Here is a 115343-nt window from a genome sequence, read left to right on the forward strand (position 1 = left end):
TTTAACTACACGGCTCACTGGCGATTACCGTGACCGGACTTACACCGGCAAGTGTAGTCCAGCTTTGCTGGACACACGCGAAAAAAAAGACAACCACTTTTCTAATGGCTGTCTTTTCATACTTTTTATAAAGTTCCTGGCTCTCTCATGCACCAGGTTCCGCATGCACAGAACTTTATAGTATTATTCTATTCGTTACGAAATCATATGTCAATTCCATAACGGTTGCATTATAGCTTCATTTGGATAGCAAAACACTACCGTGTATTTAACTTTTTGATTTTTAGTCCCAGCTGTTCAATCTCCTTGGAATAATTTTTCATCTTTACCAGATTATATAATTCAAAGAAAAACTCCAAATGTAAAAGAGAGTCTTTTACCTCAAATGAAAACTGATCTGCCATTGTCATTGCAGATACAAGAAAATCCATTAGAAGTGTGTCTCCCGATGTACTCATCAAAAAAGCTCCCCAGTATTCCAGCTTTCCTGTGTGCCTCTCTTCATCAATGTCTAATATCAGATTTCCGCCCTGCATCTTTGCAATCTCGGCAGCTTTTGGATAAAGATTTCCCAGCAAATAATCATAACATTTTTCACTTTTCACTAACTTGTACTGAGAAAACTCCAGATCTGCTTTTTTCATTAACAAATCACAGGAATCCTTTGATGGCTTATTTTCTGTTTCTGAAGCATGATCAGAAAATAGCTCTTCCATTTCTGCATCATATGCTTCCTTATAAAATGCTTCAAATTTCATTTTTCATTTTCATATACAGGTAAAATAGCTTATCTGTATTCCTTCCATATTTTTTATTACTATATCACTTTTCCCTTGTTTTGACCAGTATAACGGACAATATAATTTTTTCTTTTTTCATAAAATAGAAACATCAACATTGACACCTATACTGGTCAAAAAGGGGAATTGCATTATGGAACAAAAACTAAGATGTGATATCAGCATTGGACCAAACCTTCAGAAGCTCCGCAACAATTACGGAATCTCCCAGGAAAAGCTATGTGCCATGCTTCAACGAAATGGCTGTGACATTGGCCACACAACTTATGCCAAATATGAGAATGGAGAGCTCAATGTTAAGATTAGTGTTCTATTGGAATTAAAGAAAATATATAACTGTTCCTTCGACGCATTTTTCGAAGGCCTGGAAGAATCAAAATAAGCCCGGTATTATCCACCGGGCTGTTTTCATTCTAAGCAGCATTTTTCAAATCAAGACTCAATTGACCTGCCTGCTCCCATGTTTTTGTTGGTATTCCGCAATCATGCAAAGCATCTTCATACCGTACTCCATTATTTTTTAAGTTCATGCAAATATTATAGTGATTTGGATGTGTAACAAGCATCCTTTGAAAGCGGTTTGGTTCAGCCTCTAAATGTGCGCCGAAGCCACAGAACATACAACCAGTTCTTTGTTCACCAGTTGTATAGTACTGTCCAAACTCATCCTGCCAGATATCTCCGTATGCAGAACTGATTTCAATATCATGTTCCACAATATAACGTAACACATCTGGCCTTGTCCAGGGACCAAGTGGCTGACTTTTTATAGTAGATCCAGTATAAACATTGCATCCTGTTTTAGCGTACAAATGTCCTCTTACAAAGCTTTCATCTTGCGTAATTCCAATATAAGGCTTCCTGCCAGTTTCTCTTTCGTATCTGGCAAATGGTTCCTTTTTCAAAATAATACAGCATTTTTCACTTATCTCATATTCCGTAGCAAGAAAAAATCGCCATTTCTTAGCTAATACGCCAAATTTCCCACGCTCATCCCCATATAGCAAATAGTTACGATAACGGTCACTCAAATTACCATGACGAAGTTTACGTACTTTGAGCGCAGTCTCCTTTGATATAAGAGGAAAACCAAATTGATCCACAACTTCCGAAAAATAAGCCCGTTTCCCAGACTTCCATTTAGGATAAATTTCTACATAGTTACCACTTGCCTTACGTGCGTGCCGTACAATTTCTGGGAATTCCAGGCCTGTGTTCGAAAATACAGCTGGTATCTCATCCCCTAATACTTTTCGTATCATATATAAAAGCGCTGTGCTATCCACCCCACCAGAATAACTTAGATATACCTCTCCATACCAGTTTTCATACCATTCACGTATTCTCGCTTCTGCAAGCTTCACTTTTATTTCATAGGGCAGGTATTTCCGCTGACTAAATTGCCACTCATTTAATTTCAATTCATCCTGAAGAATGTACATTTATTCAGCTCCATTAACCTACGGATATTGAAAGAAAATATCCGTAGGTTCGTCCCTATGCAGCCAGTGCTACAACACCAGTGCCCTCCTCATAGAAATTAATACAGTAGCAAACTGTATCTGTCTCAAACTTTACACGTTCATCATTCTGCTCCAATACTCGCATGATTTTTCCAGTTGAACGCCACAATCCATTCTGACAGTAGTGAGCTTTCTGTCCTTCTTTCAATGGCTGCATCACAGATCCATATAATACTACCATGGGCTTAAATTTCATTCGCTTTCCTCCTTTCTGATAATTTTTCAACTAAGCCACCTCCTTTTTTGCGCACAAAAAAAGCACAGAACCGACATTCATTCTTCAAATAAATCAATGTCTTTCTATGCTTTTATTTGTACATATGATTGGTTAAAATTTTTCTCCAGACCATAAGCCTGAACAAAATATCTGTTTCTGAATCCAGAAACAAAAATGATTACATATTTATAATATCTATATATAGTTATTTTGTCAACCATATAATACAATATATTGCATTATTATATTTATTAATATGGGAACTTCACAACACATATAATCAAACGGTATACAAACTCCTCATATAAATCTTGATCAAATCGACTGTTTACGTTTGCATATTTATATAATAGCGGATTATATAATTCTAATATCTGAACCATCGCAGTATCATCCATCGTTTTTGCCCTGTTAAGAAGTTCCCTAAATCTCATATCTATTTTTCTCCTATGATTTTTCTTAGTTTTGTAAGTGTATTGAAATATATATCTTTAGCATGTAACTCACTGATTTCTACAAGTTCCCCAATTTCACGAAAAGTTTTACTTCCAATACACCGCAATACTAATATCTCAATCTGAAGTGTATTTAAAGCAGAAATGGCAGAATAGAGCGTGGGATCCTCAATACTATTTAATACGTCTCTCGCATGAAATTCTTCACCATCTTTGATTTTATAATCAATACAGACATTCTCTAACATGCGTTCTGCAGCCTTATCCTCAATAGAATCAACCTCATCCAAAGATGTCTCTGTTTTGATTATTTTATTCAGCTCTATCAGGTATTCTTTTTTAGCGTTCAATATTGCAACTTTTAAATACGCTCCAAACTTTCTCTTTAGTTCTTTATCTATTTTATCTGGCATTATTGCCCCCTAATTTGTAATCCTGTAAAACCTTCTTCAGCTGGCGGAGCCCTTTGCAATTTGTCATAATAACAACGACTTTTACAATTAAAACAGACTACTGAAATAGCTTTCCAGTAGTCCGCACAAACCAGGTAATGTTGAGTATCCTTCTGCGTTTTATGAATTTTTTGTTTCCTCCTGCCTGATTGATCCATGCCGCAATAGTGATAATCGCAAACATTAACATGAAACCAGGAATTATATTGTCTTTTACATTCTATATATAATACGATTCAAAAAATCTTTGGTATCATTATTTCATAGAATTTTCACAATTTTTGTATAATTAATTTATGCAATTTAACACTTTCTTTTACAGCCAAGCCAAACACCCAAAATACTATTTTCTTAGAAAATCATCCAGTTCTGAATCATAGGCCTTGATTTCTTCTATTGAAAGAGTGTCTACTTTTTCAAATACCCTATCAATCTGCTCGAAGCTCATATCGTCTTCTTTTTCCTTTTCAATAACATCTGTCAATTGTTCTTCTGACAGCCCTTTCTGAAAAAGATGTCCACATTCCGGGCAAATTCTATATGCCTTTCTAATTTTACTTTTACACTCCGGGCATGTTTTCTTTTGAAAATTTTCAGTTCCTAAATAAACAGTATAACCTGCCAGTAAGCAGGTGCCTCCAAGCAAAATTTCATTTGCTGCTGCAACCCCCATAACATTCCCTATTGCTCCAACAAGTTCGATACCGCAAATAACACTTAATATTTTAAGATTCAGCACTACACATACCTTCTTTCTTATTCTTCCGAATTATTAAACATCTGGTAGTTCTTCAGCATCAATGATACCTCTGCTTCATCCGCTTCATAGTCTCCGTCTATGCTTACAAAGTGATCTTCCTTATTATTTTCCTCTTCTACCGCCAAAGGAACTGACTGTTCCTTTGGCAAAGCAGAGATAACTTGTGGTTTTGATGTCAATTCAATTGACTTATTTTCTAATTTCCAGTAAGCCAATACCGCTTTAACAATATAACGCGCTTTCTTTCTGCTACCACAATAGTCATTCAAAAACTGGCAGACTTTCCGATGGTCTTCATCTGTTTCATCAAAGCGTAAATTGAAACGGTACTCATTTTTCTTACTCATTTACGCTCCTCCTTTTTCTCAACCTGATACTGTAGGCGGTATCCCTTTGCATTTGCCTTTGTATCATTAATAACGCTGTATTCCCCACCATATCGTTTCCATACAATTTGAATAAATTCTGCCATTAAGATAGAGCCACCACCAAGAAATATGGTCTGCGTGGTATTAAAGTCAATTCCAAGCTCACGAAACCTGCCAAGCAATTCTGTCACGTAACCAATTGCAATCTCACGTACACGTTCTTTTAGTTCTGTTTTATAGACACCGCCTCTTTCCAGAATGATATTATCAATGTCCTCTTCATCTAAAAGAATACTGTATTTTTGTCGTATCGCAGCTTTTATAGTGTTATACAACCGGATTATGCCGTTTTCTAAAGAATCGACATACTCCATTTCAAGCTGTCCGAACCTTAAAACCATGTAATCGACGGTAAACCCACCAATATCAATCAGTAAGACCTTCGGTACTACCGATAACTGTTTCTTCACCGCCAGAAGACAATAAGCTGCATATGCCTGTATGTAGACTTTTACCTCTTTAAAAACAATTCGGTATGGAATTCCTTTATAGGCAAATTCAATCACTTCACCATTCCGATAAAAATACTCCCTGAATTTTTTCCGCTGTTTCCCATAATGCGCAGGCGGCAGTCCTACCAGAAGCTCAATCTCCTGTAAATTTTGTGAAAGTAAGCCTTCGTTTTTTTCTCGATAAGATAACTCTTTTGCAATAGCAAATAACGTCAAAATGAAATATCGTTCGTCAGCAATTTTATCTTCCATATACGAAATTCGTCTGTTGGTTGTCACATAATATTTCCCCTCGTACTCAATCACCTCTTCCATATCTCCTGGCAGTGTATCCAAAATTTCCACCCCGGAATTGAACTCACAGTTCTCTGTTTTCATGTGTTTGTTACCGGTATCCACTGAAATAATCATATGTATTTCTCCTTTCAAAATCCGAATATAGTATTGCTATACGCCTTTTTTGCGTCCTTGCAATTTAACTATAGAGATTTTGGAAAATCTGTGTCAATAGGATTTTAGAAATAATTATTTTTCTTCGTAATCTTCGCAAACCAGTTTCAATACACGCTCACTTTCCCCTTCGTAACCCCACAATATACTTCCTACGGCTTCAAAAGCCTGTTCACGCCAACGGAAATACGTAGTCCTGTGGACTCTTGCATATTGCGGAAAATGTGGTTCCAGCTTATCCAGGATTTCATCAATGTTTTCTGGTTTCGTTGATGATAGATAGCTATAATAAAGTACCCAATAGTAACGCTCTCCCTGTGGGTGATATCTTCTCATAAGATCTACAGCCTCATCAATCAAACGCAAATATTGGTTTGATCGGTTGATGGCCTCTACGCGCTCTTTTTCAGATGCTAAATCTCTTTCCACGTCCATTCCAGCTTGATATATACTATCTAAAAATTCATCAACATCGGTTCCATACTCCATATGGAATCGTCGCTTAACCTGATTAATTTTTATTTGCATCTGCCAGTTTACCGCCCGGTAAATTTTAAAAAGTTTTATTACATCATGATAGGCAGTATTTTCTTCCCCCTTATATTCCTTCGAAATTACTCCTGATCTTCCCCTTGCCACAGCTCTGTCTCATCCTTTCTCTTTTCATTTAATTTTCTAAACGCCTTCTCCATTTCGTCGTCCATTTTTCCAGCTCTAACAAGGCAGCAATACATGAGTATAATTACCACTGCCAGCAGGATCCAGAAAAAAAGCCAAAAATGCCACATTTTTGATTCCTCCGTTTCTAATTTTATGGAGTGGTACTATACTCTCCTATTATAAATAATGGAATTACTTGTCGAAATGTGTAAAAAAATGGAAAAAAAATGCGATTTTTTTAAGATTTTTTTGATTTGAAATAAGAACCACATTGAAATACAATCGCACCAATAATGCATCTTCTCTTTTTCTAAAAACAAAGCCCAATAATATCTGGGCTAAAAATTGTCCCAAACACTAAAATAAGCCCATAAGTTATCAAATAACCCATGGACTTATTCATGTATTTTTATTCATCAAAATTTATAAAAAATATTCATTTACACACCTTTTACATTCTTATTTTGATACCCCATTTTCACACCTCTAGTACTCCATTTTTACTCCATTTTCGTAATAAATAGCGTGAAATTATAATAATTTACGTGAAATGCGCAACTCTCTTAACCCCTGGAAATACTGGAAAAATCAGGTGTTCCGTACAGGTCGTATGGGGTGCTCTGATAGACGTAATAATTCAGCCAGTTTGTATACAGATTGTTGGCATGGGCTCTCCACATCAGAAGCGGACCGTTTTCAGGGTTGTTGTCGCGGTAGTAGTTTTCAGGCATTTCAATAGGGAGATCTTTGCCAAGATCGCGTTTGTACTCGCCGTCCAGGGTGACACGGTCGTATTCCGGGTGACCCATTACAAAAATCTTGCGGCCGTCTTCTGCCATGGCAAGAAAAAGACCTGCTTCGTCGGATTCTGCAAGGACAGTAAGGTCTTTGCAGGCGTGTACAGCTTCAATAGGAACTTCTGTATGTCGGGAATGCGGTGCCAGAAATATATCATCGAACCCTCTGACCAGCGGAATTTTGCGGTTCATTACCTTGTGCCAGAAAAGGCCAAACATTTTTTTATCCAGCTTACGTTTCTTCAGTCCATAAAAATGGTAGAGCGCAGCCTGAGCAGCCCAGCACAGGAAAATAGTGGATGTCACATGGGTCTCGGACCAGTCCATGATCTGGGTAACTTCCTCCCAGTAATCAACCTCTTCAAACTCCATCTGCTCCACCGGTGCTCCTGTAATGATCATTCCATCAAACTTCTTATCTTTCAGTTCAGAAAAAGTCTGATAAAATTTGTTCAGATGACTCCTGGAAGTGTTTTTCGCCTGATGGGACTCCACTGCCATAAAGCTTACGTCAACCTGCAGAGGAGTATTGGAAAGGGAGCGAAGAAGCTGAAGCTCGGTTTCCTCTTTCAGTGGCATTAAATTTAAGATCAGAATATAAATCGGACGGATATCCTGGTGCATAGCACGGTTCTCATCCATAACAAACAGGTTTTCTTTTTCCAGAATCTCCTTTACCGGGAGATCACTTTGTATTTTAATTGGCATTGCAATTTCCTCCTACTATTATACATACTTTTTGTCATTCCTTTCGCTTCGCTCAAGGCACAAGCAAGTTATGAAAAAGTTACTGTTCACTGGTAACGTTCCGCGAGGTGTTTTTTATAAACAAAGTTCACAGAAAACCCGAAAACCTCGTCACGAGATCATGGGATTGCATGATTTTTATGCATCGCAAAGGGGATTGCTGTAAACGAAGTAAGCCAAAAACACAGATTACCAAAAGGCATTCTGCAAAATATACCGCAAAGTACAACGTACAGATTACCCAAATTTTCTTTTAAATCCCCGCCAGCTCCAGGAAATCCTCCTCCGACAAAATCGGGATTCCCAGTTCCTGAGCCTTCTTGTTCTTGGAAGAAGCAGATGTTTTATCGTTATTAATCAGATAGTCTGTTTTCTTTGTTACAGAGCCGGTCACCTTACCGCCGCGGGCTTCGATAAATTCCTTTGCTTCAGACCGGTTGGAAAAATGCTCCACACTGCCTGTAATAACAAAGGTTTTCCCTGCAAAAACCTGTTCTGCTGAAGTCTCCTCATGAACCAGATGAAGATGACTGAGCAGATGATCCAGCTTCTGATTATTCTCTGCGCTCTTAAAATAATCAGCCATACTTCCGGCGATTACCGGACCGATTCCTTCAATCGCGCTGATCTCTTCTTCATCCGCATGGCGGATTTTCTCTATATCATCGTCAAAATATTTACAGATCACCTTGGCATTTGCAAGACCGATACCTGTAATCCCAAGACTGTAGATCACCTTGGCAAGAGTAGTTTTTTTCGCTTTCTCCAGACTCACCATCAGATTATCAAAAGACTTCTGACCAAATCCTTCCATTTCTACGATCTGATCTTTATATTTTCCAATTTCAAAAATATCACCAAAATTATGAATAAATCCCATTGCAATAAACTTCTCCAGAGTTGCCTCTGAAAGTCCGTCAATATTCATGGCATCACGGCTGGTAAAAAGGCTGAAGGACTTAATCTTCTTGGCAACACAGTCCGGATTCATGCAGTATAATGTCTCCACATCGTTTTCCTTGCGGATACGCGCCTCCTGACCACACACCGGACATTTATCCGGAATTACCAGATTGCCGCTTCTTGTAAGATTCTCTGCAATCTGGGGAATGATCATATTGGCTTTGTACACTTTAATGGTATCTCCAATTCCAAGCTGCAGTTCCTTCACAATGCTGATATTGTGCACGCTGGCGCGGCTTACTGTAGTACCTTCCAGCTCCACTGGTTCAAAAATTGCAACCGGATTAATCAGTCCGGTTCTTGACGGACTCCATTCCATATCCACCAGCCTGGTTTCCCGCATTTCATCCGCCCATTTAAAAGCAAAGGAATTTCGCGGAAATTTCGCAGTACTCCCCAAAGACTCCCCATAGGCGATGTCATCATAGGTCACAACCAGTCCGTCTGATGGAAAATCGTTGTTTACAATTGTCTTGGAAAAATAATCCATGGCTTCATCCAGACTTTCAGAGGTAACCACCTTATATTCCACCACCTCAAAGCCCTGTTTCTTCAGCCAGATAAACTGCTGCTCCCTGGAATTAGAAAAATCCACATCCTGTGCACTTACCAGGGCAAAGGCATAAAAACGCACATTTCGTTTCGCCGTAATCTCGTTATTCAGCTGACGCACGGAACCACTGCAAAGATTCCGCGGGTTCTTATATTTGGCATCTGCATCACCTATAGTCTCGTTGATCCGCTCAAACTCAGAATAAGTGATAATCGCTTCACCCCGAAGCACCAGCTGACCTTTATAAGGGATGCGAAGAGGAATATTCTTAAACACTCTGGCATTGTTGGTAATAACCTCACCTACAATTCCATTCCCCCTTGTTACCGCTTTCACAAGCTCACCGTTCTCATAAGTAAGAACAATGGTCAGGCCGTCCAGTTTCCAGGATAAAAGGCATTTGTGATTTCCTATAAATCCACGAAGCACTTCCCTGTCTTTTGTCTTATCAAGGGATAGCATGGGGCTTGGATGTTCTTCCTTCGGAAGTTCATTAACTGCCTCGTATCCTACGCGGACAGTAGGACTATTTGTGAGTACAGTGCCGGTTTCTTTTTCCAGCTGCTCCAGCTGGTCGTACAGGCTGTCGTACTCCTGATTGCTCATGATTTCCCTGTCTTCCTGGTAATATGCCTTCGCGGCCTGATCCAGCTTTTCTACCAGTTCTTTCATTCGCTGTAGAGAATTTTCCATGATGTCCTCCTGTTTTACTGTTATAATTACTGCAAGCAGACTTCCTCTGTGAAACAGACTGCCTTTTTTCTGAAATAGTGCGGGAAGCAGCTGGCTTATTTTGCCTTTTTTCTTCTGGAATTGAAGAAAAGGGAATGCTGTCTCTTCCCTGTTTTTTGGAAAATACAGGCACACTGTCCTGCCTTCTGGCTGCGGGAAGCTGGGAGGAATCTGCAATTCCACGTTCCAGCTTCTTCCACTCCTCCTGGGTGGCTTCTCTGTACTCGCCCTCTTTCAAGCCATCTATTGTCAGTTCCATGATTCGTACGCGCTTCAGACTAAGCACCTGATATCCCAGATATTCACACATTCGGCGGATCTGCCGGTTCAATCCCTGGGTAAGAATAATCCGAAAAGAATTTCTCCCTGTTTTTTCCACAAAACACGGACGGGTAATGGTATCCAGAATAGGAATTCCAGATGACATTTTTTTCACAAAGTCACTGTCAACTTGCTTATTTACAGTTACCAGATATTCCTTCTCGTGGTAGTTCCCCGCACGCATGATCTTATTTACCAGATCTCCCTGGTTTGTTAAAAGCAAAAGCCCTTCGGATTCCTTGTCAAGGCGTCCTATAGGATAAATTCGAACTGGATAATTCAGATACTCCGTAACTGTGGTCTCCTGGCGCTGTTTTCTGGTGCTGCACACTACACCACGAGGCTTATGGAATAAAAGCAGAACTTTTTTTTCTACTTTTTTCACAGGCTTACCATCCACAAATACAACTGTATCTGTTGTAATCCTTTCTCCCGGTTCTGCCACATGACCTTCCACCGTCACCCGTCCGTTCCGGATCAGGCTGTCAGCCTCACGTCTTGAACAGAATCCCGCTTCGCTTAAGTATTTGTTGATTCTGATTTTTTCGTCCATTTTTCCATTATATAGTTTTTCCCGGGCATATGCAAGGCAAACCTTGCCCCAAGCTCTAGAACACATTTAAAAAAGCTTTCCCGCAAAGTGTAATGCACATCTTGCAAAAAACCTTCTCCACACACGCTCCAAAGCGAATATTAAGCAGCCAATAAAGAAGATAGAAGCATGCAAAAAAGCCAGGACAATTTCCCCGTCAATACTCTGCAGACACTGTAAATTCTTCCACACTGCCGCAGGCATTACACAGGAAAATCCATCCCGGCTTCCACATTTTTTCTTATTTTTCCAATAAGAAAACCTTCTTTATTCCGTTTTCAGATCTGAGAACTTCATTTTCACAACACACATAGCTCCCATCATCAGTGCTACACCGATGATCAGGCACAGCGGGCTCTGGATAAAGCCGGCGAAAATGTAAGTTACAAAGGATACCACTGCTGCCACAATGGCATAAGGCAGCTGGGTTGACACATGATTTACATGATCACACTGAGCTCCCGCGGAGGCCATAATAGTCGTATCCGAAATCGGAGAACAATGGTCACCGCAAACAGCACCAGCCATACAGGCAGAGATGGAAATGATCATCAAGTCTCCCGGTGTGTTTTCAAATACATGAACCACAATCGGGATCAGAATACCAAAGGTTCCCCATGAAGTACCAGTAGCAAATGCCAGGAAGCAGGCTACCAGGAATATAATAGCCGGAAGCATATTTACCAGTCCTTCTGCTGAAGACTTCACCATTTCCGCAACAAACTCAGCAGCGCCCAGACTGTCCGTCATACTCTTTAAGGTCCATGCAAAAGTGAGGATCAGGATCGCCGGTACCATGGACTTAAAGCCCTCCGGAATACATGCCATACAATCGCGGAAGGACAGCACTCTGCGCACCATATAAAGAAGAATGGTGATCACCAGACCGAAGAAGCTTCCAAGCACCAGTCCGACAGAAGCATCACTCTGTGAAAAAGCAGTTACAAAATCTGTACCGCTGAAAAACCCTCCAGTATAGATCATACCAATTACACAGCAGATAACCAGAGAGATGATAGGGATCAGAAGATCCATAACCTTTCCTCTTGGGTTCACCGGTCCATCACCTTCGCCTGAAGCATAAGGACGAGCTGCTGTGGTAAACAGATCCCCTTTTAACGCATTGGACTCATGCACACCCATAGCACCAAACTCTTCTTTCATCAAAACCATGGATACCATCATTACAATCGTAAGAAGTGCATAATAGTTATAGGGAATAGCTCTTACAAACACAGACATTCCATCCTCTCCCGGAACAAAACCGCTAACAGCAGCTGCCCAGGATGAGATTGGTGCAATGATACATACCGGCGCAGCTGTGGCATCGATCAGATATGCCAGCTTTGCGCGGGATACATTGTGCTGATCTGTAATCGGCCTCATAACACTGCCTACCGTCAGACAGTTGAAGTAATCATCAATAAAAATCAGCACTCCAAGCAAAATGGTTGCCAGTTCTGCCCCAACTCTTGTCTTGATGTGTTTGCCGGCCCAGCGGCCAAAAGCGGCTGATCCTCCAGCCCGGTTCATCAGGCAGACCATAGTTCCAAGAATTACCAGGAACACCAGAATACCTACGTTACTGCTGGATGATAACACACTGATCATTCCGCCTGAAAAAATATGGTTAACCGTTCCCTCAAAATTACCGCCAGAGTACAAAAGTGCTCCAACTAAAATTCCAAGGAACAGGGAACTGTAAACCTCTTTTGTGATCAATGCCAGAACGATTGCCACAACTGGCGGTATCAATGACCAGAAAGTAGCGTACACAGCAGGTGTGCCAGCCTCCTCTTCTGCCGCTGCCAGAACAGTCGCCGGACATGCCAGGACAAACATCATAACAGCTGCAAAAAGAACAGATAATTTTTTACAATTGTACTTCATTATTGATTTCCTCCCTCTTTTTTCCTGAATACCAGATGACCAGTCACAAACCGGTCAGAGCGTTTTCTTAAAAGCCTCCTCTTCTTTAACGCAAAAAGCCATGAATGTACTCCCATTATGGGGACACATTCATGGCATTTATTCTTCACAGGATCTATACCTTAGATAGCGCTCCACAACAGTGACAGTCTGCCGCATATTCTGCGTCAGCCCAGAACTTCTCTCCTGGCTGAGAAAAAATCCTTCGGCAGTCTCCCCTTTCATTCCAACCAGTCCGCCATACGACCCAGAGCGTGTATCTGCGTATGCCCATAATCTGCACACAACCTGTCTCTGCAGCTGAAATTACTGATGAAGCCTGCGCCTCTATCATAACTTCCCATATTCAGTTTATTCACAAACTCAATGTATCAGCTTTTCCCTGTAAATGCAACCCTTTTATTCATAATATTTGAAAATACCGTACTCATTTACCTGACCAATCAGGTAGAACCCTTTTGTTTCCATATACAGCTGCTTCTTTTTGCTTGGAACCGGAAAAACCAGGTAATTGCATTTCAGTCTTTTTGCATTTTTTACTACCTTTTTGATCACCGGTACTTCTGCCACAAGCTGTTTATGGAGCCATCTTGCAGCTTTTTTTCCAGAGGCTCCTTTACCGCCTCTTCCGTAAGGCATTTTGATAGACGGATCATAAACTCTCACATAGGAAGCTATTTTGTCATCCGTTGCCAGGTAAATCTCTTCATTTTCTTCCTTCTGCTCATTGATCAGATTGCAGATGCTTACTACCTCATCAGGGATCTTCTGTACATTCTGAACCTTTTTGTAAAAACCATCTTTATTCAGGCCAGTTCCGCAAAAAGCCAGCACTGCCGCAATAAAAATCAGAAGTATGTACTGCCGTGGTCTGGAAGCTCCCACCTTTTTTATCAGGCAGGTTCCTGCATAAGCTATAAGCGGCACTGCCGGAAGAATCCATAATACTCTCCAGTAAACCGACCGTCCTATACATTTCTGTATAATATAAGCAGTCACCGGACAGAAAAACACAGCAAGAAAAACTACAATATAGCCGGATAAAATTCTGGATCGTTCTTTTTTTCTTCCGAATACCAGGAAATACAAACATGCAGCCAGCAGTAAATAGACATAAAATCCGTTCCCCCAGTATTTCTGCCAGGCATCCAGTGAAGCCAAAAGTGCTCGTTTCATCTCTCCACCTCCTAAAATACCAGAATGTATACCACGCCAAGTATCAGGGATGGCAGACAGCAGACTACACTCTTTAAGAATCTTCTTCCGTCTCTGAATTTCACCAGACTAAGCAGAGCAAATACTCCCATCAGAAGAGGGGCAAGCATGATTCCCATTGAGGAAAACAGACAGCAGGCTCCATTTGCCAGAAAAGCCAGGCTCCATGGATATTCCGGTTTTTCCTGCATAAAAATCTCCATACAGAGCAGAAATAAAAATGGTAAAAATACCCCTGCCAGCACAGCTTTTCCCTGCCAGATCCTGCCCATTGTAAAAATTTCTGAATTGTATACCGAATATCCGCAAAACCACAGGATCACGGCACAAAGGATCATAAAAATCCCCTGTTCTCCTGCCTTTCCCCGGAAGAATATGCGGCTGTACTGAAAAAGCACCACATATGCCAGAAAAACAAATACCGCCGGAAAAACAGTATGTGCCACAATGGCTGGATGAAGTCCTCCGCATAACCGGCTGGTCACGGCAAGAAATGCAGGAAACGGGGAAAGAATGTAACGGCTTGGCAATACATTGTAAGCGGCCCCGGTGTATGGGTTATATGCATAAAGGGTATCGGTTTCCACCGCGGTAGTGGCTGTTCCTACATAAAAAGCATCATCTTCATCCATATGGGCATAAAGCACCACAACGACAAGCTGGATCAGAATCAGAATTCCTGCCACCACAAGCTCCGGGGAAATTCCATTCTTCTGCCTTTTCTTATAAAAACTCCGGGCACCCAGAAATGCTAGTACACCAGCTACCACGCCATATGTAACGGTCAGCACATGAAGTGGCTGCTTTGTAAAAATCATGGTAAGGGAAAGCAGCTCTGTAATGGCAAACAACAGTGTATAACCGGCCAGAAGATATTCACTGCAGGTTCTTTTTTCCCTGCGGAAATAGAATCCCCCTGCCAGGCAGGGAACCACCAGCAGCCAGATCACTGCCAGTATCCCCTTAAAAATAAATCCCATATATTATTTCTCCAGTTCTTTTTTCAGAATTCCCATGGCAACCTTCTCCGATGTGATCGGCAGCTCTCTTACCCGGACACCGGAAGCATTGTAAACCGCATCTGCAATTGCAGGACAAGGGGTATCGATTACCAGCTCACCGATGGACTTGGCGCCAAAAGGACCGCTCTTTTCATAGCTGCTCTCAAACTCAACCCGGATATTTCCAATATCCTCACGGCTTGGGATTTTGTACTGCATGAAAGAATTCTCACGAATCTTACCTTCTTTGGAATACTGTACATTCTCCATAAGTGCCATACCGATTCCCTGGGCAACACCGCCCTCTGTCTGCACACGGGCAAGATTGGGGTTAATAGGAGTTCCGCAATCTACAACTGCCACATAATCGATCAGGTCAATATTTCCTGTCTCTTTGTCTATTTCAACCTCTGCTGCCCCAACCATATAAGGCGGCGGAGAAATCTGGGAAGAATAGGAGGCAGTCACCTGCATTTCCAGGGTATTTCCGCAGGTTCCCTTATAAGCAACCTCCTGAAGACTGACCTCTTTTTCCCCTGCGTAGACTTTCTTTCCATCAAAGTCTGCTTCCTCAGGACTTACACCCAGCATTTCAGCACCCAGCCGGATAATCCTCTTTTTCAGCTCATTGCAGGCGTTAATAACTGCATTGCCTGTAGCGTAAGTAGTGGCAGATGCATAAGAACCGGAGTCATATGGAGAAACATCCGTATCCACACCAAATGCAACAATATTCTCAAATTCTGTTTCCAGACAGTCGGCTGCCATCTGGGAAAGAATGGTATCACAGCCTGTACCCATATCTGCACATCCAAGGGAAAGTGTATAGGATGCGTCCTCATTCAGCTTCAGGGTTGCGCCTCCCACGTCTACATTGGCAATAGAGGAGCCCTGCATCGCCATGGCAAGACCTACGCCGCGGACTTTTCCATTTCCCATATCACGGCATGGATATTTCTCATCCCAGCCGATCATCTCCTTGGCACGGGCAAGGCAGCGATCCATCGTACAGCTTGCTGTATGAGTCAGGTTTCCATCATAGTCATACATTGGCTCGCCTTCAATTGGCATATTCAACTCACGGATTCTTGCAGGATCCATATTCATCTTATGAGCCAGCTCATTGACAGCGGATTCCACTGCATAAATTCCCTGTGTAGCACCATATCCACGGTATGCGCCGGATGCCTGCACGTTGGTATAAACAACCTCATAGTCAAAAGCATAGGCTTCCAGATTCCGGTACAGGGCAATTGCCTTATGACCTGTAAGTCCGATGGTTGTAGGACTGTGATCTCCGTATGCACCAGCATTGGAAAGCGCCTCTACTTTAATTCCTTTTACGATTCCCTTCTCATCTGCGCCAACTTTTACATGTACTTCCATCTCATGACGGGGAGAAGCGCAGATTAAGGATTCGTAACGGCTGTAAACGATTTTGGATGGACGTCCTGTCATCCAGGTAACAATTGCCGGATAAATTTCGCAGACCTCTGTCTGCTTGGCTCCAAAGCCGCCGCCAATACGAGGCTTGATCACGCGGATCCTGGAGGATGGAATTCCAAGAGCATTTCCAAGGATTCGGCGAAGATGGAACGGTACCTGTGTGGAGGAAACCACATTCAGCCTGCCGAAATAATCCTTGGTACAATATGTGCGGAAGGTCTCCATCATACACTGCTGATTGGCCTTTGTGTGATAAACTTCATCTACTGTGTATTTGCATTCTGACAAAACCTTGTCAATATCTCCCATTTCCTCATGGCCTTTTGCTGCAAGGTTCCGCTTGTTATCTGCACCAACCGGGAACTTGGATTCCCAGTCTTCTTCCGGGTGAACCAGAACCGGATTATCCTTTGCTGTATGCATATCCAGAACCGGAGGTTCCACGCGGTATTTCACTTTAATGCGCTTCATGGCAAGGTCTACGGCAGCTTCTGTTTCTCCTGCCACAATTGCCACTGCATCCCCTATGAAACGAAGATGCTGATCCAGGATCATTCTGTCATATGGACTGAACTCCGGATAGGTCTGTCCGGCAGAGGCGAAACGTCTCTTGGGAACATCTTTCCAGGTAAGGATCAGTGCCATTCCTTCTACCTTCATGGCTGTGTCCGTCTTGATTTCTTCCACCCAGGCATTGGCATAGGGACTCCTTAAGATCTTGATGATCAGGCAGTCCTTTGGTGCCAGGTCGTCTGTGTAGACTGGCTTTCCAGTCACCAGAGCCATGGCATCCTTTTTCTGCAAAGATTTATTTACATAGCTCATGCCTGCACCTCCTTCTCCTGGCTGTTTTCGTTCTTCTTATATTTCAGATATTTCAGGATACTTCTGGTCTGTCCCACAAAACCGGAACAGCGGCAAAGATTGCCGGCCAGATATTCCTTAATCTCTTCTTCAGTCGGATCTTCCAGTTCTTTTGTCATCGCAAGTACATTCATGATAAATCCCGGATTACAGAATCCGCACTGCTCTGCACCTTCATTGGCAAGAAAAGTTCCAAATTCTTCTGCTTCTGCCTGAAGTCCCTCCATAGTGATGACCTTTTTGCCGTCAATACGTGCTGCAAGGACACTGCAGGACAGCATTGGTTTGTCATTTACCAAAACAGTGCAAAGACCGCAGTTGGCAGTTTCACAGCCTCTTTTTACACTGTAGCAGCCAAGGCTTCGAAGAAACTCCAGAAGCATGGTGTCAGGACTGATTTCCGCTTCCTTTTTGGCTCCGTTCAGCCAGAAATTAATTTTCATCTGTCATACCTCCCACTGCTTCTAATGCTCTTCTTGTGAGAACCTTCACAAGAAGGGTTCTGTACTCTGCGCTGCCTCGCATGTTTCCAAAGGTAGGAACCTTCCGGGCTGCATAGTCTGCAAATTTCTGAACCGCTGTCTTCTTCTCTTCCGAAGACATGGTTTCCATGCCTGCAAGGAGACCTTCTTCGTCTTCCAGAAGAAATGCCTTCGCCGGACGGGCGCCGTAAACTGCTCTCACACCATTCTCAGACAGCCTGATACAGCATGCCAGTACCGGGAAATCAGTCTTGCTATTACGCTGGCTTAAATAGACAACCTTCAACGGAGTTTTCTTTATAATAATGCGTACCAGAATATCTCTGTCTTTTGGCATTTTCACAAAATCAGAAAGACAGACTCTGCCGCCTTTAAAAAGTTCTACCTCCGTATCAAGTGCCAGAAGCATGGTGAGTACATCAGAAAAGCCAAAGCGTCCCCAGATACTTCCACCTACAGTAGCGCAGTTGCGGAACTGTACGCCTACAATATGGCGCAGGCTTTCTCTTATGGCACCTTTCGTATATGTATGAAGTCCCTGATGGAGTTCCAGGTCCCGCAATGGGGTCATACAGCCGATCACAAATTCACTTTCTGTTTCTGTGATGGTATCCAGACCAAGCCCGGAAAGATCAATGGCTGTGGTTACAACACGGTTACCCATTTTCAGCCACACCATGCCGCCAAGCACACAGGCAGTCCGCTTCTGGTTCAGCTCATAAGCCTGTTCCAGAGATTCTGCTTTCACATAATTTTTTATTTTGAGCATGTTCAATTCCTTTCTCATATTGTATCACTGCTCATCGTTTTCCAAATACGCTTTTCCAGAGCGTGTTTGAAAAAGGCTTTCTACAATCTGTACATTCAGTGAACAGCAATCGTATTGCTACTTTTAGTATAACAAGAAAGGGTTCAAATTTCCAGCGAAATGACATATTCAGAATATTTTTTTGTTTTGATTTTATGCAAATTATATAGATATTTTCATACAATTATGTTATAATGCGAAAAAGAACAGAAAATAGTTTTCATAAACTATTTTATAACAAAATTATTTACAAATCCACCACAAAAGGAGGCGCCGTTTATGAGTAACCGTGTTATAACAATCAATCGTATGTTTGGAAGTAATGGACGTATTATTGGAAAGGCTCTTGCGGAGGAACTGGGATTTAAGTTCTATGATAAGGAGCTGATCGAAATGGCCAGCAGGGAGAAGAATATTCCTTTTGATGAGTTTGCCAGAGTAGATGAGAGAAAAGCCAGCCAGTGGCTGTATCCGGTGGATTACGAGCTGCAGATGAATCCGGAATACCATTTTGTTCCCATGAATGATGTGCTTTACGATCTGCAGAAGAAGATCATTTTGGAGGCAGCCGAAAAAGAGAATTGCGTGATCGTTGGGCGATGTGGCAATTATATCTTACAGGATAATAAAGATAAGCATCTGAGTCTGTTTATCTATGCTCCGTTTGAGGACCGTGTGAAGACGGTGATTGCACGTACCGGCCGGGAGGAAAAGAGTGTAAGGAAGCTGGTGAAACGTACGGATAAGGAACGCCGGGCTTATTATGAGTATTTTACGGATACTAACTGGCTGGATATGCTGCAGTATGATCTGTGTATTAACAGCAGCAGGGTGACGAAGGAAGAGATTGTGGAGATGGTGAAGAAGTTGATCTAAAGTGTATAGAAAGACAGCCCCGTTTTTGGCGGGGCTGTGATTTTTTGCTATTTAGTTGATTAAAAGTTCTTCAATGCGGACGCATTTGGACAATGTGTATTACTCACTCGCCGGCGCAACGCTCCAGCAAACTAATCGCTAACTGCGACTAATACGTTCGGGAGAGCCCTCACGCATAAGTCTCCGTAAGCGCTGGATTTTGCTTACGCTAAGAGCGCGCCTGAAATGGATCGCTGGAGTAATACACATTGCCCAAATGCTGTGTGTCGGCTAGATCTGAGGTTATTTAGAAACTTTTAACGGGGGGGAGGGGAAGTGATTGGTTTCCCGATACTTTCTTGGCAATGTTAGATTAGGTAAAACCAATAAAGCTGTGAAGTATCAACCATCTAAATGGGGTTTCGAAAACACATAAAATAATATGTCAAGTTTTTGTTTGCAAAACAGCCCTAAAAATGTGCAAATACTTCATAGAAATTGTAAAAGCCACTAATTTCCGGCAAGTTTCCCATAAATTTTCGTTTCCGATACAGTATAGGGAAACCAGTCACTCACCCTCCCCACCTGTTGAAAGTTCCTATGCACAAATAAGTCCCAGCCAGTACACAGCATTCGGGCAATGGTGATTGCTCTAGCGAGCCATTTCAGGCGCGGTTTTAGCGTAGGCGAAATCCACTGCTTACGGAGACTTAATCGTGAAGGATCTCCTGAACGATTTAGTCGCAGTTAGCAGTTAGTTCGCTGGAGCGTTGCGCCGGCGAGTGAGCAATCACCATTGTCCGAATGCGTCCGCCTTGAATAACTTTCAACCAATTAAATAAATTTTCAGGAACTCATAAATCTCTTCTTCAGTTGGCGGACATCCTTCCAGGTGGTGGGTGAAGTGGCGGGTGCAGTGGCCGATTCCCAGGATGCCTTCCTGGTTTCGGTAGCCTTGACCGATGGAGATTCGGGTGGTCAGGTTTGAAAGGAGGCCTTCTTGCTTCAGGCGGTCAAGGGCAGGGATCAGGTTGCCGTAGCAGGCGCTGCAGGATTCTACTTCTTCTACAGCGTCGACAAGCTCTACCACTTTCCGTGACTTGGGAATGGGGGCACCGGGGTTGCCATCGAGGGCACGGATTTCTGCCTGGCGGATGTCGGCGCAGCCAACACCAAGGGTGGCAGCCTTTGTGATGTAGGGAACCTCTTCTACCTGGTAGTACATCATGTCGCAGACATAGGCATCCATAAGAACCGGATCCACAGCTGCCAGAACGCGGTTCATCTCTACGGGGTTGCCGCCATCCTCGAAATCCAGGTCTCCGCAAATATTGTCTACCACGATGAAATCCTGGTGGATAGCAAGGCCCAGGTGAGCGATGGGGTCATGGAGACCTAATGCGTGAAAACGGCGCTTCTCAGAATTAGGGAGAAGACCTTTCATGTTCTTCAATGCACAGGTGATTTTGGTCTGACAGTGACCTTTTAGTACCGGAACATTAATAAGGAAGTCCAGGTCAAGGGCACTTTTGCAGATGTTTAAGGTCATATCGCCACATTGTACAGGCACACCCTTTTCTTTTTGCATGTCAAGGAACGGAACGTTATATTTTTCACAGAGGGACTTGAAACCACAGACTTCGTAGGATTCGGAGGTCTTATCTCCTACCCAGGAACCTTCCATGATCACCAGATTGGAAAAACCTTTTTCCTGAAGATATTCTACGATTCCGGCGACTACCTCCGGGTGAGTGGTGCCGCCCCAGTAGGCTTCCATGGGGGCGACCAGGTTTGGCTTGATGCCGATCCGCATATTGTACAAACCAAATTCTGAATTCTGTTTTTCCACAGAATCCGAAGAATAAAAACAGTCCACTTCTGCTTCAGAGTTGTCAATAAGACTGCTCTTTGTTTCAAACTTTGCTTCTGTTATAATCTTCTCACTATTCTGCTGTAAACCTGCCCCGGAATTTTCTGAAAGCACCTTCAATCCGCATTTCTCAAACTTCTTCTCTATCTCCCCTGCCAGATCACACGCCTCCAGCAGTTCTTTCGTCATCTCCTTATATTCAGTTCCGCATTTTATAAAAATCTGATTCTTCTTCATTTCCGGATCAGTACTCCTTTTTCTCCATAATCTTTATGGATATTGTACAGGAAATCAGAAGCATTAGCAACATAAGAACAAACAGCATCGCCAGACAGACTGGGATTCCAAGGTTCCAAATGCGTAGGCCCAGATTTTTCAGACCGGAAAAATCCACATTCATTTTCTGGCATAGTTCTACGCCAATCCATCCTACAGCCATGATGCCAAATACAAGAACAAGCAGCACCAGCCTTCCTGTAGAGCTTCCATATTTCAACTGTACCGGAAACACAACCGCATTTGCGAAAACAGCAAGAAAAAGACCGGCAGCTGCAGAAGCGATCAGTTCTTCCCAGGACACCTTACGATATCCGGAAGCATTTACGCCAATTGCAATTGCAACAGCAACAGCCCACAATACCGTGACCATCCCTGCACCCAGCAGATACTTCTCCTTCACGTATTCTTTCCTGCTGATAGGAAAAGTAAAAATATAAGGCATACCATTATCCATATCATCAGTTGCTATGGTATTCAGTGCCATAACAGCAGCCAGAACAGACACATAACTGATTAGAAAAGAAGGACCTGCGGAAGTACTAAGGAAACAGAAAATGGCTATAATATATACGCCAATGAACGTTTTCATGTTTCCCCTCATAATTTCCATGTCTTTTACAAACATACCTTTCATAATACTTCCCCCTCGATCATCATGGTAATAACCTTGTCCACAGACCCACGTTCTATTGCAAGCTGCGGGTAGTTCTCCACATAAAATGCACGCTCATCTGTGAGACAGCTGTAGCCGTATTGCTCCTTCTTCACCTTGAGAATATGCTGCTTATCAAGCAATTCATATTGCTTCTCGTCAGCCTTGATAAGACCATATTCATCCAGCAGCACATCTGTATTCTCATGAAGCACGATCAGTCCCTTATCAATCATATAGATATCATCACACAGGCTCTCCAGATCTGAGGAAATGTGGGAGCTGATCAGAATACTTCTGCCTTCTGTCTCCATATATTCCCGAAGGAGTTCCAGAATGCTGTCCCTGGCAATCACGTCCAGACCGGCTGTAGGCTCATCCAGAACAAGAAGCCTGGCATCAAAGCTGGTGGCTGTCAGCACTTTTAACTTTGCTTTCATTCCTGTGGAAAACTCTTTCAGTTTCTTATCCATGGGGATGGAAAACTGGCTGCACCGCTTCTCAAACATCTCCCGGTCAAATTTCTCATAAGTCTCTGTCAGAATATGCACAATCTGTTTCACGGTCAGACAATTGGAAAAACCGCTGTCAGAAAGTGTCGCGCCTATATCCGCTTTCTCTTTTTGGGAAATCTGCTCCATATCCTTATTAAACAGACGAATCTCTCCTGCATCAGGATGAACCAGCCCCAGAATAACCTTAAAGGTAGTAGACTTCCCTGCTCCATTGGCTCCGATCAGACCGGTGATCTGTCCTTCTTCTATTTCCATACTTACATCCAGGGAAAATCCAGGATAATTCTTCTGCAAATTCTTCAAACTCAGCAGCATATCTACTCCTCCATAATAAGCTCAAACAGTTCCCGGATCTCTTCCTCAGACAATCCGCTGATCCGCGCTTTCCGGATCACTTCCTCCAGTTCTGTCTCAATTTCCCGCTTCCGCTCTTCCATAAGAAGTCCCTGGTTATTCTTAGCGATAAAGCTTCCTTTCCCATGCACCGTAACCACGAACCCCTCTTCCTCCAGAAAGTCATACGCCTTCTTCACCGTAAGAGCACTAATCTTCAGCTCCTTCGCCAAAGTTCTCACAGAGGGAAGCATTTCCTCTTCCTTTAACGTCCCGTCAATGATCATCGCCTTGATCTGATCTGTGATCTGCTCATAAATTGGCTGCATCGACGAGTGATTAATTATGATCTTCATGTGACTCCTCCTTATGCAAACAGTATATAACAGTATTATACTGTTGTCAAGTGTTATACGCTGTTTATTTCCACTTAATTCATAGTTACTTTGAACAATCAGCCTGGGAGGGGCAGTGTGTTGCGGACAGTTAGTCAAAAAACGGGATTTTATGAGTATAGCGCAGGTTCCATAAACACTGTCTGAGCCCAGCATGGGCGAGTTTGTTTATGGAACCTGCAATCGACGACGGAGTAAAATCCCGTTTTTTGACGTTGTCCGCAACACACTGCCCCTCCCAGGCGTCCGCCTTCGCCACACAAAAAAAGACGTGCATACCTGAGTCTAAACTCACATACACACGCCAATATTTTTATTCAGCTTTATTAAACACTTCTTTATCCACAGCCCCATTCTGGCAAGCCACAATGGTCGTACAAACAGCATCACCGGTAATATTAACCGCTGTTCTTGCCATATCCAGAATACGGTCAATACCCATGATAATACCGATTGCCTCAACTGGAAGACCAACAGAATTAAATACCATAGTCAAAGTAACAAGTCCAACACTTGGAATACCTGCGGTACCAATGGAAGCCAGTGTGGCTGTTCCGATTACTGTAATATAATCCATAGGAGTCAGCTGGATTCCAAAAGCCTGGGCAGCGAACATAACCGCAACTCCCTGCATAATGGAAGTACCATCCATGTTGATAGTCGCACCAAGAGGTATGGTAAAAGAAGAAATCTTCTTGGAAACACCCATCTTCTTGTGCAGCGTATCAATAGAAAGCGGAATAGTCGCATTGGAGGTTGCAGTGGAAAAGGCAAAGGCCATAACCGGGAAAAACTTTCGGATAAACTTCACCGGATTCAGGCCCGTGAACAGCTTCAGCAAAATCTGGTATATACCAAAACACTGGATTGCCAGAGCGATCAGAACTGCGATCATATATTTTGCCAGAGGCACAAATGCGCTGAAACCAATGGTTGCAAAGGTTCTTGCGATCAGACTGAATACACCAATAGGAGCCAGACTCATAACCATCATGGTCATTTCCATCATAATATCATTAAACTGGCTGATAAAGTTGGAAACGGTCTCCGCACGCTCCCCAAGCTTTGCCAGGATCACACCAATGATCAAAGCAAACACTATGATCTGAAGCATTTCCCCACTTGCCAGGGACTTGATGGGGTTATCCGGAATGATATTGAGAATAGTCTGAACCAGAGAGGTAGACTCCATAGTCTCAATATCGGAAGCATTTATCTGGATCTTACTCATATCAAGACCAATTCCCGGTCTCAAAAGAGTTCCGATTCCAAGGGCAACTGCAACTGCCACCGCTGTTGTGACCAGATAAAATGCAAGTGTTTTTCCACCTACATTTCCCAGCTTCTTAGTATCACCGATAGCCATACTTCCACATACCAGTGAGCAGAAAACAAGAGGTACTACCAGCATTTTCATAAGACGGATAAAGCCCTGTCCCAAAACGTACAGCACTCCTTCAACAATCACATCATTCTTCACACTGCTATCCGGCACCAGGTAATGGAGAACCATTCCTGTGATTGCTCCGGCGATCAGCGCAATAAAGATCATACTGGTTAAGCTGATCTTCTTTTTCTCTTTTACATTCTTTTCTTTCTTCGCGCTCATCTTAGCCCTCCCGTTTTTCTTTCATAAATTCTTCCAGAGAATCCTTCCAGCCAGGCATCTCATATACATCGATAATGCGAAGGATAAAATTGTCCAGAACTGCATATGCAGGTCTGGCAGAAGAAAGATCAGACTGCGAGGTAGGTACCGGATTCAGCTGCTCCTCTTTGCCTGCAAGGCGAAGTATCTCCTTTGCAAATTCATAACGATTGCAAACACCCTGACAGGTTGCATGATAGGTTCCGTACTCATTGGTGCGGATCAGATGCAGGATAATTCTTGCCAGATCTTTGGCACTTGTGGGGGAACCATACTGATCCTCAGCTACAGCAAGAGCTCTGCCCTGATCTGCGGCCTCCAGAACACGGTTTACAAAGTTATTTCCCTTTCCGAAGACCCAGTTGCTTCGGATGATAAAGTGCTTGTGGGTAAACTCCTTCACATAATTCTCCCCGGCGCACTTGGATTTTCCGTAAACAGTCTTAGGGTTTGTATTGTCAAACTCCGTGTACGGCTTCTGTGCCAGCCCATCAAAAACGTCGTCTGTGGAAAGCTGCACCATCTTTGCCCCTGTTTTTCTTGCTACAAGGCTTAAGTTGCGGGCGCCTAAAGCGTTTACACGAAATGCTTCCTCCGGCTGCTTCTCGCAAAGCTCTACATCTGTGATCGCAGCACAGTTGATGATCACATCCGGACGGTTGATCTCTCCAAAATGGAGAACTTCGTCTGTTTCTGTAATATCAAGCGCATTTTTGTCTGTATTCAAAACTTCAATTTCCAACGGATCCAGCACTTCATTAATTGCCTCGCCAATCTGGCCTTCAGATCCTACGATCCATACTTTCAGCATGTTTTCTCCTCCTTTTCATACGATAAATAATATTTTAACAAGCCAGGCCATACACTGTCAAGAAAAAAGATTGCGCCCTTTTTCCCAATCTGAAAATTGAATTTCCAAAACAGCTCTTGACATCTTGAATTTCCCAGTCATACCTTGTATAATTTTTGCCAAATGAACAGGGAAGGATTCAGAATATGAAAAGAAAAGTAGGGAAACGAAAAAAGCAGCTGCAGCAAAAATATTTCTTCCGAAAACTTCTTCTTACAGAAGGGATCCTGATCATTGCAGCAGTTATTATACTGGGAGGAGTTTTCCTCGTAAAAAAGATCCAGGAAAATGTAAATACAGTTTCCATGGTTGAGGAAGCCAGCGGTCTGGACATGGATGACTCCAATTCTCTTGCCGCTGTAAAAGCCGCAATGGCAAGACCGGCAGAATTTTCTCCTAAATGCGTAGATTCCACCAGCCCATCTTTATACATAGAAACCACAGACATTGAGGTGGACGGACAGATACTTGCCAATACTTCGGATTATACCTCCACAGATACCCACTCCTTCGATGCCGGGATCAGCTACACAGATGTGGATGGAATCGTCACCTTCCGCGGAAACAATTTCCGTGACACTGCAGCCTATGGCAATACACAGATTAAAAATGGAAAAATCCAGGATCTCTGGACAGCAAAAACCGGCTCTATTACTTACGGAGATGCCACCTGGTCCGGAAGCGGCTGGACCGGACAGCCTCTTATGGAAAAATGGTCCCAAGAAGTAAAGAAGTCCATGAATATGTACGACTGGGCAAAGGAAAAAGACGATCTTGTAGAAGTGATCTATGCCTGCATGGACGGCTATGTGTATTTCCTAGATCTGGAAACCGGCGAGGCTACCAGAGATCCCCTTTACCTTGGTTTCACCTTCAAAGGGGCAGGTGCACTTGATCCCAGAGGTTATCCAATTATGTATGTCGGCGCAGGTTATGACAGCAATGAAGGCACTGCCAGGGTCTTTGTTGTGAATCTTCTGGACTGCAGTGTGATGTATACCTTTGGAAATAATGATGAATTTTCCCTTCGCGGAAATTTAAGCTACTTTGATTCCTCCGCCCTTGTGGATGCTGCCACAGATACCCTGATCTATCCAGGAGAGAACGGAATTCTTTATCTGATCAAACTGAATACCAGTTATGACCCGGAAGCAGGCACCTTGTCCATAAATCCGGATCACATTGTAAAATGGCGCTACTACGGAACACGTACCAGCGTAGGCTCCTACTGGCTTGGCATGGAGGACAGCGCAGCCATCTATGACGGTTATCTTTTTATTGCTGATAATGGCGGCAATCTAATGTGCCTGGATCTGAATACCCTGCAGCTTGTATGGGTGCAGGATATTCTGGATGACTCCAACTCTACTCCCGTTTTGTCTGTGGAGGACGGACACCTTTACCTGTATGTCAGCACCTCTTTCCGCCTGGGCTGGCGAAGCAGCACCACTGCAGAGGTTCCTGTCTGGAAAATTGATGCGGAGACAGGAGAGATCATCTGGCAGACCTCTTACGACTGTTCCTCCGAGGACAGTGTTTCAGGCGGTGTACAGTCTACCATCGCTGTTGGGAAAGAAGAATTGTCGGATAACATTTATGTGACAGTTGCCAGAACCAGTGGACAGGCACAAGGTGTACTTGCATGCATTGATAAAAATACCGGGAAAGTAAACTGGGAGCATGAATCTGCCTATGCCTGGTCTTCACCTGTATGTGTATACAATCCGGATAGCAGCGGAAAGGTTCTCTACTGCAACAGCACAGGACATATCTATCTTCTGGATGGAAAAACAGGAGATGTTCTTGACTGCCACCAGATCAGTGAGGGAGTCATCGAAGCATCTCCTGCTGTATATCAAAGTTATATGGTTGTGGGAACCAGAGATTGTAAGATATGGGGGATGGAACTGCAGTGATGCGGTTCCTCCCCATTTTATTTATGCGATAGGCGAGCCAAAGTTCGTGCCTGCACGAAAAACCTTGGTGACTGACGCGATAACGAATAAAACTTGCAGAGCGTGCTTTGTCTCATTTACTTGATAGGCGAGCCAAACTCGCGCAGCGTATTTATCGCGTTTACTCCGATTTAATCGCCCAGCGCATTTTCGTAGACCGTGCGCGTCCATTCTGGGCACATTCCTGGGCTGACGGACGGATCACGTCTCTGGAATAATCGGAATAAATTCCCTCCTTGTATCCAGCCTTCAGTGCTTTCTTCACCAGCTTATCCTCTCCTGAATGGAACGTAAGGATTGCCGCTCTTCCTCCGGGCTTCAGTGCTCCCGGCAGCTTCTCCATAAACTCATACAGAACCTCAAACTCCCGGTTCACATCAATCCGAAGGGCCTGGAAGGTACGCTGGCAGGTCTTTTTGATGGTCTCCTTCTTCTCTTTTTCCGGAAGGAAATCCAGAGTTTTCTCAATGACCTGACGAAGCTTTGTGGTGGTATCCATGTGGTTTCCTTTGCGGATTTCATCTGTGATCGCCTTGGCAAGCTCTTCACAGTATGGCTCGTCTGAATTCTCATAAAGCATTCCAGCAAGCTCATCCCGGGTAATATGTTCCAGGCGCTCTGCCGCACTGATCCCGGCTTCCTGATTCAAGCGCAGATCCAGAGGTCCGTCTGCTTTGAAGGAAAAACCTCTCTTGGGATTATCGATCTGCATGGAGGACACGCCGAGATCAGCAAGAAGGAAATCAAAACCTCCTACTTCTTTGGCAATCTCATCAATGGTACAGAAATTCTGAAGTTTAATGGTCAGAATATCCTCCCCAAAGCCAAGATCTTCCAGTCTTTTCTTTGTCTTGGCTGCTTCCTCATGGTCTACGTCAGTGGCATACATATGCCCCTGTCCCTGCAGGCACTGAAGCATGGCCTTTGTATGGCCACCGTAGCCCAGTGTGGCATCAAAGCCAATCTGTCCTGGTTTGATCTCCAGAAAATCAATAATCTCTTTTACCATAATAGAAATATGCATGCCTGCCGGGGTATTCCCTTTTTGCATTACATGCTGAATGGTATCCTGGTATTTCTCCGGCTGAAGTTCTTTATATTTCTCCTCATATTTCTTCGGGTATCTGCCTTTGTAGCGCACTCTGCGCTTATGAGGCTGCTGCCCCTCCTGCACACTCTGCGCATTCTCATACTGTCTGTTCTCTTTTTCCTGTGACATTCTGATCTCCTGTATCTTTTTATCTGTTGCCATCTACCAATTTCGCAGAAAAATTCTTTATGCCGGAATTCTCACCCATTTCGTAAACAGCAACTTTCATTTGCTAATTCTGCCGCATCATCACAGCAATGTTTCCAAACTACAGCTAACATCTTCTGTAATTACCCCTGCTTCCGTTTCTCCAATTCCATACTGATTTTCGAAACAAACAGATCAAACGCCACGTCATTCTTTCCGCTGTTGATCACAATATCAGCCTTGGAACGAGTGGGCTCTACATAAAGGTAATGCATGGGTTTCACTGTGTTTAAGTACTGTTTAATGATTCCATTCAAATCTCTTCCCCTCTCTTCCACATCACGGGAAATCCGGCGAAGAATACGCTCATCAGCATCAGCTTCCACATAGACCTTAATATCAAGGAGCTCACGCACTCTGGGATCTGCCAGAAGAAGGATTCCCTCCACAAGGATCACCGGACTTGGGGTGATATGAAGGATCTTGTCTGAACGGTTATGTTGGGAATAATCGTAAACCGGACAGTCAATAGCTTTCCCCTGCCTCAGAAGCTTCAGATGCTCCACCAGAAGCTCTGTCTCCAGAGAATCCGGATGATCATAATTCACAGTCACACGCTGCTCAAAAGGGATTCCATCCTGTCTGCGGTAATAATTGTCGTGATAAAGGACTACTACGTCATCTCCAAAACGCTTTTTAATTCTGTTTGTAAAAGTAGATTTACCGGAGCCGGAGCCGCCGGCAATTCCTATAATAAGACTTTCCATATTCTTCTCCTACCTGTCAAGATCAAATTCTTCCGGCATAAATCTCGGACAAATGTTCTCTGAGGTACAAATTACAGTTGAGGAAAGACGGGTACCAATGGCACATGCCTCTCTCATTGTTTTTCCATAGGTAAGGCCTACGCACACACCTGCAAAAAAGGCATCTCCCGCGCCTGTGGTGTCAACCACATCTACCTTCATAGCTGGATAAACGCCCCAGTTTCCTTCCTGATCTGCATAAGCTGCACCATCACTTCCCATGGTAACCACCATCTTTGGAATATGGGCGGACTGGATTCTTTTTGCCAGACACCGGGCCATCTCTTCAGGCTTCAGGCCACCGTAATCCTCCGAAAACAGGATGCCCGCTTCCTGCTGGTTGCATACAAAGCAGGCTGTCCGCCTTAAGAAGTCACGTCTTTCGATTGCAATGGTCATATTCGATACAAGAGCGTATACTTTTTTGCCGTATTTCTCTGCATAGTGAAAGGTCTTCTTCACAATTTCCTTGTCAATATCAATCTCGATCACAACGCTGTCCGCATCCTGGAAAATTTCATCTCCGTGTTCATCCAGGATCTGCTCTATCGGACGATGGTCCGGACGTTTGGAAATAGATGCCACCACATCTCCGTCCTGGTCAAAGACAGCCAGCCAGGTTCCCATGCCGTTTTTTACCTTACGCATATATCTGGTATCTACTTTATGACGCTCCAGTTTGCGGATCACATCATCCCCCATAGCGTCGTCATCTACCAGACTGACAAAGGTTGGTTTCAACTCTATATTGGCAATATCTTCCACTACATTTCTTCCTACACCGCCATGGATCTGCTGGATCACACCGGCATTTCTTCCTCCAGGAATAAATGGTGCTGTGGAATAACCTTTCACATCGATAAAAACATCACCGATTACAACAATTCCCATATTATAACTTTTCTCCTTTGTTACGTTATATCTTTTGGTTTGCGCTGCCTCTTATGAAACCCGCACTTCCTTGCGGCTACATACCGGCTATGATTTCCGTCACCAGCTTTTTAAAAGATTTCGCCACTCTGTCTGCAGTCTCCTGAACCTCCTTGTGGTTCAGCTCCTGCTTCGAAATGCCAGCTGCCATGTTGGTGATACAGGAAATTCCGCACACTTCAATTCCCATATGACGGGCTGCCATTGCTTCACATGCAGTGCTCATTCCAACTGCGTCACCGCCCCATATAGCTGCCATTCTCACTTCAGCCGGAGTTTCATAGGCAGGACCTGTAAACTGCACATATACGCCCTCCTGGAGATCTATACCGCATTTTTCTGCACTGGCACGGATCACCTCTCGCAATCGTCTGCTGTATACCTCACTCATATCCGGAAATCTGCTTCCCAGTTCCTCAATGTTCGGTCCGATCAGCGGACTCGGGATTCCTGTGGTAATGTGATCGGTGATCATCATAAAATCACCTGGTTTAAAATTCGGATTCACTCCACCGGCTGCATTTGTAAGAAACAGCTTCTTCGCCCCCATCATGCCCATCAATCTGGTGGGAAGAACTACATCCGTCATTGGATAGCCTTCATAGTAATGCACTCTTCCCTGCATGATCACAACCGGCACATTTTTCACATATCCAAATACAAATCTGCCTTTGTGACCTGCAACTGTGGAGGTTGGAAAGCCCTCAATCTCTGTATAGTCAATGGTGGTTTCGATCTGGATCTCATCTGCATAATCTCCAAGGCCGGATCCCAGGATCAGCGCCACTTCCGGTTTAAAATCTGTCTTTTTTCTAACACTTGCAAGGCAAGTCTCTAATTTCTGATATAAATCGCTCATGTACACCTTCTCCTTTATCTGCAGCTATCCGGCTTATCGCCAGGACAGCTTATAACATTATTTTCATATAAACAGAAAGCCTTCAATACCATGCGTTTTGCTATAGTCTTGTGTTCCGTTTATACGTTGCCGATTTTCTCATCCACAGTCCGCTTCAGCCTTTCGTACTGCTTCCTGTCGATACAGATCTGATTTCCTTTTTTCACGATCAGCTGTTCTGCCTGAAACTTCTTGATGGCGCGGCTGATGCTTTTCAGGCAAAGGCCTGTCTCATCTGCCAGATTCTGCCGGCTTTCGCCGATGCATAAAATGTCATTTTTGTTATATTTTTCAAACCATTCCGAAAAAAGTACAGCTAATCTGTCAGCCCCTTCCAAAAACAGGTACAGACGGTTCCGCCGCTCTTCCTCCAACAGGGAAGCACAGGTAAGCTTTGCCTCCATGCGAAAAGCTTCCGTATCTGAATAAATCCATTTCTCATACTGCGCTCTTGGAAGCTTGGTAACAATACACTCTGTCTCTGTCTGCAGGGTGGTCTGGTAGGTATCCTGTCCCAGGATCACTTCCATACCACCAAGCGCAATGAGATTCATGGGCTTCATAAAATCATAGGCAATGCCGGAAATCCGGTAATCTGTAGCTTTTACTCTTCCTCTGGCAACAAAGAAAATCGTATCTGCCGGTTCATTTTCCCTGATAAAAGTAGTTCCGGCTTCCATTATCTCACTCTGAAACAGGTCCATAAGCCATAATGGCGCAGTACGGAAATAAGCCTCAAATTGTTTCTGTTTCTCACGTTCCAGTTCACGAAGGAATGGAAGTACATCGTGTAAATAAGTGTGTTTCATATGATTTCCTCATCTTCTGCCATGTGCTGCAAATCATTTGTTTCTATCCGGGTTCTGTCGCAAAAGCAAGCAATCCACCGGATATACAACCGCTATCCAACAGCTGCTTTTCTATTTTAGCATAATTTCTCAAGAATGGAATGTCCGATAGTTCCTTCCGGCATTTTCACGTCAAAATTATCTGCCACTGATGCGCCAATAACGGAAAAAGTATCCTCGTTTTCAAGGGGGCCACCCTCTTTCATAGTCTTGGAATAAGCCAGGAAGGGAACATACTCTCTGGTATGGTCAGTGCCGCTATAGGTGGGATCATTCCCGTGGTCTGCGGTAAGAATAAGAAGGTCATCCTCCCGAAGCTCTTCCAAAAGAACGCCCAGATTCCTGTCAAACTTCTCGATTTCTTTGCCGTAGCCTTCCACATTTCGTCTGTGTCCCCACAGGGCATCGAAGTCAACCAGATTCACAAAGCAAAGTCCCCTGAAGTCCTCTTTGCAGATCTGGATGGTCTGCTCCATACCGTGTACGGAGCTGTCAGAATGATAGGTCTTTGTGATTCCTTCGCCGCAGAAAATATCGTTGATCTTCCCTACACCGATCACATCCAGCCCATTATCCTTTAACGCATTTAATGCAGTCAGACCTGTTGGCTTCAAAGCATAGTCATGACGATTACTTGTTCGCCTGAACTCACCTTTCTTTTTGCCAACGTATGGTCTGGCGATGACACGGCCTACACGCCATTCATCCTTCCGTGTAATTTCTCTTGCGATCTCGCAGCAGCGATACAAATTCTGAAGATCAAAGGTTTCCTCATTTCCGCAGATCTGAAGAACAGAGTCGGCTGAAGTATACACGATCATGGCACCTGTATGGATTTCTTCCTCCCCAAGCTCTTCAATGATCTCCGTTCCGCTGGCGCTCTTGTTTCCAATCACGCGCTTGCCGCAGCGCTTCTCCAGCTCCGCGATCAGCTCCGGCGGAAAGCCGGTGTCTGTGAAAGTCTTAAACGGCTTCTCTGTCTTAATTCCCATCATTTCCCAATGGCCGGTCATGGTATCCTTGCCATTGCTGGCTTCGCTTACGCGCATGTAACGGCCAATCGGCTTCTCCACACCTTGCATATTTCCTGCCGGATGAAGATTTAACATTCCAAGCTTCTTAAGATTTGGTATTTCCAGGGAGCCCATTTTATCCAGAATATGTCCGAATGTATCCACTCCCACATCCCCGAATTTCTCTGAATCCGGCATGGCACCGATTCCCAGAGAATCCAGAACGATCACGAAAATCCTTTCATATTTTTTCAAAATAAAATCCCTCGTTTCCAATATTTTATCCTTTTATTCCCAGTTCAGAATACAATCTCGCTTTCACCTCATCAGTGGCAAATGCCGTATCCACTGCATTCTTCATCATCAGCCGTATCTCTTCCTCCTGAATGCCATACGTGTTCTGGATGAACTGAAGCTCTTTGGTAAGGCTTGTGTTGCTCACTGTACGGTTGTCCGTGTTTATGGAAACCTTCAATCCTGTGTTCAGAAATTCCCGGATGGGATATTCTGACGGACTGTTTACCGCTTTTGTCTGAAGATTGCTGATAGGACACATTTCAATTCCAATGCCTCTGTCAGCCAGCTCTTTTTGAATATTATAATGGCCTCGCATGGCGATTCCATGTCCGATCCTGCCGGCTCCCGCTTTTACAGCATCCACAATGTTCTGTACGCTTCCACACTCTCCTGCATGAAGGGTAAAGGGCATTTCCAGCTTACGGGTGTTCTGAAAAAGCTCCATAAACTGTGCCATGGGATATGCTGCTTCCGCACCTGCCAGATCCGCTGCACACACACCATAGCCCAGATATTCACGGGCTGTTTTTATCATCCGGCTGTTGTCCTCCTGGCTGTGATGACGCATGGCACAGGTAATCACACCAAACTCCGTTCCAAAATCTGCTCTGCCCCGCTCAAGGCCTTTTAATACTGCCTCGATCACAGCACGGCAGTTCATTCCGGAGGTCTCTGAAAGAAGAGGTGCAAAACGGATTTCTGCGTAGCGTACATTTTCCTGGCTCATGGTGCGAAGTACGTCGTAGCCAGCTGCCTCAAGCCCTTTTTCATCCATAATACACTGACCCGGAAGCGAAAATTTCTCAAGGTATTCTGCAAGGCTTGTGCAGTCATCAGACACGCTAAGCTCTTCCGGCTGTACCCTTCTTCCCAGCTGGCTCTCCATGAACTCCCGGCTTAAAGACCCGTCCAGATGACAGTGAAGCTCTGCCTTGGGTAGTGCTTTTAATTGTTCGATTGTCATAATTTTTTCTCCTGCAATTCTTTATGCTGCTTTATAACTGCCGGATTCAATGCCAGATCACTCTGTTTTCGGCATTTTCCGACATACTTCATAATACTATTCTCCAGTCAGCAGCTTTCATGCCAGATTAGAAGGTCCGAAGCCTAACGGCAGGAGTTCTTTTAGTGTATACACATCATAATGCTCTTTGTCCACCGCCAGAATGACCTGGAAGGTTTCCGGGTTGCAAAACTCCATCATGACCTGTCGGCACACGCCGCAGGGAGCTGCATATTCTGTGAGCACGCCAGCCTTACCGCCGACAACACAGATAGCCTGAAAATCCTTCACCCCTTCGCTTACTGCCTTAAAAAAGGCGGTACGCTCCGCACAGTTTGTGGCTGTGTACCCGGCATTTTCAATGTTGCAGCCTGTGTAAACCTGCCCATTTTTTGCAAGGAGGGCTGCGCCTACTTTAAAATTGGAATATGGTGTATAGGAATATTTCAGCTGGTGGATTGCTGTATCAATCAGCTGGTTGATCATCTCTTTTTCCATTTTCACACCTCTTTCTTATTCATTAACATTTTCTGATTGTCTCCGACAACATCACTCTCTTCTCAATGAGCGTCGTTATAATCTGACCAATTCCAGGGACAGCATCTGTTCACCTTTACAGTCAATAAACAAATCAATATCCTGTAGCTTTCTCATTCTTTACAATCTTTATAATCCGGCTGGTTCCCAGTCGGTCTGCACCAAGTGCAAGGAACTTCTCTGCATCCTCCAGGGAAGAAATTCCGCCTGCTGCTTTCATTTTTACATTTGGTCCGATATGTCGGGAGAAAAGCTCAATGTCTGCAAAGGTTGCACCTGCACCGCCAAAACCGGTAGAGGTCTTAATATAATCTGCGCCTGCTTCTGTTACAATCTGGCACATTTTAATTTTTTCCTCATCTGTGAGGAAGCAGGTTTCAATGATAACCTTCAGGATCTTGTCACCACATGCAGCTTTTAAGGTGCGGATCTCGTTCTCAATCAGGTCATATTTCTGATCTTTCAGCCAGCCAATATTGATTACCATATCGATTTCGGAAGCACCATTTGCAAGAGCATCTTTTGTTTCGAATTCCTTGGCTGCTGTTGTCATGTAGCCATTTGGGAAGCCGATAACCGTGCACACTGCCATTTTTCCATTCATGTATTCTGCTGCCTGTTTTACATAGCTTGGCGGAATGCATACAGATGCAGTTCCGTATTCCATCGCATCGTCACAAATCTGTTTGATTTCTTCCCAGGTAGATGGCTGGAGAAGAAGGGTATGATCCACATGTTTTAAAATCTCTTTTACGTCCATTTATTTTCCTCATTTCTATTGTCTCTTTATATTGCCCGAAATTACTGTATCGCAATTTACTGGCAGAATTCATATCTGTTCTTTATTTGATTGTCTAGAGCGTGTTTGAAAAAGGCTTTCTGCAAGATGTGCATCACAATTTGTGGGAGATTTCGCCCGGATGAGGGCGCCGTAGCGGGCTACGGCAACCGAATTCAGGCAAAATATACCGCAAAGTGGGGCGTGCATCTTGCGATGTCACGGTCTTAATTCGACGAATCTTCCCGGATCAGCTTTCTCACAGCTTCAACAGCCACCTGGATTGCCATATCTGTATCATGCACAACCGGATTATCCAGTCCCAGCTTCTCTCTTTCCTGATTTGCAAGCACCAGGAAACAGGAGCCAGCTCTGGCACGAAGCTTTCCAGCTGCGATAAAAAGCGCTGCAGATTCCATCTCAGAGGCAAGACAGCCCATTTTCTTCCAGGCCTCCCATTTATTGAGCAGCTCATAACCAACTGGCATCGCTTCAGGCTCATGCTGTCCGTAAAAAGCGTCTTTGCACTGGACAACACCTGTATGACAGGAAAGTCCCTTTTCTTTCGCAGCTGCCACAAGGGCGTTTGTCACGTCCAGATTGGCTACTGCCGGATACTCGATGGGGGCATATTCCCGGCTGGTTCCCTCCATACGGATGGCACCTGTGGCAATTACGATATCTCCGCTTTTTACCTCAGGCTGCATACCGCCGCAGGTTCCAATGCGGACAAAAGTATCTGCGCCGCACCGGGAAAGCTCTTCCATGGCAATGGAAGCAGACGGTCCGCCGATTCCGGTGGATGTCACGCTGACTTTCACACCATCCAGGGTTCCTGTATATGTGATATATTCTCTGTTGTCTGCAATGAGAACCGGGTTATCAAAATACTGGGCGATTTTCACACACCTTTTCGGGTCTCCCGGCATGATCACATAACGGCCAACTTCCCCCTTTGCAACCTGGATATGATACTGCCTGCTGGCATCTTCAGAATAGTTTTTCATAGTATATCACCTCTGTCCTTTATCGTATGGAATACCTTCCGCCTTCGGAGCTCTGGAGTTCTTGGATACAAACACCAGAACGATCAGGGAAATAATATACGGGAACATGTTGTATAATGTGCTGGGAAGCTTCAGTGCTACCAGAGCATCAAATCCTGTGTAAACGTTTGACAGCGCACGGAAAAGACCGAACAGAAGGGCTGCCAGTCCGATGTTTACCGGCTTCCACTGTCCGAAGATCATAACAGCAAGTGCAAGAAAACCAAAACCAGCAACTCCGTTCTCAAATTTCCACTCACTTACACCGGCAGTAATATAAACCAGTCCTCCAAGACCGCCAAGTGCGCCGGAGATCAAAACGCCTGCGTAACGCATTTTAAAAACATTGATACCTACCGAATCGGCTGCCTGTGGATGCTCACCACATGCCATCAGACGAAGTCCAAATCTGGTCTTATAAAGTACCACATAAGAAGCAATGAGGATCAGCAGTGCAAAAAGCATGAACCAGCTGAATTCAAATTTTCCAATTCTTATCAGAAACGCTTTCTTAGCCACCTTGTAGGCAACTGTGGAAGAAACGTTGTCTGGGTTTTCTGCCATGTTGATGGCTCTTACGATAACAACGGCTGCAGCCGGTCCAAGAAGATTCAGGGCCGTACCAACCAGTGTCTGGTCTGCATTGAAATGAATGGCAGCCACACCAAGGAGCAGGGAAAATATCATTCCCACAAGTACACTGGCCAGAACCACCAGAAGGATCACAACTGGTGCCAGAGCGGAATCCGGAAGATATTTCATCATCAGGGCACCGCCAAGTGCACCCATAACCATAATTCCCTCAAGACCAATGTTGATGACACCGCTGTGCTCGGAAAAACAGCCGCCAAGTGCTACGAGAATCAATACAGAAGCAAATATTAATGTATACTGAATCAATAATAACATTATTTTTCTCCTCCTTTTGCAGCTTTTTTCTCATCTCTCTTGTCGAGATAACGGTTTAACCAGAGTTTGAAGAAGAATACAAATCCGCACAGATAAATGATAAACGCAGAGATCAGATCCGAAATCTGTGCACAATACATGGTCTTATCTACATAGCTTCCACCACTTGTAATGTGCTGGATAAAATAAGAGGAGAAAATCGCTCCGATGGGATGAAGGCCGCCAAGGAAGGCTGCTGCGATTCCATTAAAGCCCATGCCCGGAACGGTTGTCTGCTGAACCATCCAGGTCTCAATTCCACTGAGATAGAAAACAGCTGCGCCAAGTCCTGCAAGACCGCCCGCGATCATCATGGTTACAATGGTATTTCTCTTCTCTTTCATGCCGCAGTATTTTGCAGCATTTTTGTTCATACCTGTTGCGCGAAGCTCAAAACCGAATTTTGTTTTTTCCAGAAGTACCCACACTACAATCGCCATTACCACGGAAATAATAAGACCGATGGATACGAATTTGTTTCCGGAAAAGATCTCGTCCAGTCCACAGTTAGGAAGAAGAGCGCTCTTATTGCCGCTGGAAAGATCTACGGTGTATGGAGTAGACTCGGATTTCACCTGGGTAAGAATCATATTCACCACATACAGGGAAATCCAGTTCAGCATGATACAGGAAATAACTTCGTTTACATTGAAATAAGCCTTCAGTGCACCAGAGATGCCGCCTACCAGGGCTGCGATCACGATTGCTGCGATCATGCATACATACCAGGGCATACCAAGCTTTAACGCAAAATACAGAGAAGCTCCGGCTCCAACTACATACTGTCCTGCTGCTCCAATGTTAAAAAGTCCAACCTTGTAAGCAAACAGAACGGACAGGGAACACATCAGAAGTGCGGAAGCCTTTACCAGTGTGGTTCCCATATATTTCATCATAGCCTTCTGGCTTGGATAGTAAAAATAATTCTTGATAATTGCGGTAATCGCACTTGCAGCTCCTGCAGGATTGATAATAAGAAGTACCAGATAACCGATGAGAAGACCAATCACAATGCATAAAAGAGAGGCAATGATGGTCTGAACCGCATTGTTTCTCAGAATGCTTTCTTTCTTTTTGGATTCATTATTCATTGCTCTTCGTCTCCTTTCTCTTTGATCCTGCCATGTAAAGGCCAAGTTCCTCTACGGTTACTTTCTTCGGATCAAATTCTCCTACGATTTCACCTTCGTACATTACCAGAATCCTGTCTGATACATTCATAACCTCATCCAGCTCCAGACTGATCAGAAGAACGCCTTTGCCTGCATCCCTTGCCTGTACCAGCTGTTTGTGAACATGCTCGATTGCTCCAACATCCAGACCACGGGTAGGCTGAACTGCGATCAAAAGCTCCGGATTCTTGTCGATCTCACGGGCAATGATTGCTTTCTGCTGGTTTCCACCAGACATGGATCTCGCCTTGGTGATGGCACCCTGACCGGAACGAATATCGTACTGTTCGATCAGGCGGTTGGCATATTTGCGAATCTCTTTGCGTTTCAAAAAGCCCAGTTTATTGGTAAACTGTGGTTCGAAATATCTCTGAAGGACGATGTTGTCTTCCAGGGAATAATCAAGTACCAGACCATGTTTGTGACGGTCTTCCGGGATATGGCTCATGCCGGAGGTAAGGCGCTCACGGATTGGCATGTGAGTAATGTCTTTTCCATTCATAGTAATGGTGCCGCTCTTCAGTGGCTCCAGACCGGAAAGTCCGTAAACAAATTCGGTCTGGCCATTTCCGTCGATTCCGGCGATACATACGATCTCACCTCTGTGGACCTGAAGGGAAACACCATTAACTGCATTATTCTTATGACGTTTGGAACCCACCACCATATCTTTGATATCCAGAACAACTTCACCTGGCTTTGCTTCTTCTTTCTCTACAACAAAGTTTACATCTCGTCCTACCATCATGGCAGAAAGCTTCTCCGGATTTGTATCCTTAATGTCTACTGTTCCAATGTATTTTCCCTTTCGAAGAACGGTACAGCGGTCTGCAACCTGCATGATCTCACCAAGCTTGTGGGTAATGAACAGAATGCTCTTTCCTTCGGCTGCCAGATTTTTCATGATCTGCATAAGCTCCTGGATTTCCTGCGGAGTAAGTACTGCGGTAGGCTCATCAAAGATCAGGATCTCGTTGTCACGGTAAAGCATTTTCAGAATCTCGGTTCTCTGCTGCATACCTACTGTGGTATCCTCGATAATGGCATCCGGATCTACAGAAAGACCATATTTTTCGGAAAGGGCCATAACCTTTTTACGTGCGCCCTCTTTCTGAAGGAAACCGTTTTTTGTAGTCTCAACGCCAAGGATAATATTATCCAGAACACTGAAGCATTCTACCAATTTGAAATGCTGATGTACCATTCCAATGCCCAGGTCATTTGCATCGTTTGGATCTTTGATCTCAACTTTCTTTCCATCTTTGTGGATCTCGCCCTCTTCCGGCTGATACAGACCGAACAGAACGCTCATCAAAGTGGATTTACCTGCTCCATTTTCGCCAAGCAGAGCGTGGATCTCACCTTTTTTTAACTGAAGTGTGATATTGTCATTTGCGATGATTCCGGGAAAACGCTTGGTTATTCCCAGCATTTCAATTGCATATTCACTCATCTTCGCTTTCTCCTTTTTTCATGGCAAAGTCGCAGACAGAAAGCACAAGTAATAAAACGGTTACTGATCACTTCATTCACCAAAAACCTCTCGAGTGAACAGTACTATAAGTCTTATTATGACGGCACTTACGTAAAAAAGGGGAGTGGCCACTGCTCACTCCCCTTTTTCTCACTGCATGGCCATTCTTCATGTTAAGACCAGTCTGCTTTCCTGTCGGAACCCTACCCGTGATTTATAATTGCATTTACTATGCGGAGTAGTTGGTTGTCTTATTTGATGCTGCCGTAATCATTTACTGTGATCTCAGTCTCTGGCATTGCTGTGATGTCGCTGCTTACTTCAATCTCGCCATTGTATAATTTCTTTACAAGATCTTTGTAATCATCTACAGTGAAATTGTCATCCCACTGGGTTGTCTCCATTGGGAGCTGTACGTAGTTGTCTTCCGGGTTCTCAGATACAAGACCAAGGTTGTCGATCTTTCCTGCGTAATCAGATTCCCAGCTGCCATCTTTGATTGCATCGAGTGCAGTCTTTACAGTCGGTGCAAGACCCTTCATAGCGGATGTAACAGTGATGTCCTCGCCGATGATTCCGGACTGGTCAGAGTCAACACCGATTACCTTGCCGTCAACCTTCGCTGCTGCTTCTGCTGCAGATGTGTAGATTCCACCGCCGCATGCGAATACAACTTCTACACCCTTGCTTCCGTACCAGGTATCCATGTAAGCTGTGATGTCTGCGTCGCCGTAGAACTGTCCGCCGCATACATACTCAAGTTCAACGTCACTTGTGATTCCAAGCTCTTTGGCTGCTTCGTCTACGCCCTGAACATATCCATATCCAAAACGGGTAACAGCCGGTACAGACATACCGCCGAGGAATCCAAGATGCTTGTATCCAAGCTTCACAGCTGCATATCCAGCCATGTATCCGGAAATTTCTTCCTGATAGGTACAGCAGTAAACATTGTCTGCATTGTAGTAATCGGTCACTTCATAATCATCCGGATTGTAGGTGTATCCTTCGCCAACACCTTTCTCACAGATATCGCCTGCACTTACGTCTGGTGCAATAAACTTCACATCCGGATACATCTCAGACTGCTCTACGATAGTAGCTGCGAACATATATCCCGGAAGTACGATCACGTTAGCTCCATCTGCTACAGCCTGGTCAACACTTGCGTTACGTGCCTCATCAGAGTCGCTCTCTGGTTTATAATAGTTGAACTCAGAACCATTCTCTTCGGACCACGCCTTACATGCCTCGTAAGTGGTCTGGTTAAAGCTCTGGTCTGTAATATCACCGGAGTCAGTTACCATGGCGATCTTCATATCTCCAGCCTCAGCTTTCACCTCTGTCACTCCGTAAGCTGGTACAAGGGAAAGTGCCATTGCACCTGCAAGAACCATAGCTGCAATTCTTTTCTTCATATTATTTTTCCTCCTTTTTTTAAATTGGCTTTGTTATCTCTACAATGACATATGTCTCACTTTTAAAACAGGACACATGTCCCTTTTTCTATATTTATTTTCATTTTCGTACAAAAAGGATATTTTTTCAAGTGTTTTTTAGTATATTTTTTTATATTTGGTTTTTTATCAAAAGACATATGTCTCTTTTTTTATTTTCCGTATCATATATTTTGCCTTAATGATATTTATGCATCCGCACATAATAGCTGATACATAAAATCACAGTAGCTCCGCTCCATGCTGCAATCTCCGCAAAGAAAATACCGTCCTGCCCGATAAAATGGGGAAGAATCAGCGCAGCACTGATACGCATGACAAATTCGGCCATACCACTTACCATAGGCATTAACGTATCTCCCAGTCCCTGCAGTGCAGATCTGTACACATACAGGAAGTACAACACCCAGAGCATGGCAGCCATAATAGAAAGGTATTTAAAAGCAATTGCAAGTACCTCCTTTGTCTGCTGCGGTTCACCTGAGATGAAAAGTGAGAGGATATTTTTTCCAAATAAAAACATGGCAATAGAAATGATCAGTGAGGTTAGCAGGGAAAGCAGCATACTGCTGCGGACACCTTTCCTGATCCTGTCAATCTTTCCGGCTCCCAGATTCTGGCCCACATAAGTAACGATGGCATATCCATAGGAAATCGCTGCCATTTCCAACAGACCATAAAGCTTGTTTGTAGCTGTAAATCCTGCCACAAAAAGAAAGCCATAGCCATTGATCACGTACTGGACTACCAGACCGCCTACACCGATAATGATATTCTGAAATACAACAGGAATACCAAGCTTCATTAGACGGGCATTCATTCCTGCGGCAGTCATAAAATCTGCTCTGGACAGATGAACAATATCAATTCTGCGTAAAATCAGGAAACAGTACACGGCGGAAAAACTCTGCGCAATCACAGTTGCGATTGCTGCCCCTGCCACACCCCATCCGAAGCCTGCCACAAAAAGGATATCCAATGAAATATTCAGTACCGATGCGATAATCATTGCAGTTAATGGGGTTTTACTGTTTCCCATAGCCCTTAAAGCAGCGGCAAACATATTATAAGCTGCAGTAGCTGGAATTCCGCAGAAAATAATACGCAGATATAATAATGACATTCCGATAATATTGGAAGGTGTATGCAGCCCTGTTAATACCAGTGCAGCAAAGGACTGGCTGAGAATGAATACTCCCACTGCGATGAATGCAGTCAGCCGGTAACTGTGTGCCAGAGATTTACGCAGATTTTCAAAATCCTTTGCACCATAATACTGGGAGAGCTGAATAGAAAATCCCTGAGTGAGACCAGTGGATATTCCTGTGACAACCCACATCAGAAAGTCAACCGCACCCAGTGCTGCAAGAGCCTCCACACCTGCAATCTGGCCAACGACCATAGTATCCACCATTGTATAAAGCTGCTGACAGATATTCCCCAACATCAAGGGAATTGCAAAAAGAATGATCAATCTCCCCGGCGAACCAGAGGTCATATCCTGAATCTTGGTTTTCATTAGTATAAACTTTCCTTTCCGAAGCATATTTGAGCTTCAATGGGGAATCAATACTCAAAATTAACGTCCATAATAATTCCCCCTTTGAGGCATATCATATGTTTATTTCAATTACATTAATTATAGTTTTTACTTATTTCTACGTCAAGCATATTACAGATCCGAATAAAAAGGAAACGGTAATCGTTTTAAACACGCTCTAGAAGAAAAAATGCACCAACCCGCTTGAGCCAGTGCGCATTTCGAGAAAATGTTATTTATATAATTTCTCCCAATGATCTTTTGTCATTACATTGGTATGTCCAACACGTACTTCATTAAAAAGTGACACAGGAACTTCATTACAGGTATGATGGAAAACAAAGCCTAATTTTTCTTGTACGCGCTTTGATTTCCGGTTTCCATCGTAATAACCACACCAGATGGTTGTCATGCCAAGATCTTCAAACCCATGTCGTATTAGTGCACTGGCAGCTTCCGGCATATAGCCTCGTCCCCAGAATGGCTGCCCAAGCCAATATCCAAGTTCACATTCGTCATCCCGTTCGGTCATATCTGTATGGCTATTCAGAATTAATTCTATGCTACCAATCGCAATGTTATTTTCTTTTCTACAGATTGCGTAACACTCTGCTCCATTAAGCACATTTCTGATTACGTTTTTACTTTCTTCTACATTTTTGTGAGGAGGCCAGCCTGTAATAGGGCCAACTTCCGGATCCTTTGCATATTCAAATAAGCTTTCTGCATCTTCCTCAGTCCATTTTCTTAATATTAATCTTTGAGTTTCCAGCATTATCTTTTACCTCAACTTTTGTATTTCATTTCTTATCATACCAAGTATCAAATGAATCGTTCATCACAATTGGCGAAATCCAATAAAACTGCAATTTTATTTAGTAGCTGGCATATTTACTGCTGTCTTTGTTATAAACCACTAATCAATTTCCTCAAATAGTTCATCAAAGGTGATCTTTATTTGAGGGAAATGAATTAAGTGTAACTCGTCTTTATTTTCTTCAGTAATCGTCTTCAAAAGGTAGTATTTCGGAATCTCTCCTTCATAGTCTAGTTCATAGATTTCAACTGTTCTTTTACGCCAGTCAACAATCCAATACTCTTCAATCTCCTGTTCACAATATAACTGCATTTTCTCTGTCCGGTCATAATTTTCTGTTGATGGTGACAGAACTTCCATAACAAAACGCGGCGCATCTGTAAAAGTGTTTCCACGTCTTGATTTTGTACGGCAGTTTATGGAAGCATCAGGAATTACAATCTTGTTGTTTCCCTGATTATCTTTGAAACGATATTGAACATTATCCGAATATACATAGCATGTACTATTCTTTAACTGATATCTGATTGCTGCAACAAAATTTACAATTACCGCAGAATGTTCCGGCGTAGCTCCTGCCATATCTGTTATTTTCAAATCCCAATCCATGTTTTACACTCCTTTGTTTTATAATGTGGGTCAAGTTTATTATTAACCATTCCATTCACCTTTTTTATATTGAATGTATACAATTATTTTTGTTTACTTCATTATAACATCATCCCGGTTAATTAGAAAAGTAATTTTTATGTTACTGTTCACTGGTAACATTCCGCGAGGTGTTTTTTGTGAACAAAGTTCACAGAAAACCCGAGAATTGCGGCGCGAAATCATGCGAATGCATGATTTCTGTGCATCGCGGAGCGGTTACTGGTCACGGAGTGAACAGTAACATTTTTATCCGCCTCCTGTATTGGCATAATTTGCTATCGATTTTGCCCGGTTAGCTGTATTACATTTCATAGAAACAAAAAAACCTTGAAGAACCGTATTTCTACAATTCTCCAAGGTTATTCTTACGCTTGGACACATGTCACACCGAAGTATGACTTAAATATATATTCAGAATGAATTATTTATTTTTCTGAGCGATAGCTGCCTGAGCTGCTGCCAGACGAGCAACCGGTACACGGAATGGTGAGCAAGATACATAGTCAAGACCGATCTTGTTGCAGAACTCTACAGAAGATGGATCTCCACCGTGCTCTCCACAGATTCCGATGTGAAGGTTCGGGTTAACTGGCTTACCAAGTTTGATAGCCATATCCATAAGCTTACCAACACCAACCTGATCCAGTTTTGCAAATGGATCGTTCTCGAAGATCTTAGCATCATAGTAAGCGTTAAGGAATTTACCAGCGTCATCACGGGAGAAGCCGTATGTCATCTGAGTTAAGTCGTTGGTACCGAAGCAGAAGAAGTCAGCCTCAGAAGCGATCTGGTCAGCTGTAAGAGCTGCACGTGGGATCTCGATCATTGTACCTACTTCATATTTCAGATCTACGCCTGCTGCTGCGATCTCAGCGTCAGCTGTCTCAACAACAAACTTCTTAACATATTTAAGCTCTTTGATATCGCCTACTAACGGGATCATGATCTCTGGGCAGATATTCCAGTCAGCGTGAGCTTTCTTTACATTGATAGCTGCACGGATAACTGCTGTTGTCTGCATCTTAGCGATCTCTGGGTAAGTAACTGCCAGACGGCATCCACGATGTCCCATCATTGGGTTGAACTCATGAAGAGAATTGATGATAGTCTTGATCTCTTCTACAGTCTTGCCCTGAGCGTCAGCAAGCTTCTTGATGTCATCCTCTTCTGTAGGAACGAACTCATGAAGCGGCGGATCCAGGAAACGGATTGTTACAGGGTTGCCCTCGAGAGCCTCGAACAGACCTTCGAAGTCTTCCTGCTGATATGGAAGAACCTTAGCAAGTGCTGCTTCTCTCTCCTCAGCTGTTGTGGAGCAGATCATCTCACGGAATGCATCGATACGTCCCTCACCGAAGAACATATGCTCTGTACGGCAAAGACCGATACCTTCAGCACCAAGCTCAACTGCTTTCTTAGCGTCAGCAGGAGTATCAGCGTTTGTACGAACTTTCATTGTTCTGTACTTGTCAGCCCAAGCCATGATACGTCCGAACTCACCAGCGATTGTAGCGTCTACTGTCGGGATGATTCCGTCGTAGATGTTACCTGTTGTACCATCGATGGAAAGGAAATCTCCCTCGTGGAACTCTTTGCCAGCAAGTGTAAATTTCTTATTAGCTTCGTCCATAGCGATATCACCGCATCCGGATACACAGCACTCACCCATACCACGGGCAACTACTGCTGCATGAGATGTCATACCACCACGAACTGTCAGGATACCTTCAGCAGATTTCATACCTGTGATATCCTCTGGGGATGTCTCAAGACGAACAAGGATAACCTTCTCGCCTCTCTCAGCCCACTCTACAGCGTCATCAGCTGTGAATACGATCTTACCACAAGCAGCTCCTGGAGAAGCTCCAAGACCTTTGCCCATTGGTGTAGCAGCTTTCAGAGCCTTAGCGTCGAACTGCGGATGAAGAAGAGTATCAAGGTTACGAGGATCGATCATAGCTACTGCTTCTTCCTCTGTTCTCATTCCCTCATCAACAAGGTCACAAGCGATCTTCAGAGCAGCCTGAGCTGTTCTCTTACCGTTACGTGTCTGCAGCATGTATAACTGGCCATGCTCAACAGTGAACTCCATATCCTGCATATCTCTGTAGTGTGTCTCCAGAGTATGGCAAACTTCTGTAAATTTCTTGAATGCTTCCGGGAACTTCTGCTCCATCTCAGCGATGTGCATAGGTGTACGAACACCAGCAACAACGTCCTCACCCTGTGCATTGGTAAGGAACTCACCGAACAGACCTTTGTTTCCTGTAGCTGGGTCTCTTGTAAATGCAACACCAGTACCACAGTCATCACCCATGTTACCGAATGCCATCATCTGTACGTTAACAGCTGTACCCCAGGAATATGGGATATCGTTGTCACGACGATATACGTTGGCACGTGGGTTGTCCCAGGAACGGAATACGGCTTTGATTGCACCAACTAACTGCTCTTTCGGGTCAGCCGGGAAATCGGAACCGATTTTTTCTTTATATTCAGCCTTGAACTGCATAGCAAGTTCTTTAAGGTCGTCAGCTGTAAGCTCAACGTCAAGTTTAACGCCTCTTTCAGCTTTCATTTTGTCGATAAGCTCTTCGAAATATTTCTTACCAACTTCCATAACTACGTCAGAGTACATCTGGATAAATCTTCTGTAGCAGTCCCAAGCCCAACGTGGGTTGCCGGATTTCTCAGATAATACAGCTACAACGTCTTCATTTAAACCAAGGTTCAGGATAGTATCCATCATACCTGGCATAGAAGCTCTTGCGCCTGAACGAACGGAAACAAGCAGAGGATTCTCGATGTCACCGAATTTCTTTCCGGTAACTCCTTCCATCTTGGTGATTGCTTCCATGATCTGACCCATGATCTCGTCGTTGATCTGTCTTCCATCCTCATAGTACTGAGTACAAGCTTCAGTAGTGATTGTAAATCCCTGAGGTACAGGAAGTCCAAGGTTTGTCATCTCAGCAAGGTTAGCACCTTTACCACCCAGAAGGTTTCTCATATCAGCGTTACCTTCTGTAAACATGTAAACCCATTTTGCCATTTTACATTTTCCTCCTAAAAATTTGTTCATTGGTAACTGTTCAGTATCTTCACAGTTACTTTCATAAACATAAACTATGTTTTATACGCACATAGTTATTTTATAGGCTTATTCGTCATTCGTCAAGGTAATTCTGGTAAAAAACAGTCAATTTTTTATCATTTTCTCAATTTTTCTTTTTTCTTCCAGTATTCAGCACCAGATGACGGGGAACACCATTTACCATGATCGGCTGATAATCGCCCTGGATCAGTGGTTTAATATAGTCGATAAAGTCTTTGGTCACATTATTTGCATCCTTATTCATCCAGTTTCTCGGAACCAGCTTCTCTTCATTGGCGATTCGGTGTACATCGTAAATTCCGGTGGCTGCCATATATGGATCGTCGGATACACGGTCGATGACTACCATCTTGCCAGTGTCTCCTTCATCAGCTGCCTTTACGGCTGCACCGCCAACCATCATAGCCTCATCAATATCCACCCGGGATGCCATATGGGAAGCGCTTCTCTGAAGGGTGGAAAGCTCTACGGCACGGGTCTTGCAGCCGCACTCTGCAGCCAGGAAATTCGCCAGATAGGTGGCAGTTCCCTGTAGCTGCTTGTGTCCAAATGCATCCACATAATCTCCTACGCTTCCAAGCTCGCAGACATATCGTCCGTCAGCCAGCTTGATTCCTTCGGATACAGCAATGACAACGGAGGATTTCTTTTTCAGAAGGTCTTTCACTTTTGCGAGGAATTTCTCAATGTCAAAGGGAACCTCCGGAAGGTAAATAAGGTCTGGTCCTTCACAGTCTTCTGACTTGGAAAGTGCAGTGGCGCCTGTGAGCCAGCCCGCGTTTCTTCCCATGATCTCCATAATGGTGATCATATTTTTCTTATAGGTGAGGCCTTCTGCGTCACGGATCACCTCCTTGGTGGAAGCTGCAATATACTTAGCTGCGCTTCCGAAGCCTGGTGTATGATCGGTAAGTGCAAGGTCATTGTCAATGGTCTTCGGAACACCAAGGAATTTCTGGGTCTGTCCGGTAATGATAGCATAATCAGACAGCTTCTTGATAGTATCCATGGAATCATTTCCGCCAATGTAGATAAATGCATAGATCTCCAGTTTGTTCAGAATATCAAAGATTTTCTCATAGATAGCTCTGTCTTCATGGATTTCTGGAAGCTTATAACGGCAGGAACCCAGAAATGCGGACGGAGTCCTTTTCAGAAGCTCAATGTCAAGCTCGGAATGGATCTGGGTAGAAAGGTCGATATACTGCTCGTCAAGCAGCCCCTGGATTCCGTGAAGCATTCCATATACCTTGTCAAAGCCACGCTCTACTGCATTCTTGTATACGCCTGCAAGACTGGAATTAATTACAGATGTTGGGCCGCCGGACTGTCCTACAATAATATTTCTTTTCTTTGCCATGGTGGTATTCCTCCTCTATTTCGAATGGATGTGGGTGTCGAAAATCTCTATGTCATTCACCCTATAATTGTATAGTTTACCAAAGGCATATAGCAAAGTCAATGTGATATTGTACGTTTTGCATATTTAATTATGTTTTTATGTCGTTTTTATATGAATTATTTATATTTCGGACAAATAATGCAATTTTTTAATGGTGAAATTTACAGATATAGTGATATAATGGAGAAAACGCGCTCTGTGGAGCTCTGCAGGCAGAATTCGCGCTCCACATATAACATCACACATGGAGGTTTTACATCATGAAAAGAGTTTTGGAAAATGACTTTCTGAAAGTGACCATTGACGACCATGGGGCTGAGCTGGTCAGCATTTATGACAAAGAGAAAGACCGTGAGGTGATCTGGCAGGGAGATCCCAGGTTCTGGGGACGTCATGCGCCGGTTCTTTTTCCAAATGTAGGAAAGCATTATGGAAATCATTACCGGATCGGTGATAAGGAATATGCTTCCAAGCAGCATGGCTTTGCCCGTGACACAGATTTCACATGTATTGATTCCACACTGGATTCCGTAACCCACCAGATTCGTTCTACAGAAGAGACCAAAGAGGTTTATCCTTTTGATTTCGTGCTCCGCATCCGTCATATTCTGAAGGGGCGCACCCTTACAGTCAGCTGGAAGGTAGCAAATAACAGTGACACGGATATGTATTTCGCCATCGGCGGACATCCGGCATTTCGTGTACCGGTTCTGCCGGATACCAGAAGAAGTGATTACCGTCTTACCTTCGACGGACAGGAAAGCCTTACATACCTTCTTCTTGATCCGGAGAGCGGCACGGCCAAGGCTGAGGAAAAGGCCACTCTGAAGCTGGAAAATGGCACCTGCCAGATTGAGGATCACATGTTTGACCACGATGCACTGGTATTTGACAATCAGATCACAAGGGCTGGCATCCAGCTGCCAGACGGCACTCCTTATCTGGAGCTGCGCTGTGTGGGATTCCCCAATTTCGGGATCTGGTCAGCTTCCCAGGATGCCCCATTTGTCTGCCTGGAGCCATGGATGGGACGCTGCGATGATTGCGGATTCACAGGAGATCTGTCGGAGAAACCATTTATCAATCATCTGAAAATGGATGAGATGTTTGAAACGGCATATACTATTGAAATATTCTAAATCGTGTTTGAAAAGGGCTTTCTGCAAGATGTTCGTCACAATTTGTGGGAGATCATGCCCGGATGAGGGCGCCGCAGCGGGCTACGCAACCGAATTTGGGCAAAATATACCGCAAAGCGAGGCGTGCAGATTGTGGGAATGATTTTTCAGACACATTCTAAGCAGAGCAAAAAAATATCGGTACACTTCCGCGCTTCTGGAAGTGTACCGATATTTTATTCACTCACTTTTCAGTTTCATAAGGCATCCTCAGTTTTTTCCCAGATTGTGTCTGAAAAAGGCTTTCTGCAAGATGTTCGTCACAATTTGCGAGAATGATTTTTCAAACAGGCTCTAGCATTAGCGTAAACTGCCACCATCACCACAGTAACCGCAAACACAAACATCATCCCATACTGATGGTATCCCTTTGCGAGCAGGCTCCTTCTGCCTTTAAAGCATCTGGACAAGGCCTGCAGAACCGCATAGTGAAGAACATAGATAAGCATGGAATAGTCTTTTCCCACTTTTGCCAATGCTCTGGTAAGAGAATTCTCCACATAAAAATTCTGCCAGCCAATAAAAAGAAGAAAGATGCAGATTGCCAGAAAAATGGTTCCAGCATACTCTTCCTGGGTTCCCAGGACATTTCGCTTTTCCAGCCACTTCTGCTCCATAACAGCCATATTCCAGAAAACAGGAAGTCCACACAGCAAAAATCCCATTTTCTTCCTGTCCAGAAAGCTAAGAAGAGCCTCCTTTCTGGATCCAAACCAGCAGCCCAGCCAGAAAAAGGGAAGTCCGCAGTACAGAAAGTTCCTTGCATAATAAATATGACAGTCTTCTTTTCCCACAAAAAACAGGGAATAGCTTCCCTTTATGAGACTTCCCGCCAACAGCACCGGAATCGCCAGATAAGCCAGCTTTCTCAGTCCCAGATGTTCTACAATAAAAGCAATTACAAGCACATAGAGAAGTGCCTGCAGATACCACAGGTGCGGTGAAAGCGGGGAAAAATTCCACAAAATAAAATCCTCCGGAACTCTTTTCTCAAACCTTGCAAGCAGTGCTTCTTTTATATTTTCTCTTTTCTCAACTGCCAGAAGGATTTCCCATAGCAGGTAAAACAGATTTGCGCCAATGGTAATGGTGAAAATTTTGCCAAACTGCTTCAGTTCCCGTTTCTTCGCCACTGTTTCCGGGTAAAAGAATCCGGTGATCATAAAAAACACAGGCACTGCAAAACGGCACAGGATCAGGAATTCATCTCCCCCCTGTATTTCCAGAGGCTTGTGGATCTCAACCACTGCAATAGCAGCCAGGCATTTCAAAATATCAATACACGTCCAACGTCTTTTTTTCATTTCCTCGTAACTCCAATAACTGCTGTTCCGGGCAAATACGGACAGCAAAAGGACCAACCATCTGATTTCAGAAAGTCAGCCCTTTTATTACTTTATATACACTCCACGCGGTTTCCACACGCTGCTGCGGCATTTTCAGATTCCTGTTATATGAGGATTCTGAACTGCCTGTCACATAAATCAGAATGTAAATTTATCTGCGAAGTAAGCATCCAGCTCATCAATCTTAATACGAACCTGCTCCATGGAATCACGGTCACGGACAGTTACCATTCCGTCAGTTTCGGAATCGAAATCGTAGGTTACGCAGAACGGAGTACCGATCTCGTCCTGTCTTCTGTAACGTTTACCGATGTTTCCACGATCATCAAATTCGCAGTTGTATTTCTTTGATAACTGAGCGTAGATTTTCTCAGCGCCCTCGTTCAGCTTCTTGGAAAGCGGAAGCACACCGATCTTAACCGGTGCAAGTGCCGGATGGAAGTGAAGGACTGTACGAACGTCGTTCTTCTCTGCATCCAGAACCTCCTCATCATATGCACTGCAAAGGAATGCAAGAACCACACGGTCAGCACCAAGTGACGGCTCGATTACATATGGGATATATTTCTGCTTCTTCTCATCATCGAAGTAAGTAAGATCCTGTCCGGATACATTCTGGTGCTGGGTAAGGTCGTAGTCTGTTCTGTCTGCGATTCCCCAAAGCTCGCCCCATCCAAATGGGAAAAGGAACTCAACGTCTGTAGTAGCCTTGCTGTAGAAGCTCAGCTCTTCCTTGTCATGGTCACGGTAACGTACTTCCTCATCCTTCAGTCCAAGAGAATGCAGCCAGTTCAGGCAGAAGCTCTTCCAGTATGCAAACCACTCAAGGTCTGTGTCCGGCTCGCAGAAGAACTCAAGCTCCATCTGCTCGAACTCACGGGTACGGAATGTGAAGTTACCAGGTGTGATCTCGTTACGGAAGGATTTACCGATCTGACCGATACCAAATGGAATCTTCTTACGGGATGTTCTCTGTAAGTTCTTGAAGTTTACAAAAATACCCTGTGCTGTCTCAGGTCTTAAATATACAGTATTCTTAGCATCCTCAGTTACGCCCTGGAAGGTCTTGAACATCAGGTTGAACTGACGGATATCTGTGAAATTGTGTTTGCCACAGGAAGGACATGGAACATTATGCTCTTCGATGAAATTCTTCATCTCTTCCTGAGACCATCCGTCTACAGAGCTCTCAAGCTCAATGCCGTGCTCCTGGCTGTAGTCCTCGATGATCTTGTCTGCGCGGAAACGCTCATGGCACTCTTTACAATCCATAAGCGGATCAGAGAAGCTTCCCAGATGTCCGGATGCGACCCAGGTCTGCGGGTTCATCAGGATGGCACAGTCAACACCTACGTTGTACGGAGACTCCTGAATGAATTTCTGCCACCATGCGCGCTTTACGTTATTCTTAAGCTCTACGCCAAGGTTGCCGTAATCCCATGTATTCGCAAGACCTCCATAGATCTCAGAACCCGGGTAAACAAATCCTCTTGCTTTTGCCAGAGCAATAATCTTGTCCATTGTTTTTTCCATGATATCTCTCCTCATTGTTTGATAGATGATTTTCTAATATTATACTCGCAACTTTTCTTTTTGTAAAGTTATACCGCGTACTCAATTCCGTACATTCTGCCGCAAAAACACAATTTCCGCACTTTTGAACAGCAAATCATGTGCTGCTATCGAAGTATAGAGCAAAGCACGTTAATCAGCTTTCCTGTTATGTGCAACATCCAATCCACTTACATCATAACTTCTAATATCTGCAAACTCTTAAATTTCTTATCCGTATTCCCTGCCACATAAGGCTGAATATGCCGTTCCAGCTCCCACAGCACCTCATCGGTCACTGTAAAGCTGTATAGCTTCGTCATGGGCGAGCTTACAATGTACTGCATGGTATAAAGTGCTGCCGGGGAAATCCGGCGGGCGGTTCTGGCTTCTCCGGGGCTTGCTTTCTTCAGGCAGTCCCCATCCAGGATTCCATGTGCCTCCTGGGAAAAGAACAGATTCTCTTTTCCGGTGATCTCCTCCCCACAGTTCACACACCGGAAAAGCTCCGGCATCAGCCCCTGCTCTGTCATAGTTCGCAGTTCAAAAATGCACCTTACCAGCCGGTCATCGATCTCCGGATTCAGGAGAGCCTTCACAGTAAGATAAAGAAGATTCATCATATTCTTCTCATCTGTGCCCTCTCTTCCGAAATAATCTGCCAGTTCCAGAAAGTAATAACCATAATAAACTCCCGGCTGTCTGGCGGCCAGCTCCACAAAATGATGGGTCACGGTCACCTGGTTCAGATTGTAGCTGCTGCGCCCTTCATACAGGGTGAAGTTCCCGAACACAAAAGGATTGGCAGCTGCCATAAACGGGCTGTTCTGCCGTCTGGCGCCCTTGGCGAAAGCGGAAATCTTCCCCCTCTCCCTGGTAAGAAGCACGATCCGCTTGTCATACTCTCCCACAGGCTGCGCAGAAAGTACAATTCCCTGTACCGTGATCAGATCACTCATATTCAGATTTCCTTCTTATCATATCCAAAGTTTTTGATCATAAAATCACTGTCACGCCAGTCTTTTTTCACCTTTACCCAAAGCTTCAGGTTTACCTTGGAGTCCAGCATACGTTCCAGCTCAAATCTGGCGTTGCTGCCGATCTTCTTCAGCATGGCACCGCCTTTTCCAATGATAATGCCCTTGTGGGAATCCCTCTCGCAAATAATGGTCGCCTCAATATCCACCATAGGATTTTTGCCCGGACGCTCCTTCATTTTGTCAATTGCCACTGCGATTCCATGTGGAATCTCCGCATCCAGTGCGTGAAGCGCCTTCTCACGGATCACCTCTGCCACGATCTGGCGCTGAGGCTGGTCCGTTACGGTATCCTCATCATAGAACATGGGTCCATAAGGCAGATATTTCAAAATACTGTCAATAATATCCTCTGTGTTCTGTCCGCGGAGTGCAGAGCAAGGGATAATCTCTGCAAAATCACAGATCTTGCGGTACGTATCGATTGCCGGAAGGATCTCCTCTTTTTTCACTGTATCGATCTTATTAATGATCAAAATGACCGGCACGCCAACGCCCTGGAGCTGCTCTGCAATGTGGCGCTCACCGGCTCCAATGAAGGTAGACGGCTCAACCAGCCACATAATTGCATCCACCTCTTTCAGGGTACGCTCTGCAACGGCTACCATATACTCTCCAAGCTTATTCTTCGCCTTATGGATACCAGGCGTATCCAGAAAAACGATCTGTCCCTTCTCACAGGTATAGACTGTCTGGATGCGGTTTCTGGTGGTCTGGGGCTTCTTGGATGTGATCGCGATCTTCTGGCCGATCAGATGGTTCATCAGGGTAGATTTCCCAACGTTCGGGCGGCCAATAATTGCAACAAATCCGGATTTAAAATCTGGTGTCATTAAAATATATCCTCATCTTTCTTAACTTTTATCAGCAGCTTACCAGCGGCTTGGTCTCCATAAATACATCCTTCGCCTTCTCGATTGCATTCTCGCTTCCAACCACACAGAGCTGGTCATCGGAGAGAACTGCCTGGATCAGAGGAGCCAGTGCATGGATATCCTCTACTGTAGCATTCAGGATCTGGTCACGCTCTTTTTGCAACATCTCCACAGTGAGACCGCGGAAATAAGCCATTCTGCCAAGGGCGCCCTGTGTCTGCGGTGTTCTTGGAACATCCTTTCCGCTGATGGTACCGATAATGTATTTGGTCATCTCACGTTCATCCGCTGCAAAGGTACGCACATATTCCGGCACACCCTCATATATTTCAAGAGTTCTGCGAAGATGGGGATCTCTGTAGGAAACGAAATAACTCTCCCCGCTTCTCTTAAAGCCGCTCATACAGCCGTATGCGCCCCCCTTTACACGAAGATTGATCCACAGATAATCATAGCTTAAGGCAACCTTCAGAATTTCCAGGGCACCGGTATAGGTAAAGCCTTTTTTTACAAAGTTACCGGTTCTTGCCACATACTGAACCTGTCCGGAGGTCTTAAAGCCCTCGTTCTTTTTCCTGCAGGTAATGGCAGTTTCCGGAACCTCACAGGTACTCTCCGGCAGACTCTTCTTCAGGGCACCGCTTAAGGCCTTCACCTGTTCCACAGACTCTCTTTCTCCGGTATAGCTTACCATGAAGGAATCCTTTCGGATGATCTCTGCCATGGCATTCTGAAGTCCGGCTACGATCTCGTCCTTTTTCTCCTGAAAATTCTTCTCAAGGTCTTCGATAAATTTGTAATAGCCAACGCCTGCCATCTCATCCTGATATTCTGCCATTGGAGAACCGTAGGCAGCGCTGCGGAGTACTGCTGTCTGATGGCCTGCGCCAATCAGGGAAGCCTGTCCTCTGGACCTGATCTCCCCGATAATCTCACCAAGACGTCTGGTATCTGAAAGCTTAGAAGTATTCAGGATTTCTTCCATCATCTGGAACAGGAAATCCATCTGGGAATACAGTGCTTTGCCACGGATGGTAAACATGGTACGGAATGCTTCCGGGTCGTTCGCCTTGTCAAAAACATCTATGCCGCACTGGATACCGCCGGTTCTGGCATTGGTCTCATTAAACAGCTGACCGTAAGTGTAATTCTTTGTATCCACATATCCGAGAACAGACTTCAAAAGTCCAAGATAATGGACCTTCTCAACAGCCATATCCTTAATCTCGAACATAATATTTACATAACCGATTCCATTGGTGCATACATCCTGATACAGGAACAGACTGTCCTCCACCTGAAGCTCTTCATTGGAAAAACCATTCACTTCTTTGCGGATATCGGAACGCTTCAGCATAGGAATGCATTCCAGGTCCTCCGGTCTCTCCTCAGACTCCTGGTAAGCCTCAAGGGCTTTTGTCTTTCTTACCATTTCTTCCAGCTGTTCATCGGAAAGGCTGCTTCTGTATGCTTCCAGCCTGTCTGCCAGCTCTTTCTCACGCTGGGCTGCAAGACCGCGCTTCGGCACAAGAGTCAGGATCGCACCATGTGTATTGTCCAGAAGCCATTTCTGGATCAGATTCTCGAAATAGCCTTCATTTACTGCAATTTTCAGCTGATCATAAATCTCCAGAAGCTTTACCTGGGAAAAAGCATTCGCATCATCATAAAGCCAGCTTCCCATAATATCCAGTCCATACATCAGGCCTTTTGGGAACTGTCCAAAATCTGCCTCGCGGTAACGGAACTCCATGTAATTGATTCCGGAAAGGACCGCCTTCTTATCAATTCCATTTTTCACAATGTCCTGAAGGCAATTTCGGATAATGGAAACAAATTCCTCTTTCCGGGCAGCTCTGGCACCTTTTGCGATCACAGAGAAATAAGGTTGCAGAACGCCGTCGCTGTAATCGCCATAAATATCCTTACCGATTCCTGCGTCCAGAAGAGCCTGCTTCAGCGGTGCTCCCGGCGCACTTAAAAGTGCATAATCCAACACATCAAATGCCACACCCAGGGTACTGTCCATGGCATTTCCTACAACCATGTTATAGGAGAGATAGGTGTTATCCTCTTCTTCCTCGTTCTCCGCAATGGGATACTCGATCTGCAGGTCCTTCACCTGGGAAAAAGCTGTCTGCTCCTTAATGCTGGAATCTACGTCCAAAGCCTCAAATGCGGACAGATATTTCTCATCAATAAATCGCAGCTTCTCTTCCATGTCCATATTTCCGTAAAGGTAAATATAGCTGTTGGACGGATGATAGTAGGTGCGGTGGAAATCCAGAAACTCTTCATAGGATAGCTCCGGAATATTCTCCGGGTTGCCGCCGGATTCCACACCATAGGTATTGTCCGGGAAAAGATGGTTCATAATTTCTCTTTCCAGCACCTCGTCCGGGGAAGAAAATGCGCCCTTCATCTCATTGTATACAACACCATTGTATGTGAGCGGGCCTTCCTTCTGCTCCAGATGGTAATTCCATCCTTCCTGGCGAAAAATCTCCTCTTTCTTATAAATATTCGGGTAAAAAACAGCGTCCAGATACACATGCATCAGGTTCTGGAAATCCTGGTCATTGCAGCTTGCCACCGGGTAACAGGTCTTGTCCGGATAGGTCATGGCATTCAGGAAGGTATTCAGAGAGCCCTTTACCAGCTCTACAAATGGATCCTTCAGCGGAAACTCGCGGGAACCGCACAGAACGCTGTGTTCCAGAATATGAGGAACACCGGTGCTGTTCTTCGGCGTGGTACGAAAGGCAATGGAAAATACCTTATTCTCATCATCATTCTCGATCAGAACCAGTCTGGCTCCTGTTTTCTTATGGCGAACCAGATATCCGGTGGAATGGATATCGGTCAGATTCTCCTGTTTCAAAACCTCGTATGCAGGAATGTTCTCTTTTTTCATTTTTTCCTCCAAATAGTGCCCAATCAGTTTGTTTAAACAGCCGATATTGGGATGTATTTAATTCATTTCTTCGATTATGCTGAATTACACTGCACTAGAGCGTGTTTGAAAAAGGCTTTCTGCAAGATGTGCGTCACAATTTGTGGGAGATTTTGTCCGGATAAGGGCGCCGTAGCGGGCTACGGCAACCGAATTCGGGCAAAATATACCGCAAAGTGGGGCGTGCAGATTGCGGGAATGATTTTTCAAACAGGCTCTAAAAAGCTTTATACAATGCAGCTGATAATTCCGGAGCATCTTCAACTTCTTGCATTAGTATAACACACAAAAAAGTATCTTACTACAACAAAATTCTTTTAAAAAGAACCGCCCCTGCGGGCGAATCTGGTAGGATTCTTCCTGCAGGGGCGGTTCTGATTATTTAATTGTGATTGTTAATCCTGTTCTTTTTTGCGGCGTCTTCTGGTTGTTTCTTCGATTGCGAGAGCTGCAACAAAGAGCAATGCCATATAGAAGCCGATTGGTGTGTCATCACCTGTCTTAACACCTGTGGAGGTGCCTGGGGTTGGTGTAGGAGTTATTGTCTCCTCAGGAGTTACAGTAGGTGTTGCTTCCGGCTGTTCCTGGTTGATGATGGTTACCTCTGCATTGAGATTATTTTCATCAAACAGTACATTTCCATTTTCAACAGTTACTGCGTATCTGAATCCGTCTGTACCATCTACCAGATTTCCTTCTGCATCTGTCTCTGCAACATAGAGCGTAAAGGCTTCATCCGGTATTACAACTGCCTGTGTACTCTCAGATACTGTGGAGCCGCCTGCAAGATCAAGTGTCAGGATGTTCTTCTCCGTTCTTGTGGAAAGAGTTGTGCACTCTTTGTCATCAAAGATACCTGCATAGAAAATCTCATCACTTTCCAGGGCATTTCCATCTGCACCAAGAAGCTTCTTAGTTACATTCAGAGTCGCGATCTTGTAGAATCCATCCGGCCATTCGCTGAACTGGTTCTCGAATGTGATGCTGCTCTTTGCGCCATCCTCAGTTACGGTGATTGCCTGTCCCTGTGGATAAACCGGTACATAAACCTTTTCATCCGGCGTCATGCCTGAATCAATTGCTTTTCCGGTTACATCTGTCTCACTTACATAGTAGGTTCTTCCAAGATCCAGATTGGTAAAGGTAACTGTGGAAGAAGATGCATTCTTAAACTCAAGTGCTTTTACATCAGAAGCAGGAATTGTGCATTCTGCATCTGCGAAAAGTGCTGCGTAGAAGGTCATATCTTTAGCGCCTGCAAGTGCATCGTTCAGCTTCAGTTCCTTGGTGATCTCAATTGCAGCAGTTTTGCCCTTTGTCATGGCATCCTTCATCTCAACTGCATTTTTGGTGTCATCTGCATCAACAGTGAAGGTGATCGGCTCTGCGATCTCATATCCTGATGGTGCTTCTGCCTCAACCAGTTTGTAGGTCTTGCCAAGAACAAGTTTCGCTGTGATCACATGTGGTGTACCATCTGAGGTCCACTCTTCCACAACCTTATCCTGGTCATCTACTACCTGAAGTTTTGCTCCTGCAAGAGCTTTCAGGGTGGTGTCGTCTACCTTGGAAATGGTAACCTTGGTAGTATCGTTGACAAATTTCATGGCTGTCTCGGTGTAATCTTCTCCATTTACCTTGGTGGTAAGCTTCAGAGTTCCGTCACGGTTGTCTTCTACATTTACAGTTACTGTATAAACAGTCTTGTCGTATACGTAGATGTCTGCCTCTGATGGGAGCTTTTCGTTTACGGTGTAGGTAAAGGTCTTGCCAGCATCTTTCTCTGTATAGGAAAGCTTGCTGAAGCTGATTGCACCTTTTTCGTCGTTCTTAACTGTCTCAATTACCTTGCCATCTGCATCTTTCAGTTCGAATTCGAAGGTTCCAAGCTGTTCAGCTTCTACCTTCATGGACTTCTGGGCTTTCAGTTCAAGGTCAGCGGATGCACTGTAGGTATTCGTGAAGGTAACTGCTCCAGTGAGGTCTTCACTCTTTACAGGTTCGCCGTTCTTTGTGACAGAAGTAACTTTCGCTGTTAACTTGCCTGCATTGTCGTCTGTTACGTCTACTTTTACAACGTATTTGCTTTCATCATACTGGTATGCCGGTTTCTCATCTTTTACTTCAGTAATCTGATAATAATGGGTTCCGGATTCCTTGTATGTGATGATTGGGAATGTGATGGCGCCGCCGTCAGCATTCTTCACAGTTTCGTTGTAACCATTTTCTACTGCATTTCCATCTGCATCCATTTCTGTTGCCTGGAAGCTGAACTGCTCTGCTTCCAGTGTCTGGCCATCCAGAGTCTTGGTTGCACCAAGAATGATCTGACCAGATGTGGTGTAGGTGTTGATAAATTCCATACCTGTTACAGTGGCATCCTCGGAGGTTGCCTTGGAGGAATGAATAACCGGGGTTACGGTTAAGGTACCATTGCCAGCGTCTGTTACGGTTACGTTGATGGTATAGACGGTGTCGTCGTAGGTGTAACCTGCTGCGTCACCTTTCACCTCATTTACGGTGTACTGGTATTCGCCGATATCATCTACTTTCTTATCTGTGTTGTCTTTGTAAGCTGCATCTTTTACAAGGTTGTACTTGATTTCGTCAAAGGTTACGTTTCCGTTAGCAACGTTGGTCTTGGTCTGAAGAACTGTGCCATCTTTGTCGCGAAGTTCGAATGTAAACTGACCTTCTGTAAGTGGTGTCTCTGTGGTTGTCAGAGTCTTCTTAGCTGTCAGTTTCAGACTTCCGGATGCGGAGTAGGTGTTCTTCATCTCAACCTTGTTGTCGATGTCATTCTCACTTACAGTAAACTCAACAGGATCTGCCAGGGTATAACCAGCTGGAGCGGATTTCTCGACTAACTTGTAGGTTTCGCCGAGGATCAGCGCGCCGGTGATTACGTGTGGTGTTCCATCTGTGGTCCAGGAATCAACCACCTCATTATTCTTGTCGCGAACTTCAAGTTCAACACCAGAAAGCTGATTTCCTAAAGCATCTACTTTTGTAATCGTTGCTTTAGTAGTATCGTTGACAAACTTCATTTCCGGATCTGTGTAATCCTTCTCTCCAATTTTGACTGTCTTAGTAAGTTTCAGAGTTCCGTCACCGTTGTCTTCTACTTTGACTTTTACAGTATAAACAGTGGTATCGTATACATATTTAATACCATCAGTTTCATACTGAGCTTCGGTAGATGGAGCTTTCTCTCTTACTGTGTACGTATAAGTATTGCCAACATCTGAGAGATTATAATGAATCGGAGCAAATGTGATTGCACCAGCTTCATTGTTTGTAACAGTCTGCGTTTCGATGTTGTCACCGCTAAGTTCGAATTCGAAGGTTCCGAGCTGCTCAGATTCTACCTTCATGGACTTCTGGGCTTTCAGTTCAAGGTCAGCGGAAGCACTGTAGGTATTATTAAAGGTGACTGTCTTATTTTCTACAAGCTTACCGTCTTTTGTGACTGATATAATTGCTGCTGTTAATTTACCTGCCATATTATCTGTTACATTTACAGCTACAACATATTTGCTTCCATCATACTTGTATGCCGGTTTCTTACCATTTATTTCTGTAATTTGATAATAATAGATTCCGGTTTTCTCATATTTAATGGTTGGGAATACAATGGAACCGTCTTCCGCATTTTTAGCAATCTTTTTATAACCATTTTCTACTGCGTTTCCATCTTCACCAATTTCTGTTACCTGGAAACTAAACTGCTCTGCTTCCAGTGGCTGACCTTCCAGAGTCTTGTTTGCGCTAAGGACGATCTGACCAGATGTCGTATAATTATTGATAATTACTGGTGTCTCTACTGCTGTCGTGCAGTTTTCATCACTGTAATAACTTACCTTTGTCTTATACTCGTTTCCTTCTTTTCTTACACTTACCTTTGCGTAAAGCACGTCACTTGAAACAGTCCATTCAGGATGCTCTCCGATGATTCCTGTCTCACTGATCTTATAGATATAATCCTTTACTTCCTTGTAGCCGGTGATCTTTCCAAAGCTTACGTCAGATCCATTGTTTGTCACTGCCGTTGTTCCAGGCATCGGCGCTCCCTCAGTCAGTGCTTCCAGCTTAAACTGGAAGTAATTCGGGATCTTTCCTGTCCAGTTCTCAGTTGCGGCTTTCTGGATCTCAAGCTCTGCGCTTCCTTCAGTCGGTGCGGTATAAGTATTGGTGATCACTGGTGTCTCTACTGCTGTCGTGCAGTTTTCATCACTGTAATAGCTTACCGCTGTCTTATACTCGTTTCTTTCTTTTCTTACACTTACCTTTGCGTAAAGCACGTCACTTGAAACAGTCCATTCCGGATGCTCTCCGATAATTCCCGTCTCACTGATCTTATAGATATAATCCTTTGCTTCCTTGTAGCCGGTGATTTTTTCAAATGTTACCTTTGACCCGGTATTGGCTGCCTCTTTGTTGGACAGCTCTGGTGCTCCAGGAGTCAGCGCTTCCAGCTTGAATTTGAAGTAATTCGGGATTTCCCCGCTCCAGTTCCCTGTTGCTGCCTTCTGGATCTCCAGTTCTGCGCTTCCCTCTACATCTTCAGCTTTCTTATTACTAATTTCAATTGTTCCAACCACAGTTGAATTACTGAAAACAGCAATTGCGTCCTGAAGCCCCATTTTTACTAACTCATCTGCTGATTTACTATAGTCAGTAAAATAAAATTCAATAGAATTTCCTGTTTTATAACCACTAGGTGCGGTAGTCTCTACTAATTTATATTTTACATATAAATCAAATACAGTTTTATCTAACTGTTTAGATAATTGAATTTCATCTGTTTCACCATTAGCTTTTGTTTTAATACCACTTTTTAAAACCTTTCCATTTGAATCCTGCAATTCAAATATCGCATTAGGTAAGCCCTTTGATGCATTTTCTTCATCATATTTGTACAATAAAAGTTTGAGACTGCTGACTTCAACATTTCCACTTGAATTTTGCTTCTTTTCTACATTATTACTAACTTTACTGTAATACTCATCCCTTCCATTTATATAAGCCGTATTACCATAGTCAATTTTACTTCCAATACTTCCAGTTACTGTCGCTTTATATTCAATTACATATGTAGCATCCTCTACAGGATTTAAAATCAGAATCTTCATTCCAATTGACGTTGGTGCCACAATATAATCTGTATTAGCTGTAAGTAACCTTTCTCCTTGTTTTACACTAAATGTACTATAATCAATTTTAAGATTTGTACAGTTATCATCAATTTCTAAGTGTCCATCTGAATTTTTATAATTATCTGTATATTTTACAGTAATTTTAAAACCAGCCTGATAGCCATTTGATACACTAGGTTTTGAATTTTCCTCTTTTGTAAATAAAGGTTTTTTATAAGTATAATCGCAACTAGCTTCTCCTGCTACATCCTCACCATTAGCCTTTACTGATACACTATTGCTCAATATTTGTCCATCGCTAGATGTTACTAATGACTCATCTACTGCCATCTGGTAATACAACTTGTAAACACAATTTTTACCTTTATATGTTCTTGTTAATTTTCCAAGATTAAGTTTTAGAACAGTATTACCATTTTCTTCTATCGTAGGATCTGCCATCCAACCTGCAGCCTCATCAGAACCACTAGCACTACTGTCACCCTTATACTCATTTTCTGCCCACATGAGTTTTGCACTACCCGAAACATATGACAGTGAAGAGCTATGCGTATCAGTTATAATAACATTTTCGTTTCCTAATCCAACACGATTCTTGTCAATTGTGATACAATAGCATATCTTGTTTCCTTCGGTACTCCATTTTTTATCGCTTGAACCATATCCCGTAAAATAGGAGCTTACATTTTCCTTTTTAACCTGCAAGTTTCCTGGAACATACCCATCTGCAGTGACTTGCCATCCATTTCCAGATGCCGTATTTCTTACTAAAACACCAGGTTTATAAACAACCTCCCCAGTAGCATTCTGATATTTGTTGAAGGTTTCATATTCTAATATAATGTCTCTCGCTTCTCCGGTTCCGTCAATTTTCGAATTTGTTTTATTAGTTTCTATATTACTTTCGGAAGAATCTTTTGATAAAAAGAATAAATAGTTACATAATTCTCCATTTTCAACATTTCGTCCATATTTTACATTATCTTTACTAATCTTTTTGCCTGAATCGATGACAGTTATTGATGATGTATCAATCCACCCCCATTTATTCCAACCATCAGCATCCCCATTATCTGACTCTTGTCTTACAGTATCCTTAATAAAAAATTTCATACCACCTGCCGGAACATGAATAGTAACTCTCCATTTCATTTTATCTTGTGTTCCAGAAAGAAATGTCTTTTCGGGATTAGGAACTTTACCTGTTAATGGACCTGAGCCAGATGCCCCCGGATGATTACGGTTGCCATCATCAACATCATTTTTTACGCTAACTGAACCAATAAGACTATCTAATTTTGTATCATCAACCAGAGTCTTATATGAAAAAGTATATTTGTAAATCAAACTATCGTCAGTATAATTATCTCCTGAATTTTTTCCGATTGTATATGACCATGTATTTCCATCTGCTGGTACAGTAATATCAAACTCAGCACCATCAGATCGTTTAACATGAATCACATCTCCCTTCTTAAATTTCGTATACTCGTTATCCTGTAAAGTATCTGTTACCGTGTTTCCTTTAACAGGTTGTTTTCCATCAACATTGTATACGAAAGACCACTCTAAGTATGTCTTACCAACTTCTGTAACTAATTTAGCATTATCCTTCTTAAACCACTGATTATTTTTGAAATTATTACCAATATCAACTGATGGTTCATTACTAATAATATCTTTGCTGCCATTTTTACCTTTTACAACTACACCATTATTAGTAGAATAACTTTCCCCATTTCTTATCTTCTCTAATACACCATCTTTAAATTTTGCCTTATAAACTAACGCAGCTGTTTTATCTTTAAGCAATTCACCTACTGTTACTTCATAACCATTTCCTGTTACAGCAAACTTTCCCGGCGTTGGTGTTCCGCCATCAACGGTAAGTGTATACTCATTTCCTTGTGAGTCTTTCACAAGCTCCAAGTCACTTCCCAGCTTATCAATAATTTTAACGTCAGTTGCATTTCCATTTTCTGCTTTAGTTATAATTGTATATGTTATTTCTCCAGTTTTTTCATCATATGATGCGCTTTTTTCTGTATAAAGGTTTACATCTCTATTAACATGAATCTCTTTTTCAATTGTTGTTCCTGGTACAGTTATTTTTACCACTTCGTCAGTAACCGTATTTTTTATTTCTGCTGAAAACGCGAAATTTCCCTTTACAAGACCTTTATCAGCTTGCTGCATAAACTCATCTGTAAAGACAACTGAAACATCCCCCGTATCATTAATAGTATAATCTCCAACAACAGTCTTATTATCATCCGCATATAATTTTCCACTTGCCGGCCAATTTGTCAAATTATTAGGCATAGAAAAAGTCATATTTTTCTGAATGTGTTTTCCCTGATTAACAAGCTCTGAAGTTTCGGCAAATGAAATAGTAAAGTCATATCTCGCAGAAGGACTGATTTTATCATTTGATGAAATTTCTTTTCCATCGACTTTAATTGTCATTCCTGTTATAAAATCGGACAATTTACTACTTCCAGTTTGTACCGCTACATTTTGTACTGTCGTCACGCCACCCACAATTGAAAAACTATCCTGTGAAAAACCCATAGAAGTGATCTCACCGTCTGCGTTTGTGTTTACGTATTTAGTTACGACTTCGGCCTGTCCATCATTGTCCAGATGAACAACATCTTTATTTACGACGTCACCGTCAACAGTGCTTTTCTGAATCTGTTTGAAGCTCATATCTACTTTTACATTTCCGCTTTCAGGTTCAATTCTGCTTCCATCAGCAGTCAGGAAATATACGTCGTAAAGTACATACTCAGCTTCCGTATTCTCAGCGTCCAGTCCCAACTGGCTGCTCAGCTGGCTGTTGAATGCAGCTACTGCAGCATTGTAGCGATCGGTGCCAGGTGCGATGTAGTCAGCTTTGATTTCTGCATTCTGTGGAAATTTTGCATCTTCCGGAGCTGTTGCTGTAATCACTACACGATTGTCTTCGTATCTGAAAGAAGTCTTCGGTGCTTCTGTCGGAGTCGGTGTCGGCGTCTCACTTGGGGACGCGCTGACTTCTGGTGTAGGAGTTGCAGTTGCCTCGGCAGCTGGTGTTGCTGTAGCTTCCGGTGCTGCAGGCACTTCCGTCACTTCTGCTGCTGGTGCCGCTGTGGGCTCTGTTGCAGGTGCTTCTGTCGGAGCTGCTGCAGGCGCCTCTGTTGGCTGCTCTACAGGTGCTTCCGTCGGCTGCTCTGCTGGCGCTTCTGTTGGCTGTTCGGCAGGTGCTTCCGTTGGCTCCTGAGTTTGTTCCGCAGCAGGAGTTTCCTGCACTTGCTGAGGTTCTTCCTGTTTCTCAGCAACCGGTTCCGCTCCCTCCGTTGCGTATGTTTCTGCTTCGTTTTCAGACGGAGTCGGCGTTGCCGTCGCGTCCTCAACGTAGGTATCGTCTGTTGCCAGAACAGTCAGACTGGACTGCTGGAATATCATAGATACCGCCAGAAGTATGGCAAAAAACGATTTCAGCCTTGAATTCTTTTTCATGTTACAACCTCCTTTTTAAGATCGGGTTTTCCTTTTTTCAGTGTGGTTTTGCAGGCAGAAGTAGCCCAAAATCCATTTTCATCATCATATCACACTGATTTTAAAGGAGCAATAATTTATGATTACCTGAAAAATCCCTGTTTTCTGCTGTTTCACTAAGAAACCCGGCACGAATCGGTCTTCATTTTCGTATTTTTACAGTGTGTACTTTAGTGTACTGTCGTTATTTTCGACTTTTCATTGAAAAAAGCACATAAATTCTTATTTTTTCTGCTTTCACAGGGCAAAAAAGCTACATGTTTACTCCATTTTCCCCTGTCTGAATTTCAGCATTTTGCACAATTTCACTCCCTGTTTTCTAAACTATATTCGCTCCAATTTTCGTATTTACTCATGGTGTATCTTGATGTACGTTCTTTTGTGTGGTATAATAAATGCCAGAAAACCAATGCACTTATACAATTGGCAAATAGGAATACGCACCATCTTCATTTTCAAATGATAAAGCATACAGGAGGACCCCCTATGTTTCTCAAAAAGACCCCCAAGGCAAAGGGAACTTACCTTGCCATTACCGAATCCTACTATGATAAAGAGAAGAAAGCCACTCGTCAGAAAACCATTATGGGGTTGGGATATCTGGAAGATTTAAAGAAGGATTACCCGGATCCCATCAGCCATTTCGAGAAGGTTGTGGCTGATATGAACCAGGAACGAGAAGCCAAAAAGAACTCTGTGGTATATGTTGACCTTACTACTGCTCTCTCACCGGGAGAACACTCTCTGAAAAATGTAGGCTACGGCATTCTGAAATACCTTTATAAGGAGCTTCAGCTGGACATTTTCTGGCGTACCAGGACCTGGAATCTATCTCTTTCGTATAATATAGAAGAACTTTTCCGATATATGGTCATTTCCCGTGCTCTTTACCCGAATTGTACCTGGAATGAAGCTATTGAAAAAGGACTCTACTTCGAAGAATCCGGAAGCATCTCAGACGAAGACCTGGATTCTGCCTTTCATGTTATCGTGAAACTGCAAAAAGATCTGCAGAAGTGGATTTATGAGCATTCCGGCAGTATCCTTTCCAGAGATACTACTTCTGCATTTTTGGATCACACCAGCTATAATTTTTCCATTCCGGGAAGCATGCCCTCTGACACGCAGCCCAATGCCAGACGTACAGATTCCACCCTTCACCTGGATCTTCTCACGGACAGAAATGGAATCCCCATTGCATATGACCTGTCTACCAGTGGTACTGTGTTGAACCAGTCTGTTTTTAATACCGTAAAGCAATTAAAGAGAGAGAATCCCAGAACCCGTTTTTATAATACTGCCCCTGCGCGTCCGGAGGAGGAGCCTTTTATTTGCAATGGAGTACAGGCAGACGGATATATTTATGGTCTGCCGGTACATACTGCGAATGCAGAATTTAAGGATTGGGTACTGAAGGATGGTTATCAGGAAATGAAAATTCTGAATGAAAAGCATCAGACTATCCCTCTTCTTTATAAAGAGCGGATTTTTGAGGATAGGGAAAAACAATTTGTATATTACCATGAGCTTCAGGCCAGACAGCAGCGCCTTGCCAGGGAGTCTTCCGGAAAGCGTACCGGATTGAAGCTGGACGGATACACTGCCATTGCTACTGATAATCTGGAGGCGGATAACCTTTCCCCTTATCGTCTTTTCAGCGGACTTCGTCATATGGAGAAAATTTTCCTTGATTCCAAAAGCCAGTATGACTCCTCTGCTACCTTCATCTGGACACCGGATAAGATCAATGCCCATTTTGTGATTGGGTTTATGTCCTTTACCTTAATGCGTATGCTGCAGGCGAAGCTTGATTTCCAGTTTTCCATGGAACAGATCGGGACTTCTTTGCAGCGGTATAATTGTGTACAGATTGCAGGAAATATTTATCAGTTTGCCTATTATGATGTGATTCTGGATGCATGTGAGAAGGCACTTGGGCTGGAGCTGCATAATAAATACCGCAGCCAGCTCCAGATTCGGAGATTGCTGCGGTATTAAGGACTTTATAATTTTATATCTTTTATACATGTCAGGCTTTTTCGCCTGGCATGTTATCTGTCTGCGCCCAGGCTTCCCTCTCCTGGAAAATGCAGTTCGTACATTTCCCGGGCGGCACGGGTGACAATTCCAAGCTCTTCTTCCATCTTCAATGTCTGCGGAAGCACCACGGCAGTATCATAAATATCCGCTTTCAGCTTGTCCTTGGCGCGCTCACTACTCATTTTCATAATCCCAAACAGTGTGCTGTTATAAGCCTTATCCGACTCACTAAGCTCCATATAAGTCTTCACCATATGGCAGCACTCTCTGTAAAGAAGGTCTTCATAATCCTTACCCTTGGCGCAGATTTCCTGGAATTTCATTTTATTCAGCTGTTTCATGATCTCCTTACGTCCGCCGCGGACTCCCATAAAGCGCTTGCCGCTGTCTTTATTAAACTCCATCAGCATCCACAGTGCGATCAAACCGTCAGCACGGGTATCACCGCCAAGCTCAGACGGATCCTGATAACGGATGTCCCAAAGCTCCCTGCGGATCTGATTCAGCTCTGGCTCCTCTCCTGCCTCAATGGACATATTCAAAAGTGCCAGACGTCTGGCCGGGTCCGATTCTCTGTAGTATTGTGTAATAGTCGGGGTATCCATAGTATTCTCCTTTATACTTCTTCGTAGGTCAGCTCGGTCTCAGCCATATTAAGAGCTTCCTCAATTACCTTGTCCATATCCATATAGCGGTACATGCCCAGTCGTCCGCCAAAGAGTACATTATTCTCTTCTAATGCACGGCGCTCGTACTTGTCAAAGAGCTCGTCATTCTTCGGATCATTAATGGGATAATATGGCTCTTTTCCCTTCTCCCATGCTGCCGGATATTCTCTTGTGATGACTGTCTTCGGCTGTGTCCCAAACTCGAAATGCTTATGCTCAATAATACGAGTATATGGCACCTCATAATCGGTATAGTTCACAACCGCATTTCCCTGATAGTTCCCCATATCAAGCACTTCTGTCTCAAAACGCAGGGAACGGTACTCCAACTCACCATAGCAGTAATTATAAAATTCATCGATCATACCGGTAAAAAGGATCTTATCTGCCTGTGCAGTGAGCTCTTCTCTATTTGCAAAGAAATCCGTCTTCAGGCAAACCTGGACACCCTCCAGAAGCTTCTTGATAATACGGGTATAGCCGCCCTTCGGAATACCCTGATAGGGATCCTTAAAATAGTTATTATCATAGGTATAACGAAGAGGAAGTCTCTTGATAATAAAGGACGGAAGATCCTTACACTCTCTTCCCCACTGCTTGCGGGTATAGCCCTCTACCAACTTCTCATACACATCCTGTCCCACCAGCGCAAGTGCCTGCTCTTCCAGGTTCTTCGGGTGTGTGATGTGCATGCGGCTGATCTGCTCTTGAATCTTCGCCTTCGCCTCTGCCGGAGTCCGTACACCCCAGAGCTGATGGAATGTATTCATATTAAATGGAAGGTTATACAGTTCATCCTTATACACCGCAATAGGTGAATTTACAAAGTGGTTAAATTCTGTAAACTGGTTTACATAGTCCCAGATTTCCTTCTTAGAGGTATGGAAAATATGTGCACCATACTTGTGGACCTGGATGCCTTCTACTTCCTCTGTGTAAATATTACCGCCGATATGATCACGCTTGTCGATCACCAGGCAGGTCTTGCCCTTCTTAGTAGCTTCGTGAGCAAATACAGCTCCAAAAAGTCCGGCTCCTACAATTAAATAATCATATTTCTTCATCTTGTGTTGCCCCTTTCTATTATGGGAATGCAGATTTATTACGTCCGTTTTCTGCCAGACACTGATATACAATGTCTTTCATTCCCGGATAAAGATGTTATTATTATAACAAATTTTCAGAAAAAAAGGTAGCCCTTTCCATATAAGGACTACCTTTTTTATAAAACTTTCTTAATGGTCGCATCGTAACCTGTAACACGCTTCACGATGCACAACGATCATGCAACCGCATTATTTCGCAGCAACTCTGTCAAACTCATCTGTGATTTCTTTGGATGGAGCCTTCGTAACAAGGCTGACGATCACGATCATCACCAGACTGAGCAGGAAACCAACTGCCAGGGAATAAAGTCCTGTATAGGTTCCCAGTGTCTGTCCTCCGACTAACGGAATATAGTCCCAGATAATAACAGTAAGTCCGCCAGTCACCATACCTGCAATGGCACCTGGAAGATTGGTTCTTCTCCAGAACAGGGACATTACCACGATCGGTCCAAATGCGGAACCAAGTCCTGCCCATGCATTGGAAACCAGTCCCATAATACTGCTGTCCGGATTCCATGCAATGACAAATGCGATCACTGCGATCACAATAACCGTGATGCGGCTTACTTTCAGAATTTCCTCTGTGTCAGCATCCTTCTTGATAAAGCTGTGATACAGATCCTCAGATACTGCAGAAGCAGTTACCAGAAGCTGGGAATCCGCTGTGGACATGATCGCTGCAAGGATTCCGCAGAGGAACAGTCCGCCGATAAAGGGAAGCGCAAGCTCTGAGGTAAACACCTTGCGGATCATCTCAATAAATACGCTCTCAGAAGAAGCGGCTCCGTTCTCCCCAAGAATAACAGGAAGCAGATAAGCTCTTCCGATCACAGCGATTGCAAATGCAGCTGTCAGGGAAAGAAGATCCCATACAATGGCAATCGCCCAGGATTTCTTCAGTTCCTTCTCGTTCTTAACTGCCATAAATCTTACCAGTACGTGAGGCATTCCACAGTATCCAAAGCCCCATGCCAGCTGGGAAAAGATCTCTATAAAAGTATATGGTCTGTCTCCATTCATAAACGGGTTCAGATAAGCACCTGCACCGCCGGTCACGCCGCTCTGGGAGATCAGGTCTGTAAGATTGCCTGGAAGCAGGAAATACGCCACCAGCGGAACTACAAGCAGTCCGATAAGCATCAGGGTTCCCTGTACAAAGTCTGTTACACAGACCGCCATAAAGCCGCCCATGAAGGTGTAGCAAAGAATAACTGCAGCTCCAATGGCAAGTGCTATGTGATAATCAAGTCCAAATACGGTATTGAACAGCTTACCGCCTGCTGCCAGCGCAGAAGCTGTATACACCAGGAAAAAGATTACGATTACCACTGATGAGATCAGAAGCAGGATCTTTTTCTTATCACGGTAGCGGTTCTCGAAAAATGCCGGGATAGTCATGGAATTGTTTGCTGCGATGGTGTATTTACGAAGTCTTCCGGAAATACAAACCCAATTGAGAACAGTTCCGATAAAAAGTCCTACCGCGATCCAGATCTGTCCGGATCCAAAAGAATAAATGGCTCCGGGAAGACCCATCAGAAGCCATCCGCTCATATCAGAAGCCTGTGCAGAAAGGGCTGCCACCCATCCGTTCAGTCCTCGTCCTCCAAGGAAATAATCCTCTGAGCTGGAGGTCTTTTTCATGTAAACCGCGCCGATGACGATCATCATGGCAAGGTAAAACACAAAAGCAATCAGAATTATCACTGTTGTACCACTCAATTTTTTCTCCTCCTCTGTTATAAAATCTGCCGTCTCCAAATCATCCAGACAGCAAAATAACATATTTCATACTTTACCACAGAAGAGTATGAAAGTGCAAGTGATATTATATATTTTTTTGAAAGTATGCGTTTTATAAACACAGAATATGAAACTACTTATCCTTCCCTTTCAGATAAACATGCTTAATATACCACAAAGCCTTTTCTTCCCCTTTGTCATTGAGTATCCGAAGCAGCCCCTCTAACTCTTTTTTGGTCTGGGGATGTACAAACCACAGCTTCGGCTTGCTTTTCAGAAAATATTCCAGCGGCTTGTGATTGTCATATGCGTCCCCAAGATACGTCCTAGAGGCACTGATCCTGTCCATCACCATCTCTGCCACATATCTGCGGGGCATTTTCGCCCCCATGATCACATGCTCCGGATCATTTATGGAATAATCCACCCAATGCTCATAATGATGCTTATTGCGCCCTTTATGATGGAGCCAGGCGGTAGACACGCCAGTATCCTCACGTTCTGCGTTATTTGGACTTCTGTTTCCCTGATAATATTTGCAGCCCACCAGAAATTCCGATGGAGTATATTTGGAAAGGTCATGGAGAAGCCCCTGCTTGTAAAGTCCGATTCGGAAGCAATAGTGCATGACCATCAGCTTATGCTTTGTGATTGTTTTAAAGTGAAGCCATGGATGCATTGTCACCGGACCTCCTTTCCTTATTCTCAGCTTCTGTCACAGTATTGTCTGAAGCTGCAGTTTTCTTCCCTTCTGCGCCTGGCAGTTTTTCATTCTTTTTTCCTTTGCCAGTATGCTTTCTTTCAGGCTCCGGTTTCTTCACACCCTGAAGTACAACCACTGTACGCGGTCCCACCTCCACGGCTCTTTCATAAACCTGGCCATTTTCCCCATAAAATCCGTCACAGGTCAGATCTCCGGTATCCATCACTTTCTTCCACTCCATCCCCTCTGGCAAATTGGGAAGGGCAATATTCCTGGTTTCCCAGTGAAAATTATAGCCTGTATAAAGGAAATCATCCTCACTTCCATCCGGCAGCTTTGCATATGCCCCGCACAGCATCACGCCGATCATGCGGCTGGTATTTTCCATGTTGCAGAACCATGCACGTTCCCCATGAAAAGACATATCCGGAAATCCCTTGCCAAGGTAATCTGCCTCTTTCATGCTCTCACTCATATGAAGGACAGGATGAGCCTTCCGAAGTGCAACTGCCTTTTTTACAAAGGCAAGCATACTGGCATTTCGCCGCAGTCCCCGCCAGTCAATCCAGCCAATGGAATTGTCCTGGCAGTAAGCATTATTGTTTCCCTTCTGGGAATTGCCGATCTCATCACCGCCATAGATCATGGGTACTCCCTGGGAAAACAGCAGCATGGCAAAAGCGGCTCGCATCTGGCGCTCCCTCATCTGACGGATCCACTGCTTCCGGCTTGGTCCCTCAATGCCACAATTCCAGGAATAATTATAGCTGCAGCCGTCGTTATTGCCTTCCCCATTTGCCTCATTGTGCTTATAATTGTAGGAAACAAGGTCATTTAAAGTAAAACCGTCCTGGCAGGTAATATAATTGATCACTCCATGGTCATCCGGATTATGACGGATGCGGTACTGCACAGCCGGAACCATATCCTCATCGCTTTTCAGGAATCTGCGCATATCCTGCAAAAATCCCAGATTATATTCCGCAAAGCATCGCTTTCCTGGTCTGCGGTTCTTATAAAGAGCAGCCGTATCCATTCCTTCTGCCATGATCTTCGTTCCTGCAAGCAGGCCATCCTTCATGATCAGGTCAAGAGGTGCCCCTTCTCCCAGAATATGAAAGCCGTCCACATGATAATTCTGTTTCCAGAACTGCACTGCACGAAGTGCCATTAAAGGATTAACTTCTGCTGGAAAATACATTTCCATGATACAGCCAATCCCTGCTTTGTGAAAAGCCCTGATCATGTCACAAAATTCCCTGTGGGGATCCCGGGTAGCGCAATAAGCACTCTTTGGCGCAAAATAAAGACCATTTCCATATCCCCAGTAATTTACCTCGTCTTTTTTCCCCTTCTGGGAAACCAGACCGTCTGGCTCCTTTGGCGGAACCACCTCCATAAATTCATAGGCCGGCATAAGCTCTACCGTATTAATGCCAAGCTCCTGCCAGTATGGGATCATCTGTACCAGACCGGAAAAAGTTCCCCGGAGACCTGTCGGCAGCTTAGCCTGCCTGGTGTATCCCCGAACATGTACTTTATAAAGGATCATATCTCCAAAGTCTGTTTCCGGTGCTTTCTCATCCCCCCAGTCATAACCATTTCCTGACCAGAAGCCGCAGCGCACCTTATGGGGATCTTCCTCCCACGCTGCCCCAAAGTGCTCTCTTCCACTGATTCTGCTGGCACAGGGATCCAGATAGATTTCCCCGTTTATCTTAAAATTGTATTCCAGATTGGTTACATTTAATTTTTTCATAAAGACAGAAAAAATCCGTCCTGTACGATATTTTTCATCCAGAAGAAGCTCATAAAAGGGCTCTCTTCCCCTCTTTCTGTAAAGGAGCAGGTAAACCTCGGAATCCTCTTCCGCTTCCACTGCAAAATTATATCCATCTGCCATCTGGGTTACCCCAAGTAAAAGAGGATAACCATATGTCACAACCACGCTCTTATTTCCCGGTATTGGCACTTTATAAGCCCTCCTGTCTTTGTCTGCTGTCTCGTCTGTAGCCATTTTTGTACACAGAGCACGTTTCCCAAAGGGAATCTGCACAATGCAATCTTTCTCATGAAATAAAATCATCCGATAATATCTGTTTATCCCCAGATCCTGCCATACAGGACTCCCTATGGTCTAAAATTTCAGATCCAGCTCTACCGGACAATGGTCGGACCCCATTATCTCGCTGTGGATCTTCGCATCCTCCAGATTCTCTTTCAAGGACGGAGAGGTGATAAAATAGTCAATTCTCCATCCGGCATTCTTCTCTCTTGCCTTAAATCGGTAAGACCACCAGGAGTAGGCGCCCTCAAGCTCCGGATAAAAGTAACGAAATGTATCAATAAATCCAGCTTCCAGAGTTCTGGTAAAGCAGGCTCTCTCTTCATCTGTGAAGCCTGCGTTCATTCGGTTGGTCTTAGGGTTCTTCAGGTCAATTTCCTGATGTGCCACATTCATGTCTCCACAGCAGATCACAGGCTTTTTCTCCTGAAGCTTCAGAAGATAAGCCAGGAAATCTCTTTCCCATTCCATGCGGTATTCCAGTCTTCGAAGCTCGGACTGGGAGTTGGGCGTATATACGGTAACCAGATAAAAATCGTCCATCTCTGCAGTGATCACACGGCCTTCTTTATCGTGTTCCTCTATTCCAAGTCCGTAAGTCACGGACAACGGCTCTTTTTTCGTAAAAACAGCTGTTCCGGAATATCCCTTGCGGTTCGCGTAATTCCAATATTGATAATAACCTGGAAGCTCCAGCTTCACCTGGTTCTCCTGACATTTGGTCTCCTGAAGGCAGAAAATGTCTGCGTCCAGCTTCGCAAAGCTTTCTTCAAAGCCCTTGGTAATACAGGCACGGATTCCATTTACGTTCCATGATACAAGCTTCATGTTGTTCTCCAATCTGTAAAAATTTATATAATGCACAAAAATCCTTCTGTACATGATTTTGCCCATTTTTTCAAAGTTTCCAGTGAACTTCATTCACAAAAAACCTCTCATAGGATATTGCCTGTGAATATTCAATATATTCTAACACTTTCTTCATTATAACACAGATTTCCCTATTCACAAAACCCTATTTTTCTGGTACAATCTAAATATTGTCCGGGCATACCGTTACCAGTGAAAATGAAGCTAAAGAAGTCCCGGTGTTACCTTGTTTTACAGCATGAACATGCTTTTTCACAGGTAACATATAAATACAAATTTTTTATAAAGTGAGGTATTTTTAATGAGTGATTCAGATATGACAAACTCCTGCAGCAGCTGTGGAAGCAGCTCATCCTGCGGCGGTTCCGACTGCTCCACATGCAGTGGATGCAGCACTGACGCAAACCAGCACAGCACCATTACTCTTACCATGGAGGATGATACTGAGGTAGAATGCGCCATCCTTACCATTTTCCCGGTAGATGCAAAGGAATATATTGCGCTTCTTCCTCTTGACGAAGAGGGCCAGAATCATGACGGTGAAGTTTATCTGTATTCCTTCACCCGCACTGCAGAGGGTGCTCCCATGCTTTCCAACATTGAGAGCGACGAAGAGTACAATAAGGCTGCTATCGCATTTGACACTGTTTTACAGAATGCACGAGAAGCAGAAGCTGCCGGAACACCTTTAGAGTAATCTCTCCGGTGGTCTTTAAAGAAATTTCCTGCGGGAGCATCAGAGTAATCTTCCCGGTGGTCTTTAAAGAGATTTCCTGCGGGAGCCTGTTTGAAAAAGGCTTTCTGCAAAATTTGAAAAAAACTTAAGCACAATAAAAGCAGGTATCTGTGATTGATAAATTCATCACATTTACCTGCTTTTATATTTCCCATAGAACTGCGAGGGCGCCGCAGCGGGTTACTTCGTCGTACTTCCAAACCCGCCATTTCTCACATCTGTCACATCATCATCTACGGTAATCCCGTACTCAACGAAGATTCCCTGCATAAAGCCTGTATCTGCCTTCAATTCTACCACTTTATTCTCATTGGTATCATTTGTCAGCTTGGCAAAAATATGGCCTTCATTGTCAGAATAAAAATAATCGCTGTCAATAATCCCCACCGTATTATTCAGCTGCAGACGGAATTTGAATCCCAGGCCGCTTCTTGGATAGCATTTCAGCACCCATTCCTGATCCATCTCCACACAGATCCCGGTCGGAATCTTGATGGTCTCGCCTGGCTTGATGGTAAAATCAGCCGGGGAAAAGAAATCATAGCCTGCGCTTCCGGCAGTAGCCCGTCTTGGAAGACGGATTCCCTCATAAATCTTCTCTGCCTCGTCAGCAGACACGCCTTCAAAAGCATCCATCCAGTCTGCCACAAAGCGCTCTTTACTTACTTTATGAAATTTTGCAATTCTCTTCATGTTTCCTCCTGTTTATCCCGTGCAGACGCATTTTCCAAAGCTCCGGCTCTGCAGCGGATATAAAGAATGCCGGGCACATCTGTCCGGCATCCCCCAAGCTGTCACTGTGCTTTTCCTACACAGTGGCCTTGCATTTTATTCTTATTTTGCCTCTGCCGGAACATCTTTGATGCTGAAGCTCATTCTTCCCATCTTGTCTTTTCCAAGGCATACAACAGTCACTTTATCTCCAAGTGTAAGAACATCCTCTACGCGGTTGATTCTCTCCTTGCAGATCTTGGAAATGTGAACCATTCCCTCTTTGCCAGGTGCGAACTCAACAAATGCGCCAAACTCCTTGATGCTTACAACCTGTCCGGTGAGGATCTGTCCCTGCTCGAAGTCAGAAGCAATGATTTCAACCATACGCTTTGCTTCCTGCATGTTCTTATCATCTACGCCGCAGATAGATACAGCACCCTCATCTGTGATGTCGATCTTGACGCCTGTACGCTCGATGATGGTGTTGATGGTCTTACCTCTCTGTCCAACAACATCACCGATCTTCTGAGGATCGATCTGGATCTGGATGATCTTCGGAGCATATTTTCCAACAGTTGTACGAGGTGCAGGGATACATTTCTCAATAACTTCGTTAAGGATGTACTCTCTTGCTTCCTTAGTACGTCTGATTGCTTCTTCTACGATCTGTCTTGTAAGACCGTGGATCTTAATATCCATCTGAATCGCTGTGATACCGTCATGAGTTCCGGCTACCTTGAAGTCCATGTCGCCAAAGAAGTCCTCAAGACCCTGGATATCAGTAAGAACGATATAATCATCATCTGTGTCACCTGTTACAAGACCACAGGAAATACCTGCAACCGGCTTCTTAATCGGTACACCGGCAGCCTCAAGAGACATGGTGGATGCACAGATACTTGCCTGGGAGGTAGATCCGTTTGACTCAAAGGTCTCAGATACAGTACGGATTGCATATGGGAATTCTTCTACGCTTGGAAGCACCGGTACAAGTGCTCTCTCAGCAAGTGCTCCATGACCGATCTCACGGCGTCCCGGTCCTCTGGATGGCTTTGTCTCACCTACAGAATAGGACGGGAAATTGTAGTGATGCATATATCTCTTGCTTGTCTCAAACTCGTCAAGTCCGTCAATTCTCTGTGCCTCTGCAAGAGGTGCCAGAGTAGTAATCGTACAGATCTGAGTCTGTCCACGGGTGAACATAGCGGAGCCATGTACTCTCGGGATGATATCAACCTCTGCTGCCAGAGGACGGATCTGTGTGATCGCACGGCCGTCCGGACGTTTGTGATCTTTCAGGATCATCTTACGAACGGTCTTCTTCTGATACTGGTAAACAGCCTCACCAAGAACAGCAAGCCACTCTTCCTTCTCTGCGAAAGCTTCTTTCAGCTTGTCTGTGATCTCTGCAATGTTGTTCTCTCTTGTCTGCTTGTCATCAGAGAATACGGCAACTTCCATTTCTTCCGGAGGAACGATCTCCTTGATGGCGTCAAACAGCTCCTGCGGAACTGCACAGGACTCATAGCTGTGTTTTTCTTTCCCGCACTCAGCGATGATCTGATCGAAGAATCTGATGATCTCCTGGTTTACTTCATGTGCTTTATAAATAGCCTCGATCATCTGATCCTCCGGAACCTCGTTGGCACCGGCCTCGATCATGATAACCTTATCTCTTGTGGAAGCTACTGTCAGCTGAAGGTCAGAAATATCCTTCTGAGCCAGTGTAGGGTTCACAACATACTCTCCATTGATCAGGCCGATCTGTGTCGTTGCACATGGGCCATCAAATGGAATATCAGAAATACAGGTAGCAAGGGAAGAACCAAGCATAGCCGGGATCTCCGGGTTGCACTCCGGATCTACAGACATAACCATGTCCACCAGTGTTACATCGTTTCTGTAATCCTTCGGGAACAGAGGACGCATAGGTCTGTCGATAACACGGGAGGTAAGGATTGCGTGCTCGCTTGCCTTTCCCTCTCTCTTATTGAAACCGCCCGGAATCTTTCCTACGGCGTACATTTTCTCTTCATATTCAACGCTTAACGGGAAAAAGTCGATTCCCTCTCTTGGCTCCTTGGATGCAGTTGCTGTAGCAAGTACAGTGGTATCACCATAATGCATAAGTGCTGCGCCATTGGCCTGTTTCGCAACACGTCCGATATCTACGGTAAGTGTTCTTCCAGCTAATTCCATGGAATAACTTTTGTACATGTCTTCTCTCCTTTTTCATATAAAATATTGATCTGAAGCCACCCTACACTTCTGCAGAAACTGTGAAAACCAGTTCTGACCAACGTATATTGCAGCTCTCTTTACCTCTGTCACAACAGAAGTCCGAAACGACTGAAAAACACATTTGATATTGCTGTAGACAGGTTTCTTCAAATGTCCTTTTCAGAAGTCTCGGAAATCTTTATCTGTCAGGTCGCCCTTACAGACAATAGTGCCTCTATTGTGACACTTGTCACTATCCACAAAAGCTCCGGTGCGGAGCTTGTCTGTGAACAATCATAGCTTTCCTTACATCTTAAAATAGGGCGGATGGATATCCGCCCCTTCCGCATACTAATTATTTTCTTAAACCTAATTTCTCAATCAGTGCACGGTATCTTTCGATGTCTGTTTTCTTTAAGTAAGCTAACAGTCCACGTCTCTGACCTACCATTTTCAGCAGACCACGTCTGGAATGATGATCCTTGTGGTTGTTCTGTAAATGCTCAGTAAGCTCCTGGATTCTTGCAGTAAGAACAGCTACCTGTACCTCTGGTGAACCAGTATCTCCCTCACATCTTGCATACTCTTTCATAATTGCTGTTTTCTTTTCTTTTGAAATCATCTTGATTTCCTCCTTATTATTCTTAATGGTCTCCCATGCAGGTATTCCTGTGGGGACGTAATCGCCGCATATTAAGAGACGGTCGGAGTGTCCAACCCCTGAATATGGGCTGTCTGATATGTGAACGCAAGGACTAAACCTACTCACACCTTGCCTAGTATAGCATACCCGCCAAATTCTGTAAACTGTTTTTTTCGTTTTTCTTCCCGATATTATTTCTCAGTTTTCTCAAAATATCTCCGGCCATCCTCTGCATCCGCCAGAAGTCTGCTCTTCAGCGCCTCAAGAGAGGGAAATTTCCGTTCCGGCCTCAAAAACTTTTTGAAATCCACTCGGCATTCCTCTCCGTAGAGATCTTCCTTACAGTCAAAAAGATAGGTTTCCACCCCTATAAAGCTCTCACCAACCGTAGGCTTACAGCCAATGTTGGTAATTCCGTGGTATATCTTATCCCCGAAATAAGAGCTTGTCACATACACACCGTTTGGCGGCAGGATCTTGGTCCTGGGAGGCACGAGATTGGTAGTGGGAAGCAGAACCTTATGTCCCATTCCCCTGCCATGTACCACCTGGCCTTCCACAAAATAATCCCTTCCCATAAGGGAAGTGACTTTCTCCATATTTCCTTTTTTCAGTTCTTCTCTGATATAGGTACTGCTGATCTTCCTATGCCCATCCATTTCTTTGGAAAGGATTTCCACATCAAAGCCATACTTTTCTCCAAATTCCATAAGAAGCCGGGGCGTACCCTTCCGCTCGAAGCCAAACCGGTTGTCCTCTCCCACTACTACGTAGGATGCCCCAAGATCTCCCATAAGAATCTCTTTTATAAAATTCTCAGCCTTCATATGCCGGATCCTGTCATTTAACTGGCATTCTACCAGCACATCCACGCCAAGCTTTTCAAGAAGGGAAGCCCGTTCCTGGCTGGTAAGGATCATATTGCTAGAAGCATCAATGGCAAAAAGGACAGCCTGTTCTCCAAGTGTCTTCCGCTCCCTGATCTTCTCAACCAGTTTCCTGTGGCCACGGTGGATCCCGTCAAATTTTCCCATTGTTACTGCACAGTTGGCAAGTTTTGGAAACTCACCCTCTATCTTCAGGTATTCCATAATCTCTCCTGTCAAACCAGTTTATGCCTGATTGGTAACTGTTCAGCACCTGCTGAATCGTCACTTTATTATTCAGAACATTTTCACCGGATAATATTTCTTCTTCCCTGCATCCCACTGAAAAATACCTGTAAAAGTTCCGTCACTGGCGTACATGCGCACCCAGCCCTCTTTGTGCTGGGGACGAACCAGATTGTCGGACAGCGGATTTCCATTTGCCAGAAGCCTGTCCCCGTAAGAATCCGCATAAAGAGCGGGGTACTCAGCCAGAACTGCTTCCACCGGGTCGATCATATCCTGAACGGTTCCATCTGCCACGGCAGCTTCCACCTGGGCAAGCGTATGGCTCTCAAAGAGAGAATACCGACCAACCCTTGACCGGAGCAGTTCTTCCATACAGCCGCCACAGCCAAGCTTCTCGCCAATATCATGGCACAAGGTGCGGATATAGGTTCCCTTACTGCAGGTCACTCTTATTTTCACCAGCGGAAGATGAAATTCCAGAGGCTCTATCTCGTAGAAACACACTGGCCTGGCTTTTCGCTCAACCGTTTTGCCCTCTCTAGCCAGCTCGTAAAGTTTCTTTCCATTTACCTTCAGAGCAGAATACATAGGCGGAACCTGAAGCTGCTCCCCTACAAAGCTTTTCAGTACTTTTCGTACCTCCTCCTCGGTTACATTCACTGGACGCTCTTCCAGAACTGTTCCGGACATATCCTGGGTATCCGTGTCGATTCCCAGATGAAGCACCGCCTCATACGTCTTTTCCTTATCTGTAAGAAGATCCACCAGCTTGGTGCCTTTTCCAAGGGCTACTGGCAAAACACCGGTAGCATCCGGGTCAAGAGTCCCTGTGTGCCCTATCTTTTTCATATGGAGAATTCCCCGAAGCTTGGCTACCACATCATGGGAGGTAAAGCCTTTTTCCTTGTGAATTACAATGATTCCCTGAAAATCTGCCATTACTTATCCTGTCCTAAAAGCTGTTTTTCGATCTGCTCTGAAATATTATTGATAACATCGTACATGGAACCGGCCAGATCGCAGCCTGCTGCTTTCACATGTCCGCCTCCTCCGAAATAGGAAGCGATCTTGCTTACATCTACAGAACCGTTGGAACGGAGTGATACCTTGAATACCTGGCTTTCATGCTCGTAAATAAACATTGCCACTTCCACACCTTTCGTAAGACGGAGCTGGCTTACGATTCCATCCAGGTCTGACGGCTTTACCCCATAGAAATCCATGTCTCTCAGCTTCATGTAGCCAACGATACATTTGCCATCCAGAAGCATAATGCTCTCTGCCAGAACACGTCCCATGACCTGATTCTGAATGTAGCTCTTCTGATAGAAGGATTCGTCAATAATATTAGAAAAATCAACACCCTTTTCCATCAGGTCACCGGCAATACGCATGGTGTCCGGAGATGTGGAGGAATACTGGAATACACCTGTATCGTGGATCATTCCGGTATAAATAGCAGTTGCAATATCCAGATTGATTTTTTCTTTGTCAAGGAGTTTATACAGAACCTCGCTGGCAGAGCTGATCTCACCATGTACGTGGTTCACATCTGCAAATCCCGGATTGCTCACATGATGGTCAATGCAGACGGTCTTTTTCGCAGAAGCAAAATAATCAGCCGCCACTGCCAGACGGTCAGGAGCGCTCACATCACAGGTCACAAAAAGATCATACTCTCTGGGCTCACCTGCTTCATAATGTACCTCATCCATGCATGCAATATGTCCGAATACCGGCTTCGGCTTCTCCAGATAGATATCTGCCTTGATTTCAGGATACCATTTCTTTATATACAGATAAAGTGCCATGCAGGAACCTACACAGTCACCATCTGGGCGAACATGTCCCCCAATTCCCATGGTCTTTACGCCATCCAGAATTTCTTCGATTCTCTCCATTCCCTTCACCTCGATTTTTACTCTTCGTCTTCAGTTTCTGCTGTATCCTGTTTTTCCCCGTCCTCACTCTCGGTGCCCTTCGAATGGTCGTGTTCGATCACGTCATCGATAAGTCTGGACATATTTACGCCATATTCAATGGACTCATCCAGAATGAAGCGGATTTCCGGCGTGTTGCGAAGATTCAGGTTCTTCGCAAGCTGGCGGCGGATATAGCCTTCTGCACTTTTCAGCCCTTTAATTGTGGACTGCTTGGATTCCTCGCTGCCAAGGACACTGATAAATGCCTTGCAGGTCTTAAGATCCGGTGCAACCTCTACAGCCATAACAGATGTCATGGGATGGATGCGGGGATCCTTGATCTCACCGCGGATAATGTTGCTCAGTTCTTTCTGAACTTCTGCATTGATCCTTGTATTTTTAATGCTGTTTTTTCTCATTTTTTGGTCTCCTATATGAGTGCAGGCTCTGGACAACGGAAAATTGGGGGCAATGAGCTTGCCCCCAACTGACACCTGCGATTACTACGCTCTAGCGCGGCACCTCAACCATAATATATGCTTCAACTTTATCTTCTTCTTTAACGTCATTGAAATCCTGGAATACAAGACCACACTCATAGCCCGCACGGACTTCTTTGACATCATCTTTAAATCTCTTAAGGGAAGCCAGCTCACCTTCATAGATCTGCTCCTCGTCTCTGGTGATGCGTACCTTGCATCCTCGCTGGAAGGTACCGTCAAGCACATAGCTTCCTGCGATAGTACCGATACCGGAAGCCTTGAACAGCTGACGAACCTCTGCATGGCCGATTACCTTCTCCTCGAATACCGGATCCAGCATACCCTTCATGGCAGCTTCCACGTCCTCAATTGCCTGGTAGATAACACGGTACAGACGAAGATCTACGCCTTCCTGCTCTGCCAGCTGTTTCGCTGTGGTATCAGGACGAACGTTGAATCCGATGATGATCGCATTTGATGTAGCAGCAAGGCTGACATCAGACTCATTGACAGCACCAACGCCGCCATGGATCACTCTTACAACAACCTCATCATTGGAAAGTTTTACAAGACTCTGTTTTACAGCCTCTACAGAACCCTGCACATCGGCTTTGACAATAATCGGGAGCTCCTTAAGGTCGCTTGCCTGAATCTGGTCAAACAGGTTATCCAGAGAAAGTTTACCCTTAGTTTCCTCAAGAAGACGGTTCTTATTCTCGGAAACAAATGCTGCTGCAAAATTCTTAGCCTCTTTATCATTCTCAAAGGACATGAGAACCTCTCCGGCATTAGGAACATCGCCAAGACCAAGGATCTCTACAGGAGTAGACGGACCAGCCTGTTTTACACGGCGTCCCTTATCATCCATCATGGCACGTACTTTACCATTGCATGCTCCGGCTGCGATAAAATCTCCAACGTGAAGAGTACCCTTCTGTACAAGGATCGTAGCAACCGGTCCTTTACCTTTATCCAGCTGAGCCTCGATCACAAGACCTCTTGCTGCGCGGTTCGGGTTTGCTTTCAGTTCAGAAACCTCTGCTGTTAAAAGGATCATTTCAAGAAGGTTATCAATGCCCTCTCCAGTCTTGGCAGATACCGGAACGAACGGTGTTGTTCCACCCCAGTCTTCCGGAATCAGCTCATACTCGGAAAGCTCCTGTTTTACACGTTCAATATTTGCACTTGGCTTATCAATCTTGTTGATGGCAACGATGATCTCAACGCCAGCAGCCTTTGCATGGCTGATAGCTTCTACTGTCTGCGGCATAACACCATCGTCAGCTGCAACTACAAGAACAGCGATATCTGTGGAGTTTGCTCCACGCATACGCATGGCAGTGAATGCCTCATGTCCCGGTGTATCAAGGAAAGTGATCTTCTGTCCGTTGATATCAACTACATAAGCACCGATATGCTGTGTGATTCCACCAGCCTCGCCTCTTGTTACGTTTGTCTTACGGATTGCATCCAGAAGAGAAGTTTTACCATGGTCAACGTGTCCCATTACACAGACTACCGGTGGTCTTGAAACCATTGTGGATTCGTCTTCCTCTTCCTCTTTCAGAAGCTCCTCAATTACATCTACTTTTTCTTCTTTTTCTGCAATAATGTCAAATCCAAGAGCAATCTCTTCTGCCTGCTCGAAATCGATCTCGTGGTTTACCGTTACCATCTGACCTTCCATGAACAGCTTCTTAACAATTGCAGATGGCTGCATCTTCATCGCTTCTGCAAGCTCGCGGATGGTAAGCTTCTCCGGAATTGTGATCTCTTTGATCTCCGGTTTCTTCTCTTCCTGTTTCTGCTGCGGAGCAGGCTTCTGAAGTGCTTTCGGGATTCTGGACATCTGGTTTCTGCCGCCCTGGTTTGGTCTGTGTCCGCCACCTGATGTCTTATCGAAATCTTTCTTCTTATTCTTATTCTCTCTGTCACGCTCACGCTTGCTGTCCTTGGATGTCTTGGTCAGCTCTGGTGTAAAGATTGCGTCAGATCCGCCGCCGCTTCTTCTTGCACCGCCGGAGCGCTGTCCACCCTGGTGGTTCTGTCCGCCAAAGCGTCCTTCACTACGGTTATCTCCGTCTTTTCCTCCGAAACGTCCCTGACCGCCCTGTGGTCTTCCCTGGCCAAATCTGCTGCCATTTCCGTTTCCATTTCTATTGTCTCTGTTGTCACCGCCCTGACGGAATCCACGTCCGTTTCCATCACCCTGGCGCGGTCCTCTGTTCTGGGAATCTCCCTGTCTTACAGGTCTTCCCTGACCATCATTATTTCTGTTTCCGCGGAATCCACCCTGGCCGCCATTGCCGCCCTGTGGTCTTCCCTGGCCAAATCTGCCCCCATTTCTGTCACCACGATTGTTGTCTCCGCGATTATTGTCGCGGCCCTCGCCCTGACGGAAATTACGGTTGCCCTGGCCATTTCCCTGACGCTGCTGGCCGTCGTTTCTGTTCTGCTGTGCAGCTGGTCTCTGGGATTCTGTCCTTGGAGCTTCTGCTTTCGGTGCAGCCTGAACCGGTTTTGCAGGCTCTGTCTTCGGTGCACTTACCGGTGCGCTCTTTGGTGCTGTCTCAGCTTTTGGTGCTTCTGCCTTTGGTGCTTCTGTCTTAGGAGCTTCAGCCTTCGGTGCACTTACCGGCTTCGGTGCTTCTGTCTTAGGAGCTTCTGGCTTCGGTGCTGCCTTTACAGGTGCCTCTGCTTTCGCTGCCGGCTGTGCCTGTGCTGCAGGACGTGTGCCCTGTGGACGTGGCTTTCTCTCTCCAGCTGGTTTCTTTCTGTTCTTCCCGCCGTCACTTGCATTCTGTGCATGATATACGCGGATAATATTTTTTTTCTTCTTCGGTGCCTCTGCACCGTCGCCTTCTTTCTTTACTGACACTTTCTGCTCTTCTGTCTTAGGAGTCTCCAATGTTATTCCTTTCTCCTTTCCCGTATCTATAACTTTTTTCACTCTGTTTTTATTCTCTCTGTTTTGCTTATTTCTGTCTTTGGCAGGCTCATGTGAATTTATCACCATATGCCATTCTCCCTTCACCAGTACGAGTCAGGATACGCTTTCACAAGTTCTCCGCAGCTCGTATTATCAAAAATCATTTCCCGGGAACATTTAAAAGCATTCCCTGGAACGCTTTTTTCTCTTTGGTTCAGGTTGTTTTCTCAGACAACAGTGGTATGCTCTAGAGCTCCTTCCCCTCATCCTGCAGCACCTTCCTGATAGCTTCTGCAAAATTCCAGTCCTGTACAGCCAGGCTGGCACGGAATTCCTTGCCCATGGCATGCCCTAACGTTTCTTTATCTGAAAGGATATACAAGGGCACTTCGTAAAATTCACACATGTTCCGGAATTTCTTCTTGGTGTTATCCGAAGAATCTCCGGCTACGATTGCCAGATATCCTTTGCCGGTCTTAATGGATTTCTCAGTGGAAAACTCTCCGCTGACTGTCTTTCCGGCCTTTGTTGCAAGTCCGATCAGGGACAGCGCTTTATTATTCTTCAATACTATCAAACTCCTTCTCAAGGCTATCATAAACCTCATCCGGGATAGCTGCTTTCAAAGAACGCTCCAGTCCGTGATTCTTTCTGGCTTTCTCCAGGCACTCACGGCTCTTGCAGATGTAAGCTCCGCGACCGTTTTTCCTGCCTGTAGCATCCAGAATGATCTCATCCTCTGCGGTTTTCAACACCCTGATCATTTCTTTTTTATTCTTCATTTCTCTGCAGCCAGTACACTGGCGCATGGGAATTTTATTCTTCGTCTTCATTCTCTACCGCATCCTCAGTCTCTTCAGACTCTTCACCGGCAGCTGTTTCTTCGCTATCCTGAGAAATTTCTTCTGTAGCGGACTCCTCAGACTCTTCGTACTCGTCATCCTCATAGTACTCATCGTCATCCTCGTCATAATCATAGAAGTCGCCGGACTCTCTTGCCTGGGTTTCACTCTTGATATCAATCTTAAATCCAGTCAGACGTGCTGCAAGACGTGCATTCTGTCCTTCTTTACCGATTGCAAGGGAAAGCTGGTAATCCGGAACCACAACAAGTGCAGTCTTCTCATCCGGATCTGCCATAACAGCGATTACCTTCGCCGGGCTTAATGCATTCTCGATCAGGATTGCAGGATTCTCATCCCAGTTGATGATATCAATCTTCTCACCGCGAAGCTCATTTACAATCGCACTTACACGGGCACCATTTACACCAACACATGCTCCAACCGGATCTACATCAGGATCGTTGCTCCATACTGCCAGCTTGGTACGGGAACCTGCCTCACGGGCAATGCTCTTGATTTCAACAGTTCCGTCCTTCACCTCAGCAACCTCAGACTCAAAGAGGCGTTTTACAAGGCCAGGATGTGTTCTGGAAACAAGGATACGAGGTCCCTTCGGTGTATCCTTTACCTCAAGAATATACACTTTGATTCTCTCAGTAGGCTTGAAGGTCTCACCCTTCACCTGCTCGTTCTCAGCAAGGATCGCATCTGCCTTGCCAAGATTTACGCTTACATTATGTCCTACCACACGCTGTACAATGCCAGTAACAACTTCTTTCTCATTGCCGTGATACTGGTCAAACAGAACTTTTCGCTCTTCCTCACGGATTTTCTGAAGGATTACGTTCTTTGCATTCTGTGTTGCAATACGGCCAAATTTGTCAGAGTGAACCGGTACCTTCAGGATATCGCCAACCTCTGCATTGGTATTCTGCTTCTGTGCTTCTACAAGAGAAACCTCCTCAGCAGGATCTTCTACGTATTCTACAACCCTGCGGTCTGCATATACACTGAAATCGCCTGTTTCTCTGTTAATGGTAACATGTACATTGTCAGCTTTTCCAAAATGATTCTTGTATGCCTGGATCAGGGACTGCTCAATGGCATCCAGCAAAGTTTCCTTGCTGATATTTTTCTCGCGTTCCAGTTCGTCCAGAGCACCCATTAACTCCTTGTTCATTTTTCTTATTTCCTCCTTTTTGCTTTCCAGCATAATCGCTTATTTCTTAAATCGGACATGTCGCCGACTGGCAGCATCTTCCTATATGAAAGTCAGCTGTTCCGCGCCTGTGGTACTCCCACAGCTGCGTCCGGACTTTCATGGTAACTTAAAAATCAATCGCCAGACACACCAGTGCAATGTCTTTCTTATCGAAAGTGCGAGGAGTTCCCTCCTCATCAATGGTCACACTGTTATTATCATATGCTGTCAGTTCACCACAAAATTCTTTCTGTTTCTCGATTGGCCGGTAGGTTCTGATTTCTACCAGTTTGCCAATGCTTCTGGCAAAATCTTTTTCTTTCTTCAGAGGTCTATCAAGTCCCGGAGAACTGATCTCCATGATGTAGCTGTCCTCGATGAAATCATCTTCGTCAAGCCTGTCGCTGAAAGCCCTGCTTACGGTCTCGCAGTCATTCACTGTGATTCCGCCTGGTTTGTCAATGTAGCCTCGAAGATACCAGTTTCCTGCTTCCTTGACATATTCCACATCTACCAGTTCGAATCCATTGCTTTCTACGATCGGAGATAACAATGCTTCTGCTTTCTGTTCATACTCTTCTTTTCTGCTCATTTTTCCCACCTGCCTCTCTGGAGCGTGTTTGAAAAACCATCCCCGCAATCTGCACGCCCCACTTTGCGGTATATTTCACCCGAATTCGGTTGCCGTAGCCCGCTACGGCGCCCTCATCCGGGCGAAATCTCCCACAAATTGTGACGCACATCTTGCAGAAAGCCTTTTTCAAACACGCTCTGGTCCTTATCATCAAAAAGAGTGGGCTCACGCCCACTCCTTTGTCAACAAGTTCTGATTTCTTGTATCATTCTAACACCTTTAAATCCAAATTGCAAGGGCTTTTTCTTATAAATGCCCATTTTACAAGGTTTTAACCCATTTTAACAGTATTGTTAAGCTTGTTTCACCAGCAACAGCTTTTACTTTCAGCTCTTTTGAGCTTCTGCTGCACAACCTGTATAACAGCCTTTTCTTCATAATCTGCTGCTTAAATTCTGGGTTTCATACCCTTGGTATCACGTTTGGCCAGCTTTACCTTGTTCAATGCATACGGCTTGTCGTGATACTGGATGGTGTACTCCTGTCTCGGTTCCACCAGATAGGCATGCTCAAGAACATCCCCGTCCCCCAGCTTCATTCCTCTTACACCAACAGAGGTCTTCTTCATAGTAGAAACATCCGTTTTCAGAATACGTAGGAAATAGCCATTCTGACTCTGGAATACTATCTGTTCCATTTCATCTGCCGGACCTACAAAGATCAGCTGATCCTCTTCTCCCAGCTTGGTAGATGCAATCGTTCTCTTTGCCACATCGAATTCCTCACCTGCAACAAGCTTGCACATGGAGGTCTTAGTCACGAACAACAGAGTAGATAATTTCACCTGCCCTGCAGGTGCCACATAAAGGATCTGCTCCTGGCTGCTGTCGTAGTTACTCAGATTGTCAGCCGGAGTTCCCTTGTCACGGAAACGCACCAGCGGAATGTCTGCCACTTTGATGGAATGCATGCGTCCCATATCTGTGAAAATGCAGATCTTGTCTGTATTCATACAGGTAAAAATAAATTTATTCTCTGCATGGGCAGCCTCTTTGTTTCTCTCATAAGCATTCTTATCAATAAGGCGCATATAGCCGAAGCGATCCATAAGGAAGCAGACCTCTGTCTCTTCCATCTTCTTTTCTTCGTAAACTGCCTCTTCTGCGTTCTCGATCACAGTTCTTCTCTTGGTGCTGTATTCTTTTTTGATTCCGTCAAGTTCTTCAATAATCACTTCACACATGGAATCATAGTTGTTCAGAATATCTTCATAAGAAGCAATATTTTTCATAGTCTGGTCATACTCTGCCTGAAGAGCCTCAATTTCCAGTCCGATCAGACGGTACAGACGCATTTCCAGAATGGCTGTAGCCTGATTCTCCGTAAATTTCAGATTCTTTGCAGCTTTCTCACTGGCTTTTGACTTGAATTTGATTCCCTCTGTGATACCCTCTACCAGACACTTCTTAACCTGGTCACGGCTCTTGCTGCCTCGAAGGATCTCAATGATCAGATCGATTACATCACAGGCTTTGATAAGGCCTTCCTGGATTTCCTTTTTCTCAAGCTCTTTTCCCAGAAGAGTCTTGTACTTGCGGGTAGTCACCTCGAACACAAAATCCACATGGTGCTCTATCACCTGCTTCAGGCTTAAGGTTTCCGGACGTCCGTCTGCAACAGCCAGCATATTGACTCCGAAAGTGTCTTCCAGTCTGGTTTTCTTGTAGAGCATGTTGGTGAGATTCTCTACATCTGCATCCTTTTTCAGTTCCAGTACAATACGGATTCCTTCCTTGGAGGACTGGTTGGAAATATCCACAATATCTGTGGTTTTCTTGGTTTCTACAAGGGAGGCTACGTCGTTAAGGAATTTTCCAATATTGGCACCGATCATGGTGTACGGAATCTCGGTGATCACCAGCTGCTGGCGGCCGCCTTTTACTTTTTCCACTTCCACTTTACCGCGGAGACGAAGCTTGCCGCTTCCGGTCTCATAAATATTCAGAAGATCATCTTTATTTACAACCAGACCGCCTGTAGGAAAATCCGGTCCTTTCAGATAACGCATCAGGCCTTTCACACTGATGTCGTTGTTCTTTATATAAGCTTTCACCGCATCCACAACCTCCCCAAGGTTATGAGGCGGAATGCTGGTGGCCATACCTACGGCGATACCATCTGCACCGTTTACCAGAAGGTTTGGAATCTTCACCGGAAGCACCTGAGGCTCCTTCTCTGTCTCGTCGAAGTTTGGCATAAAGTCTACTACATTTTTGTCAAGATCTGCCAGAAAAACCTCCTGGGTCAGTTTCTCCAGTCTTGCCTCTGTATATCGCATGGCAGCGGCGCCGTCTCCCTCAATGGAGCCGAAGTTTCCGTGGCCGTCTACCAGGGTTTTGCCCTTCTTGAAATCCTGTGCCATTACAACCAGTGCTTCATAAATAGAGCTGTCCCCGTGAGGGTGGTATTTACCCATGGTATCTCCAACGATACGGGCGCACTTACGATATGGACGGTCGTAACGGATCCCAAGCTCGTACATATCATACAGGGTTCTTCGCTGTACCGGCTTCAGGCCATCGCGGACATCCGGAAGTGCCCTGGAAATGATAACGCTCATGGCATAATCTATATAGGATTTTTGCATCACGTCCGCATAGTCCGTGGCAATTACATTCTCCTGCTTTGTTTCCATAATCTGTTTTCCTTTCAAATACGCTCTGGAGCCTGTTTAAAAAAGCATTCCCGCAATCTCCCACAAATTGTGACTTATATCTTGCAGAAAGCATTTTTCAAACACGCTCTAAGCTAAAATCTGAGGTTCTCCTCTTGCAAAATACTCTGCTATATTACGTTCAGACCATATTCTGCTTTTTCGTCCGAAAAATCCTGCTCTTTCGGATTTCAGCCTTCTTAAATATCCAGTTCTGCATCAGTTGCATGCTCGTAAATAAATGCCTTTCTTGGCGGCACGTCGCTTCCCATCAGGATCTCTGTCACGCTGGAAGCCATACGGGCATCCTCGATTTCCACCCGCTTCATTCTCCGGGTTTCCGGATTTAAGGTTGTCTCCCAAAGCTGCTGGGCATCCATCTCTCCAAGACCTTTGTATCTCTGGAGGGTAAAGCTTCCCGGCTTGTGACTGCGGCGGTATTTCTCCAGTGCCTTATCATCATACAGGTACTCTTCGGCACCCTTCTTCGGCATTACTTTGTAAAGAGGGGGCATGGCAATATAAACATGTCCCTCGTAGATCAGTTCTGGCATAAAACGATAGAATAAAGTAAGCAAAAGTGTGGAAATATGAGCACCATCCACATCCGCATCGGCCATAATCACGATCTTGTCGTAACGAAGTTTAGTGATATCAAAGTCATTTCCATAGCCTTCGGAAAATCCGCATCCAAATGCATTGATCATAGTCTTGATCTCTGCGTTTGCAAGCACCTTGTCAATGGTGGCTTTCTCCACATTCAGGATCTTACCGCGGATCGGAAGAATTGCCTGGTAATTACGATCTCTGGCAGTCTTTGCAGAACCGCCAGCGGAATCTCCCTCTACGATAAAGATTTCACAAAGTGAAGGATCTTTTTTCTCGCAATTGGCAAGCTTTCCATTGGAATCGAAAGAATATTTCTGCTTGGTGAGAAGGTTGGTCTTGGCACGCTCCTCTGTCTTACGGATCTTGGCGGCCTTTTCCGCACAGGACAAAATGGTCTTCAAGGTTTCCAGGTTTCGGTCAAAATAGAGTACCAGCTGCTCAGACATTACTTTTCCCGTGGCGCGGGCTGCATCCTGATTGTCCAGTTTGGTCTTGGTCTGCCCCTCAAAGCGTGGCTCCGGGTGCTTGATGGAAACAACCGCTGTCATTCCATTACGGATATCCGCTCCTGTGAAATTAGCATCTTTTTCCTTCAGAATACCGATCTCACGAGCGTAAGTATTCATCACCGTTGTAAAGGTTGTTTTAAATCCGGTAAGATGAGTGCCACCTTCTGCATTGTAAATATTATTGCAGAAGCCAAGTACGTTCTCACGAAATTCGTTGGTGTACTGAAATGCTGCTTCTACCTGGATTCCGTCAGCTTCTCCTTTCAGATAAATCGGTTCGTGGAGGGCTTCGGAATTGTGATTCAGGTCTTTGATATATCCCACGATTCCATCTGGCTCATGATAAGTGATATCTTCAGGAGTATCACCACGAAGATCCATGAAATGAATGGTAAGGTTGGGATTCAGGTATGCAGTCTCATGGAGACGGCTCTTTACTTCTGTGGATGAAAATCTTGTTTTTTCAAAAATCTCCGGGTCCGGAAGAAAATTCACGCAGGTTCCGGTCTGTCTGGTCTTGCCAAGCCTGGGGAGAAGTCCCTCTTCCAGTTCAATCGTGGGGATACCTCTCTCATAATGATCGTGATGTACAAATCCATCACGGCTGATCTTAATATCCAGATATGTGGACAGGGCATTTACAACGGAAGAACCAACGCCATGAAGTCCACCGCTTGTCTTATAAGCAGAGTTGTCAAATTTACCGCCTGCATGGAGGGTGGTAAATACAAGACGCTCTGCAGATACCCCTTTCGCATGCATATCTACCGGAATTCCTCGTCCATTATCAGTGACCGTACAGGAGCCGTCTTTCTCCAGTGTTACTTCAATTTCAGAACAGTAACCGGCCAGATGTTCATCTACCGCATTGTCCACGATCTCATAGATCAGGTGGTTCAGGCCTTTTCTGGATACGCTTCCGATGTACATTCCCGGACGTTTCCGAACAGCTTCCAATCCTTCCAGGACAGAAATACTACCCGCGTCGTAAGTGTCTTTCTTTGCCATGGTGTTAATTCCTTTCTTACTATCATTCAGACTGTTACCAGTGAACAGTAACTTCAGACTCTGCTGTCCCATATTCTTCTTTTATGCATCCAGTGTACCGACAGGATTGTTCGAGAAATCAACTTGTAAGTGCACGAAATAACTGCTCATTTCATTTACAGCTCTACATTTCATGATGCACTGTCTGGGCTTCAGCATTTATTCCAATGGTTGTGAAAAGCGGACAGTATGTCCGCTTCTTTTCCATTCTTATCTTCTGTTCAAACATTCGTTCTATATCATACCCCAGTTTATGGTATTTTTGCAAGTAAAATTTGGGTTTTCTATTTTGTTTAAAATTTTTTTGACACCGCAAACCCGCTTATTTCCTGGCTTTTTTCGGAGTTTTTCAATTTTTCGCAAAAAAAATAAAAAAAGTGCTTGCATTCTCCTGCAAAGTAAGATATACTAAGCGAGTCGGTTGACATGGCCAGTTGGTCAAGGGGTTAAGACGTCGCCCTCTCACGGCGAAAACACGAGTTCGATTCTCGTACTGGCTGCTTTATTTTCCGACAAATTGAATACATATGTTAAGCGAACCGCTTACATGGCCAGTTGGTCAAGGGGTTAAGACGTCGCCCTCTCACGGCGAAAACACGAGTTCGATTCTCGTACTGGCTGCTAGGAACTTCCGAAGTGATTCGGGAGTTTTTTGTTGTCTGAATATATTCCTGCCTGGGTTATGCCTTCTCTTTTTGTGCAAAAAGGCGCCGCAAAGCGACTTTTTTCGTCAACCTTGCGGCGTCCGGATTCAGACCTTAGACAGTCAGAATCTTAATTTTTTTACTGAAAATCCTCGAACGCAAGTGCATCGGCGTCAGCTTCTGCATTTTCTTCTGTGCTTTCCTCGAAGCCACCCTCTGCTGTGAAGCCATCCGCTTCTGGAGCAGTTTCGCTTTCTTCTACGAAGCTTTCGTCACCAAATGTGGCTGCTTCGGTGTCGGCTGCTGTGGTTTCGTCGGCGAAGCCTTCGGCTTCCTGCTCAGAAAGGGTATCTGTATTATCGTTATCCTCTTCCTCTAATACAACTTTAAAGCTGAATGTATATGGCAAATCACTCATATCCTGGCTTACGCTGATGTAATAGGTTCTACCAGCTTCCATATAAATACCACTCAGGTAGTTAGACCATGTATTAGCCCGAAGCGCTCCCTCTTCATACAGATTAATTGTTATGTCGAGCTCTGTTCTGTCCGGATCTCCGATTGTATAGTATCCTGTTATTTCCGGAGTAAACGCATAATACTGAACCTGTCCGTCATCCAGCGTAACTTCGTATTCTGTTCCATTCTCAGGGGCAGGTGCTTCCACCTTAACATACTCTACAGAATATGTGTCAGAAACATTATACTTTGTATTTGTCACAACAACAGACTCTACAATACCCTGTTCATTTTTAACAACTTCTGTTGTTCTGTCAGTATATTCACGCATCACAACATCTGTTAATGCTTCTTCAGTTCCTGTTATTGTGATAACTTTTTCATATGTATCTACATAAGAACAAATAATACCTTTTCCACTGATATTTCCATTCATAGGGCTTGTAATATTTGTATCCTTATTGTAGGAAACGCGATACTCATATGAGTCACCATCTTTGTTCATAGTAATAACTGCCGCATAGTCTTCCGCATTCCAATTAATACTATAGGTAATTCCCTCTGAAACAGTTACTGTAAATTCAGGTATAGAATCAGCAACACCACTCAGATAAATATAGCCATATTTTGCATCACAACTTACAGAAACATCCGTAATCAATTCGCCAACAATATCGTCTTCTGTAAGTCTGAATATACTTGACAAATCAATATCATAATATAATTTCCATATTCTGGAAATACCACTTACAGTATTGGTAACTGTGATTACTTTTATATAATCCTGTCCGGAAACATCTTCGCTCCGAACCTCAAGAGGATCATCAGATGTATTCGTAAATGCTACTTCAATTTCTCCTGGAGTATTATTTACTCCCATTATACGAATTCCATTTACAATATAATGATCTTCATCCCCTATAGTTTCCCAATCAACATATTCGCCATCAAGTTTTACATTCTCAATAGTTCCCACGCTCTGAATATCGTTCTTGATCTCTTCAAGTTTCTGAATCATCGCCCGAATATCATCCATGTTTTCAGCGTTATCCGCCAGATTTTCAGCTTCTGCGAGAACTGTTTTCATGTTTGCTTTATACGCATTGTCTGCAAGCACGAAATCATAATCCTGAATGTCACTAATCTTACGGCTTAAACTGTCTCGCAGCACTTCTGCCTCAGACATTCCAACAGTACTGCTTCCATCATTCGGCCAATAACCAACTGTATTAACACTGGTTACTCTGCCTGTAACAGAATCATAATCGCATACATGCCACAGATTTCCAGACTGACCTGTCGGTACACTAAACGTATTCAGAAGAGTGCTTCCCCTGTAAACCGTAACGATCGCACCAGACTTATCAGACATATTCTTGCTCTCTTCATCTTCCTGATCTGAAAAATCATAAATGTAGAAACGATAGGTTCCTGCGGTCTGTTTGTAAATGGTTGTTGTTTCCGGGCCTTCCCAGCTTACATCATCTACATCCAGATCTGCATATTTTACATAACCGTCTTCGTCATCATATTCTTCATATGTCTTATCACTGTAATAAGTATGGAAGTTTCCAATTCCTTTTACTCTCGGTCCTACCAGATGAGAATCCAGGTCAGACGGTGCACCTGACTCTTCATCACCCCATCTTAAGACGAAACGGATCTGGTCATCATTGATGATTCTTGTAACAGAGAAAGTCTTGGTTATAGTCTGTCCAGCTGTTACAGTTACACTAAACGGTGCTGCTACAATTTCAGATTTCTCATCAGCCGATACTACCTGAATGGTATAGGAGCCAATCGGAAGCTCTTCAATTGCACATTTTCCACTTGCAGAAGCCTCTACTGCAATCTCTTTCAAAATGTTACCGGATACGTTATTTGCTCCTTCACGAATCTCCAGGGCAACTGCATAATCAATAGCATCTCCGGTTGCTGCATCTACAAGAGTAAGTTCAATATTACCAGTTGCATCATCTTCACCTGCAACAAGTTCTACCTGTTCGTTGCTGAATGCATTTTCATAAGCACTTGTGATTTCTACAGTCTGAAGTACTGTGCGATATCCTTCCGCCTTCACTACAAACCAGTAATTTCCCCATTCTGCTTCAAACGCGTATGTTCCATCTTCAGCGGTATCTGCTACTTTATTTTCTTCTGTCAGGTACTGGGAAACATTTCCTTTGTTGATTCCTGCCGCATAGTTTAACAGGTATACAGAAGCACCAGCAAACGGTGCCTTGTCCTCTGCCGTTACTACTTTACCACTTACAGAAACCTTATTAACTTTTACAGTTTCATCTTTCTCTGCCACTACAGTATCCAGAATCTTACCAGAATCAGAATCTTTTACCGGTACTTTTCCAAGACCCTTTACATCTGGAATGTTGGCTGCATCTGATACGGTCGCAGTTGTATTTTCTGCACCTGCATTCAGAGTCAGTTCAACCTTGCTCTCAGCTTTCAGGTTCAGGTTCTGGCTGGTGGAAATAGTACTTCCGCCTGCTGAAGCTGTACTGGTAACAGGGATTGCTGCTGCGGTGTTTTTGCCGGATACATTTACATCTGCCTTTGTGGACAGGGTAAGTTCGGATACAGTTCCGTTATTTACCAGATCAAGCTTTGGTGCTTCGGACTCACCTTTGTTTACTTCGATGTTTGCGCTTGCGCCTTCATCAATTGCCACACGTCCGGTTGCTGCCTGGAATATAATGTTATTGCCAGTTGCTTTCTCAATAAAGGTATTGGATGCAATTGCTTTGATTACAATTTCTTTGAAATTACCATTGTTGACAACTTCGCCGTTTGGTGCATTTACTACAAGTGTTAAATCAGACTTGTCTTCCTTTGGAATTTCGAAGCTGCTTGCTCCACTCTGCTCAATTACTACTTCTTTCAGATCCGGATTAGAAGAAGCGAGTGCTGCATTCAGTTCAGCCTGAGTGGAAACCACCTGCTGAGTAATTGGAGTAGGGGTTGGAGTTGCAGTTGGTGCCGGGGTTGCAGTCGGCACTGGAGTCGCGGTTGGTGCCGGAGTTGCAGTTGGCACCGGAGTTGCGGTTGGTGCCGGAGTCGCAGTTGGCACTGGAGTTGCGGTTGGTGCCGGGGTTGCAGTTGGGGCTACGTTGACAGTTACTGTGCATTTGTAGCTTTTTCCATTCGCACCCTTAAATGTAACGGTACATTTTCCTGTCTTTTTACCTGTGATCACACCTTTTTTGGTAACAGTCGCAACTTTCTTATTACTGCTGGATACAGATTTGATCTTTGTTCCATGCAGCTTTACAGTTGCTTTTGAGCCAACTGTTACATTCAGCTTTTTCTGGCTCAGAGCCGGTGCTTTTACCGTAATCTTACAGGTGTAGGTCTTCTTTCCTACTTTGGCTTTGATCGTAGCCTTACCTTTTTTCACTGCGGTAACTTTACCTTTGCTTACTTTTGCTACTTTTGCATTTGAGCTGGACCATTTTGCTTTTTTACTGGTTCCTGTAACCTTGAGTGTAACTTTTTGGCCTGGATACAGGGTTGCTTTTGCCTTATTCATTTTTACGGCTGCTGCCTGGACCGAAAGGCTCATAGTCAACACCATAACAACCATAAGCAAAAGTGTAGAAAGCTTTTTCCACATTTTCTTACTCATAATGCTCCTCCTTCGTTAAAATATTTTTCCGGTTTACCGTGATAAACTGGACTAATTTAATAATAAAATATTCTTTCTTCTATTTCAAGTACATTTTGGTTAAATTTTGCAAACAAACGAAGGAAGCCTCCGTATTATAATCTCACATCACAATACAGCGGCTTTCCTTATTTTTCCTAATTCACTTCAACTTCTTACTCTTCCACATCCTCCGCCGGTTCTGCCGGGATGAAGACTCTGGAATTTTCATGTTTCTCTTTTTTCTTTAACACTTCTGCTTTCTCAGTGGCTTCCCTGCAGAACTCCATCTGGGAATTAATCAGAAGCTTGCCTCTCTTATCCTGCTTCTCATAGGTTCCATCAGGCTGAAGAATATGAGCTTTCACATTATCACGGAACTCCAGATCCAGAACATGCTTGATCTCATTCTTGATCTGCTCGTCCTCAACCGGGAAAACGATCTCCACGCGGCGGTCCAGGTTACGTGGCATCCAGTCCGCACTTCCCATATAAATCTCGTCGCTGCCATTATTGTGGAAATAAAAGATACGGCTGTGCTCCAGGAAGTTTCCTACGATAGAACGCACATGGATATTCTCGCTCACACCCGGGATTCCCACTCTCAGACAGCAGATGCCTCGGATCAGCAGGTAAATCTGCACGCCACAGGAAGATGCATGATAAAGAGCTGCAATGATCTTCGGATCACAAAGAGAGTTCATCTTCGCTACGATCATAGCCGGCATTCCCTTCTTCGCGTGCTCTGCCTCTCTCTCGATCAGCTTCAGGAAACGATCCTTCATCCAGATTGGTGCCACGATCAGACGATTCCAGTTCTTCGGCTCAGAATATCCGGAAAGCATGTTAAACACTGCAGTTGCATCCTCGCCGAAGCGCTCATCACAGGTAAAAATGCCGCAGTCCGTATAAAGCTTTGCAGTAGAGTCGTTATAGTTACCAGTTGCCAGATGGACATAACGGCGGATTCCGGTATCCTCACGGCGAACCACCAAAGTAATCTTACTGTGTGTTTTCAGGCCAACAAGACCATAAATAACATGACAGCCTGCTTTTTCCAGCATTTTCGCCCACACAATATTATGTTCCTCATCAAAACGTGCTTTCAGCTCTACCAGAACCGAAACCTGTTTGCCATTCTCCGCTGCCTGGGCAAGTGCTGCAATGATCGGGGAATTTCCGCTGACACGGTACAACGTCTGCTTAATCGCAAGTACATCCGGATCCTTTGCCGCCTGGCGCACAAAATTTACCACCGGATCAAAGCTCATGTATGGATGGTGTAAGAACACATCACCCTCACGGATCACCTGGAAAATATCCTTGCTGGTATCTGCAAATGCAGGCACTACAGCAGGGGTATATTTCGGCTCTTTGTACTGATCAAAGCCATCCTGTCCATAAACCTTCATCAGCATGGTAAGGTCCAGTGGTCCGTTAATATAGAAAATATCCTCTTCTTTAATGTCAAATTCCTTTTTCAGAATGCCAAGAAGTCTGGAGTCCGTCTTATCCTCCACTTCCAAGCGGATCACCTCACCCCACTGGCGCTTCTTCAGCTGCTTCTGGATTTCCACCAGAAGATCCTCCGCCCCGTCCTCATCGATGGAAAGATCCGCATTTCTCATAATACGGTAAGGATGTGCACAAACCACATCATATCCAAGGAAAAGCTTGTCAATATTGCGCTCGATAATCTCCTCCAGAAGGATCACAGTAGTGTCCTCTTTATCCCCGGATGGAATAACAACCACACGCGGCAGTACAGACGGCACCTGGACAGTAGCAAATACCAGTACATCCTTGCCCTTTTTCTTATCCTTCTTGGAGATCAAGGCGCCAATATTCAATGTCTTATTTCGAATCAATGGGAAAGGTCTGGAAGAATCCATTGCCATAGGGGTAAGAACCGGATAAACATTATCCTCGAAATAACGGTCCACATACTCCTGCTGTTCTTCGTTTAATTTCTCGTGCTCCATCACCAGATGAAGCCCCACCTTCTCAAGTGCCGGAAGAAGGGAACGGTTCAGAGTGCTGTACTGGGAACGGACGAGTTCATGTGTCTGGACACTGATCTCCTTCAGCTGCTCTTTTGGTCCCATTCCTGCAATATCTGTTTTCTCATAACCAGCATGAACCTGGTCTTTCAGGGAAGCCACACGAACCATGTAAAACTCATCCAGATTGGAAGATACAATGCTGGTAAATTTCAGTCTTTCAAACAATGGCAGACTTTTATCTCTTGCTTCTGAGAGAACACGGTCGTCAAACTTCAGCCAGCTCAACTCCCTGTTCACAAAATACTCCGGTTTTTCAAAATTTTTCAGATCCATTGTGCCCCTCCTCACACTTTTCTCTTACGTCTGAATACCAGACGGATACCAAATACCTCTTCAAAAAATTCAACTTTATCCATAAGAAGTCCAAGCTCCAGGGAGATATCCTGCTCAGAATCAACTGTAAGAAGCAGAGTTCTGTCCTTCAGCATAGCCTTCATATTCTTTACCTTCTGATAATGGCTGCGATCCATAGCATTTGCAATACGAAGGATTGCAGTCAGCTTGGCGATCAGAAGATATACGGAACGATCCATTCCGACCTCTCCTGCGATCTCGCTGTAATAAACAAATTCTGCGGTATTGTAGCGCACCGCATTTGCTATGATCTGACGTTCTTCTGTGGAAAGTCCAATGATCTCCGTAGCCATAATGATCTGATAGGAGCACTCTGCCACATCTCCCATACTGATATATTTGCCACAGTCATGAAGCTGCACTGCGATCTGAAGAAGCAGGCGCTCTCTGTCTCCCATTCCGTGCACTTTCTTCATGTTGTCAAAAATCGCCAGGGCAAGGTCGGTAGTGCCCTTAATATGATCCTTTCCAGTAGAATAACGTTTGGCAATGTTTCTGGCTGCCACCAGAATATCATTTTCAAAATTGTGTGCACTCTTAATAAAATTCTTCTTTTCCCCGAAATCATAGGCAATACCATCAAGAAGAGATACACCTGGCATCCAAAGCGCTTCTGCATTGAAAAGATCCATAAAATCTTTACAGATAACCATAGTTGGCACAATCAAAGCGGCATACTCCGGATCAATATCCATTTCCTCTGACAGTGAAGTCTCGGTCTTATAAACCGTATTCTCATACCGCTTCTCGAACTCAGCCCGTGTAATAATGTTGTCCTGTCTCTCCTCACGGAAAATAGTCTCAGTAAGAAAATCCCCCATAAGGATCAAATTCTTTATCTCTCGGTCTTTCAGATAAAGACGCTTAAACCCGGTCAGGTCATTACGGATAAACTCCTCCACCAGCTGTGCATAATTCGTATTGGTTTTCTCCAGCTCTTTCAGTCGCTGACGGATACGCACGCTTCCCATTTTCAGGCTCTGGGTGGTTACAAGCGCATCTTTGTCAAACAGGGAAATCTGCAGGTTTCCACCACCCACATCCAGAATAGCGGTTCCTTTCTGGATCATTTTCTTAAAACCATTCTCAATGGCCGCAATAGATTTATAGCCCAGAAAATGCTGCTCGGCATTGCTTAAAACCTCCACATGAATTCCGGTTCTTCTGAAAATCTGTTCAATGATAATCAGCGGATTCTTCATCTCACGGAAAACACTTGTGGTACAGGCGCGGTATTCTTTCACACCGTACTCTGCCATGATTCTCTTAAAGTCGTTAAGTACTTCACAAATAGTATCTACCTTATCCACTTCCATGGTTCCGCCGGAATATACCCCTACTCCAAGATTCAGACGATACCGGATATCGTCCACAGTCCGGAAACCACCCTTTTTGGAAAATTCAAAAATTTTCATGGTGATCTCATAGGAACTGATATCAATTGCCGCAAATGTGGTCACTGCCATACGTTTTTCCCTCCTGCCAAGGATTATTTCTTCTATCTGTGCCTGTAAGTCAGACACAAGCAAAAGCTTTTTCTATTGTACTGCCCGCTTTCGCCAAAACCTAGAGCCTGTTTAAAAAATCATTCCCGCAATCTGCACGCCCCACTTTGCGGGAGATTTCACCCGAATTCGGTTGCACAGGTATAAATTTCAGATAATCTCTGGTATTCTTTTACTGTTCCTCACTTGTTCCCAGAACATGATCAATAAACTGCTGCGCCGTTCTTCCAGTGAGACCGCCGTGAGAAAGCTCCCAGGCGTTTGCCTTCATCAGAAGCTCCTCTGCAGGCATTGTAACACCATAGCGCTCTGCAAGTGTAGTAACAATATTCTGGAATTCCTTCTTATTCGGTGCACCAAAATAAATACGCACGCCAAAACGGTAAACCAGAGAAAGCTTCTCCTGCACAGTATCGGAGGAATGCAGATCTTCATCGTCTGCCACCTCCAGCTTATCCCCGGATTTCTCCCGAACAAGATGACGTCTGTTGCTGGTTGCATAGATCAGGATGTTGTCCGGCTTTTTCTCAAGACCGCCCTCGATCACTGCTTTCAGATATTTATATTCGATTTCAAATTCCTCAAAGGAAAGATCATCCATATAAAGAATAAATTTGTAATTACGGTTTTTGATCTGTGCGATCACATCATTCAGATCCTGGAACTGGTGCTTGTACACCTCGATAATACGAAGTCCTTCGTCATAATAACGGTTCAGGATACCTTTGATACTGGAAGATTTACCAGTTCCTGCATCACCAAAAAGCAGGCAGTTGTTGGCCTTTCTTCCTCTTACAAAAGCCTCCGTGTTCTCGATCAGTTTCTGCTTGGGGATTTCATATCCAACCAGATCATCCAGATTCACATGGGCGATTCTGGTAATCGGTGTGATCACCGGCTTGCCATCCTTGCCATGCTCAATACGAAATGCCTTGTTCAATCCCAGCTTACCTACGCCGAAATCTTTGTAGAACTGCACCATATCTGCCATAAACTCTTCCACTGTAGAAGCCTCTGCCAGTGTTTTGCTCATATCACAGATTCTGTCGCAGATACGCTGGTTGTATACCTTGCTGTTACATCCTGTATTCACATAATTACAGAGAAAATCAGCACAGTCTGTTCCAAACGCACTGTCAAAAACAGCAAGATCAAAGTCATAAAGTTCTTTGAAAATCCCAAAATCATGGAGAGCCAGATGGTTAATGCTTCCCTCCACTACCCCTCTGATCTCGGAAGCGGTACTGAATGCATTCTCGTGATTGACAAGAAGCTGTGTCAGATAAGTGTGCCACAGATTCCCGGAAAACCCATACATTCCTGCCATTTCCACCAGGCTTCCTGCCATATGGAAAAATTCCTCTTTCCGATTCTCAAAGCCTTCTTCACCAGCCTCATAGCTGTTCATCAGTGATGTCATTATGTCCAGTACCTCACCGTTGTCGAAATTGCGGTAAAGGATACATTCTTCTGTTCTTGCCATTTTTGTTTCCTCTCAATTCCATGACGCATTTACGTGTCTCTTCTCCCTTTTGCTGCCCGCACAATTCATGGCAGCATACTTTCGGATATACAGGCTCACGCATTTGCACCGTTTTTCATTTTACTTTTCTTATATTAAAAACAGATAAAATTTTCTTAAATTCTTTGGTTAATTTTAACAATAAATGAAATTGCTGCCACTCTCTGCCTTCGCAGCTATAACCGGCTCTAGAGCGTGTTTGAAAAATCATTCCCGCACGCCCCACTTTGCGGGAGATTTTGCAGAAAGCCTTTTTCAAACACACTCTAATAATTGCCCAGAATTTTCAAATAGCTGGTCTCTGCTTCCATGCCCCGCAGTGCATTCTTTACCGCGCTGTCCCGCAGGTTTCCCTCGAAGTCCACGAAGAAACGGTATTCCCAGGTTTTTCCCGGAATAGGCCGGGACTCGATCTTGGTCATATTCAGACCATTATAGATCATATGGGAAAGTACATTGTAAAGAGTTCCGCTTGCATGACGTGCCTCGAAGCATACACTAATCCTGGAGCTGTTGTTCTCATAAACCGGTTTCTTTGCCAGAATAATAAATCTGGTCACATTGCTGTCATTTTTGCAGATATTCTCTGCCAGAACCTTCAGATTATAAATCTCTCCAGCAGCCCTGCTGGCAATTGCGGCGTGAGTCTTATCCTGATCTGCGCTGACCTTTTTGGCCGCTGCGGCGGTGTTGGTTACGGCTGTGGTTTTCCAATCTCTATGCTCTTCCAGATATTCCTTACACTGGGCGAGCCCCTGAGGATGGGAATATACCCCGGCAATATCGGAAAGCTCAGCCTCCTGCAGGCCAAGCAGTACATGCTCAACCTTCAGGATCTGCTCTCCCACGATAAACAGATTATATTCTGTCAAAAGGTCATAAATATCTGCCACAATCCCAGCTGTGGAATTTTCAATAGGAAGGACTGCGTAATCTGCTCTTCCTGCTGCAACTTCTTCCATGGCATCCCGGAACAGCTTCACATGATAGCTCTCAATGTCTTCCTGAAAGTAGGCGCGCATGGCTCCATAGCTGTAGGCGCCCTCTACCCCCTGGAAAACAACAGTCACATTATTTCTGGGAAGCTGCTCCACCATTTGGAAGTCTTCCTTTTCTTTCGGACCATATTCGGTGAGAAGCTGATACTGACGCTTTCTGCTGATGGCCATGATCTGCTGAAAAAGCTCCTGGGCTCCAAGTTCGTTGAACTCACCGTGCGCTTTTTTCCTGATCTCTTCCAGTTTGGCATGCTCTCTCTCCGGATCCAGCACTTTCTTTCCGGTATGGATCTTATACTCTGCAACCTCCTCGCAGACCTTCATCCGCTTCTCAAAAAGTTCCACCATCTGATTGTCAATTTCATCTATTTTTCGTCTGCATTCCTGCAAATCTGTCATATTGTTTTCTCTCCAGTTTTTGTATTTAATCATGCAAATTCAGCTGCTGCACACTTCAATTTCCACAATGTACTGCCATTACTGTTCACTCCGTGACCAGTAACACGCTGCCATTTCAGTACCTGACACTTATCCGACATATTCTTCCACCGCATTTGTAAGCGCTCCAATAAAGGAAAGTGAACCAAATGCCAGAATCACACTGTTCTCGTCATCTCCTGCACAGGAAAATGCCTTTTCTACAGCATCTTTTATACTTTTTGTACTCTCGGCACTGGAATTATATACCCTTGCCGCCTTCGCCAGTTCCTCTGCCGGCAGTGCACGGGGATTATCCGGTGTCTCTATGGTATAGATTTTTTCTGCAAAATGGGCTGTTTTTTCAAGGACAATCTTATATTCCTTGTCTGCAAAAACCCCCATAATATAGATCAGTTTTTTCCCATTAAAATAGTGCCGGACAGATTCTGCCATCTTGTCGGCTGCTCCGGCATTGTGAGCGCCGTCTACAATAAAAAGAGGCTTTTTATTGATAACCGTAAATCTTCCCTTCCAGCTTGTGTGGAGAAGACCGTCCTTCCGCTGTTCCATGGTAGTAGTCCAGCCAAGTCTGTCCAGTTCTTCAAGGGCGTTTAATGCCAGCACTGCATTTTCTTTCTGGTAAACACCGGCAAGGGAAATTGCAAATTTCTCTCCTTTATAAGAAAAGGTCTGACCGAATACGCTCTCTTTTTCCAAAACAGCCTCATCAGGGTCAGATACCACACAGGGTACATGAAGCTTGTTGCAGGTATCTGCAATCACCTGTGCCGCTTCCGGCTTCTGCTTTGTGGTCACAACCAGGCAGCCAGGTTTGATAATTCCCGCCTTCTTCTCTGCGATTTCTCCAAGGGTATTTCCAAGAAATGACATATGATCCATGCTGATAGAAACCAGCACAGCCAGTTTGGTATTCTTCACAATATTGGTGGCATCCAGATTACCGCCCATTCCGGTCTCCAGAAGGACCAGATCACAATTTTCTTCCTTAAAATATAAAAACGCTGCTGCGGTCTCAATCTCAAAAGGGGTGGGATGATTCATGCCAACCGCTGTCATCTGATCAATTGACCTGGAAATTTCTGTCACATACTTTGCAAAATCTTCCTGTGAGATCTTCTCACCGGCAATCTCAAGACGTTCTCTGTAAGAATAAAGAGTTGGAGATATGTATCTGCCCACTTTATAGCCTGCCCGGGTAAGAGTGGTGTATAAATAAGCAATCACGGAACCCTTTCCATTGGTTCCGGCTACGTGAACATAAGGGACTGCATCCTGTGGATTTCCAAGCCTGTCCAGCATTTCACGCATATTATCAAGTCCCAGCACAGAACCGTATTTCGCCGAATCATCGATGTATGCACGGCATTCCTGATAGTTCATAATAAAAGCTCCTCGTTTATCAAATATCTTTTTCTCTCCATTATAACCTTGCAGCATAAATTTAGCAAGAATGGGAATGTTATTTTTATCATTTTACCCAAGGAGACCAAGCATATGAAAAAATACCCTTTTCTCTTCTGTGGTTTTACTGGCCTGTGTCTGGAGATTCTCTGGACCGGGCTCCATTCCCTGCTCCGGGGAGATGCTTCCATGAAAGGCACTACCTCTCTTCTTATGTTCCCCATTTATGGCTGTGCATCCCTGATTCTGCCTGTATACAAAAAGCTGAAAAGCCTTCCGGCACTTCTGCGCGGCTCCCTTTATACTGCCGGATTTTACCTGGCAGAATTTACCAGCGGTTCTATCCTGCAGGCTTTTCACATGTGCCCCTGGGACTATTCCGGAGTGCCCCATCAGTACAAAGGAATCATCCGTCTGGACTATCTCCCGGTCTGGTTTCTCACTGGACTGTTTTTCGAAAAAATACTTACAAAATCTTCTTGAAAAATCATTCCAAGTAGTATATGATAGGTCGAAGAGATTTTGCGTTACCACTCACAGAAGATCCTTTTTGAAAGAGTTTTCGTGAACCGTAACACTCTACCCCAAAACCACACACTCATAACGGAGGTATATCATGAGACACTTAATGAGTCCGCTGGACCTTAGTGTTCCGGAGCTTGAGAAGCTTCTGGATCTTGCCAGCGATATTGAGAAAAACCCCAAAAAATACGCACATACCTGTGACGACAAACGGCTTGCCACACTTTTCTATGAGCCAAGTACCCGTACCCGTCTCAGTTTTGAAGCTGCTATGATGAACCTTGGCGGTAAGGTTCTTGGTTTCTCATCTGCAGATTCCAGTTCCGCAGCGAAAGGGGAAACTGTTGCCGATACCATTCGTGTTGTTTCCTGCTATGCAGATATCTGTGCTATGCGTCATCCCAAAGAAGGTGCTCCGCTGGTAGCTTCTATGGTTTCTAATATTCCTGTTATCAATGCCGGTGACGGTGGTCATCAGCATCCAACCCAGACTCTTACAGACTTACTTACCATCCGTTCCTTAAAGGGACGTCTTGACAACATTACCATCGGTCTGTGCGGAGATCTGAAATTCGGACGTACCGTTCACTCTCTGATCGAGGCGCTGGTTCGCTACAACAATGTTAAATTCGTACTGATTTCTCCGGAAGAGCTTCGTATTCCCAGCTATATCCGTGAAGACGTACTGAAGAAGAACAACATCGAGTTCATAGAAGTAGAACGTCTGGAGGATGCAATTCCGGAGCTTGACATTCTTTACATGACACGTGTTCAGAAAGAGCGTTTCTTCAATGAGGAAGACTATGTTCGTATGAAGGATTTCTACATACTGGACAAGCAGAAGCTTTCCCTTGCAAAGGATGACATGTACATTCTTCATCCGCTTCCTCGTGTTAACGAAATTTCTGTTGAAGTGGACAGCGATCCGAGAGCTGCATACTTTAAACAGGCCCAGTACGGTGTATATGTTCGTATGGCCCTGATTCTTACATTATTGGAGGTGGAACTGCCATGTTAAATGTTGGAGCACTTCGTGAAGGTTTCGTATTAGACCATATCAAAGCCGGCAAGGCTATGACTATTTATCATGACCTGAAGCTTGACAAGCTTGATTGTACCGTTGCGATCATCAAGAACGCAAAGAGTAATAAGATGGGCAAAAAGGACATCATCAAGGTTGAGTGCCCGATTGAAGATCTGGATCTGGATATCCTTGGTTTCATTGATCACAATATCACCGTAAATATTATTAAAGATGAGAAGATTGTTGAGAAAAAAGACCTTCGTCTTCCGAAGCAGGTTGTAAACGTAATCAGATGTAAGAATCCCCGCTGCATCACTTCCATTGAGCAGGGACTGGATCAGGTGTTTGTTCTGGCAGATGAGGAGAATGAGGTTTACAGATGTAAATATTGTGAGGAGAAATACTCCGGTCACAGAAATAAGTAAGTTGTCTCTGTAAATTATTGGTTTTTATAACAATATTGATATTTTATTGTGGAAGCTGAATACAGCTTCCACTTTTTTGTAACAGAAAATTCCGGTGAAATTTCCTGTCCATCTGGTCGCATCCTCGCGGAGCGTTTTTTGCTTTATCGGAACATTACGGAGTAATTTCCTATAAAGCAAAAAACCTGAGAAAATCCAGCAGAACTGAATCTTCCCAGGTTAAATATCATATTGTATGATACAATCCGATTCTTAAATACGCAAGCAGACCGATAAGCCGGGTTATGTCGTTGAGTGATCATCTGTCTAGGCCTTCCGTTGCCGAAAGGCTCAAGCGACCTACCTGAAAGCACGACGGGCCGCCGTATCGCTTTCTGCTCGGTCTTGCTTCGAATGGAGTTTACATGTGCCCGGCCTGTTACCAGGACGGCGGTAGTCTCTTACACTGCCTTTCCACCCTTACCATGGCAAGCCATGGCGGTTTATTTCTGTTGCACTGGTCTGGGAGTCGCCTCCACCGGACGTTATCCGGCATCCTGCCCTGTGAAGCCCGGACTTTCCTCGTCTGAACCCTTTCGTCTGTCCAGCCGCGATCACCTGGCCTGCTTGCGCAAGTGCTATTTTAACATTATTGCTTTAAGATGTAAAGCACTATTTCTCATTTCTTCCTGCCGTATAACCTGTTAAGGTTGCGGTAAACGGAGTAAACAGTAACCCTCAATTTCTTACAAGCACATCTGCATCATCAGGTGTTAAAACAGCTTCCCCCTATAAATTCTCTTAACAGGGAATTATTAGGCACTTCCTCGCTTGGCACAGCTACAAAATAATCAAAAAATTTCAGCAGCCTGTTTGCCTCCAGATATTCCGGCTCCTCTTTGGAAATTCCGAAGAGAAGAGGCTCTGCGTATACCTTCAGACATGCCAGTTCATAGATCAGTGCCGAGTTAAACATAACATCCGCTTCTTCCTGGTATGGAAAAATATTTTTCTCCTCGCCGCGTCTTACAGAGGGCCATCTTGCAATGGTCTCGCTGGCTGAGGTTCCTCTGGTTCTTGCATCCCGGACGATTCTGCGGATCAATCTGCCGTCCGTGGTAGGAATCCGGTTGTGTTCATCAATGTTCAGCTGGGTGAGGGCACTGATATAGATTTTGAACTTACTCTCCTTCGGAAGCGCGTAGCTTAATTTGTCGTTCAGGCCGTGGATTCCCTCAATAACAAGGATGTCTTCCTTCCCTAGCTGGAGAAAATCGCCTTTATATTCTCTCTGCCCGGTCTTGAAGTTGAACACCGGAAGTTCTATTCTCTCTCCATTAAGAAGTGCCAGCATATCTTTGTTGAACTGCTCCACATCAATGGCTTCCAGACACTCGTAATCCTTTTCCCCGAATTCATCCAGCGGGGTATGCTCTCTGTTTACAAAATAATTGTCAACAGCAATGGGATGTGGCTTCATTCCATGTGCCGCCAGCTGAATGGAAAGCCTGTGGGAAAAGGTAGTCTTGCCAGAGGAGGACGGACCGGCGATCATAACGAACTTCTTGTTTCCGGCCTCCACAATCTGCTCTGCAATTCTGGCAATTCCAGACTCCTGGATTGCCTCCTGCATAAGAAGGATCTTCTGTATTCCCTGGGAAACGATCTGGTCATTCAGTTCACCTACTGTGGAGATTTCCAGCTTTCTGCCCCACTCTTCAGAATCCTTCTGCACCTGGAAGATCTTCTCCTGGGGCTGGAATTCCGGAAGCACATCCGGAGTCTTAGCCTCCGGCAGAATCAGCACAAAGCCTTCATCATACAGCTTCAGGTCAAAATATGGCACATAGCCGGTATCGTAAGCCATTGCCCCGTAAAAATAGTCCTCGAAATTCTCTATGCTGTAAATATTCACCCTGGAAACCCTGCGATAGCGGAACAGCTTCTCTTTATCATACATTCTGTGATGATGAAAAAGCGCAATTGCTTCATCCGTTCCTACACTTCGTTTCTTCACCGGGATTTTCTGCTTCACCAGCTCTGTCATCCGCTTCTTTACCTGGTCAAGAAATGCCTGATCCAGCTTCTGTTCTCCTTCCATGGTAAAGTAAAAACCGCTTCCTACAGAATAATGAAGCACCACTTTATCTACTTTTTCTTTGCCTGCAAGATCGTAAATTGCCTTTAAAAGCACCAGACATGCAGTTCGCTTATAGGTTTTATTTCCAATGCTGTCTTTTGTGGTGACCAGCCGGACTTCACCGTCCCGTTCCGCTTTTTTATGAAGCTCACAGATCTTGCCTCCTGCAATTACAAGAATAACAGGGGCCGGGCTGGTCTTTTCGTACTCTTTTACAACTTCTTTATAGGTAATTCCCATGGGAAACTCTCTGGTTTCCCCATTGATTGTAAGTTTCACTGCATGATCCATAAAATCTCCTTTTCTGATCCGAAAGATCAATTAGGCTAAACATAAATCACATTTTCCAAAACCAGACAATATTATTCTGACAACTCATTTTATCTCCAGACAGACGTCATCTCGCCCATCCACAACAAGTCTCACCCTTATAATATCGTATACGGGCTTCTCACCTTTGCGCAGCTGACTGTAAGCTCCGGAAACGCTTTTGCCAGTCTTTCCTTCATATCTTCCATAAAAATATATTCCGTACCGTAATGACCTGCGTCAATGATTGCAAGCCCCTGGGCTACGGTATCAATTCCGGTATGATGGTCAATATCACCTGTCACATATACATCAGCCCCGGCTGCAAGCACATCCTGGATCATGCTTTTACCAGAACCGGTACATACGGCAGCCGTTTTCACAGTCTGTTCCAGATTTCCGTACACTTTCACATCTGAAAGCTTCAGATTCTTTTTTACAAGAAGGGCGTACTCCTTTAAAGTCATCTCACAAGGCAGATTTCCCACACGTCCAAAGCCAATGGGCTCCCCGTCTTTTTCCCCGGTAGCACAAAGTACCTTCGTATCTGACAGTTCCAGATATCCGGCACTTAAATCTGCCATTCCCAGAATATCATAGTTGGTGTGCATTGCATAATAAGATATTCCATGGCGCACCAGACTGATAATCTTCCGTCCTGTAAAGCTGTGATTATTGATCTTCTTAATACCGGAAAAAATCATAGGATGATGGGTAACGATCATGTCAGCGCCAGCCCGGATAGCCTCGTCTAACACTGTTTCGGTAAGATCAAGGGCAAGAAAGACATGTTTTACCTCACTCTCGTCATCTCCTGTAAGGAGTCCCACATTATCCCAGTCTTCTGCAACTGCTGCAGGAAAATTTCCTCCCAGCCAGTCTGTCAGTTCTTTAACCTTCATATTCTGCCAACGCAGCAGCGATCAGCTGCGCCTCCTCCTTTACTTCCAAAATGCGGGCAGTAACTGCCTCTGCCTTCGGTGCCGTTTCCAATTGTTCCAGAATCTGGGAGCGGATCCGGGATTCCCGCTGAAGATAACGAAAAAGCACCGGGTTCCTTTCCTGAAGAAGATATTTGCCGAAGGCCTCCTCCAAGGTGTAAGCAGCTGGATTCTCCGGCATTTCTGCCCATTCATCAGCATGCAGTTTCTCAGAAGAAGCGGCTTTCACAGACGTATTTTTTGTGAAAGAATCCACGTTAGGTTTCAAACAGGCTCCAGGCACCACCCGCATCATAGGATAAAATTTCCCATCCTCTTCTACCATTTTCTCTTCCGTGATTTCCCAGCCTTCGTACTGAATAAATCTGCGAAAATGGGGAATGTCGGACTGTGGCTGTAAAATCAGCTCAGAGAAAGAATTTCTCACAGACCTGCCATCTGTGAGAATCCTTTCCATAAGGGGACCGCCCATACCTGCGATCACAAGGGTGTCACCCTCTCCGGCTTTCAATCCTTCAAGTCCGTCTGAGAGCCGGGTCTGTATGTATTCCTCCAGTCCATACAGCCGGATATGTTCCTGTGCCCTGGAAAGGGGACCTTTTCGCACATCCATTGCAATGGCGGATGGAATTTTTTTCTGCTGTATCAGGTATACCGGCAGATATCCATGATCGCATCCCACATCTACCAGCCGGTTTCCTTCTGTCACCAGGTCTGCGATTGCAGACAGTCGTAAGGATAACTGCATAGCCCTCTCCTTAATCCAGGTAATCCTTCAGCTTGCGGCTGCGGCTTGGATGGCGGAGCTTACGAAGAGCCTTTGCCTCAATCTGACGGATACGCTCTCTGGTTACATTAAACTCCTTACCAACTTCCTCAAGAGTTCTTGCACGTCCATCATCAAGTCCGAAACGAAGGCGGAGAACCTTCTGTTCTCTCTCAGTAAGAGTGCCAAGAACCTCCACCAGCTGTTCCTTCAAAAGTGTAAATGCTGCTGCGTCAGCCGGAACCGGAACATTATCATCCTGGATGAAATCTCCAAGATGGCTGTCCTCCTCTTCACCAATAGGGGTCTCCAGGGAAACCGGCTCCTGGGAAATCTTCAGGATCTCACGCACACGGTCAACCGGCATGTCCATCTCTTCCGCGATTTCCTCCGGAGTAGGTTCACGTCCAAGCTCCTGGAGTAACTGTCTGGAAACGCGGATCAGCTTGTTGATCGTCTCAACCATATGCACCGGAATACGGATGGTACGCGCCTGGTCTGCAATGGCTCTTGTGATAGCCTGACGGATCCACCAGGTAGCATAGGTACTGAACTTGTAACCCTTTCGGTAATCAAATTTTTCAACAGCCTTGATAAGGCCCAGGTTACCTTCCTGAATCAAATCCAGAAAAAGCATTCCACGTCCTACATAACGCTTTGCAATGCTGACAACAAGACGAAGGTTGGCTTCTGCCAGACGCTTCTTGGCATTTTCGTCACCCTGTTCCATTTTCTTTGCAAGCTCGATTTCTTCTTCTGCTGAAAGAAGCGGAACTTTACCGATTTCTTTCAGATACATACGAACCGGATCCTCAATGCTCACACCCTCCGGAACAGAAAGATCGATCTTGTCCAGCTCTACTTCTTCCTCATCGTCCAGACCATCAATATCCATGTCATCGTCCAGCATAAGGTCATCTGCACTGTTCTCTGTGATACGCAGCACATCTACTCCGCTTGCCTCAAGGAAATCGAAGATCTTGTCCATCTGTTCCGCATCCAGTGGCTGGTCTTTGAAATAATCACTGATTTCCTGATATTCCAGTACATTTTTCTTCTTTTTTGCAAGCTCCAGAAGTCCCACCAGTTTCTCACTGAATTTGCCCATATTCATTTCCATAGGTACTCTAA

General features: G+C 44.4%; 92 protein-coding genes, 2 tRNA genes, 1 other RNA gene, 4 pseudogenes and 1 riboswitch. Of the genes and pseudogenes, 15 read left to right on the forward strand and 84 right to left on the reverse strand.

From position 1 onward, the window contains the following. Positions 1 to 257: 257 nt before the first annotated feature. Positions 258 to 758, reverse strand: a complete 501-nt coding sequence (locus I2D69_RS02990; protein WP_173719718.1) for a hypothetical protein — start codon at positions 756 to 758, stop codon at positions 258 to 260. Between the two features lie 175 nt (positions 759 to 933). Here I2D69_RS02990 and I2D69_RS02995 point away from each other — a divergent pair, with 175 nt between their 5' ends. Then, complete coding sequence (locus I2D69_RS02995) at positions 934 to 1182, forward strand: helix-turn-helix transcriptional regulator (protein WP_195379378.1); 249 nt, start codon at positions 934 to 936, stop codon at positions 1180 to 1182. A 31-nt stretch (positions 1183 to 1213) separates the two neighbouring features. Here I2D69_RS02995 and I2D69_RS03000 read toward each other — a convergent pair whose 3' ends face one another. The 18 genes and pseudogenes from I2D69_RS03000 to I2D69_RS03085 form a co-directional block, all read right to left on the reverse strand. After that, positions 1214 to 2242, reverse strand: coding sequence for a phosphoadenosine phosphosulfate reductase family protein (locus I2D69_RS03000; RefSeq protein ID WP_173719714.1), 1029 nt, complete (start codon positions 2240 to 2242; stop codon positions 1214 to 1216). A 55-nt stretch (positions 2243 to 2297) separates the two neighbouring features. Further along, positions 2298 to 2519, reverse strand: a complete 222-nt coding sequence (locus I2D69_RS03005) for a hypothetical protein (protein ID WP_177968939.1) — start codon at positions 2517 to 2519, stop codon at positions 2298 to 2300. A 272-nt stretch (positions 2520 to 2791) separates the two neighbouring features. After that, positions 2792 to 2974: a helix-turn-helix domain-containing protein gene (locus tag I2D69_RS03010; protein WP_177968940.1), complete on the reverse strand. Its 183-nt coding sequence runs from the start codon at positions 2972 to 2974 to the stop codon at positions 2792 to 2794. Between the two features lie 2 nt (positions 2975 to 2976). Next, on the reverse strand, positions 2977 to 3408 hold the full coding sequence (locus I2D69_RS03015; protein ID WP_177968941.1) for a sigma factor-like helix-turn-helix DNA-binding protein: 432 nt from the start codon (positions 3406 to 3408) through the stop codon (positions 2977 to 2979). A 382-nt stretch (positions 3409 to 3790) separates the two neighbouring features. Continuing rightward, complete coding sequence (locus I2D69_RS03020; RefSeq protein WP_177968942.1) at positions 3791 to 4186, reverse strand: zinc ribbon domain-containing protein; 396 nt, start codon at positions 4184 to 4186, stop codon at positions 3791 to 3793. Positions 4187 to 4203: 17 nt separating this feature from the next. Beyond that, complete coding sequence (locus tag I2D69_RS03025) at positions 4204 to 4554, reverse strand: hypothetical protein (RefSeq protein ID WP_177968943.1); 351 nt, start codon at positions 4552 to 4554, stop codon at positions 4204 to 4206. Continuing rightward, positions 4551 to 5498: a ParM/StbA family protein gene (locus tag I2D69_RS03030; protein ID WP_177968944.1), complete on the reverse strand. Its 948-nt coding sequence runs from the start codon at positions 5496 to 5498 to the stop codon at positions 4551 to 4553. The genes I2D69_RS03025 and I2D69_RS03030 overlap by 4 nt, the downstream gene beginning before the upstream one ends. A 114-nt stretch (positions 5499 to 5612) precedes the next feature. Beyond that, positions 5613 to 6176, reverse strand: a complete 564-nt coding sequence (locus I2D69_RS03035; protein WP_177968945.1) for a hypothetical protein — start codon at positions 6174 to 6176, stop codon at positions 5613 to 5615. After that, positions 6152 to 6325 (reverse strand): hypothetical protein, encoded by a 174-nt coding sequence (locus I2D69_RS03040; protein ID WP_173719018.1) that lies wholly within the window; start codon positions 6323 to 6325, stop codon positions 6152 to 6154. Before I2D69_RS03040 ends, I2D69_RS03035 begins: the two co-directional genes overlap by 25 nt. 435 nt (positions 6326 to 6760) lie before the next feature. Further along, the gene (metA, locus tag I2D69_RS03045; protein ID WP_195379379.1) at positions 6761 to 7702 is read right to left on the reverse strand and encodes a homoserine O-succinyltransferase; all 942 of its coding nucleotides are present in this window, start codon (positions 7700 to 7702) and stop codon (positions 6761 to 6763) included. Between the two features lie 292 nt (positions 7703 to 7994). Continuing rightward, the gene (gene ligA / locus I2D69_RS03050; protein ID WP_173735164.1) at positions 7995 to 9950 is read right to left on the reverse strand and encodes an NAD-dependent DNA ligase LigA; all 1956 of its coding nucleotides are present in this window, start codon (positions 9948 to 9950) and stop codon (positions 7995 to 7997) included. Positions 9951 to 10209: 259 nt separating this feature from the next. Next, positions 10210 to 10929: pseudogene (locus I2D69_RS03055) on the reverse strand (pseudouridine synthase); the annotation flags it as partial. Positions 10930 to 11169: 240 nt separating this feature from the next. After that, positions 11170 to 12792, reverse strand: coding sequence for a Na+/H+ antiporter NhaC family protein (locus I2D69_RS03060; protein ID WP_173735165.1), 1623 nt, complete (start codon positions 12790 to 12792; stop codon positions 11170 to 11172). A 158-nt stretch (positions 12793 to 12950) separates the two neighbouring features. Then, positions 12951 to 13169: riboswitch (Lysine riboswitch) on the reverse strand. Positions 13170 to 13230: 61 nt separating this feature from the next. Further along, positions 13231 to 14007 (reverse strand): hypothetical protein, encoded by a 777-nt coding sequence (locus I2D69_RS03065; RefSeq protein ID WP_148462282.1) that lies wholly within the window; start codon positions 14005 to 14007, stop codon positions 13231 to 13233. 11 nt (positions 14008 to 14018) lie between these two features. Beyond that, a complete protein-coding gene (locus tag I2D69_RS03070; protein ID WP_173735166.1) occupies positions 14019 to 15026 on the reverse strand; it encodes a DUF6077 domain-containing protein in 1008 nt (335 codons plus the stop codon). Between the two features lie 3 nt (positions 15027 to 15029). After that, entirely contained in the window at positions 15030 to 17318 is a 2289-nt protein-coding gene (locus I2D69_RS03075) for a molybdopterin cofactor-binding domain-containing protein (protein WP_173735167.1), read from the reverse strand. Continuing rightward, positions 17315 to 17800, reverse strand: coding sequence for a 2Fe-2S iron-sulfur cluster-binding protein (locus tag I2D69_RS03080; RefSeq protein WP_173735168.1), 486 nt, complete (start codon positions 17798 to 17800; stop codon positions 17315 to 17317). Before I2D69_RS03080 ends, I2D69_RS03075 begins: the two co-directional genes overlap by 4 nt. Next, the gene (locus I2D69_RS03085; RefSeq protein WP_195379413.1) at positions 17790 to 18608 is read right to left on the reverse strand and encodes an FAD binding domain-containing protein; all 819 of its coding nucleotides are present in this window, start codon (positions 18606 to 18608) and stop codon (positions 17790 to 17792) included. Before I2D69_RS03085 ends, I2D69_RS03080 begins: the two co-directional genes overlap by 11 nt. Before the next feature lie 318 nt (positions 18609 to 18926). On the opposite strand from I2D69_RS03085, the gene I2D69_RS03090 reads away from it, so the two are divergent. Then, positions 18927 to 19523, forward strand: coding sequence for a cytidylate kinase-like family protein (locus tag I2D69_RS03090; protein ID WP_173719024.1), 597 nt, complete (start codon positions 18927 to 18929; stop codon positions 19521 to 19523). Between the two features lie 805 nt (positions 19524 to 20328). On the opposite strand, the gene I2D69_RS03095 is transcribed toward I2D69_RS03090, so the two are convergent. The 6 genes from I2D69_RS03095 to rfbD form a co-directional block, all read right to left on the reverse strand. Continuing rightward, positions 20329 to 21609: a DUF362 domain-containing protein gene (locus I2D69_RS03095; RefSeq protein WP_243243755.1), complete on the reverse strand. Its 1281-nt coding sequence runs from the start codon at positions 21607 to 21609 to the stop codon at positions 20329 to 20331. Between the two features lie 7 nt (positions 21610 to 21616). Continuing rightward, positions 21617 to 22285 (reverse strand): ABC-2 transporter permease, encoded by a 669-nt coding sequence (locus I2D69_RS03100; RefSeq protein WP_173735171.1) that lies wholly within the window; start codon positions 22283 to 22285, stop codon positions 21617 to 21619. After that, positions 22282 to 23133 (reverse strand): ABC transporter ATP-binding protein, encoded by an 852-nt coding sequence (locus tag I2D69_RS03105; RefSeq protein ID WP_330642300.1) that lies wholly within the window; start codon positions 23131 to 23133, stop codon positions 22282 to 22284. Before I2D69_RS03105 ends, I2D69_RS03100 begins: the two co-directional genes overlap by 4 nt. A 2-nt stretch (positions 23134 to 23135) precedes the next feature. Further along, the gene (locus I2D69_RS03110; RefSeq protein ID WP_117853413.1) at positions 23136 to 23507 is read right to left on the reverse strand and encodes a GntR family transcriptional regulator; all 372 of its coding nucleotides are present in this window, start codon (positions 23505 to 23507) and stop codon (positions 23136 to 23138) included. A 352-nt stretch (positions 23508 to 23859) separates the two neighbouring features. Beyond that, the gene (locus I2D69_RS03115) at positions 23860 to 25155 is read right to left on the reverse strand and encodes a dicarboxylate/amino acid:cation symporter (protein WP_173735172.1); all 1296 of its coding nucleotides are present in this window, start codon (positions 25153 to 25155) and stop codon (positions 23860 to 23862) included. A gap of 1 nt (position 25156) precedes the next feature. Further along, positions 25157 to 26005 (reverse strand): dTDP-4-dehydrorhamnose reductase, encoded by an 849-nt coding sequence (rfbD, locus tag I2D69_RS03120; protein ID WP_173735173.1) that lies wholly within the window; start codon positions 26003 to 26005, stop codon positions 25157 to 25159. A gap of 185 nt (positions 26006 to 26190) precedes the next feature. Here rfbD and I2D69_RS03125 point away from each other — a divergent pair, with 185 nt between their 5' ends. Beyond that, positions 26191 to 27960 carry a PQQ-binding-like beta-propeller repeat protein gene (locus I2D69_RS03125; protein ID WP_195379380.1) on the forward strand — a complete coding sequence of 590 codons (1770 nt, stop codon included), beginning with the start codon at positions 26191 to 26193 and terminating at the stop codon, positions 27958 to 27960. Between the two features lie 160 nt (positions 27961 to 28120). Here I2D69_RS03125 and rsmH read toward each other — a convergent pair whose 3' ends face one another. From rsmH to I2D69_RS20690, 10 genes and pseudogenes are all read right to left on the reverse strand, one after another. After that, a complete protein-coding gene (gene rsmH, locus I2D69_RS03130) occupies positions 28121 to 29218 on the reverse strand; it encodes a 16S rRNA (cytosine(1402)-N(4))-methyltransferase RsmH (RefSeq protein WP_195379381.1) in 1098 nt (365 codons plus the stop codon). 161 nt (positions 29219 to 29379) lie between these two features. Next, entirely contained in the window at positions 29380 to 30003 is a 624-nt protein-coding gene (gene udk, locus I2D69_RS03135; RefSeq protein ID WP_173716872.1) for a uridine kinase, read from the reverse strand. Between the two features lie 9 nt (positions 30004 to 30012). Further along, positions 30013 to 30933, reverse strand: coding sequence for a PfkB family carbohydrate kinase (locus tag I2D69_RS03140; protein ID WP_173719029.1), 921 nt, complete (start codon positions 30931 to 30933; stop codon positions 30013 to 30015). A gap of 76 nt (positions 30934 to 31009) precedes the next feature. Then, on the reverse strand, positions 31010 to 31831 hold the full coding sequence (locus tag I2D69_RS03145) for a purine-nucleoside phosphorylase (RefSeq protein ID WP_173770319.1): 822 nt from the start codon (positions 31829 to 31831) through the stop codon (positions 31010 to 31012). A 119-nt stretch (positions 31832 to 31950) separates the two neighbouring features. Beyond that, positions 31951 to 32679 carry a Crp/Fnr family transcriptional regulator gene (locus I2D69_RS03150; RefSeq protein WP_173719031.1) on the reverse strand — a complete coding sequence of 243 codons (729 nt, stop codon included), beginning with the start codon at positions 32677 to 32679 and terminating at the stop codon, positions 31951 to 31953. A gap of 116 nt (positions 32680 to 32795) precedes the next feature. Continuing rightward, positions 32796 to 33986, reverse strand: coding sequence for a phosphopentomutase (locus I2D69_RS03155; RefSeq protein ID WP_173735178.1), 1191 nt, complete (start codon positions 33984 to 33986; stop codon positions 32796 to 32798). 25 nt (positions 33987 to 34011) lie between these two features. Then, complete coding sequence (gene add / locus I2D69_RS03160; RefSeq protein WP_173716877.1) at positions 34012 to 34992, reverse strand: adenosine deaminase; 981 nt, start codon at positions 34990 to 34992, stop codon at positions 34012 to 34014. A 117-nt stretch (positions 34993 to 35109) separates the two neighbouring features. Further along, entirely contained in the window at positions 35110 to 35529 is a 420-nt protein-coding gene (locus tag I2D69_RS03165; protein WP_173716878.1) for a cytidine deaminase, read from the reverse strand. A 133-nt stretch (positions 35530 to 35662) separates the two neighbouring features. Further along, a complete protein-coding gene (deoC, locus tag I2D69_RS03170; protein ID WP_173719034.1) occupies positions 35663 to 36328 on the reverse strand; it encodes a deoxyribose-phosphate aldolase in 666 nt (221 codons plus the stop codon). A 69-nt stretch (positions 36329 to 36397) separates the two neighbouring features. Then, positions 36398 to 36502 (reverse strand): annotated as a pseudogene (locus I2D69_RS20690) (DUF6783 domain-containing protein); the annotation flags it as partial. Between I2D69_RS20690 and I2D69_RS20695 the strand changes: the two are divergent. Continuing rightward, entirely contained in the window at positions 36455 to 36577 is a 123-nt protein-coding gene (locus I2D69_RS20695) for a DUF6783 domain-containing protein (RefSeq protein WP_306467769.1), read from the forward strand. The pseudogene I2D69_RS20690 and the gene I2D69_RS20695 overlap by 48 nt on opposite strands. Here the strand turns inward: I2D69_RS20695 and udp are convergent. The 10 genes from udp to I2D69_RS03220 all read right to left on the reverse strand — a co-directional run bounded on the left by udp (position 36574) and on the right by I2D69_RS03220 (position 49926). Further along, positions 36574 to 37353, reverse strand: a complete 780-nt coding sequence (gene udp / locus I2D69_RS03175; RefSeq protein WP_118578624.1) for a uridine phosphorylase — start codon at positions 37351 to 37353, stop codon at positions 36574 to 36576. The genes I2D69_RS20695 and udp overlap by 4 nt on opposite strands. A 6-nt stretch (positions 37354 to 37359) precedes the next feature. Then, a complete protein-coding gene (locus I2D69_RS03180; RefSeq protein ID WP_148462312.1) occupies positions 37360 to 38301 on the reverse strand; it encodes an ABC transporter permease in 942 nt (313 codons plus the stop codon). Then, positions 38301 to 39431 carry an ABC transporter permease gene (locus I2D69_RS03185; RefSeq protein WP_195379382.1) on the reverse strand — a complete coding sequence of 377 codons (1131 nt, stop codon included), beginning with the start codon at positions 39429 to 39431 and terminating at the stop codon, positions 38301 to 38303. Before I2D69_RS03185 ends, I2D69_RS03180 begins: the two co-directional genes overlap by 1 nt. Continuing rightward, positions 39424 to 40965 (reverse strand): ABC transporter ATP-binding protein, encoded by a 1542-nt coding sequence (locus I2D69_RS03190; RefSeq protein WP_195379383.1) that lies wholly within the window; start codon positions 40963 to 40965, stop codon positions 39424 to 39426. Before I2D69_RS03190 ends, I2D69_RS03185 begins: the two co-directional genes overlap by 8 nt. A gap of 272 nt (positions 40966 to 41237) precedes the next feature. After that, the gene (locus I2D69_RS03195; protein ID WP_195379384.1) at positions 41238 to 42404 is read right to left on the reverse strand and encodes a BMP family ABC transporter substrate-binding protein; all 1167 of its coding nucleotides are present in this window, start codon (positions 42402 to 42404) and stop codon (positions 41238 to 41240) included. Between the two features lie 217 nt (positions 42405 to 42621). Next, the gene (locus I2D69_RS03200) at positions 42622 to 43962 is read right to left on the reverse strand and encodes an MATE family efflux transporter (protein ID WP_195379385.1); all 1341 of its coding nucleotides are present in this window, start codon (positions 43960 to 43962) and stop codon (positions 42622 to 42624) included. A gap of 253 nt (positions 43963 to 44215) precedes the next feature. Continuing rightward, a complete protein-coding gene (locus tag I2D69_RS03205) occupies positions 44216 to 44758 on the reverse strand; it encodes a GNAT family N-acetyltransferase (protein ID WP_195379386.1) in 543 nt (180 codons plus the stop codon). A gap of 141 nt (positions 44759 to 44899) precedes the next feature. Then, a complete protein-coding gene (locus I2D69_RS03210; protein ID WP_148462322.1) occupies positions 44900 to 45409 on the reverse strand; it encodes a Uma2 family endonuclease in 510 nt (169 codons plus the stop codon). A gap of 463 nt (positions 45410 to 45872) precedes the next feature. Next, entirely contained in the window at positions 45873 to 48503 is a 2631-nt protein-coding gene (ppdK, locus tag I2D69_RS03215; RefSeq protein WP_148462324.1) for a pyruvate, phosphate dikinase, read from the reverse strand. A 166-nt stretch (positions 48504 to 48669) separates the two neighbouring features. Further along, entirely contained in the window at positions 48670 to 49926 is a 1257-nt protein-coding gene (locus tag I2D69_RS03220; protein WP_148462325.1) for a 6-phosphofructokinase, read from the reverse strand. Positions 49927 to 50228: 302 nt separating this feature from the next. Between I2D69_RS03220 and I2D69_RS03225 the strand changes: the two genes are divergently transcribed. Further along, the gene (locus tag I2D69_RS03225) at positions 50229 to 51107 is read left to right on the forward strand and encodes an aldose 1-epimerase family protein (protein ID WP_173716884.1); all 879 of its coding nucleotides are present in this window, start codon (positions 50229 to 50231) and stop codon (positions 51105 to 51107) included. A 28-nt stretch (positions 51108 to 51135) separates the two neighbouring features. Then, a pseudogene (locus I2D69_RS20700) lies at positions 51136 to 51218 on the forward strand (DUF6783 domain-containing protein); the annotation flags it as partial. Between the two features lie 188 nt (positions 51219 to 51406). Here the strand turns inward: I2D69_RS20700 and I2D69_RS03230 are convergent. From I2D69_RS03230 to I2D69_RS20705, 6 genes are all read right to left on the reverse strand, one after another. After that, positions 51407 to 52450, reverse strand: a complete 1044-nt coding sequence (locus I2D69_RS03230) for an acyltransferase (RefSeq protein WP_173769365.1) — start codon at positions 52448 to 52450, stop codon at positions 51407 to 51409. A gap of 180 nt (positions 52451 to 52630) precedes the next feature. Continuing rightward, on the reverse strand, positions 52631 to 54025 hold the full coding sequence (locus I2D69_RS03235; RefSeq protein WP_173735377.1) for a glycine--tRNA ligase: 1395 nt from the start codon (positions 54023 to 54025) through the stop codon (positions 52631 to 52633). Between the two features lie 209 nt (positions 54026 to 54234). Continuing rightward, positions 54235 to 55002, reverse strand: coding sequence for a DNA repair protein RecO (gene recO, locus I2D69_RS03240; protein ID WP_173771076.1), 768 nt, complete (start codon positions 55000 to 55002; stop codon positions 54235 to 54237). Positions 55003 to 55004: 2 nt separating this feature from the next. After that, on the reverse strand, positions 55005 to 55913 hold the full coding sequence (gene era, locus I2D69_RS03245; protein WP_118578648.1) for a GTPase Era: 909 nt from the start codon (positions 55911 to 55913) through the stop codon (positions 55005 to 55007). Between the two features lie 31 nt (positions 55914 to 55944). Then, on the reverse strand, positions 55945 to 58869 hold the full coding sequence (locus I2D69_RS03250) for an insulinase family protein (protein WP_195379387.1): 2925 nt from the start codon (positions 58867 to 58869) through the stop codon (positions 55945 to 55947). 84 nt (positions 58870 to 58953) lie between these two features. Continuing rightward, positions 58954 to 59097 (reverse strand): DUF6783 domain-containing protein, encoded by a 144-nt coding sequence (locus I2D69_RS20705; protein WP_306467768.1) that lies wholly within the window; start codon positions 59095 to 59097, stop codon positions 58954 to 58956. Between I2D69_RS20705 and I2D69_RS20710 the strand changes: the two are divergent. Continuing rightward, a pseudogene (locus I2D69_RS20710) lies at positions 59035 to 59190 on the forward strand (DUF6783 domain-containing protein); the annotation flags it as partial. The gene I2D69_RS20705 and the pseudogene I2D69_RS20710 sit on opposite strands and share 63 nt — an antisense overlap. A 113-nt stretch (positions 59191 to 59303) precedes the next feature. Here I2D69_RS20710 and I2D69_RS03255 read toward each other — a convergent pair. Continuing rightward, positions 59304 to 67565, reverse strand: a complete 8262-nt coding sequence (locus I2D69_RS03255) for an FctA domain-containing protein (RefSeq protein WP_195379388.1) — start codon at positions 67563 to 67565, stop codon at positions 59304 to 59306. Positions 67566 to 68090: 525 nt separating this feature from the next. Here I2D69_RS03255 and I2D69_RS03260 point away from each other — a divergent pair. Beyond that, positions 68091 to 69602, forward strand: a complete 1512-nt coding sequence (locus tag I2D69_RS03260; protein ID WP_195379389.1) for a hypothetical protein — start codon at positions 68091 to 68093, stop codon at positions 69600 to 69602. A gap of 53 nt (positions 69603 to 69655) precedes the next feature. On the opposite strand, the gene I2D69_RS03265 is transcribed toward I2D69_RS03260, so the two are convergent. From I2D69_RS03265 to I2D69_RS03290, 6 genes are all read right to left on the reverse strand, one after another. Then, positions 69656 to 70249, reverse strand: a complete 594-nt coding sequence (locus I2D69_RS03265) for a DUF6553 family protein (protein WP_195379390.1) — start codon at positions 70247 to 70249, stop codon at positions 69656 to 69658. An 11-nt stretch (positions 70250 to 70260) separates the two neighbouring features. Beyond that, complete coding sequence (glf, locus tag I2D69_RS03270; RefSeq protein WP_195379391.1) at positions 70261 to 71376, reverse strand: UDP-galactopyranose mutase; 1116 nt, start codon at positions 71374 to 71376, stop codon at positions 70261 to 70263. Between the two features lie 231 nt (positions 71377 to 71607). Next, positions 71608 to 73143: a sodium/proline symporter PutP gene (gene putP / locus I2D69_RS03275; RefSeq protein ID WP_173718752.1), complete on the reverse strand. Its 1536-nt coding sequence runs from the start codon at positions 73141 to 73143 to the stop codon at positions 71608 to 71610. Between the two features lie 154 nt (positions 73144 to 73297). Next, positions 73298 to 73843, reverse strand: coding sequence for a DUF5662 family protein (locus tag I2D69_RS03280; protein WP_173716340.1), 546 nt, complete (start codon positions 73841 to 73843; stop codon positions 73298 to 73300). Beyond that, positions 73821 to 75953 (reverse strand): Type II secretory pathway, pullulanase PulA and related glycosidase, encoded by a 2133-nt coding sequence (locus tag I2D69_RS03285; RefSeq protein WP_195379392.1) that lies wholly within the window; start codon positions 75951 to 75953, stop codon positions 73821 to 73823. Before I2D69_RS03285 ends, I2D69_RS03280 begins: the two co-directional genes overlap by 23 nt. A gap of 51 nt (positions 75954 to 76004) precedes the next feature. Then, on the reverse strand, positions 76005 to 76760 hold the full coding sequence (locus I2D69_RS03290; protein ID WP_118578760.1) for an exodeoxyribonuclease III: 756 nt from the start codon (positions 76758 to 76760) through the stop codon (positions 76005 to 76007). Between the two features lie 343 nt (positions 76761 to 77103). Between I2D69_RS03290 and I2D69_RS03295 the strand changes: the two genes are divergently transcribed. Next, the gene (locus tag I2D69_RS03295; RefSeq protein WP_195379393.1) at positions 77104 to 77499 is read left to right on the forward strand and encodes a DUF1292 domain-containing protein; all 396 of its coding nucleotides are present in this window, start codon (positions 77104 to 77106) and stop codon (positions 77497 to 77499) included. Positions 77500 to 77718: 219 nt separating this feature from the next. Here I2D69_RS03295 and I2D69_RS03300 read toward each other — a convergent pair whose 3' ends face one another. The 13 genes from I2D69_RS03300 to I2D69_RS20715 all read right to left on the reverse strand — a co-directional run bounded on the left by I2D69_RS03300 (position 77719) and on the right by I2D69_RS20715 (position 90352). Continuing rightward, positions 77719 to 78231, reverse strand: coding sequence for a deoxyuridine 5'-triphosphate nucleotidohydrolase (locus I2D69_RS03300; RefSeq protein ID WP_148462341.1), 513 nt, complete (start codon positions 78229 to 78231; stop codon positions 77719 to 77721). 141 nt (positions 78232 to 78372) lie between these two features. Next, the gene (locus I2D69_RS03305) at positions 78373 to 80469 is read right to left on the reverse strand and encodes a polyribonucleotide nucleotidyltransferase (RefSeq protein ID WP_148462345.1); all 2097 of its coding nucleotides are present in this window, start codon (positions 80467 to 80469) and stop codon (positions 78373 to 78375) included. Between the two features lie 358 nt (positions 80470 to 80827). Then, positions 80828 to 81094, reverse strand: coding sequence for a 30S ribosomal protein S15 (gene rpsO / locus I2D69_RS03310; protein WP_148462347.1), 267 nt, complete (start codon positions 81092 to 81094; stop codon positions 80828 to 80830). Positions 81095 to 81306: 212 nt separating this feature from the next. Beyond that, positions 81307 to 82206, reverse strand: a complete 900-nt coding sequence (locus I2D69_RS03315; RefSeq protein WP_173771820.1) for a bifunctional riboflavin kinase/FAD synthetase — start codon at positions 82204 to 82206, stop codon at positions 81307 to 81309. 72 nt (positions 82207 to 82278) lie between these two features. Next, positions 82279 to 83169 (reverse strand): tRNA pseudouridine(55) synthase TruB, encoded by an 891-nt coding sequence (gene truB / locus I2D69_RS03320; protein WP_118578676.1) that lies wholly within the window; start codon positions 83167 to 83169, stop codon positions 82279 to 82281. Then, the gene (locus I2D69_RS03325; protein WP_118578678.1) at positions 83169 to 84131 is read right to left on the reverse strand and encodes a bifunctional oligoribonuclease/PAP phosphatase NrnA; all 963 of its coding nucleotides are present in this window, start codon (positions 84129 to 84131) and stop codon (positions 83169 to 83171) included. Before I2D69_RS03325 ends, truB begins: the two co-directional genes overlap by 1 nt. Before the next feature lie 17 nt (positions 84132 to 84148). Next, positions 84149 to 84571, reverse strand: a complete 423-nt coding sequence (rbfA, locus tag I2D69_RS03330; RefSeq protein WP_118578680.1) for a 30S ribosome-binding factor RbfA — start codon at positions 84569 to 84571, stop codon at positions 84149 to 84151. Positions 84572 to 84662: 91 nt separating this feature from the next. Next, on the reverse strand, positions 84663 to 87650 hold the full coding sequence (gene infB, locus I2D69_RS03335) for a translation initiation factor IF-2 (protein WP_195379394.1): 2988 nt from the start codon (positions 87648 to 87650) through the stop codon (positions 84663 to 84665). Positions 87651 to 87810: 160 nt separating this feature from the next. Then, positions 87811 to 88131, reverse strand: coding sequence for a ribosomal L7Ae/L30e/S12e/Gadd45 family protein (locus I2D69_RS03340; RefSeq protein ID WP_118578684.1), 321 nt, complete (start codon positions 88129 to 88131; stop codon positions 87811 to 87813). After that, positions 88121 to 88396, reverse strand: coding sequence for a YlxR family protein (locus tag I2D69_RS03345; protein WP_173716346.1), 276 nt, complete (start codon positions 88394 to 88396; stop codon positions 88121 to 88123). Before I2D69_RS03345 ends, I2D69_RS03340 begins: the two co-directional genes overlap by 11 nt. Then, positions 88380 to 89588, reverse strand: a complete 1209-nt coding sequence (gene nusA, locus I2D69_RS03350) for a transcription termination factor NusA (RefSeq protein ID WP_173735384.1) — start codon at positions 89586 to 89588, stop codon at positions 88380 to 88382. The genes I2D69_RS03345 and nusA overlap by 17 nt, the downstream gene beginning before the upstream one ends. Positions 89589 to 89736: 148 nt before the next feature. Beyond that, complete coding sequence (rimP, locus tag I2D69_RS03355) at positions 89737 to 90201, reverse strand: ribosome maturation factor RimP (RefSeq protein WP_195379395.1); 465 nt, start codon at positions 90199 to 90201, stop codon at positions 89737 to 89739. Next, positions 90179 to 90352: a DUF6783 domain-containing protein gene (locus I2D69_RS20715; protein WP_313721407.1), complete on the reverse strand. Its 174-nt coding sequence runs from the start codon at positions 90350 to 90352 to the stop codon at positions 90179 to 90181. The genes rimP and I2D69_RS20715 overlap by 23 nt, the downstream gene beginning before the upstream one ends. Between I2D69_RS20715 and I2D69_RS20720 the strand changes: the two genes are divergently transcribed. Further along, entirely contained in the window at positions 90272 to 90439 is a 168-nt protein-coding gene (locus tag I2D69_RS20720) for a DUF6783 domain-containing protein (RefSeq protein WP_313721432.1), read from the forward strand. The two genes, I2D69_RS20715 and I2D69_RS20720, sit on opposite strands and share 81 nt — an antisense overlap. A 192-nt stretch (positions 90440 to 90631) precedes the next feature. Here the strand turns inward: I2D69_RS20720 and I2D69_RS03360 are convergent, their stop codons facing one another. Both I2D69_RS03360 and I2D69_RS03365 read right to left on the reverse strand, forming a co-directional pair. Next, entirely contained in the window at positions 90632 to 92878 is a 2247-nt protein-coding gene (locus tag I2D69_RS03360; RefSeq protein ID WP_195379396.1) for a DNA topoisomerase (ATP-hydrolyzing), read from the reverse strand. Between the two features lie 218 nt (positions 92879 to 93096). Further along, positions 93097 to 95022, reverse strand: coding sequence for a DNA gyrase subunit B (locus I2D69_RS03365; protein WP_148462366.1), 1926 nt, complete (start codon positions 95020 to 95022; stop codon positions 93097 to 93099). Between the two features lie 467 nt (positions 95023 to 95489). Here I2D69_RS03365 and I2D69_RS03370 point away from each other — a divergent pair. Both I2D69_RS03370 and I2D69_RS03375 read left to right on the forward strand, forming a co-directional pair. Further along, a tRNA-Glu gene (locus tag I2D69_RS03370) sits at positions 95490 to 95561 on the forward strand. Between the two features lie 49 nt (positions 95562 to 95610). Beyond that, a tRNA-Glu gene (locus I2D69_RS03375) sits at positions 95611 to 95682 on the forward strand. Positions 95683 to 95844: 162 nt separating this feature from the next. Here I2D69_RS03375 and I2D69_RS03380 read toward each other — a convergent pair. The 6 genes from I2D69_RS03380 to I2D69_RS03405 all read right to left on the reverse strand — a co-directional run bounded on the left by I2D69_RS03380 (position 95845) and on the right by I2D69_RS03405 (position 108085). Next, positions 95845 to 99804 (reverse strand): Ig-like domain-containing protein, encoded by a 3960-nt coding sequence (locus I2D69_RS03380; RefSeq protein WP_195379397.1) that lies wholly within the window; start codon positions 99802 to 99804, stop codon positions 95845 to 95847. Positions 99805 to 99998: 194 nt separating this feature from the next. Then, complete coding sequence (locus I2D69_RS03385) at positions 99999 to 102158, reverse strand: RNA degradosome polyphosphate kinase (protein ID WP_195379398.1); 2160 nt, start codon at positions 102156 to 102158, stop codon at positions 99999 to 100001. Between the two features lie 11 nt (positions 102159 to 102169). Next, positions 102170 to 103705 carry an HD domain-containing protein gene (locus I2D69_RS03390; protein ID WP_195379399.1) on the reverse strand — a complete coding sequence of 512 codons (1536 nt, stop codon included), beginning with the start codon at positions 103703 to 103705 and terminating at the stop codon, positions 102170 to 102172. A 211-nt stretch (positions 103706 to 103916) separates the two neighbouring features. Beyond that, the gene (locus I2D69_RS03395) at positions 103917 to 105227 is read right to left on the reverse strand and encodes an ATP-binding protein (RefSeq protein ID WP_195379400.1); all 1311 of its coding nucleotides are present in this window, start codon (positions 105225 to 105227) and stop codon (positions 103917 to 103919) included. Between the two features lie 305 nt (positions 105228 to 105532). Next, positions 105533 to 106663 (reverse strand): prephenate dehydratase, encoded by a 1131-nt coding sequence (gene pheA / locus I2D69_RS03400; RefSeq protein ID WP_173771832.1) that lies wholly within the window; start codon positions 106661 to 106663, stop codon positions 105533 to 105535. 129 nt (positions 106664 to 106792) lie between these two features. Continuing rightward, complete coding sequence (locus tag I2D69_RS03405; protein ID WP_173735392.1) at positions 106793 to 108085, reverse strand: folylpolyglutamate synthase/dihydrofolate synthase family protein; 1293 nt, start codon at positions 108083 to 108085, stop codon at positions 106793 to 106795. A gap of 114 nt (positions 108086 to 108199) precedes the next feature. Between I2D69_RS03405 and I2D69_RS03410 the strand changes: the two genes are divergently transcribed. The 3 genes from I2D69_RS03410 (at position 108200) to I2D69_RS03420 (ending at position 110077) form a co-directional block, all read left to right on the forward strand. After that, complete coding sequence (locus tag I2D69_RS03410) at positions 108200 to 108589, forward strand: hypothetical protein (RefSeq protein ID WP_118578700.1); 390 nt, start codon at positions 108200 to 108202, stop codon at positions 108587 to 108589. Between the two features lie 133 nt (positions 108590 to 108722). Further along, entirely contained in the window at positions 108723 to 109646 is a 924-nt protein-coding gene (pyrB, locus tag I2D69_RS03415; RefSeq protein ID WP_195379401.1) for an aspartate carbamoyltransferase, read from the forward strand. Beyond that, entirely contained in the window at positions 109640 to 110077 is a 438-nt protein-coding gene (locus I2D69_RS03420; protein ID WP_118578704.1) for an aspartate carbamoyltransferase regulatory subunit, read from the forward strand. The genes pyrB and I2D69_RS03420 overlap by 7 nt, the downstream gene beginning before the upstream one ends. Before the next feature lie 257 nt (positions 110078 to 110334). Here the strand turns inward: I2D69_RS03420 and rnpB are convergent. The 5 genes from rnpB to rpoD all read right to left on the reverse strand — a co-directional run bounded on the left by rnpB (position 110335) and on the right by rpoD (position 115332). Further along, positions 110335 to 110686, reverse strand: an RNA gene (gene rnpB, locus I2D69_RS03425) — RNase P RNA component class A. Between the two features lie 136 nt (positions 110687 to 110822). Next, positions 110823 to 112487, reverse strand: a complete 1665-nt coding sequence (locus I2D69_RS03430) for a nucleoside kinase (protein ID WP_195379402.1) — start codon at positions 112485 to 112487, stop codon at positions 110823 to 110825. Positions 112488 to 112624: 137 nt separating this feature from the next. Continuing rightward, complete coding sequence (locus tag I2D69_RS03435) at positions 112625 to 113407, reverse strand: Nif3-like dinuclear metal center hexameric protein (RefSeq protein ID WP_173718764.1); 783 nt, start codon at positions 113405 to 113407, stop codon at positions 112625 to 112627. Beyond that, a complete protein-coding gene (locus I2D69_RS03440) occupies positions 113397 to 114194 on the reverse strand; it encodes a class I SAM-dependent methyltransferase (protein ID WP_195379403.1) in 798 nt (265 codons plus the stop codon). Before I2D69_RS03440 ends, I2D69_RS03435 begins: the two co-directional genes overlap by 11 nt. Positions 114195 to 114204: 10 nt before the next feature. Continuing rightward, the gene (gene rpoD, locus I2D69_RS03445) at positions 114205 to 115332 is read right to left on the reverse strand and encodes an RNA polymerase sigma factor RpoD (RefSeq protein ID WP_118578714.1); all 1128 of its coding nucleotides are present in this window, start codon (positions 115330 to 115332) and stop codon (positions 114205 to 114207) included. Between the last annotated feature and the right edge of the window lie 11 nt (positions 115333 to 115343).

Origin of the sequence: Ruminococcus sp. D54t1_190329_F1, from assembly GCF_015551645.1 — a bacterium.
Classification (GTDB): domain Bacteria; phylum Bacillota; class Clostridia; order Lachnospirales; family Lachnospiraceae; genus Blautia_A; species Blautia_A faecis.

Coding starts and splice junctions, on each gene's coding strand:
- I2D69_RS02990 (WP_173719718.1), bottom strand. CDS start 758: ATGAAATTTGAAGCATTTTATAAGGAAGCATATGATGCAGAAATGGAA.
- I2D69_RS02995 (WP_195379378.1), top strand. CDS start 934: ATGGAACAAAAACTAAGATGTGATATCAGCATTGGACCAAACCTTCAG.
- I2D69_RS03000 (WP_173719714.1), bottom strand. CDS start 2,242: ATGTACATTCTTCAGGATGAATTGAAATTAAATGAGTGGCAATTTAGT.
- I2D69_RS03005 (WP_177968939.1), bottom strand. CDS start 2,519: ATGAAATTTAAGCCCATGGTAGTATTATATGGATCTGTGATGCAGCCA.
- I2D69_RS03010 (WP_177968940.1), bottom strand. CDS start 2,974: ATGAGATTTAGGGAACTTCTTAACAGGGCAAAAACGATGGATGATACT.
- I2D69_RS03015 (WP_177968941.1), bottom strand. CDS start 3,408: ATGCCAGATAAAATAGATAAAGAACTAAAGAGAAAGTTTGGAGCGTAT.
- I2D69_RS03025 (WP_177968943.1), bottom strand. CDS start 4,554: ATGAGTAAGAAAAATGAGTACCGTTTCAATTTACGCTTTGATGAAACA.
- I2D69_RS03030 (WP_177968944.1), bottom strand. CDS start 5,498: ATGATTATTTCAGTGGATACCGGTAACAAACACATGAAAACAGAGAAC.
- I2D69_RS03040 (WP_173719018.1), bottom strand. CDS start 6,325: ATGTGGCATTTTTGGCTTTTTTTCTGGATCCTGCTGGCAGTGGTAATT.
- metA (WP_195379379.1), bottom strand. CDS start 7,702: ATGCCAATTAAAATACAAAGTGATCTCCCGGTAAAGGAGATTCTGGAA.
- ligA (WP_173735164.1), bottom strand. CDS start 9,950: ATGGAAAATTCTCTACAGCGAATGAAAGAACTGGTAGAAAAGCTGGAT.
- I2D69_RS03060 (WP_173735165.1), bottom strand. CDS start 12,792: ATGAAGTACAATTGTAAAAAATTATCTGTTCTTTTTGCAGCTGTTATG.
- I2D69_RS03065 (WP_148462282.1), bottom strand. CDS start 14,007: ATGAAACGAGCACTTTTGGCTTCACTGGATGCCTGGCAGAAATACTGG.
- I2D69_RS03070 (WP_173735166.1), bottom strand. CDS start 15,026: ATGGGATTTATTTTTAAGGGGATACTGGCAGTGATCTGGCTGCTGGTG.
- I2D69_RS03075 (WP_173735167.1), bottom strand. CDS start 17,318: ATGAGCTATGTAAATAAATCTTTGCAGAAAAAGGATGCCATGGCTCTG.
- I2D69_RS03080 (WP_173735168.1), bottom strand. CDS start 17,800: ATGAAAATTAATTTCTGGCTGAACGGAGCCAAAAAGGAAGCGGAAATC.
- I2D69_RS03085 (WP_195379413.1), bottom strand. CDS start 18,608: ATGCTCAAAATAAAAAATTATGTGAAAGCAGAATCTCTGGAACAGGCT.
- I2D69_RS03090 (WP_173719024.1), top strand. CDS start 18,927: ATGAGTAACCGTGTTATAACAATCAATCGTATGTTTGGAAGTAATGGA.
- I2D69_RS03095 (WP_243243755.1), bottom strand. CDS start 21,609: ATGAAGAAGAATCAGATTTTTATAAAATGCGGAACTGAATATAAGGAG.
- I2D69_RS03100 (WP_173735171.1), bottom strand. CDS start 22,285: ATGAAAGGTATGTTTGTAAAAGACATGGAAATTATGAGGGGAAACATG.
- I2D69_RS03105 (WP_330642300.1), bottom strand. CDS start 23,133: ATGCTGCTGAGTTTGAAGAATTTGCAGAAGAATTATCCTGGATTTTCC.
- I2D69_RS03110 (WP_117853413.1), bottom strand. CDS start 23,507: ATGAAGATCATAATTAATCACTCGTCGATGCAGCCAATTTATGAGCAG.
- I2D69_RS03115 (WP_173735172.1), bottom strand. CDS start 25,155: ATGAGCGCGAAGAAAGAAAAGAATGTAAAAGAGAAAAAGAAGATCAGC.
- rfbD (WP_173735173.1), bottom strand. CDS start 26,005: ATGCTGAAAGTATGGATCGTAGGATCTGAAGGCCAGATTGGCGAGGCA.
- I2D69_RS03125 (WP_195379380.1), top strand. CDS start 26,191: ATGAAAAGAAAAGTAGGGAAACGAAAAAAGCAGCTGCAGCAAAAATAT.
- rsmH (WP_195379381.1), bottom strand. CDS start 29,218: ATGTCACAGGAAAAAGAGAACAGACAGTATGAGAATGCGCAGAGTGTG.
- udk (WP_173716872.1), bottom strand. CDS start 30,003: ATGGAAAGTCTTATTATAGGAATTGCCGGCGGCTCCGGCTCCGGTAAA.
- I2D69_RS03140 (WP_173719029.1), bottom strand. CDS start 30,933: ATGGGAATTGTTGTAATCGGTGATGTTTTTATCGATGTGAAAGGTTAT.
- I2D69_RS03145 (WP_173770319.1), bottom strand. CDS start 31,831: ATGAGCGATTTATATCAGAAATTAGAGACTTGCCTTGCAAGTGTTAGA.
- I2D69_RS03150 (WP_173719031.1), bottom strand. CDS start 32,679: ATGAAACACACTTATTTACACGATGTACTTCCATTCCTTCGTGAACTG.
- add (WP_173716877.1), bottom strand. CDS start 34,992: ATGACAATCGAACAATTAAAAGCACTACCCAAGGCAGAGCTTCACTGT.
- I2D69_RS03165 (WP_173716878.1), bottom strand. CDS start 35,529: ATGGAAAAAGAGATGATCAACCAGCTGATTGATACAGCAATCCACCAG.
- deoC (WP_173719034.1), bottom strand. CDS start 36,328: ATGGACGTAAAAGAGATTTTAAAACATGTGGATCATACCCTTCTTCTC.
- I2D69_RS20695 (WP_306467769.1), top strand. CDS start 36,455: ATGTGCATCACAATTTGTGGGAGATTTCGCCCGGATGAGGGCGCCGTA.
- udp (WP_118578624.1), bottom strand. CDS start 37,353: ATGAAAAACTATTCTGAAGATGCCAGCAGGCAGTATCATATCCAGGTT.
- I2D69_RS03180 (WP_148462312.1), bottom strand. CDS start 38,301: ATGTTATTATTGATTCAGTATACATTAATATTTGCTTCTGTATTGATT.
- I2D69_RS03185 (WP_195379382.1), bottom strand. CDS start 39,431: ATGAATAATGAATCCAAAAAGAAAGAAAGCATTCTGAGAAACAATGCG.
- I2D69_RS03190 (WP_195379383.1), bottom strand. CDS start 40,965: ATGAGTGAATATGCAATTGAAATGCTGGGAATAACCAAGCGTTTTCCC.
- I2D69_RS03195 (WP_195379384.1), bottom strand. CDS start 42,404: ATGAAGAAAAGAATTGCAGCTATGGTTCTTGCAGGTGCAATGGCACTT.
- I2D69_RS03200 (WP_195379385.1), bottom strand. CDS start 43,962: ATGAAAACCAAGATTCAGGATATGACCTCTGGTTCGCCGGGGAGATTG.
- I2D69_RS03205 (WP_195379386.1), bottom strand. CDS start 44,758: ATGCTGGAAACTCAAAGATTAATATTAAGAAAATGGACTGAGGAAGAT.
- I2D69_RS03210 (WP_148462322.1), bottom strand. CDS start 45,409: ATGGATTGGGATTTGAAAATAACAGATATGGCAGGAGCTACGCCGGAA.
- ppdK (WP_148462324.1), bottom strand. CDS start 48,503: ATGGCAAAATGGGTTTACATGTTTACAGAAGGTAACGCTGATATGAGA.
- I2D69_RS03220 (WP_148462325.1), bottom strand. CDS start 49,926: ATGGCAAAGAAAAGAAATATTATTGTAGGACAGTCCGGCGGCCCAACA.
- I2D69_RS03225 (WP_173716884.1), top strand. CDS start 50,229: ATGAAAAGAGTTTTGGAAAATGACTTTCTGAAAGTGACCATTGACGAC.
- I2D69_RS03230 (WP_173769365.1), bottom strand. CDS start 52,450: ATGAAAAAAAGACGTTGGACGTGTATTGATATTTTGAAATGCCTGGCT.
- I2D69_RS03235 (WP_173735377.1), bottom strand. CDS start 54,025: ATGGAAAAAACAATGGACAAGATTATTGCTCTGGCAAAAGCAAGAGGA.
- recO (WP_173771076.1), bottom strand. CDS start 55,002: ATGAGTGATCTGATCACGGTACAGGGAATTGTACTTTCTGCGCAGCCT.
- era (WP_118578648.1), bottom strand. CDS start 55,913: ATGACACCAGATTTTAAATCCGGATTTGTTGCAATTATTGGCCGCCCG.
- I2D69_RS03250 (WP_195379387.1), bottom strand. CDS start 58,869: ATGAAAAAAGAGAACATTCCTGCATACGAGGTTTTGAAACAGGAGAAT.
- I2D69_RS03255 (WP_195379388.1), bottom strand. CDS start 67,565: ATGAAAAAGAATTCAAGGCTGAAATCGTTTTTTGCCATACTTCTGGCG.
- I2D69_RS03260 (WP_195379389.1), top strand. CDS start 68,091: ATGTTTCTCAAAAAGACCCCCAAGGCAAAGGGAACTTACCTTGCCATT.
- I2D69_RS03265 (WP_195379390.1), bottom strand. CDS start 70,249: ATGGATACCCCGACTATTACACAATACTACAGAGAATCGGACCCGGCC.
- glf (WP_195379391.1), bottom strand. CDS start 71,376: ATGAAGAAATATGATTATTTAATTGTAGGAGCCGGACTTTTTGGAGCT.
- I2D69_RS03280 (WP_173716340.1), bottom strand. CDS start 73,843: ATGCATCCATGGCTTCACTTTAAAACAATCACAAAGCATAAGCTGATG.
- I2D69_RS03285 (WP_195379392.1), bottom strand. CDS start 75,953: ATGATTTTATTTCATGAGAAAGATTGCATTGTGCAGATTCCCTTTGGG.
- I2D69_RS03290 (WP_118578760.1), bottom strand. CDS start 76,760: ATGAAGCTTGTATCATGGAACGTAAATGGAATCCGTGCCTGTATTACC.
- I2D69_RS03295 (WP_195379393.1), top strand. CDS start 77,104: ATGAGTGATTCAGATATGACAAACTCCTGCAGCAGCTGTGGAAGCAGC.
- I2D69_RS03300 (WP_148462341.1), bottom strand. CDS start 78,231: ATGAAGAGAATTGCAAAATTTCATAAAGTAAGTAAAGAGCGCTTTGTG.
- I2D69_RS03305 (WP_148462345.1), bottom strand. CDS start 80,469: ATGTACAAAAGTTATTCCATGGAATTAGCTGGAAGAACACTTACCGTA.
- rpsO (WP_148462347.1), bottom strand. CDS start 81,094: ATGATTTCAAAAGAAAAGAAAACAGCAATTATGAAAGAGTATGCAAGA.
- I2D69_RS03315 (WP_173771820.1), bottom strand. CDS start 82,206: ATGGAATACCTGAAGATAGAGGGTGAGTTTCCAAAACTTGCCAACTGT.
- truB (WP_118578676.1), bottom strand. CDS start 83,169: ATGGCAGATTTTCAGGGAATCATTGTAATTCACAAGGAAAAAGGCTTT.
- I2D69_RS03325 (WP_118578678.1), bottom strand. CDS start 84,131: ATGGAGAGAATCGAAGAAATTCTGGATGGCGTAAAGACCATGGGAATT.
- rbfA (WP_118578680.1), bottom strand. CDS start 84,571: ATGAGAAAAAACAGCATTAAAAATACAAGGATCAATGCAGAAGTTCAG.
- infB (WP_195379394.1), bottom strand. CDS start 87,650: ATGGTGATAAATTCACATGAGCCTGCCAAAGACAGAAATAAGCAAAAC.
- I2D69_RS03345 (WP_173716346.1), bottom strand. CDS start 88,396: ATGAAGACGAAGAATAAAATTCCCATGCGCCAGTGTACTGGCTGCAGA.
- nusA (WP_173735384.1), bottom strand. CDS start 89,588: ATGAACAAGGAGTTAATGGGTGCTCTGGACGAACTGGAACGCGAGAAA.
- rimP (WP_195379395.1), bottom strand. CDS start 90,201: ATGAGCAGAAAAGAAGAGTATGAACAGAAAGCAGAAGCATTGTTATCT.
- I2D69_RS20715 (WP_313721407.1), bottom strand. CDS start 90,352: ATGTGCGTCACAATTTGTGGGAGATTTCGCCCGGATGAGGGCGCCGTA.
- I2D69_RS03360 (WP_195379396.1), bottom strand. CDS start 92,878: ATGGAAACAAAGCAGGAGAATGTAATTGCCACGGACTATGCGGACGTG.
- I2D69_RS03365 (WP_148462366.1), bottom strand. CDS start 95,022: ATGGCAAAGAAAGACACTTACGACGCGGGTAGTATTTCTGTCCTGGAA.
- I2D69_RS03380 (WP_195379397.1), bottom strand. CDS start 99,804: ATGAGTAAGAAAATGTGGAAAAAGCTTTCTACACTTTTGCTTATGGTT.
- I2D69_RS03385 (WP_195379398.1), bottom strand. CDS start 102,158: ATGGATCTGAAAAATTTTGAAAAACCGGAGTATTTTGTGAACAGGGAG.
- I2D69_RS03390 (WP_195379399.1), bottom strand. CDS start 103,705: ATGGCAGTGACCACATTTGCGGCAATTGATATCAGTTCCTATGAGATC.
- I2D69_RS03395 (WP_195379400.1), bottom strand. CDS start 105,227: ATGGCAAGAACAGAAGAATGTATCCTTTACCGCAATTTCGACAACGGT.
- pheA (WP_173771832.1), bottom strand. CDS start 106,663: ATGACAGATTTGCAGGAATGCAGACGAAAAATAGATGAAATTGACAAT.
- I2D69_RS03405 (WP_173735392.1), bottom strand. CDS start 108,085: ATGAACTATCAGGAATGCCGTGCATACATCGATGATTCGGCGAAATAC.
- I2D69_RS03410 (WP_118578700.1), top strand. CDS start 108,200: ATGAAAAAATACCCTTTTCTCTTCTGTGGTTTTACTGGCCTGTGTCTG.
- pyrB (WP_195379401.1), top strand. CDS start 108,723: ATGAGACACTTAATGAGTCCGCTGGACCTTAGTGTTCCGGAGCTTGAG.
- I2D69_RS03420 (WP_118578704.1), top strand. CDS start 109,640: ATGTTAAATGTTGGAGCACTTCGTGAAGGTTTCGTATTAGACCATATC.
- I2D69_RS03430 (WP_195379402.1), bottom strand. CDS start 112,487: ATGGATCATGCAGTGAAACTTACAATCAATGGGGAAACCAGAGAGTTT.
- I2D69_RS03435 (WP_173718764.1), bottom strand. CDS start 113,407: ATGAAGGTTAAAGAACTGACAGACTGGCTGGGAGGAAATTTTCCTGCA.
- I2D69_RS03440 (WP_195379403.1), bottom strand. CDS start 114,194: ATGCAGTTATCCTTACGACTGTCTGCAATCGCAGACCTGGTGACAGAA.
- rpoD (WP_118578714.1), bottom strand. CDS start 115,332: ATGGAAATGAATATGGGCAAATTCAGTGAGAAACTGGTGGGACTTCTG.